The following is a 115343-nucleotide window of genomic DNA, read 5'->3' on the forward strand; positions in this document are numbered from 1 at the left end:
TAGGTGGCGGTATCGGTGCTGCAATGAAGTATGGTATTCAGCGCGGGTTATTTGCGAACGAGGCAGGTATGGGTAGTGCGCCGAACGCGGCAGCAACAGCTGATGTAACGCATCCAGCAAAGCAAGGTTTTATTCAAACAATTGGCGTATTAGTAGATACATTCTTAGTATGTACATCGACGGCATTTATCGTACTATGTTCTGGTGCATATAAAGCAACAAATTTAGAAGGTATTGAGTTAACGCAAAATGCATTAAGTTCACAAATTGGTCCGTGGGCAAGCAGTTTCTTAGCAATTATTATTTTCTTATTTGCATTCAGTTCTCTTCTAGGAAACTACTATTATGGTGAAACGAATATTGAATTTATTAAACAAAGTAAAACTTGGTTAACAATTTACCGTATTGCGGTAGTTGCAATGGTGTTATTCGGTTCTGTTGCAACACTTCAAGTTGTATGGAATATGGCGGATTTATTTATGGGACTAATGGTAATCACAAACTTAATTGCGATTACGCTTCTTGGCCGATTTGCATATGCTGCTTTGGCAGACTATGTAAGGCAAAAGAAACAAGGAAAAGATCCAGTCTTCAGTGCAGATTCTATTCCGGGTTTAACGAATACAGAGTGTTGGGATAAGCCAGTGGTAACGGATAAAGAAAAAGCAGTGTAATGAAAAGGCGAGCATCGAGATAAATTCGATGCTCGCCTTTTTTGTTGTAGTAAATGATAAAGAGGGTGGGAGGTAATTATTAATATAATTTTTTGTTCATTCATTCCTCTCGTTATTTGTAGGAACGTACTGTCTTAAAAGTATGACTGGTCGAATAGGATGAGTGATTGAGTATTGGGTAAATGCACGTACTGGTTATATTTTTACGTAAAAAAATACATATGTTAAGGGAGTTAACGTGATCATGTTATAAAACCTAACATAAAGTTCTTGATTACTAAAAGTTTTTAGAATATAATTTTCTTATTGTGAAGAAGAGGGGGCAATGCAATTATGGATTTTTTAACTAATGTAATTGGGGATATAAATAATGTTCTTTGGTCATATATAATCATTGCGATGTTAATTGGGTTAGGACTTTACTTTTCGTTTCGTGTGAAATTTGTCCAAATTCGTTACTTCGGTGAAATGATTCGATTGCTTGGGGATGGGGCAAGTTCGAAAACGAGGAAAGCACAAAAAGAGAAGAGCGGTGTATCATCATTCCAGGCTTTTTGTATGAGTACAGCTTCCCGTGTAGGTACTGGTAACTTAGCTGGTGTAGCTATCGCAATCTCAGCAGGTGGACCAGGAGCAGTATTTTGGATGTGGTTAATCGCGGTAATTGGGGGTGCTTCTGCATTTGTAGAGAGCACATTAGCGCAAATTTATAAAGTAAAAGATGGGAATGCGTTCCGTGGTGGTCCAGCGTATTATATGGAAAAGGGTTTAAAGAAACGCTGGCTAGGAGTTGTCTTCTCTGTTCTAATAACAGTTAGTTTCGGATTAATTTTCAACGCCGTGCAGTCAAACACAGTAGCGGCGGCTTTTGATGGAGCATTTAACACAGATGGTAAGTTTGTAGGTCTGTTTATGGCTGGTTTACTTGCAATTATTATCTTCGGCGGAGTAAAGCGTATTGCACGTGCGGTTGAAATGATTGTTCCAGTAATGGCAATTATATATGTAGCAGTGGCATTATTCGTTGTTGTAACAAACATTACGGCAATTCCGTATGTATTTAAAGAAATTTTCTTACATGCTTTCGGAATTAAAGAAGTAGTGGGCGGGGGATTAGGAGCTGCGATTTTACTAGGGGTAAAGCGTGGATTATTCTCAAATGAAGCAGGTATGGGTAGTGCGCCGAACGCAGCTGCGACTGCAAACGTAACGCACCCAGTTAAACAAGGTTTCATTCAAACTTTAGGGGTATTTACAGATACATTATTAATTTGTAGTTGTACAGCATTTATCATTCTTTTATCAGATGTGCATAATGCAGCTGATTTAAATGGTATTCAATTAACGCAGCAAGCATTAAGCCAACATATCGGACCGTGGGCGTCTATATTTGTAGCAGTTGCAATCTTCTTGTTTGCATTTAGTTCATTAGTAGGTAACTACTACTATGGTGAAACGAATATTGAGTTTTTAAATGGAAGTAAAGTTTTACTAAATGCTTATCGAATTGCTGTACTTGGTATGGTTATGTTAGGATCTGTAGCAACAATTCAAATCGTTTGGGATTTAGCAGATTTATTTATGGGGATTATGGCTGTTATTAACTTAGTTGCGATCGTATTTCTTTCTAAGTATGCTTTCGCGGCATTATCAGATTACGTAAAGCAAAAGAAACAAGGAAAAGATCCAGTATTCTATGCGGAGTCTATTCCAGGTTTGAACAATACAGAGTGCTGGGATAAGCCAGCAGTAGCTGATAAAGAAAAAGCAGTATAATGAGGTGAGCATCAAGTGAAACTTGATGCTCATTTTTTGTTTTATCCCGCTATTTGTGAACAGTAAAACTCTCGATTGATGCGGGCTGATAATCAGTGGGGATGACACTGATTAAAGTTTCGCTATATAATGTAAAAGACGAACATTAATGAACGTTTTATAATAAAATGTAATTTTTTAAAGAAAAGTGCGGATATGAGTTGTGATTTATGTTAGAATGGAAAATGCCTTTGAAACAAGAGGTTTTATGATCTTTCCTATCCGATTGAAGGTTTTGGAGGAGAAATGGAAAGTTCGGATTATTTCTTATTTTGAATGGTCAGACGTTCAACGTTAATGAAGAGTTAAATGGAGGATTTTATTAATGAAGTTTGTTATGTTTCTTGTAGGATTGCTCGTTGTATTCGTACTCGGTTTTCTTATAAGTGCCGATCGAAAGAAGATTAAGTATAAACCAATCGCAATTATGCTTGTTATTCAGCTAGCGTTAAGTTATTTCTTATTAAATACGCAAGTTGGTTATATTTTAGTAAAAGGAATTTCAGATGGATTTGGCGCGCTTCTTGGGTATGCGGAAGCTGGAATCGTTTTCGTATTTGGCGGTCTTGTTAATAAAGGAGAGGTTTCATTCTTCTTAACAGCGTTATTACCAATCGTATTCTTTGCCGTTTTAATCGGAATTCTGCAACACTTTAAAATTTTACCGATATTTATTCGTGCTATTGGTACTGCGCTAAGTAAAGTAAATGGTCTAGGAAAACTAGAATCATATAACGCAGTAGCAGCTGCCATTGTTGGGCAAGCGGAAGTATTTATTACAGTAAAAGATCAATTAAGTAAAATCCCAAAACATCGTTTATATACATTATGTGCATCTTCCATGTCGACAGTATCAATGTCAATCGTAGGTTCTTATATGAAAATGATCGAACCGAAATATGTAGTAACAGCACTTGTATTAAATTTATTTAGTGGTTTCATTATTATTCATATTATTAACCCGTACGATATTACAGAAGAAGAAGATACACTGAAATTAGAAAATAAGAAAAAACAGTCATTCTTTGAAATGCTAAGTGAATATATTATGCTTGGTTTCACAATCGCGATTACAGTAGCAGCAATGTTACTTGGTTTCGTAGCATTAATTACAGCAATTAATAGCTTGTTTGATTCAATGTTCGGTATTACATTCCAAGCTATTTTAGGATACATTTTCTCACCATTAGCATTCGTAATGGGTATCCCGCAAGCAGAGATGGTAACAGCGGGACAAATTATGGCAACAAAATTAGTATCAAACGAATTTGTTGCGATGCTGGATCTTGGAAAAGTAGCTGGTGATTTATCAGCTCGTACAGTTGGTATTCTTTCTGTATTCCTTGTATCATTTGCGAACTTCTCATCAATCGGAATTATCGCAGGTGCAACGAAAGGTATCGATGAAAACCAATCAAATGTTGTATCATCATTCGGTCTACGCCTTGTGTACGGTGCGACATTAGTAAGTATTCTATCAGCGATTATCGTTGGTGTTATGTTATAAAAAAAGGATGGCTCTAGCTCATAGCTAGGGCTATTTTTTTTATGGTAAATTTGCATGAAAAAACCAATTAATTAGGAATATATTAACATATAAAAATCTTTTAAAATTTATATTGCATTTCGCCTAGATAACGCTTACAATTTGATTTGTAGGTGGTATCAATTTCAGACTTTCAAGTATGGTAGGAGAGAAGAAGCTACCTTTTATAAATTGCAATTTATGTAAACGCTTACTGATTTTAGAAAGCAGTTGAATAATATTTAGGGGTTTTAAATTTTTTTAACATCAATGGTCAGACGTCATTCGTTATACGTTATACGACCGATAATTCGTGGGAGAAGTGGAGGATTCACATATGAAGATCGTAATGTTTCTAGTCGGTTTACTTGTAGTATTTGTACTAGGGTTCCTTATCAGTTCAGATCGTAAGAAAATTAAATATAAACCAATTGCACTTATGCTTGTCATTCAATTGGTACTTGCGTATTTCTTACTAAATACAAAGGTCGGATTTGTATTAGTAAAAGGGATTGCAGATGGGTTTGGCGCTATTTTAAAATTTGCGGAAGCAGGGGTTAATTTCGTATTTGGTGGTCTAGCAAATGATGGACAAGCACCATTCTTCTTAACAGTATTATTACCAATTATTTTCTTAGCAGTACTAATTGGGATCTTACAACACATTAAAGTATTACCGATTATCATTCGTGCAGTCGGTTTCCTATTAAGTAAAATTAACGGCTTAGGAAAACTAGAATCATATAATGCAGTAGCAGCTGCAATTGTTGGTCAAGGTGAAGTATTCATTACAGTGAAAGATCAACTAAGCAAATTACCGAAAAATCGTTTATACACACTTTGTGCATCTTCTATGTCAACAGTATCGATGTCAATCGTCGGTTCTTACATGAAAATGATTGATCCAAAATATGTAGTAACAGCACTTGTATTAAACTTATTCAGTGGATTCATTATCGTTCATATCATTAATCCATATGAAGTAAAAGAAGAAGACGATATTTTAGAATTACAAGAAGATAAAAAACAAACATTCTTTGAAATGTTAGGCGAATATATTATGCTTGGTTTCTCTATCGCTGTAACAGTAGCGGCGATGTTAATCGGTTTCGTAGCATTGATTACAGCAATTAACGGTGTGTTCGATTCAATTTTCGGAATCACATTCCAAAGCATTTTAGGATACGTTTTCTCGCCATTAGCATTCGTAATGGGTATTCCAACATCAGAGATGCTAACAGCGGGACAAATTATGGCAACAAAATTAGTAACGAACGAATTCGTTGCAATGCTTGACCTTGGAAAAGTAGCTGGTGATTTATCAGCTCGTACAGTAGGTATTTTATCTATCTTCCTTGTCTCATTTGCGAACTTCTCATCTATCGGAATTATCGCAGGTGCAACGAAGAGTATCGATGGCAAACAAGCAAACGTTGTATCTTCATTCGGATTAAAACTTGTATATGGTGCAACGTTAGTAAGTATATTATCAGCGATTATCGTTGGGGTTATGCTTTAATAAATTAAGAAAAGCAATGAGCGTAGGCTCATTGCTTTTTTATTTAACTTGCTCTATCTAAGTCTCTTTTAAATTGTGGTTTCTCCAAATAAGTTCCAAGCCTCCATATATACTCAACAGGACCCATTCGATATTTTCGCAGCCAATATGTGCTAACAAATAATTGAATTGTATAGATTCCAATCGTTAAAAGAATACCGAAGAAATATCCTATTTTACCGAATAAGCCAAAGCCGTATGCGTAAAAAATTGTTGTTGTGATAATAGACTGGGCTAAGTAATTACTAACCGACATTTTTCCCATATTGGCCATATATGTTAGTAGACGGGTTGCTTTTTTGTAATGGAATAATAAAATAATTGTGCTTCCGTAAAAGAAGGTCATGGTTACTGGTGTAAGGCCGTCTTGTAACATAAGTAAAATAGGATGTTTAACGAACATAGCTGAAGTTTTGATTGTAAAAGAGAAAATACCAGTAAGAAGCCAGACCTTTTTGACAGCAGAGATATGCTTATCAATCTCAAATAACCATCCTTTTTTTCCTACGTACATACCGATTAAGAAGAGTGGAGATAGGAAAATGAGTGTGAAAAGTGTTATAAAGGTTAATCCGAAGAAACCGTCAATGCCTATATATTCGAAAGGATTTTCAGTTAACCTAAAGTTGACATGATCCATATAGCTTCCAGTCTCATGAACTTTATGTTCTTTTTCAATATAAGGAGCAAAATCAGTAACATTTGTATTTGGGTCAGTTGAATAAGTCATAAGTGTAAGGAGTGCGAGTAGAACAGTTGCCCAAATTAATAATGTTTTTGGCTTTCTGTTTATAAACATCAGTAAGAAAATCCCGATGAGGCCATATGAGAATAAAATATCCCCGGACCAAATGAGCACGCCGTGAATAAAACCTAGTAGTAAAAGAATAAGAATACGACGTAAATATGTAGGGGAAAACTTTTTTCCTTTTGCGACAATGCTTTTTTGTAACAAAATAATGCTAAGACCAAATAAAAAAGAGAATAAAGAAATGAAATTTTGTGTGCCAAAAAATTGAATAAACCAATTAGCACCTTTATCGAGTCCGCCAAATATATAGGATGGTTTTTCATTAGCGAAGAACCCGAATTGAATTAATGTTATATTAACAAGTAAAATACCAAATAAAGCAAAACCACGCATTGCATCAACAACTTCTACACGTTGATTCATTTTTTCTCTCCTTTTATATTATTTTATATTGAAAATAATACCATTTTATAGTTGGCACTATGTCAAATACGAGGAAATTTAAGGTGATTTTAAGCTAAAGAGAAAATAAAAAATCACCTTAATACATTCATTAAGGTGATTGGAATACTATTCAGCTGGAGGCGTAAATGTACGTTTCTCTAATTCAGCATCTAGCATAAATAGTGCGTTTGAATCGCTTGTAATACGTTTTAATTTTTGGATGATGCTATCGAATGAAGATTCTTCTTCTACTTGCTCATCGACGAACCATTTTAAGAATGTAATTGTTGCATGCTCACGCTCATCCCAAGCGATATCAGATAAGTTGTAAATACGCTTCGTTACTTCACGCTCGTGCTCAAGTGCCACTTCAAAAGCGTTCAGTACAGATTCGTATTTGTTATTTGGATTATCAAATCCAGTAATAATAGCGCGCTCACCGCGGTCATTAATGTAGTTGTAAAGCTTCATTGCGTGGAAACGTTCTTCTTCAGCTTGTACAAGGAAAAAATTAGCGAATCCATCATAGCTCTCAGCTGTACAGTAAGCAGCCATCGCCATATAAGCATGGGCAGAGTAAAATTCAAAGTTCATTTGATCGTTTAATGCGTCGTGCAATTTTTTAGATAACATAAAATCCCCCTTAGTATTGTGACAAGAACATTATACCATAATTGATAATATTCTCATTTGGATACTTCGAACCTTTTCGAAAGCTTTGTGACGTGTGCCTCCATAATGTCTTGTAAATCTAAATCATATTTTTGTGAAAGAATAATAAGATTAGATAGTACATCACCAAGTTCTTCTTTTAACTCTTGTTTTAGTTCTTCTTCTGTTTTCACTTTTTCGTCAGGACGATCACGGCCAATTTCGATTGCACGAACAACGCGTGAAACTTCTCCAACTTCCTCTGTTAAGAAATTTAAGCGAATAAAGGAATTATACTGTGACCAGCTTCGTTTTTCGTAAAATTCCTCCACCCATCTTTGAAATGCGACGATATCCATTTCTCCCTCATCCCTTCAATATGTTGTACAATGTTCATTGTATCATAACAATATATAGTTTCGGGGTGTAGGAATGAGAAAGATTTGTGTGTTTGCAGGTTCCAACTTAGGAGAGAGACCAGAATTTAAAGAGCAAGCAATAGCGTTAGGGAGAATGTTTGTTGAGAACGACTATGAGCTCGTATACGGTGGTTCATGCGTTGGATTAATGGGAGAAGTAGCAAATGAAGTTCTTCGTTTAGGCGGGCGTGTAACAGGTGTTATGCCGCGCGGTCTATTCCGAGGAGAAATTGTACATACAGGGTTAACAGAACTAATTGAAGTAGAAACGATGCACGAGCGCAAAGCGAAAATGGCAGAGCTTGCGGATGCTTTTATTGCATTACCAGGCGGATACGGAACGTTTGAAGAGCTATTTGAAGTAGTATGTTGGTCACAAATTGGTATACATAATAAGCCGGTTGGTTTATTGAACATAAAAGGCTTTTATGGGCCAATTTTGCAAATGGTTGAACGTGCAGCAGAAGAAGGATTTATGAATCCATCAAATAAAGAGTTGATCGTTTCAGCTGAGACGGCAGATAAACTAATTGATGCAATCCAAAATTATGAGCGTCCTGTTTTAGGAACGAAGTGGAAGCAGCTATCATAATACAATTTTATAGATGTTTTTGGAAACACATGTCATTTTATCTTGAAAAGGCATGTGTTTTTAATTTGGTTAAATATGTTAATGTTAAGATGTAATGTTTTTGGAAAAGGAGAAATAGATGGAGGAGTTTGTGTATTTACGTCCTGTTTTTAAAAGTATTTTAGCAGCATCTATTCTTGTTATGCTAATTGTTTCAACACAGAAGAAAGAGCTAATTAATGAATTTTCGCTTTGGTTTATTTCGATATTGTGTATCGGTGTTGCCGCGATAACGTTGTTTATGTCGGGATTTATCGTTGATGAGTATAGTCTAGCTGGGGATGTACAGAGTTTTAGCATGTTTATTGCAATTGGTTGTATTAGCGGTTTAAATTTTATTATTTATTATAGACGGCAATAAAAAGAAGGCATTCCATATTACTTCGGAATGCCTTTATCATTTTGATTTTTATATAGATTTTTGGAAACACATGTCTTTTTTATCGTAAAAAGGTATGTGTTTTTAATCTGGTTAAATATATTGATAGTGAGATGTGAAATCGTTGGAAGAGTGGAAGTATAGATGGAGGTATGTTTTGCTGACTTAAAAAAGAACATCTGAATAAAAGGTAAGTAAGGAATTATTGAGTGACATAGAACTGTTCCGTTAAAGGGGCAGATTGTGGAAGATAGGGAATGTTTTTTATGAAGTTAATAGAGGTTTTTTTAATCGGAATCAGAATAAATTTTATAGATGTAATCCTTTATGAATTTTTAATCAGCTATGTATCATAATCTAATCATTAAAATGAAAATTGGAGGAGAAATGAGCATGGGTCGTTCTGTATTAAAAATGTATAACTACCACTTATGGGCAAATGAAGTTATTTTAAATCGCTTAAAAGAACTACCGCAAGACATTTTCCATAAGGAAGTTAATAGTGGTTTTTCTTCGGTGGCAAAAGTAATGTCTCACATATACCTTACAGATTTAGCCTGGCTCGAGATTATTTCTGGTAAAAGCATGAGTGATGCAATGGTACACACAGATCAATTGAAAGAACAGCTGGAAACAAAAAATATTGAGGAAATGGAAACTAGTTTTTATGAATTATCTAAAAGATATAAAGAACTTTTAAGTAGTCAACAAGATTATGAAAAAGTGTTTGAGGTTGATAATCCATACGCTGGGCACCTGGATACGACGGTTTCTGAAACAATACTACACGTCGTCACCCACGGAGCATATCACCGTGGGAATATAGCCACAATGTTGCGGCAAATGGGTCATACCTCTGTTATGCAAGATTTTGGACTATTTCTATATTCAAAATGAATTTTTTTTATTTACCATAGAGTATGGGTTTATATGATGTTTTTGGGGACGGCTTTTATTAGTGATTTAAGCTTAATTGTGTATTATACAAAAAGGCATTCCATATTACTTCGGAATGCCTTTATCACTTTTATTATTTTGTTTCTTATACAGGTACCAGCCACCCCAGCCGCCACCAATTGCTACAACAACGAGGAAAGCATAGTCTTTCACCTCGACACGTATATTGAAAATATTAGCTATAAGTAAGACAATCCCAACTGTTATTAACGCAAAAAATGCTCTAATTAAGTAGTCTTTCAACTGAACCACTCCCGCCATTTAAGTAGTAAATGATGAATATGGAAAAGCTTTTGGATCTATTTTACTAAAAGGTGTTACCTATATTTTAACATAAAAGGGATTGTAATATATTGATAAAAGTAGAGGAGAGAGGTGCTAATATTGTCGTGATTTGTCGGTAAGTCGATATATTGGGAAAATCGCTGATATAAATTTCATGTACTGATATGTGCGACCACTCCATAGAAAAAGCGACTCTGAACGAGCCGCTTCCGCTTTTAATGATATCCAGCTCCTGTGACTAGAACAGTCGGTCATTTCGCTCTCTCGCTCGAAGCAAAAAGCGCTTCAAGGTCGAGAGCTCCAATGTCCTGCGATTCTGAACAAGCCGCTTCCGCTTTAATTAATATCCAGCTCCAGCGGCTAGAATCTCCGGTCATTTCGCTCTCTCGCTCGAAGCAAAAAGCGCTTCAAGGTCGAGAGCTCCAATGTCCTGCGATTCTGAACAAGCCGCTTCCGCTTTTATTAATATCCAGCTCCAGCGGCTAGAATCTCCGGTCATTTCGCTCTCTCGCTCGAAGCAAAAAGCGCTTCAAGGTCGAGAGCTCCAATGTCCTGCGATTCTGAACAAGCCGCTTCCGCTTTTAGTTCTATTATTGATTCAAGAACGCGCGTAGCATCCAAGCGTGTTTTTCTAGTTCTGTGTAGATGCCTAGTAGTAGGTCAGATGTCATTTCGTCATCAGAGTTTTGAGCAATTTCCATGCCTTTTTTCAGTTCGACTAGCATCATTTCGTAGTCTTTCATGATTGATTCAACCATTCCTTCTGCAGTTTCGCCGTATGCTGCTTCTTGAATAGAAGATAGTTCTAAGTATTCTTTCATTGTTGCTACTGGTTTGCCGCCAATTGCTAAAATGCGTTCTGCAATTTCGTCGATGTGAGTAGCGGATTCTGTGTAAAGTTCTTCGAATTTCTCGTGTAATGTGAAGAATTGAGGTCCTTTTACGTACCAATGGAAGTTGTGTAATTTTGTGAATAAAACGCTCCAGTCTGCTACTTGTTTGTTTAATACTTCGATTACTTGTTTGTTCATTATGATCAATCTCCTTTTGAGTTGTTATGTTATATCAATTACTAATTTATAATCATTATAATATAGTAATTTGTATAAATCAACCCTTTTGCTGGAATTAATTTGAACAAATTATGAACTGTTATAAATAAAAATCCCTATTACTGTGGAGTAATAGGGATTTTGTTTGATATATAGCTCTTGTTCTAAACGAGCTGCTTTTGCTTTTAATTATTATACAGCCTTTTGCTTCTCTTCTATATCCTGTCCATCCCAGCACTCTGTATTCTGTAAGCCAGGGATAGAACTTGCAACGAAGACAGGATCTTTTCCTTGTTTCTTTTGCTTTATATAGTCCACTAAGGCTGCGTATGCAAACTTGCTAAGGAATGAGATGGCAATTAAGTTTGTGAATACCATTAGTCCCATAAAGAAATCAGCTAAACTCCAAACCGTTTGAAGGGCAGCGATAGATCCGAAGAACACCATTCCGACAACTGCAACACGATAAATCAGTAACCATGTTTTGCTTTCTTTAATGAATGCGATGTTTGTTTCACCATAATAGTAGTTTCCTAGTAAAGAACTGAAAGCGAATAGGAAAATAATAATCGCTAAGAAAGTGCTTGCCCACGGTCCAATTTGTGAACTTAATGCTCGTTGTGTTAATTCAATACCTTCTAAATTCGATCCTTTGTAAAGTCCAGAACATAATACGATAAACGCTGTTGATGTACATACTAAGAATGTATCTACGAAAACACCTAATGCTTGAACAAGTCCTTGTTTTACAGGGTGAGATACATCTGATGTTGCTGCTGCGTTAGGTGAGCTACCCATACCTGCTTCTGTCGCGAATAAACCGCGCTGAATTCCGAATTTGATTGCCGCTCCAATACCACCAGCGATAGCTTGGTCTAAACCAAATGCGCTGTTAAATATTTCTGTGAAAATGCTTGGTAACATATTGAAGTTGTTAATTACGACAAAAATAGCCACACCGATATAAATGATCGCCATTGGAGGAACAATCATTTCTGTAATACGTGAAATGCTCTTGATACCACCAAAAATAATAACTGCAACTAATAAAGCTAATAGAGCTCCTACGATCGTTCGCTCTAGTCCAAAAGCATTTTCAAACGCTATTGTTACTGTATTTGCTTGTACAGAATTGAAAATTAATCCGTACGCAATTGTAATAAGAAGTGAAAACCAAACACCCATCCAGCGTTTGTTTAATCCTTTTTCCATGTAATATGCTGGTCCACCACGGAACCTGCTTCCATCTTTTACTTTATAAATTTGCGCGAGCGTACATTCTACGAAACTAGTAGCTGCTCCAAGGATAGCGATAAACCACATCCAAAATATTGCGCCGGGTCCACCCATTGAAATGGCTAATGCTACACCAGCTAAGTTTCCGATACCGATACGTGCCGCTGCACTTAAGCAAAATGCTTGGAATGGAGAGATGCTATCTTTCTTTTTTTCTTTTCGATTAAACCCTTTACTAATTAAACTGACCATCTCACCGAAATGAGTAATTTGGACGAATTTTAATTTGAAAGAGAAATAAAGACCGAAGCCGATTAGCATTGCAATAAGAATATATGACCATAAAATATTATTCGTTACCTCAAGGAATCTGCTAAAGATATCAACCATATAATACACTTCCTTTTTTCCGTAATAAGAAAATTATATGCAAAAAATATATGAGAATCAATTTTTCTAAAAAATTATGTTACATAAACGTATTTTGTGTTATGATTATGTTACATCGTAATATTTTTAGAATTATTTACATTTTAAAAAACTAAATGTAAAGCGAGAAAGAGGGGATAATTTGAAAGAAGAAACTTTATTGAATATAAGCCTTAAGAGTTTGAAAATGAGAAGTAATATATTTTTTATCATTACATCTTTAAGTATCTTTTTAGGAGCCACTTATTATTACAATAAAAGATTTCCAAGTCATAGGTATCCTGAATGGTTAGAATTTCTAAAATTGATTGGATGAACAAAAGACAGAAAAACAGAAAATTAAAATAAAGAAGTTATGGAGGAGCTAAATATGAATATTAGAGAAAGTGAACTTCCGGGTATTGGTTATAAATTTCAAATCGTTACGAAAGGTAACGAAAAGATGGTGATTGTCATTCATGATGATGGGCGTAGAGAAATGTATCATTTTGATTCAGATCATGAAGAAAGCATCTCAAGTATTTCATTACGTGACTCAGAGGCGAGACAAATTGCAGCAATATTAGGTGGAATGGTATACAAACCTAGAGCATTAGAAAATGTTGAGATGGTCTTTGAAGGTTTAGCAATTGAGTGGTTTAAAGTGGAGAATGCAGCTCCGGCAATCGGAAAAACAATTGGCGACCTTGAAATAAGAAAAACATATAGCGTAACGATTATTGCAGTTATGAAAAAGAATATGAAAAAGCTATTCAATCCAGGACCAGAAACGGTAATTGAAGAAGGCGATATGCTTGTAGTTTCAGGTGAGAGAGAAGAAATTAAAAAAATTATTAATGAGTTACTTTCGAATAGGGGGACTGACTAGATGGATACGTTAATTTTTGAAGTTGGTACAGCTTTAGTTTTAGTGGCAATTGCGGCGGTAATTGCTGGAAAGTTTAAATTCTCAGTAATTCCTTTTCTAATTGTTCTTGGGATGTTAGTAGGACCGCACGCACCGACAATAGGTGTTATCGATCTCAAATTTATTGAAAGTGCAAGTGTAATTTCCTTCCTTGGACGGATTGGCGTTCTGTTCCTTCTGTTCTACCTAGGACTAGAGTTCTCGATGAAAAAACTAATTAAATCTGGACGTTCTATTGCGATTGGCGGAACAATCTATATTTTAATTAACTTTTCACTTGGATTATTATACGGATTTATAATGGGATTCCCTTTACTAGAAATCTTAATTATTGCGGGTATTATTACGATTTCTTCTAGTGCTATCGTTGCTAAAGTGTTAGTGGATTTAAGAAGAACTGGTAATAATGAAACCGAATTAATTTTAGGAATTATTATGTTTGAAGATATATTCCTTGCTGTATATTTATCAGTCGTTTCAGGCTTAGTTCTTGGGGATCATGCTTCATTCTTAGGTGCCCTTACTTCAATTGGAATCGCTTTAGGATACATGCTTCTCTTCTTTATTGTAGCTAGAAAGGCGACGCCGTTATTAAATAAATTGCTCAATATTAGTTCAGATGAAATTTTCATTATTGTAGTATTTGCTTCGTTATTCTTTATTGCAGGTTTCTCGGAAACAATTCACGTTGCCGAAGCAATTGGAGCACTTCTTTTAGGATTAGTTTTCTCTGAGACAGAGCATAGTGACAGAATTGAGCATCTCGTTGTTCCATTTAGAGACTTTTTCGGAGCTATTTTCTTCTTCAGTTTCGGATTAAGCATTGATCCGTTTTCATTAGGCGGAGCGATATGGTTAACGTTAGGTGCTGTCCTTCTTACAATCATCGGAAACTTTGTTGCAGGAATGATTGCAGGGCGACAAGCTGGATTATCTCATAAAGCGTCAACAAATATTGGATTAACAATCGTTTCAAGAGGAGAATTCTCCATCATTATGGCCAATATCGGCATCGCCGGTGGTTTAATGTCAGTCTTGAAACCATTCTCGGCACTATACGTGCTTATACTATCCATCTTAGGTCCACTTCTGACGAAAGAGTCAAAGAATGTATATAAATTTTTAAATAAAATCTTTAAGTGGGATACGAAGACTAACTAATTTTAAAAAAATAAAAGTACAAGATATTTACTGCTTGTACTTTTATTTTTTGCAATGAAAACAGTAAAGAGAGGTACATGATGTTAGGAGAGTTGATTCATTCCGTTTTAGTTTTTCTAGAAGGACTTGGTTATTGGGGAATTATGCTTGGATTGATGTTAGAGGTTATTCCGAGTGAAATTGTATTGTCTTATGCAGGTTATTTAGTATCAACAGGAAGCATTACGTTTTGGGGCGCTGTCGCGTTCGGTACAATTGGTGGTGTAATCGCACAACTATTCATTTATTGGATCGGTCGGTACGGAGGAAGACCCGTCCTTGAGCGATATGGAAAATATATTTTAATTCAAAAGAAACATATTGATTATGCTGAAGATTGGTTTAATCGTTACGGAACTGGCGTTATTTTTACAGCGCGTTTTATTCCTGTTGTGCGTCATGCTATTTCGATACCAGCGGGTATTGCGAAAATGTCACATGCTAAGTTTATTACGTTAACTACATTAGCTGTTATTCCATGGTCAATTGTATTTGTATATTTAGGTTTTAAATTAGGAACAGAGTGGGAAAGTATTAATAAAGTAGCTGGGCCATATGTGAAATACTTTGCACTTGCAGCTATTGTTTGTGCAATTGGTTACTTTGTATTAAAAAAAGTGATGAAAAAAAAGTGATTACGTAAAAAGAATCTATGCTGACATAGATTCTTTTTTTATTGTCATTTTTCGAAAGGGGAAAGAGTAGGTTTAATATTTTACATATTGTGGCATACATATAGGAAAAGGGAGTTTGGAAAGGGGATTATAGAGAAATGGAACTCCAGTTTCAAAATGTATATCAACAAGTTGAGAATTGGTATGTGTTGGATTCGGAGCTTCCTTGGGATGTCAAAAGGCTTAGAGATGATTTGTTTTCACTGATTGAAGTATGTAAAACACCAGTTGTTTTTTGTGATACGTGTGATGCGAATCATGTGCTTCTATCATTAGGAGAAGAAGAAGAGGAATTCTTATTCCCAGTAGGTGGTTTTTATCATAAAGAAAAACAATTAATTTTTGTTTGTATGTGGGAAGAGTATGAGCAGGTGCTCAAAACACTACTGCATGAGTTTCGTCATGCGATGCAGCATAAGAGAGAAGTATTGTATGTTGGAAGTGAAGTGTACGAAGATAGATGGATTGAGAAAGATGCGAGAAAGTTCGCGGAGAGGAAGTTAGATGAATATAAAAATAGAAAGTTAATGTAAAGCATAGTGGAGAAATGGCACTGTGCTTTCTTTATTGATTACTAAAAGTAAGTGATTGACTTTTATAAAGTTTAGTTCTAAACTAATGGTATGAAATGAGCGAGGTGATAGAATGAAGACAGAAGATAGACTCGGATTACTATTATGGTTTCGTTTATCACGTTTTTATAACAAAAGTATTCGTGAGACGAATCAGCATTTGAAAGAATGGAATGTATCTGCCGCTCAGTTTGATGTACTAGCTCAAGTTGGAGGACATAATCGTCTAACGCAGCAAGAGCTCGGAAATAAACTATTTGTTACGAAGGGAAATATCACGCAGCTATTAAATAAAATGGAGCAGCTGGAGTGGATTCATCGTGAACAAGAAGGTACTACAAAATATATTTCGTTAACAGAAAAGGGAAAAGCTTTATATGAAGAAATCGTCCCGCCTCAAGAAACGTTCCAAGCGGAGCAGTTTCAAAATTTAAATGTAGAAGAACAACATCAATTATTACAATTACTAAAAAAATTACAGTGAGAAAAATTTTAAAAATAAATCTTGAATTCGAGATAATATGAGGTGAAGGATATGTTTAGAAAAGTTGACCATAAAAATATGGGAAGAGCAAATCATGGTTGGTTAAATACACATTTTCATTTTTCCTTTGCGAATTACTATAACCCGAATAACATGAACTTTGGAGCATTGCGTGTAATTAATGATGACTTAGTAGCGGCACAAACTGGTTTTGATATGCATCCGCACCGCGATATGGAAATCATTTCGTACGTTGTAGATGGTGCTTTAACACATGAGGATAGCATGGGGAATCGCGGAACAATTGAGCGAGGACATGTTCAATATATGAGTGCTGGCACAGGTGTATTTCATAGCGAGCATAATTTAGGAAATGAAACACTACGTTTATTACAAATTTGGATTTTACCAGATCGTGCGGATCATAAACCAAACTATGGTGAGTTTACATTTGATTGGAGCAAGCGTGAAAATGAATGGTTCCATATGGTATCTCCAGTAGAAGGAGAGGCACCAATTCGTATTCACCAAGATGCGAATTTATATTCTTTATCGTTAGATGCTGGAAAAGAAATTCATTTCCCGGTGCAAGAAGGCCGTCAATTGTACCTTGTACAAATTGAAGGGAGTAGTGTAATAAATGGTGAAAATCTTGTTATGCGTGATGCAGCAGAAGCAGTAGAAGAAGATATTCATATTCAAGCGAAAGAGCAATCACACTATTTAGCAATTGAATTGAAAAAATAATAGAACGTTTATGGAAAAGAGGACATCGAATGGATGTCCTTTTTTTTTTGAGCGGAATTGTCAGAAAAAACTTTCTCAATATTTAGAAAAAGGTATTAGCCCAGAAAATAAGAATTGTATAAAAGTGTCAAAAATCTTTATGGGAATGGGGAATGTTATAGTGAAAAAGCAAGTCATTTCATCAGCATTAGCGTTAACTGTTATAGCCGGGGGATTTGGAACATTTGGAGCAACGACAACGAAAGCGGAAGAACAAAAAATTCAATATCATCAAGAATTTAAAACACCTGCATACATAGGTGAAGAATGGAAAGCACCGGAAGGACTAGATAAAAAAGAGACGGTCTTTCAATATTTAGAGAGTAAGAAAGATATGTTTAAATTAGCAGGAAATATTGACAAACACTTCAATGTCGTTGGGGAGGAAAAAGATGCTGAATCTGGTACGACACATGTGAAGTTAGTTGAAAAACATAATAATATTCCTGTGTATGGTTCAGATCAAACTGTTACATTAGATAAAGAAAATAATGTAAAAGCATTCTTCGGACAAGTTATTCCGAATTTAGATGATAAAAATATTCCTGCGTTTGCAAATATTAGCGCAGAGCAAGCAGAAACGATTGCAAAGGCAGATATTGAAAAAGAAGTTGGTAAAGTAAAGAATTATGACGGTGTGAAAAAAGATTTATTTGTGTATGAAAAAGATGGAAACTACTATCTTGCATATCTAGTTAAGGCATCGATTTCAAAACCAGCTCCAGGCTATTGGCATTATTTTGTTGATGCAACGAATGGAAATGTGATTGAGAAATATAACGCTGTAGATCACATTACAGGATTTGGTTACGGAGTATTAGGTGATAGACAATCATTTGAAATTGCTCAAGATGAGAAAACAGGAGCGTTCAACTTATTTGATGGTAAACGAGGACAAGGTGTTCACACATTTGATGCAGAAAATATGGATGAAAACTTGTTTAACTTATTCTCACAATGGCTTGGATATACAGGAGAAGAGGTTGAGAGTAAATCTAAGTTCTTCGAAGATAAGGCTGCAGTTGATGCGCATGTAAATGCAGGAAAAGTATACGATTACTACAAAAAGACATTTAATCGTAACTCTTTCGATGATAAAGGTGCGAAGCTGATTTCTACTGTTCACGTCGGAGAAAGCTGGAATAACGCAGCTTGGAATGGTGTGCAAATGATGTATGGTGATGGCGATGGAAAAACATTCATTCCATTATCTGCTGGACTAGATGTTATCGGTCATGAATTAACGCATGCTGTAACTGAACATACAGCAAACCTTGTTTATAAAAATGAGTCAGGCGCGTTAAATGAATCGTTATCTGATATTATGGGTGTCATGGTTGAGAAGAAGAGCTGGGATTTAGGTGCTGACATTTATACACCTGGAAAACCTGGTGATGCACTTCGTTCTCTGAAAGATCCAGCATCTATTCCAAATCCATTAAAACCAGGCGAAGGTTACCCAGATCATTACAATAAACGCTACACTGGAACAGCTGATAATGGCGGCGTTCATATTAACAGTAGTATTAACAATAAAGCTGCATATTTAGTATCTGATGGCGGAGAGCATTACGGCGTGAAAGTAGCTGGAGTAGGCCGTGAAGCGACAGAAAAAATTTATTACCGTGCTCTTACGAAATATTTAACTGCAAACTCTGACTTTAAGATGATGCGTCAAGCTGCTCTTCAGTCAGCTGAAGATTTATATGGTAAAAACTCTAAAGCTGTACAAGCTGTAACGAAAGCTTATGATGCAGTAGGCGTAAAATAATAAGAGAAAAAGACCTGACTAGGATGTCAGGTCTTTCTTTATTTAGTCGCGAATACCTAATGCGATTTTCGCCATACGTGACATGCGTTCTTTAGACCAGGGCGGATTCCAAACGACATTTACTTCTATTTCATTGACTTCAGGTACGTTCGTTGATAATACTTTTTTAACGTCTGATACAATTTGCCCAGCCATTGGACAACCGATAGAAGTCATCGTCATCGTAATGACAGCATTATTATTTTCATCTGCTGTAACGTCATAAACTAATCCAAGATTAACAATATCAACACCTAGTTCAGGATCAATAACAGCTTCTAAATTGGCATATAATTTATTTTCAAATGCTTCTTGAGACATAAATAGCACCTCCTACACATTTATGATATCGATTCTCATTATAACGGAAATGTGTATAATGTGCAGGAAATGAGCTCAAAAAAATATCCCTTTTGGAAGAGGGATATTTTTTTGAGCTATTCAGTTTTGAAATGAGATACGAGTTGATCTAATTCTTCAACTGTTTGTTTCATTTGTCTAGCGGTTACAGTCATCTCATTCATAGTAATGACCTTTTGCTCAGCAGATTGTGCTGTTGCTGCTGTTTCACTAGATACTTCAGTTGAAATAGAAGCGATGTTATTCAGTGAAGCGTTCATTTCTTCAGCGCTTGCAGCCATTTCTTCAGCAGTTGCTGAGATGTCTTGCATTTGAGTAGATACTTTATTTACTTGTTCCACAATCGTTGTGAAAGAATTGCCAGCTTCACGAATGACATGAATGCCTTCAAATGCCTCAGAACGGCCTTGGGACATCATAGAACTCGCAGTTTCAGTATCTTGTTGAATTTGATGTAGTAATTGGTTAATATCTGTTGCCGCTGTTTTAGATTGTTCAGCAAGTTTTCGAACTTCGTCAGCTACGACAGCGAAGCCTTTTCCTTGTTCGCCGGCACGAGCTGCTTCGATAGATGCATTTAAAGCAAGTAAGTTTGTTTGCTCTGCGATATTAGAAATAGATTGTACAGCTGTATCAATATATTTTGTGTGAGTGATTAGACGTTCGACTACTTCTGACGTAGCATTTACCGCGTCGTGTATCGTTGTCATTTGTGAAACAGATTTTTGAATAACAGTACTTCCGTCGTTAGCTTGTTCAGATGTAACTACAGCAAGCTCAGTTACAGATGTGGCAGATTCAGCAATGCGCTGAACACTCACTGCCATATCGTCCATTGCCGTTGAGCTTTCTTCCATGCTAGAGGCTTGAGATTGAATACTCGCATTTAAGTTGGACATCGAGCTTTGAACTTTTATTGTTGCCTCGCGTGATATATTCGTCTTTTCTAGCATATTTTCAGAAGCGTTTTGTACTTCCACAGATGTTTTTTGCACACGATTGATGATATGTTGTAGGTTTTCTAACATTTTATTAAAGGATGTTGCGATCGTACCAATTTCATCATTGCTATTTACTTGTAGGCGAGCTGTTAAGTCACCTTCTTGAGATGATAATTCTTTTAGCTTATTATCAATTTGTTGAATTGGTTTTACAAGTTTACCAGAGAACCACCATGCAAGAATGATAGCTACGATAATACAAATAACAAGTGATAAGAAGATAACATATTCAATTTGTAGTGAAGATTGATCAATTTTTTTGATAGATTCGTCACGTAACTTGGCTTGTTCATTACTATAATTTGTGAAGTCACCAATTACTTTATAAACGGCACCATTTTCTGCATAAGCTACTTGTAGAGCCTCTTCCCACTTTTGTTCTTTTGCAAGAGTGAAAACTTTTTCTTCAATAAATTTTCTCCAAGTCGATCCTGATTCCATTGTATCTTTCACGGATTGAGAAAGATTTGGATTAGAAAGAAGTTTATCTTTTGAATCCTCCAGACGTTTACTCATCTCATTAAACTTGTCTAATTCGACTTGATCATGTTGTAATAAATAACCTCTTAAAGCAGAAAGTTGTACCTGATAAGCGTCTCCACGTTCTTTCAATTCTGTTGCAAGGGGAGAAATTTCTTTTTGTAAAGCTTCAGCTTTATGAGATTGGTCAATAGCAAAAAATAAAATAAAAGCTAAGGCGATTCCAAATAAAGCGCAAATCGTTCCCATCATGAACATTAGTTTTTTTCGAATGCTAATAAAATTCATATGATAAAAAGCCTCCTTTGTGAAATCTTAGTATTAGAATTAATTAATGTAAAAAATCGAAAGAAAGCTTTACTCCTTCTGGAATAAAGCTTTCCTCTAGGAATTATAGCAGACGGAATGAGAGATAGAAAGAGATATTTTAAAGTAAAAAAAGAGAGATTGTAAATCCCTCTTTTTAATAGTTTGTAGGTCCTAGAAGTATAAATGAAAGTTTCGCTTTAAACGTTTGTTTTGAAATGAGAAACGAGAACTTCAAGTTCTTGTACGGTCGTTTTCATTTCAGAAGCTTTTTTAGCAACGACACTCATTTTATTTACTTGGTCACCAGCCGAAGTTGCTGTTTGTGATGTTTCGGCGGCAACTTCATTTGAAATAGAGGCGATGTTATTTAAAGCTGCATTCATTTCTTCTGAACTTGCGGCCATTTCTTCAGCAGTTGCAGACATTTCTTGCATTTGTGTAGAGACTTTGTTAATGTGGTTAACAATTTCCGAGAATGAAGATCCAGCGGTACGAATGACTGTAATTCCTTCAGAAGCTTCTGATTGACCTTGTGTCATCATTTCATTTGCTATTTTTGTGTCAGCTTGAATTTGATGAAGTAAATGGTTAATATCAGTTGCTGCTAGCTGAGATTGTTCAGCAAGTTTTCGTACTTCATCGGCAACAACGGCGAATCCTTTTCCATGTTCGCCAGCACGTGCTGCTTCAATTGAAGCATTTAAAGCGAGTAAATTCGTTTGTTCCGCGATATTAGAAATGGATTGAAGTGCAGTATCAATATGATTCGTATGTGTAATGAGTCGCTCTACTACTTGTGATGTAGCGTTAACAGCTTCGTTAATTGTATGCATTTGTGTAATAGATTTCTCAATGACTTTATTCCCACCATCTGCTTTTTCTGAAGTTGTAACAGCTAGGCTAGCAACAGAGGAGGCAGATTCTGCAATACGCTGAACACTCGTTGTCATATCGTCCATTGCAGTTGAACTTTCTTCGATGCTTGAAACTTGTGAACGAATATTATACGCAAGAGCATTCATAGTTTCTTCGGTTTTTGCTGTATTTTCCATAGAAGCAGTGGTTTCGATAAACACATTTTCAGACGCTTCTTTTACACTTGTTGATGTTTGTTGCACTTGTTTTATGATACGTTGTAAGTTAGCGAGCATGTGATTAAAGGAATTGGCGATATCACCAATTTCATCTTTACTCGTTACGTGTAATCTAGCAGTTAAATCGCCGTCTTGAGAAGCTAATTCTTTTAATTTCTCATCAATTTGTCGTATCGGTTTAACGAGTTTACCAGAGAACCACCATGCTAATAAAATAGATGTTAACGTACATGTAATGAGAGAGAAGAAAATAATATATTGAATAAGAGATGAAGAAGACTCTACGTCAGCAATTAATGCGTCACGTTTATCATTTTCTGCATTTGCATATTTCGTAAATCTACCTAAAAGATCGTTTACATAATCGGTTTGAGCTAAAGCGATTTTGGATGCTTCGTCCCATTTTCCTTCGCTAGCGAGAGGGAGGACTTCATTATCTATGACGCTTCGCCATTTTCCTCCCATTAAAATCGCTTCTTTCATTCCTTCTGGAAGTTTTTTATCACTTGTTACTTTTTCTCTAGTATCAGCTAGTTTTTTTCCTTCTCGGTTGAACTTATCTAATCCTTTTTGATCATGAGAGAGTAAATATTCTTGTAAGCCGGCTACTTGTGCTTGGAACCAATCGCCCCGTTCTTTTAAAATTGTTGCTCGTTTTGATACATCATTTTTTAACGTTTCAATTTCGCTTGCTTGGTTCATAGCGAATGAAAGAATAACAATAAGAGCAATACTAAATAAAGAAGAAATGCTTAAGAGTGTGAACAGTAGTTTTTTTCGAATACTAACATATTTCATCGTTACCCCTACCTTTAAAAACTATTTATTATGATTTATAAATATTAAGAACGAAATTAATAAAAACATCATTATGAAGTTTTTAATCTGTTCAATGAAAATTATAGCAGATAATGGAAGATGGCAGATTGATATGAGTAAATGTTCTTAAAATGTATACATTTGTATATCAAAAAATTCATAAATAAAAAGTAGAAATGCTATTGTAATTTGAAATAACATCATGTATACTTCTAATTAGTTGATAACGATTATCAGTATCAACTATGAGCATTAATCTTCGTTATGTTGGTCATACCCCTTTTTGACGACGTAAGTCAGAGACGAAATGTTGAAATATCTTGTGTCCTATTCTACAGAATTATGGTAATCTCCAACCTCAACTTATATGCGTGAGCATGCAAAAAGGATCCTATCCGTGAAGGGATCCTTTTTTGCATGCTGTCGCAATTAATGTATATAAACCAGGCACACGATCTTCAATTTCTTCCGGTGCAGTAGAAGGGAAGACCCACCTTTGATGAGACCCTTGTTCTTCAACTAATTTTTCAATTTTAAAATGTTCTTCCGCAAGTGTTGTAATAATTTCTCCTAGCGTCCAGCGACGGATGGTTGTTTTAGGTAATGATTCTTTCTGCGCTTCTGTAAGAAGGATGCTATAAGCAACATCATCTTCAATTAATTCTTCATCGAAATAATTTCCGTTAGCCCGAAATGATGGGTGGTCTACTCCTAATAATTTCGTGTAAACAGGATGATAGTCACGAAGGATAAGCATTCCATTTCCTTTAAGTAAGGTAGCAATTTTTTGAAAGAGTGGTTTTAAATCTAGAAAGTAATGGAGTACACCAAGTTCCAGCAATACGATATCAAATGATTCGGAGAGCTGTACATTTAATACATCAGATACGACATACTGGATAGAGACACCGGCTGCTTCAGCAAGTTCATTTGCATATTTTGCATTACTTGCTGAAATATCAACAACTGTTACGTCAGCTCCTAAAAGAGCGAGAGCAACAGCCTTATTCCCTTTTGACCCGAGTAAATTAATAATACGTTTTCCTTTTGGGGATTGTATGTAAGGTAAATAGTGATTTACTTCGCGCATGGGATCTGCCATAAGCTTTTTCGCATAATCGGCTGGCGCCCCGTGGCGATTCGTCCAAGCTTCATAAGCAGCTGCATTCCAGCTTTTTTCATTACGTGTGCTTAGTTGTTTTTGATTCAATCGTATCACTCCTTTTGTGAACGTATAGTTATTCGGCAGGGGGATGGAATTTCCTTTTCTTTTTGAATTTAAGTTTGATTTTTCTGCAATTAAGTCGTAAAATACGTGTTATATATAAAAGCGTTGAAAAGGAAAAGTAGAATGAAATCATTCTGTCCAGAGAGCTTCGGTAGCTGAGAAGAAGCAAGAATATTCATTTGAACAATGGCCTTTGAGCTTCGTCCTGAACTTATCAAATGATAATAGTAGGCGGCGACGAGAGTTGGTACTCGTTATCAAAACCACAGTATAAGAGCATATAGCTCCGTACTTGTTAAGGTTAATTATGTGAGTAATTGGCGAAATAAGGTGGTACCGCGACTGTTTATACAGCCCCGCCCTTATCTTTTTTAAGATAAGGGTGGGGCTTTTTTATATTTAAAAGGAGGAATGTAAGATGAGTATTTTTATTGGAGGCGCTTGGCCGTATGCAAATGGTTCGCTACATCTTGGACATATTGCGAGTTTGTTACCTGGAGATATTTTAGCACGTTATTACCGGGTAAAAGGTGAGAACGTGTTGTATGTTTCGGGAAGTGATTGTAATGGAACACCTATTGCAATTAGGGCAAAACAAGAAGATGTGACGGCGAAGGAAATTGCTGATAAGTATCATGAAGAATTCCAGCGATGTTTTCGTAGCCTCGGTTTTACTTATGATTGCTATACACGTACAGATAGCGAGCACCATCATAAAACTGTTCAAAAAGTTTTTTTACGTTTATTAGAAGAAGATTATATTTATAAAAGGACAGTGGAACAAGCGTATTGCGAAGCGTGTACGCAGTTTTTACCTGATCGTTATGTAGAAGGCATTTGTCCACATTGCCATGAAGCAGCAAGAGGAGATCAATGTGATGCGTGTTCAGCTATTTTAGATCCACTCGATTTGTTAGAAAAGAAATGTAAGTTATGCGGTAGTAAGCCATCGATACAGGAAACAGAGCATTTCTATTTCGCATTGCATACATTTCAGGAGCAAATTAAAAGGGCTGTAGAAATCGCAAAACAAACAGGAACATGGCGCGACAATGCGATTCAACTAACAGAGAGATATGTTAAGGAAGGATTACTAGATAGGGCCGTATCACGTGATTTACCAATCGGGGTACCAATTCCAGTAGAAGGGTATGAAGATAAGAAAATTTACGTATGGATTGAAGCAGTGACAGGATATTATTCGGCGAGTAAACATTGGGCTGAAGAAACAGGGAAAGATGATCAAGAGTTTTGGGATAGAGAAGCGAAAACATATTATGTGCACGGAAAGGATAATATTCCGTTTCATTCCATCATTTGGCCAGCAGTATTGCTTGGAATAGGAGAAGGAGCAATTCCTCGTCATATCGTTTCAAATGAATATTTAACAGTTGAAAAAAGAAAGTTATCTACAAGTAAAAACTGGGCAGTATGGGTGCCTGACATATTAGAACGCTACAATCCAGATTCTATTCGTTACTTTTTAACAGTAAACGCACCAGAAAATCGTGATACTGATTTTTCATGGCGTGAATTCATTTACAGTCATAATAGTGAATTGTTAGGTGCATACGGAAACTTTGTGAACCGGACATTAAAGTTTATTGAAAAGTATTATGATGGTATTGTACCCAATGGAATTATTAATGAAGAGCTGAAAGAGAAGATAGAAGGATTATATATATATGTAGGAGAATCAATTGAGCAAACTAAATTTAAGGTGGCGCTAGAAACAATATTTGATGCAGTACGTTTTGCAAATAAATACTTTGATGGGAGGCAGCCTTGGAAACAAAGGGAAGATGATCCAGTTTCATGCGAAGAAACGATTTATAACTGTGTGTATCTTATCGCTAATTTTGCAAATCTCCTTGAACCGTTTTTACCATTCTCAAGTGAAAGAGTTAGAAATACATTATCGATTGTGAACCGAAATTGGGAACCTCAAAATACGTTGCCGAATAGAATTGATAGTGTACAGCCACTATTTGAACGAATCGATGTAAAACAAATTGAGCATGAAATAGAAAAGCTATATGGAGCGGTAAAGTGAGATAGAGAAAAAGACCTTTCAAATACATGAAAGGTCTTTTGTTACGCACTATGCACGCTACTATGTTTCTTTTCTTTCCTAGCCGTAAGCAGCTGAGGAGTAAAAATTCCAAGTAGTATAAAGAGTATCCCAATCCACTGCATGAAGGTTACGACTTCATGTACAAGTGTAATAGAAGCGATAATGGCCGTTGGTAATTCAGCTGCTCCTAGTATTGTACTAAGTCCTGTTCCTACTTTCGGTACGCCAATTGAAAAACAAATGACAGGTACGACAACACCGAACAATCCGAGGAAGAAAGCGTATTTCCAAAGACCGGCTTGCAAGGCACCATCCGTTAAAAAGGTTGGCGGGAAGAATAGGCATACGATAAGAGTAGCACTTGTTGTCATAAGAAAGCTTTTCGTATAAGGTGGTACTTCTGTAGCAACACGCCCGCTTGCAAAAACGTAAAATGAAAAAGAGATAGCGGCTAATAGACCAAAGATAATACCTTTCGTGGAAAAGTTTTGTCCGAGACCTTCAAAGACACCGCCTGCAAACAATGTTCCAGTAAATAAAATAATGATGGATATAACTTTCTCACGGCTTGGTAATGTTCGATTAGCGATTGCTTCTATAACGACACCAATCCATGTGAACTGGAAGAGTAGGACAACAGCGATAGATGCTGGTAGTTCTTCTACAGAAATAGCGTAGAAGATACCAGTCATACTCATTGTTGTGCCAACTGTTAGTAAGGAAAAGAATTGCTTTTTTGTTACTTTATGACGTGAAACGAAAAGAACGAGCAGAAGAAGCCCGATCCATCCGAAGACATATTGTCCCCCTAATAGTTGATGTGCTGAAAATCCATCAATGAATCCGAGTTTGAAAATAGTTGAAAGTACGCCGTAGCTACAAGCTCCGAATAAAACAAGTAATGAATACTTAAATTTCTCCATGAAGATCCTCCTTTTAAATAATAAAAAACGCCCGCTATCCAAATAAGGATAACGGGCGAACGAAACAGAGTAAGATACTCTACAAAATTCCGCCATTCATACGAAGTATGAATTTGGGGTATGAAATTGTAGTAGGTTTTTTACATTGCTTTTGGGAATACAATAGAACATTTTACACCTTGAGGTGTGTTTTGTATCCCATAAGGAAACTGATGTTTATCTAATATTTGTTTTACAATATATAGCCCAAGACCACTACCTTGTACTAATCCGTGTTTGCCAGGGTTTGCGCGATAGAATGGCTCGAATAAATGGGCGAGTTTATCCTCATCAATTTGTGAACCTGTATTTAATACTTCTAATGCATAACCGTTTGGCTTTTCATAAAGCTTTATATATACATGCTGATGGTCAATCGTGTAATGAATTGCATTTGAAATAATGTTAAAAATAGCAGTTTGAATAAATTTAGGATCAGCTAAAATTTTTACATCTTGCTTAATGTTAGATTGAACATTTAATTGCTTTACAGATACAAAGTAATCTACTTTCTTCATAACATCCTCAATAATATTAGTTAATGAGATAACTTTTAAATCAGGTTTAAATTGAGGGTTTTGTATTTTGGATAATTCCGACATTTTTTCCGTTAATATGTTAATGTCTTGCATCATTTCATAGGAACGTTTTAAATATTTATCTCTATCTTTATAAGCTCCAATTCCGTGAATCATGCCATCTAGTTGTCCCATAACGGCTGCGATTGGTGTTTTTAATTCATGGGAAATCATAGACATAAATTCTTTACGAGATTGTTCTAATTGTTGTTCCTTTTTGAGTTCATTTCTTAAATCTTGATTGCTTGCATGTAAATTCTTCAAAATATTTGGGACCTGTGAAGCAGCTACTTGTAAATTAAAATCGGTTTGGTCTGTATTTTTGTTAAGTAGCTTTTTATCTGAGAAATCAAGATTCATAATATCTTTTAAAGCATCGCTCATAAATTGAAAAGGTTTGGCAATTAGTTTTGTATAAATTAAAGATCCGAGTAAAGATAATGCAAGCATTGTCGCACCAATATGTGGAGCTAATTGCTGCAGTGCATCTGCTAATTTTGGATAATCTTGTGTATCATTTGTGTTATTTGCTGCATTTTGTTTATGTAAGGCATCATTAGTAGCGACTTGCTTTTCCGTTTCTGTAAGTGGAGTAGAAGTGCTGTTTTTCCCCGCAATATTTTGGGTATGTTCTTTTGCTTTTACAGTTTGGCTAGGCTGCAAAAGGTGATTTATGGCTGTAGAGAGTGCATTATAATCTATAATAGAAGATTGGAAATTGGAAATCGTACTCTCTGAAACAGCCTTACTTTGATTCGTTTTACTTTGGTCGTTTTGTTTGTCTGAATCCGCTTGTTCTGTAGAAAGCGCTCCATTTTCTTTTGCAAAACGTTCTTTATCGTAGTTTGAAGCTAGAAAATAAATAATTTGATAAAGACAAAGTGATAAAAGAATACAAAATAATAAGGTTTTGATGAAAATATTTTTGGTGATGTTGTCTGTACTACGATTCGATTTTGTAGCCAATGCCTTTCACCGTTTTAATATAAGGAATCCCTAATTTTTTTCTTAAGTTTTTAATATGTGTATCTATAACTCTTACATCACCATAATGTTCATAGCCCCATACCTTATTCAGCAAATCACTTCTTGATAATACTTTTCCCCGATTTTGCAGTAAAGTATATAAAATTTCAAATTCTTTTGTTGTTAATTCAATTTGATTACCATGAACATAAGCGGCATAGGCTGTAGAATTTAACATCAATTCATGGAATTGTAGTATAGTTGCAGCTTCTGCTTCCTTCGTTGCTGCCCTTCTTAATACAGCCTCTACACGTTTAATAAATACGGTGTAATGGAACGGTTTCGTAATATAGTCATCAATACCTAACTCAAATCCTTTAATTTCACTTTCTTCATTATGTAAGCCTGTTAACATAATGATCGGTACATCAGATTGTCCTCGCATAATTTTACAAATACTATAGCCATCTATATCTGGTAACATCACATCAAGGAGGACAAGATCGTATGAATTTTTTTGGAAAAGAAGAATACCTTCTGTTCCAGCGCCAACGACATCAACAGTAAAGTTTTGTGCCATTAGAAATTCCCGAATCAGTTCTTGTATATCTGGGTTGTCTTCAATCACCAGTATATGCGTCATAGTAACACCTCCTAAATAACGCTTTTTACTGCAATATTCGAATTCATCATTTTTTGGATAACTCAAATTGTTTATACATATAATAAGCCCCCGCTATAAAGTCATCATGAAAGTAGCAAGGGGAATGGTTTAGAGAAACTGAATATTTCAGAATTACATTAGTTCTATTATAGTATGTATTGTAAAATTTATAAAATATTATAACTGTATAATTTTAATATCCATGTTTATCAATGTTTTGATGTTGTTTAACGAAACCTATTCTTATTATATATGTAAATACAGTTGTTTTGCTACTGTAAATGAATAAATAAAATAAGCCAAGATATAAAATTCTTGGCTACACATAAATCTTGTTTTTAGGTTATTTTACAGTGACGGTAGCTTGCTGCTGAATACGCTCAAATAACCAGTGTATATCATTGTTATACATACGAATACAACCAAGTGTTGTCCATTTGCCGATTGCTTGATTATTGTTAGTACCATGGATCGCATAAGTTGTTCCGTAAGTTCCTGCCATGTTTAGTCCGAGCCAACGGTCACCAAGTGGATTACGTGGATCGCCGCCTTTAATTTTTCCTGTATAGTAAGGACGGTTTTTAATTTTATTAACGATTTGAAAAGTACCTTTAGGCGTAGGTGTGGCTGCTTTTCCAGTAGCGACAGTAAAACTCTTTATAAATTGTCCGTTTTGATAATAATCCATTTTATTTAACTGCGTATTCACGATAAGCTGATCGTTTGTTGTAGCTGCCTCAGCATTTGTGAATGGAATAGTTAAAAATCCTAATGATAATAGTGCGCTTAATAATAGTTTTTTCATTATATTCTCCTTTTTGCTATTGTAATAGTCTTACATACAATGAATTTGCAATCCTCGTAATACTTTATTTACATTTTCATCTAATGTTTCAAAGAAGGTAGTAATCTTTGGATTTTGTTTGTTGTTTTTATCAATAAGTAATCTTTCATTTAGTAAAAGTTCACCATGTAGTCCAAAACTTTGAACTTGAATATTTAGCTCATCTTCAGTTTCAGAAATAATTGGTAAGAAGTAGTGGAAAGCTTTCGTTGGAATGATGTAACTTTTACCAATCATGCTTTCTTGATTTGAATTAATCCATTTTTTCGTAACAATCTTAATGTTCTTTTTTGAAACGATAAAAGACAGTGTTGTAGATTTTGTTAAACTTACGTCAAATTCACTTGTTTCACATATGTGTAAATTAAAAACGGTTTCATTTTGATGAGATTCAACATTTGTATTAATAAAATCGTGCATTTTATAAGCTTCCATTTCTTATTCACCCTTTTTTCAATTTCGAAAAACTACTTATATTTATTCAATTTAATGCTTAGTCATATATTAGTTAAATTTTTCAACAAATTCCGATATAATCTTACAATACGTATATGAAGCTAATATGAAGTTAGTATGAGTTTGTGGTGGTTTTTTATTGAGAACAAAATAAGGTGATTTCTAAGTGTTAAAAACTGGATAAAAAATGCATATTAATAGCTCTATTCCGTACGATATATAATTGTTAGCACATCGAAAAGCGATAATGGATAGCAGCAAATAATGAACAGAAAACTTTAGTGTGAGCCTTACAAAAATGTAATAAAAATGTAAGCTATTGTGATAGTTATTTCGACAATTTTTTTATACAATAATAGTAAGAAGTTGTACGTGATTGAAAGGAGAGATGACATGGAATGGGTTCATGAATTATTTCAGCAGTACGGGTACTATGTTGTACTTGTTGGTCTGCTGTTAGAATATATTGCACTTCCGTTTCCGGGAGAGCCAACGTTAGCATATGCGGGATTTTTAGCACAGAAGGGCGATTTAAGTTTACCGATTTTAATTATCCTATCCTTTATTGGGACAAGTTTAGGAATGACAATTCAATACTTTTTAGGAAATAAATTAGGTATGCCCTTTATTCAAAAGTATGGGAAATACGTATTTTTAACACAAAGAAAAATTGACTTAACAAGAATGTGGTTTGATAAGTATGGATATTTCCTTATTTTTATCGGCTTCTTTATTCCTGGTGTACGTCATTTTACAGGATATTTTGCAGGAATTATTAACTTACCATTCCGTCGCTTTGCAATTACAATTTACTCAGGTGCTCTATTTTGGGTATCATTCTTTTTAATCGGTGGTTATTGGTTAGGTGGAAACTTACATGACATCTTTGGAGTGCTAGAAGGTCATATCGGTAAAATTATTTTTGGAGTGATTGTGATTGTGGCAGTTACGTTAGGCATTCGTTTCCGCAAACAGTTAAAACGAGTATTGTTACAAAACGCAAGTTAATATGAAATCCATTCTATGTCAAAATTTAGGAAGGCAGTGCAAACGCACTGCCTTTTTATTTTATATTCCAATCTATTGTAATGAGATTTTGTTAGTTCATCTGTTTAAAATTATATAGATTATATTGTCAATTATTAACGTCAAAATGACAATTATAATTGACAAAAATAAGGATATTATTTACAATTTTAATTAAATAAATGAAAAAGAGGGAAGACATGAAGCTTCAAAATCGAGTGAGGGAATTGCGAGCAAAGCATCGTTTATCACAAGGGGATTTAGGGAAAGCGATTGGATCATCACGGCAAACGATTAGTTTAATTGAGCGCGGGGATTATGCACCATCTATTGTATTGTCGCTAAAAATCGCACACATTTTCAACGTACCGGTGGAGGAAATATTTACGTTAATGGAGGGGGAAGAGGATGATGAAGAGTAAACGAAAAAAACAATTTGATTTTGTGGGGAAAATAGCATTAAGTATGATGGGTGGCTTTTTAACATCTTATATAGCTTTAAATTTACTCTCGGATGAACCGAGAAAATTATCATCTAATACATTTATAGGTGTATGTACTATTTTTGGAATCTTAATGATGTACTACACTTGGAAGAATACACGTATGTTAGCGGAGGCACGCGATGAAGAAGAGAGCGTACAAGGCAGAAAATTAGGCATTATAAGTATATATTTACGTGTAGGTGATATAGTTACGCAGGCATGGTTTGTATATGCAGTTATTACATGTAGACGTGCACTGTTGCAGGATACAAATGTTTCATTTGCAGTGTGGAATTTAGTAGCATCTATTGTCTGTTTGACTATTGTAGTGGTTATCGGGCTCATAATAAAAAATCGTTATAACAAGCTATATCCTGAACAAGGTGTAACATATATGGAATCTATGAAAATGTGGACGAAAAACGCAGATGAAGGATTAAAGCACATTGTGCATGAGGCTGGATATAAAGCATATGAATTTACGAATACAGTCTTGGCATATGTATGGTGGGCTGCCGTTATATATACAGCGGCTAGTGATATCGATTTTGTATTAATTGGCTTAATCTCATTTATTTGGATATTGCATCTCGGAAAATTTATGTATGAAATGCAGAGAAAAATGATTTATTAAGGGGAGAAAAAGGTGGATATTTTAAGAAGACCAGCTGGTTCACTAACAGTGGCGCTCATTCTGTCCATTTTATACGGAGTGATCCGAACTGGAAAATTAGAAACAATGTTGAATATATGGGCATTATTGGGGATTTTTCTGTTAGTGGTAATCATTCATGAGTTAGGACATGTCATATTCGGCATAATAGGTGGTTTGACATTTAAATTTATGACAGTAGGGCCTATTACTGTTCAAAAAGAGAAGGGGAAAGTACGTATTCGAGAAAATAAATTATGGGCGTACTTCGGAGGCGTGGCAATGTTAATACCGCCTTCTATAGTAACACCGAACCTTTCGAAAAAATGGGCATGGATGACTTTAGGTGGACCAATAACAAGTTTACTATTTGGTATTACTTTTGGTTACATATACATGGTGAGTTATTATCAATATCTGTTATATTTTTCTGTTTTCCATTTTGTAATTTTTGCGGTTACAATCGTACCGATAAAAGGAACGCTTATGAGCGATGGTATGCAATTTCTTATTTTAATTAAAGATGATGAAAAGGCGAAGCAGCATGTATATAACATTCAAGTATCGAGTGAGTTATTTAGTTATAAGAGGCCGAAAGATTGGGATAAGAGATTAGTAGAACTTACCGAAGATAAAATAAAAGAACATAAAAGTATAAGAGAGATCATGAGCGGACTTATGCTTGTCTTCCTTGCCCGGTCGGATCAAAAGGGAATGGAAAGAGCGATACCATATATAGAACAAGTTGCCCAGCTCCCTATAACGAAAGAAAATAAATATTTCGTCAGCAGTTTTCACAGTTGGTATCTTTTATATAAAGCTCTTTATCAGATGGATAGCCTTTCCCTGCATGAAGCGAAGGAACATGGGAAGGCCATTACAAAAGTGGACTTACATGGGTATTATCGCACACAAGGAATTGTTAAATATTTAGAGGGCGATATGGAAGCGTCCCACACTTATATGAGGAAAGCAGACAAAGAATTAAAGAGTGCCGAGAAGAGTGAAATAGGATATTTACAATTAGAGAGAGAATGGTTTGAGCAGTTGAAAGAGAGGGTATCTTACGATGGGTAAGGTATCCTCTTTTTTCTATGTCGTTTTATGCCGTTCCATAAAAAGTCTAGGGCGAGTAAAATAAGATAAGAAGGGCAAAGCTTGGAGGAATTCTAGATGGAAATTTTAACGATTATTTTAATAGTCTTGCTCATTTATGCTGTTTTTAAAGTAGCATATGTGGCATTAAAGATACTCGCGATCCTATTAGTTATCTTTTTAATCGTAGAGTTCGGCAGTAAATTGCTTGGGGGATAGGGTATGTTGTGGGTTTAGGGTGTCGGTAAATCGATAACCTGTATTGGAACGTTGATATAAGTGGAGAAATGATCGATATATTTGGAGAATCGTTGATATATTATAGTGAATACTAAGTGGGGTATATGGAAAAGAAGTTGCCGTGAGGGTAGCTTCTTTTTATTTGTTTATAAATTGTTTATTTTTACCTTCTATTCTTATAGTAAGGAGGCGATAGGGATGAAAAAAGCGGTTTTAGAAGTAAGAGATGTGACGAAAAGAGTGAAGGGAAGAACGTTGTTAAGCCACATGTCTTTTTCTGTTTATAAAAATGAAATTTGTGGTTTTGTTGGGCCAAATGGTTCAGGGAAGACGACTCTTATTCGAACGATTATGGGATTAATTCGACCAAATGAAGGTGAAATCTTAATTAATGGCAGTAGCGTACAAAAAGATCGGAAAGAAGCTCTTCAGCATGTGGGTGCAATTGTAGAAGCACCAATTTTCTTCCCTTATATGTCAGGGCGAAAAAATTTACGGAATTTAGGTAGGATTACGCTACGTACTGGTGGAGAAGTTCTTGAAAAAAAGGTGCAGCAAGTATTAGAAGTCGTCGGTTTAGAAAATCGTGCTGACGATAAAGTTGGTACGTATTCGTTAGGGATGAAGCAGCGTTTAGGGATTGCGCAGGCGCTTCTTGGGGATCCAGATTTTATCATTTTGGATGAACCGTCTAATGGATTAGATCCAGTTGGAATTAAGCAACTTCGTAAAATTGTACTCGACTTACAGCGTGAGAAGGGAATAACTTTTTTCATTTCTAGTCATTTAATTCGTGAATTGGAGCTTATGTGTGATTCATGGGTCATGATTCGTGAAGGATCACTAATATGGCGGGGGACGACGGAAGAGTTACAAGGAAGAAATAAAGAATTAGAAGATATTTTCGTGGAGATGATGAGCTCATGATGATGTTAGTACGCTCGGAATGGGAGCGGATTTGGGCTAAGAAAGTAACATGGCTTTGTTTTTTGATGATACCTGTGATGTTACTTGGGGCTGCGAAGTACTATTTGAAACATAATCAAAAAGTAGAAAGGATAGCAGTTGATTATACATATGCGAATTCATTCCCAGTGCTTGCATTATCAGAAATGCTTATGAGTATATGTAATCTTGTTTTACTCGTTTTGATTGTCCTTGTGTTTGCTCAAGAGTATCACAGTGGTCAAATTCGGATGGTAATCCAAAGGTCATACATGTATTCGGAAATTCTTATTGCGAAAATAATTACGATATTGGCAGTAAGTTTGCTATTTATAGGTGCCTATTTTATTTGTAGTTATTGTATTGGCTATATTTTCTTTGAGCATGAACCGAATATTCTTTTGTTTTATCATACGGAAAAAACGAATGCACTTGGCGTTTTCTTATACTGTATTTCTTATTATGGAATTGCTTATCTTACTTTAATAGCGATGGCTAGCATATTAATTATGCTTTCGGTTATAAGTAAATCGATAACAAGTGCAACACTTCTTGGTATGGGATTTATTATATTTTCTTTTGGATATCCAGCGATGGCGTTAGTGATAGGGAAATCACCGGCTTTTCTTTATATTAATTATTCGTCTTTAATTAAATTGCAACATGAGGGAATTGCTATAGCTTTATCTGGTAGTTCACGGCTGATTCTTTTTGGATCTGTAATTTTACTTGTATACATTGCTGTTTGTAATGTTGTAACAGTTTATTGGATAGGAAAAAAAGATAATTTTGTGTGAGGTGTGAAGAATGAGACAAATACTTATAAGCGAATTTGAACGGATTTTTGATAGAAAGAAGACGAAAGTATTAATTGTTATTTTTGGACTGTTACTTATTTTGCACAGTGTATGGGTTCATACTTTTGGAGTTGCTATTTACGATACAAAAGGGACGGAAGCAATCTTAAGTAATTTGAACTTTCCTGTTGCAGTTACAAGAGAATGGTATTTTACGCTATTCTTATTAATTTTTCCAATCTTATTTATTGATAGTTTTAATAGCGAAATTTCATCTGGCGCATATCGTCTTGTCATGATCCGCCCGGTAAGTAGAGGGGAATTATTATTGGCAAAATGGGCTACTCAAATGAGTATCGTAAGTTTATTTTTATTAATAGCATTTATAGAGAGTAATATATACGGAACATTTTTTATTAGGCACGCAGAGGAGACATTCTTTTTGGATAAACAAGTCATTTATGGGACGGGTGCCTCTATTTTATATACTGTAAAATATTATTTAATATTATGGTTTATCGCAAGTGCTTTAATTATGTTGAGTAGCCTTGTAAGCCTTTGGTTTCAAAATTCTATTATTACATATTTTGTGATAGTCGGTTTACTAGTAGCAAGTTTATATGTGAATGAAGAAGTAAGTTATTTTGTAATTGGAAGCGAATCAATTCTAAGAATATTAAGTGAGGGGAAAGTAACGTTTTACCTAATAAATGGTACAATTCTAGGAGGATGTGCAATAGCGGCTATGTTTAGTTGGTGTAAAAAAGATGTATTTAATTAGGAGGGACTTACCGTGGCGGACAAAATATTAGTTGTAGACGATGAACCGGATATTCTTACATTTATTGAAGATAGTCTTGTCATGGAGGGGTATGAAGTAAGAAGTGCACTAAATGGTGAAGAGGCTTTGAAAAAATTAGATAGTAGCGTGGACCTTATTGTTTTAGATGTTATGTTGCCAGATATGAATGGATTTAAAGTGTGCGAGAAGATGAGAGAGTCTTATGCATGTCCCATCTTATTTTTAAGTGCCGATGGTAGTGAACGCTCTCGTATAGAAGGTTTATTGATTGGTGGAGACGATTATATTAGTAAGCCGTTTAGTTTAAAAGAGTTGAAAGCGAGAATTATTGCTAATTTGCGTCGTACGACAGAATTGCAAATGATGGGGCAAAAGAATTTTCTACGTTATGGCGATTTAGTAATAGATTTGCAGAGTTATGAAATACTATTAGGTAAAGAAAAAATTCACTTTACAAAAAAGGAGTATGAAGTCGTGAAAATGTTAGCACTTCATGCTGGCCAAGTTTTGACGAAAGAGCAGCTGTTTGAAAAAATTTGGGGATATGATAGTGAAAGTGATGTCTCTACTGTAGTTGAGCATATAAAGAAAATTAGAACAAAGCTTAGTGTATATGATAGAGAATATACATATATTCAAACGGTGTGGGGAATTGGATATAAGTGGAGTGTACAAAATTGATGCAAAGATTACGGATTAAACAACAGCTAGTAATTGGCTTCTTAATAGTTTTAATTGGTAGTTTAATACTGACCGTTTTAACGGCGGTTAGTGGTTGGTATTGGTTAACGAAGAGTGGAAAAGTATTTCCTGCAAATTATTATGAGCAGAAAATTCCTATGATAAAAGAATACGTAAAAGATAAAGGCGCGCTATTGTTAGACGAGAAAGAGCAATATGAATTAGAGAAAATTGTCCCTCGTGAGGGCATTCAATATCAAATTGTTAATAGGCAAGGAGCTATTTTTTATGGTACATATAAAAAGAAAGTAATAACAAATGAGAGACCAATTTTGAGTGTTATTAATACAAATATTCATGAGGAAGATGATGATACTGAAGTTACGACATATCTGCCTTTAGTGGATAAGAATGGAGATTTACAAGGAGCGATAGGGTTTAATTATCATTTGATAATATCAACCGCTTCGGCAGTTGATTCCTTTTTTGTAATCTTATTTTTAGCTTCACCCTTTATATACATTACAATTTTATCCTACATCGTTTCAAACCGAATGGGAAAAAGAATAAAGAAACCACTTGCTGAATTATCAGAGGCTTCAAAAAGAATTCAAGAGCAGGATTTAAATTTTCATTTAGAATACAACGCGCAAAATGAGATTGGTGAATTAGTCAGTTCGTTTGAAAACATGCGTGGAGCATTAGCTACTAGTTTGTCACGACAATGGGAGTTAGAAGAAGAAAGAAGAGAATACATTAGAGCTATTTCTCATGATTTGAAAACACCGCTAACGATTGTGCAAGGTCATGCAGAAGGTCTGCAAAGTGGCTTATGGAAAAATGAAGATTTATTACATCGTTATTTACAAACGATTGAACGAAACACAAACAGAATGACAAAACTTCTTGAGGAGTTCCAAACAGTAAATGAGTTAGAAAGCTTTGCATTTCAATTACGTTTAAATAGAGTACATATAAATCCATTCTTTCTAAAAAAACTAGAAGAATATGAATGTATAGCTAGGAAAAAAGAAATTAAGTGGGATGTTATCTTTGAAAATAATGGGGATGTACAAAGCTTAGTATTTGACCAAGAGCGGATCAGTCAAGTAATGGATAATATCGTAATGAATGCAGTTCGGTTTACCCCGGTGTCAGGGAAGGTGCTCGTTAAAGTGTGTACTTGGCATGACACAATAGAGTTTCATGTATATGATTCAGGGCCTGGTTTCCAAGAAGGAGATTTGAAAAAAGTATTACAACGTTTTTATCAAGGAGATCAGTCACGCTCAGGAAGCAAGGAGCATTTTGGACTCGGTTTATATATTGCTAAGACAATTGTTGAGAAGCACGGCGGTAAAATACAGGTAGAAAATAGCGAGGTGCGAGGTGGGGCACATGTTTCGTTTCGGATTCCGAGCGGAGGTATGTAGAAAAGAAGTTGCCGTGAAGGTAACTTCTTTTTATTGTGGTGATGGGATCTGCAAAACAACATAAAAAAAGCTGGAAGAATCCTTCCAGCTTACGAGTTACTTTCAATTTGGCGACCGTTTTCTTCTTCATTGTCTTGTAAAAGGTTGAATACGTCTGCTAGGCAGAATGCAATGAACCAAGTCCATAGACCGTGGAAGAAAGCTGAGCTTAATTGAAGTGGTAATGTATAGTTAGTCATTGAGTAGGAAATACATCCGCCAACGATTCCGATCATTGTTAATAACATTGTTTTTTGTGCATTTTCTTCTGGATTGAAGAGGAAGTAAATGTATCCACCTAAAATTGAAGCGCTTACAAGCGTTTCGATTCCATTAAAAATGATATTCTCTCCAAGCTGAGTGTTTGTCCAGAAGCAGATTGTTCCACCGATAATAGCAAACAGGACAGCTATTGTATATCTTATATATTGATTCATATGTTCATCTCCTTATGTAATAAGATGATTTGGAAGTCAAAAAGGTAGGTATAGTATATTGAAGTGAATTTTAGTTGTACGTATCTTTTTATAAAAAGATCATGGAAGAATAACTAAGATGATCGGTTTTTTAAACCGTTACGTGTATGGTGTCTGAAATATACCTGACTGCTCGTTTCTTTTTGCTTGTAAAAATAAGAGAAACTTCCAAGTCTATATACTCTTTTTTTGTGAGTCTGCTTTCATTATAACACATTTAGGGTCACAATAATAGAATTATCTGATTTTGTAATAAGTGTAAAAAATAAAAAGCGCAAGGAAATACCACTAACAATGCAGTTTAGTGGAAGAAGGATTTTAATTTATTATGATGAAATATGTAATCAAGGTGAGATCTAAGAAGGAGGCTTAAATACTATAAAAAATGTTTTGTAGCATGAATGTAAGGGAGGAGAGCTAACTTGGAGATCACAACAGAAAGATTAATAATTAGACCTTTTAAGAGTACGGATTTACAGGATGTATTTGCTATTTATAATAATGATGATACATGTAAGTTCCTATTACATAATAAGTGGACTCATGAAGATATGCAGAAAAAGTTTAATAAGAAGCTAGCAAATAATGTACTTACTAAAGAATCAATATTAAGTTTGGCAGTTATATACAAGACTAAAGTAATTGGTGATTTATCCGTATGGTACACAAATATGAAAGACACTGTTGAGATTGGTTATAGTTTTTCAAATGAAGTAGCTGGGAGAGGTTTGGCAACAGAAGCAGTAAGTAGTTTGGTATTTAAATTATTTAATGAATTTCATGTACATCGTATACAAGCTAATCTTGATGCACGTAATACAGCTTCACAAAAATTGTGTGAACGAATAGGCATGAGAAAGGAAGCCCATTTCATACAAGATTTTTGGAATAAAAATGAATGGACAGATAGTATTGTATACGGAATGCTATCCACCGATTTGTAGTAATAAACTTCGTGATTTTATTATGCTAAAGGGTGCGTTAGTTGAATAACAAAGGGCATAACATATTATATATGACTAATATGTTATGCCCTTTCATGTATTAACCTTTTTTATATGCGTTTGAAACGGCCGACAATCTCAACTGTTTCAGTAATGTTCATGAATGCTTTGTTATCCACTTGACGGATAATACGTTTCATTTCGCCTAACTCATAGCGAGTCACGACAGTGTAAATCATTTTTTTCTTATGGTTTGTATAGCCGCCGACAGCATCTACCATTGTCACCCCGCGTATGCCGTGATGCAATAGTGCGCTTTTTATTTCCTCGCCTTTTTCTGTAACTGTCATTATCGTTAATTTAATATGTTTCGTATGCACAGCATCGATAACTTTGCTGACTACAAACCGGCTAATTAACGTATAAAGCGTAATATCCCATCCGAAAATAAATCCTGCTGCAACAAGTAAGATTAAGTTGAATCCAAAGATGATTGCTCCAATTGAAATATCTCGATGTTTTGCTACAATCAATCCAACAACATCAAAGCCACCTGTTGAAGAAGCAAATCGGAATATGATTCCGGAAGCTGCTCCGCAGATTACACCACCGAATACAGAAGACAGTAAAATATCGTCTGAAACTTGGTGTACAGGGATAATGTTCATCGCTAACGATGATACAGCTACAAAGTACGCTGTTAAAAAGGTTGTCTTCTTGCCTAAGTAAAAGTGACTTAAAATAAGAAGAGGAATGTTTAGTAAAAAGATAAGTGCACCGATATTGTAGTGCATTAAATAACCGATAATCATCCCTACACCAGCGAATCCACCGCTAATCATGTTATGCGGGATAAAGAACATATTCATAGAAATTGCATACAAAATAGAGGCTACGAAAATAACAACCAACTGTATGATAAATTCTAAGTGGAATGTTTTAGCTGCTGGGAAGGATAAAAAGGCGGTGTCGGGAACGTAATCGGCGTCTCCTAGTTGACCCATAGTATGTTTCATCTCCATATTCATTTTTGATTACAAGAAGAGAATAAAGGTTTTTTCAAAAACTGGCAATAGTTTTATTATAATGCGAAAATTTTATAAATTTCTAACAAATTAAACCTATACAAGGATACGTGTGAATATACTAAAGAAAGCGAATACATTGGTTTTCTAACATAGTTTTCTTGAGAAAATATGCAAAATACTTTTTTGACGATAAAAGGAAATAGAGAATGTTTGTTGAATGTGCTAAAATGACCTTATTAAGGATGTGAAGCGATGGAATTTTTATTGCAGGATGCAATTCTATATATATCGTTTGTAACGACAGCGCTTTGTTTATTAGAAGTTTTCTTCCTTGCTAACGTTTCTCGCTTTGTGCGTCAGCAAGCATCAAGTGGTAGACAAAGAGCCTTTAAACTAGTTAATACGTGTGAAGAGGGTACTGGTAATGTAACGCTTTTCTCTATTTTTTATAAATATGGAATGATTCGTTCTGTGCGCAGACAAGAATCCAGTGAAGAGAATGACGAGGTCGGTCCGTATACACCAATGTTTCGCTAAATAATTACGAAACATTGGAGGAATGAACATGTTAAAATCATACCGAGCTGTGCTCGTTAGTTTATCATTATTACTTGTTTTTGTTTTATCTGGTTGCAGTAATGCAGCCCCAATTGATGCACATAGTACGGGGATTTGGGATCATTATTTCGTATATCCAATCTCGTTTATGATTCAATTTGTTGCTCATCACATACCAGGAGCTAGCTTCGGGATTTCTATTATTATTATGACGCTCGTTATTCGTTCAGCAATGATCCCATTAGCTGTTTCGCAATATCGTAGTCAAGCGAAAATGAAGAAAATGCAACCTGAACTGCAGAAGCTGAAACAAAAATACGGTGATGTGGGTAAAGATCTTGAAAAACAAAAGCAGTATCAAAAGGAAATGTCGGAACTAATGAAATCAGGCGGTTGGAATCCACTAGCTGGTTGCTGGCCACTATTAATACAAATGCCGATTTTCTCTGCTTTGTATTATGCGATTAGCCGAACAGAAGAGATTCGCACATCGTCATTTTTATGGGTGAACTTAGGACATGCAGATCCTTATCATATATTACCGATTATCGCAGCGTTAACGACGTTTATTCAGATGAAAGTTTTCCAATCTAATATTACACCTGGAGAACAAGTACAGATGCTGAAAGTGCAGCAAATTATGATGCCAGCAATGATTTTATTTATGGGATTTGCGGCGCCATCAGGACTTGTGTTGTACTGGATAACGGGTAATTTATTTACAATGACACAAACAATTGTATTAAGAAGAATAATGGAACGTGAAGAATTACAATTACAAAAAGCTTAGAACAACGCCGCTCGGGATGAGCGGCGTTTTTTTGTTAAGTCGTTAAGGAAATGTTAAGAAACCAACATTACTATAGGAATTGTATACGAAAGTGTACATACTTTAGAAATATGAAGGAGGAAATTTCCTATGAAGAAGAAAACAGTTGGGTATTTAGCGATTGCAGGTGCTTTATCATTCGGAATCATTGGAGGAGTCGGTATTCCGGCATTCGCGGCAACGAATACTCAAGCAGCTGAGCAGTCTACAAAAACGGCGAAGAAAGATTTAGATGACGCTACAAAACAAAAAGTAAAAACGATTATGGACGATACAAAGAAACAGTTGGGGGAGCTAGGTGTAAAGCTTCCAGAGAAAGAAAAACGTAAAGATATGTTTGCAGGGCTAGATGATCAGGCGAAAGAAAAAGTGAAATCGATTTTAGAGCAAGAGAAATCTGGGGAATTAACACGTGAACAAGCGCAAGAAGAATTAACGAAGTTAGGTGTGAAGTTCCCGGAAAAGGATAAGCATGGAGATATGTTCGCTAACTTAGACGAAGCAACAAAAGAAAAAGCGAAATCAATCTTAGAACAAGAAAAATCCGGCAAACTAACACGTGAACAAGCGCAAGAAGAATTAACAAAACTAGGCGTGAAGTTCCCGGAAAAGGGTAAACATGGAGATATGTTTGCTAACTTAGACGAAGCAACAAAAGAAAAAGCGAAATCAATCTTAGAACAAGAGAAATCCGGCAAACTAACACGTGAACAAGCAAAAGAAGAATTAACAAAGCTAGGTGTGAAATTCCCTGAGAAAGGTAAGCGTAAAGACATGCTTGCTGACTTAGATGAAGCAACAAAAGAAAAAGCAAAGTCTATTTTTGAACAAGAAAAATCCGGTAAATTAACTCATGAGCAAGCAAAAGAAGAACTAACAAAGCTAGGTGTGAAACTTCCAGAGAAAGAGAAGCATGAAGACATCTTTGCGGGATTAGATGAGGTAACGAAAGAAAAAGCGAAATCGATTTTAGAAAATGAGAAGAAACAATTAGAGGCGTTGAATGTGGATCTTCCACATCACAAACTTTTTATGAAAAAAGATGAGAAATAATTGAGTGAAGTCGTATCTTCCGTGTGGGCAATCGGAAGGTATGTATGTGAGGAGACTTTCTTTTAGAAAGTCTCCTCTTACTTATTGTCGTTTTTTGTTGGTAAATCGATATATTTTGAAAATCACTGATGTAATTTGAGTTACGGTCGATATATTTGAATAATCTCTGATATAATTTTTACCGCTACGCTGTTCCAAAGATACTGGGGAATTAGAGAAATATTATAGCTTCTGTTATAATATAAGAAGAGAAACATTTCTTATGTTATATAAAAAAATATATTGATTTTTTCTAACAATTCAATATAATGAACAATAACTACAAAATTCGACATCAAGAAGTGATGATGAGGACATGATCAATTTTTTACGATTTTCAGAGAGGGAAGCCTTTGGCTGTGAGCTTCCTAATACGGAAAAATGGATTACCACCTCTGAACTGCAGCAGTGAACGGATACCTAGTAATTGCTTGCCGGCAAAAACCGTTATTTAGACTTGAGAAATTGGTGAAGTGTGTTACTTTACGAATTGAAACAAGGGTGGAACCACGAATACAACACTCGTCCCTTTTTTAGGGAGGAGTGTTTTTTTATTTCATTTTTGCATCACACTAGAATTGGAAGGAGGATACGCAGCATGCATCATGATGAGAAGAACAAAATTGGTTTAACAGTAGCACTTTCTATCGTAGTAGGAACGATTATTGGATCTGGTGTGTTTATGAAGCCAGGGAGCGTATTAGATTACTCGGGGAGTTCTAATATGGCTATTCTTGCTTGGGTAATTGGTGGTCTGTTGACGTTAGCAAGTGGTTTAACAGTAGCTGAAATTGGAGCGCAAATCCCGAAAAATGGTGGGTTGTATACGTATTTAGAGGAGATTTACGGAAGTTTTTGGGGATATTTATCAGGCTGGATGCAAACAATTGTTTATGGACCAGCTATTATTGGAACATTAGGCTTGTACTTTAGTTCTTTAATGATTAATTTTTTCTATTTAGATAAAGTATGGAATTTACCAATTGCTATTGGAACAGTTGTGTTCCTTGGCGTTGTAAATAGTATGGGAACAAAATATGGAGGTATCGTCCAAACGGTTACGACAATTGGGAAGATGATTCCGATCGTATTAATTGTTGTGTTAGGTTTTTGGAAAGGAAATAGCGATATCTTTAATGTAGTAGTGCCGATATCAGAAAATCAAAGTATCGGTATGGCAATTTTAGCAACGTTATTTGCTTATGACGGCTGGATTCTACTCGCTTCAATTGGCGGAGAAATGAAGAATCCAACAAAGTTATTACCGAAAGCGATGACAGTTGGGATTTTAATTGTAACGGCTGCTTACGTACTAATTAACTTGGCATTATTAAATGTGTTACCAGCAGCGAAAATTGTAGACCTTGGAGAGAATGCAACAGCGACAGCTGCGGGCATGTTACTTGGAGAATATGGCGGGAAAATCATTAGTATCGGTATTATCGTTTCTATTTTCGGTTGTTTAAATGGAAAAATTTTAACGTTCCCACGTATTCCGATGTCGATGGCAGAGCGTGGACACCTTCCGTTTTCTAAGTTTATCGCAAAGGAAAGTCCAAGATTTAAAACACCAGCAAATGCGATTACTGTTGAAATCATTTTAGGAATTATTTTAATGATTATTAGTGATCCGAATAAGCTATCTGAGATTTCCGTATTCATTATTTATATTTTCTATGTAATGACGTTTATTGGTGTCTTCATTTTAAGAAAACGTAACAAGAATAAAGAGCGTGCATACAGTGTACCGTTATTCCCGATTGTACCAATCGTTGCGATTTTAGGATCATTGTTTGTACTTGGAAGTGCGATTATTAATGATCCGGTAAGTTGTTTCTTATCAATTGGAATTGTATTTACTGGACTGCCGGTGTATTGGTATTTAAATAAAAAGAACAAAACTAGTGTTTAATAATTAGAAGGCAGGCGTATGATACGCCTGTTTTTTTATTGTAAAAAAATTGTACTTGTGTTCAATTTCTTTTTTGGTTACTATAGTCGTAGTAACCAAAAAAGAAAGCGTGGGGAAAGACTTGAATTTTCGTGTGTATATTTTAGCTATCGCGGCTTTCGTAGTCGGAACGGTTGAGCTAATTATAGGAGGAACGCTCGATCTAGTTGCCAATGATTTAGGAGTATCTATTAGTGCAGCTGGTCAGCTTATAACAATATTTTCAGTAGTATTTGCTTTATCAGGTCCGGTTTTATTAGCGGTAACTGGAAAATTTGAAAGAAAAAGATTATACATTGGGGCATTATCAATTTTCTTAATCGGAAATATTATTTCAGCATTTAGTGTGAATTACGGGATGTTAATGTTCTCAAGGGTTGTTTGTGCAGCGAGTGGTTCGCTTATTATTGCACTGTCAGTAACACTTGCTTCTAGCGTTGTAGAACCGCATTTTCGTGCGCGTGCCATTGGAATCATTTTCATGGGGATTAGTGGATCACTTGTACTTGGAGTACCACTTGGACTTGTACTTGGAAATGCATATGGATGGCGTGCACCATTTGTATTAATTTCGGTATTAACAGTTATAGCAATTGCTTGTATTTCACTATTCTTAACGAAAGTACCACCGACATCAGTGTTATCAATAAGAGAACAAATTGCTACGTTAAAAGATAAGAAAATCGTAAGTGCACAGTTAACATCATTTTTATTTTTAACGGGTCATTTAACACTATATGCATATTTAACACCTTTCTTAAAAGATGTGATGCATGTTGAAGCGGATTGGATTAGTGTGTTTTACTTCATTTTCGGAATTGCAGCGGTACTTGGAGGCGGCCTTGGGGGCTTGCTTGCTGATAAATGGGGATCGAAGAAAAGTATTATTTCAATTATTATCGTATTTGCGTGTGCGATCTTCATATTGCCGATGATGACATTCTCATTCCCGTTGTTCATTATTATGATGGGACTTTGGAGTATGCTGAGCTGGGCTATTTCGCCAGCACAACAAAACTATTTAATTGAAATTGCACCAGAATCGGCTGGTATTCAGCAAAGTTTAAATAACTCTGCGCTTCACTTAGGAATTGCGCTCGGTTCAACAGTAGGCGGAGTTGTTATTGAAAAATCATCTGTTATATATAATGCTTGGGTAGGTGGCGGCTTTATTATATTAGCTCTGCTTTGTGCGATTTTCTCTATTACGAGAGGACGTTCTACTCAGTCCGTGAAAGAAGAATCTATCGTTTGATAGGTTCTTTTTTAAAAATTGTAAAATTTTGCAGGTTTTAGTGGATATATGGAGAAAGTTGTATGTAGCGAGGTGATGGGAAAATGATGTTCAATTTCTCTATATTCGGTATGATACTTGCACTATTACCGATAGTTGTAGTTGTTTTTGTATTAAGATGGATTCGTTTCATCTATCAAAATTCAGAGAAACAAGTGGAGCAAAATGAGAAAATAATTAATTTGTTAATGGAGATAAAAGAAAAAGATAAGTAATATATATTCGTTTAAAATTTGGTTCTCGTAAGTTATGAAGGCACTTATAAAGTGCTTTTTTATTTTTTTGAAATTTAAAATATGTAATATTCATTTGTCAATAGCAGCATGAGAGCAAATAATTTTAAAGTTGCTTATTACTTTGGAACTTTCTCAACAATTCGACAAGATACTACAAAAAAACCACCTATTCTCTTTTTTTTACTATAAGTACAATGAAACAGTAAGATTGCTTCATACAGAAATTTACATATGGTGGTGGAGAGAATGAAACGAAAGATGGTAGGAAAATGGTTTAGTTTTTTAAGCGCTCTTATTATTTTATTAGGAATTGCAATGCCACAAGTAAAGGCAGAAGTAATGAACAGAGAAACATATAAAATGGATTGGAGCTATAGTAATTCGAAACATCGTGAAATAAAGACCGAAATAATTAAAACGGCTTCGGGTAGTATTGCGTATTGTTTAACGCCTGATTTACGTTCACCCAATGGGGATGATTTGCCTGAAATGGGGAAAACATCTGATTCTGTATACCGTGTTTTATTGAACGGATATCCTCAAAAAAGCCCATCTGAATTAGATGTAGCGACAACGGAAGAAGCGCATTATGCTACACAATTAGCGGTATGGATTGCAGCGAATGAATTAACGGAAGAAGATTTAGTTGCAAAGAATGAACGAGTACATAATCTTATGAAGCGTTTAGTAGAGGCTTCAAAAAAAGAAACTGGATCACAAGATGTATTCTTTAAAGTTAATCCTGTAGATCCACAAACTGCTACACAAAAAGATGATTATTTAGAAACAGGGTTTTATGCAGTGCAAACAAATGCGGTTTCTGGCTCTTATACAATACTTCCTGAAGGTGCTCCTAAAGGGCTTCGAATTGTAAATGAAAATGGAGAAGAGAAAAGTATATTATCAATTAACGAAAAATTTAAAATTTTAATCCCGAAAAATACGAGTAGTGGTAATTTTAAAATGAAAGTAAAGTCTAATTTAACAAATTTACAAGCGATAGCTTTTAAAGGATCAGAAAAAGTTCAAAATACAACGGTATTGTTACAAAGAAATAGTGAGAAAATCAGTACAGATTTAGTTGTAAATTGGGAATCAGTAGGCTCTTTAAAGATTATGAAATTAGGAGAAAAAAAGGAATTATTAAAAGGGGCGGTGTTTGAGGTTTCTAATGAAAACTTTAAACAAAATGTCACGACTAATGATAAGGGGATTGCGGAGTTAGGTAATCTTTCAATCGGCATATATAGCGTCAAAGAAATTCAAGCGCCAGCTGGATATGTGTTAGACGGAAGTGTTAAAAAAATTGAAGTGAAAACTGGTGAAACTGCTGTATTAGAGTTGAAAAATGAAAATATAAAAGGTGAACTAGAAATAACGAAAGTAGATGTAGCAGATGGGAATACGAAACTACCAAATGCAGAATTTACAATCTACAACGAACAAGGAAAAGAAGTAGTAAAAGGAAAAACAAATGAGCAAGGTATAGCGAAATTCAAATTACCATACGGAAAGTACAAGTATAAAGAAACAATAGCGCCGAATGGATATGTAATAAATGAAGAGACGTTCGCATTTGAAATAAAAGAGAACGGAGAAATTATTAAACATATCGTTCAAGATAAGAAGGTAGAAGGTGAGTTAGAAATAACGAAAGTAGATGTAGCAGATGGGAATACGAAACTGCCAAATGCAGAATTTACAATCTACAACGAACAAGGAAAAGAAGTAGTAAAAGGGAAAACGGATGAAAAAGGTATAGCGAAATTTAAACTACCATACGGAAAGTACAAGTATAAAGAAACAATAGCACCGAATGGATATGTAATAAATGAAGAGACATTTGCATTTGAAATAAAAGAGAATGGAGAAATTATTAAACATATTGTGAAAAATAAGAAAGAAGAAAAGGCATCGCTTCCTTCTAAGTCAAATAAGCCAATACCGAATGAAGAAGTGAAACCTTCGGCTGATGTGAAGCCAATGCAACAACCTAATACTCATAATGAAGTGCGTTTACCAGCTACTGGCGGCGTCGGCAATGAATTTACCGCTTTATTCGTTTTAGGAATTGGTTTTATTATTGCGGGTGCTTATGTGTTAAGGATGAAAAATAGAAAAGAAATGTAGAAAAAAACGCCTTGTAATAGAGGCGTTTTTTTAGTATCTCAACTTCATCAACAAACTCTTAATTTCCTCATCTTCCATAAAGAGATCATGGTGTTTCTGGGTAATCTTCGCAAGTGCAACGTCATGATAGAAAAATTCTGTAAAGAACTTCACGAAAGGTTGTGACATTGTTTTCATTGCTTGCCACGATTCTTGCTCTACACCAGCAAATAAAATTTCATGGTCGTCAACGATGAGTAGTAAGTAGCGCTCTAGCGCGTTAGGCTCTTCAGCTGGGATTAGAAAATGCATGTTTTCTAAGTTTGTTTCTACGTTTCCAACGATAAGGGACTCGGTTTTGACCCCTTGTTTTGCCTTTTCTTCTAATAACGGAAGATATTCTAAAAGAGTATCATTCCAAGCTGAAATGCGAATTGATTCTTTTGCACTTTCGATGAGTTCTTTACTTTGAACTCGAATAGAAGATTGCATTTTTAAGCTCCATACACGGTCATCTGTAAATGATTTTTTCGATATATTCGTTTCCAATTCTTTAATATTTGATTGGAATTCTGTCGTTAATTTTTCAATTGCTAGCTTGAGTGGTAATGCTGTATACATCTTTTTCTTCTCTGAAACGGAATCCATTACCATTCCTTTATCGATTAGGCGTGCAAGCACTTCATATATTTTTGCTTTTGGGACACCAGAATGCTTCACGATCGTTGTAGCATCTAATGGTTCGTTGCTTGATACGACAACTTCGTAAGCTTGGCTTTCATATTGTGAGAAACCGAATTTTTGTAACATAGTTCCCTCCGAACGAATGAGATTATATAGCTTAAGGATAATGAACTATTTGTTTTTACACAAGTGGTAGTAGGTTTTCTAATCAGATTGAAATGAGAATTAGTTTCAATTTTTTAATTTTATCCATTATACTTAATATAGTGATTAATACGATTACAATACAACATGAAGGGAATGCTTGGGGGAAGATGTTGAGAAGTTTACGTTTAAAAATTGCGGTAGTATTTTCGGTTCTTATTTCTATGATGTTTGTAATATTAGGTACAGCTATGTATCAATTACAGAAAGAGAAGGAAGTGCGCTCCTTAGACCAGTATTCTCAAAATACGATGGATCTTGTGACAGAGCAACTTACGACATTTGTTCAAAGAACGGATGAAGATATGGGGTATTATGCGAGCAGTGAGATGGTTCGTAATATACTTCAAGACGGAGTTACTCCAGAAGAGGAAGCATTTTTGACGAAAGAGTTTTCGGAGTATAAAAAGAATCATCCTGGCATTTTAGACTTATATATTGGTACGAAAGATAAAAAAACATTAAGTGCCAATCTTGCTGAAGGTGGACAAGTGCCAGAAGGATATGACCCAACGACAAGACCTTGGTATAAAGACTCAGAAGCTGATGTGAAAAAGGTTCACTGGGGGCAACCTATGTATGAAATTGCGACAGGTAAGCTAAGTGTGGGAGTTTCTAAAGCAATTACAGCTCAAGATGGATCTGTATTAGGTGTTGTAGCGATGGATGTATCACTTGGAACAATTCAGAAGTTACTTCATAATATTCAATACAATAATGGCGGAGAAATGTTTATTATAAATGATAAAAATATGGCTCTTGTTTACCCAGATAAAATCGGGAAAGATGTTTCGAAAGAACCACTTGTGAAGAGTTTAAATAAAGATGTAACAAAATATGCTGTCACTACATTAAAAGGTGAAGATGTAGTTGTTTATAGTCAGTCATTTGATTTGATGAAATGGAAAATAGGAATTTTTTATCCGAAAGAAACGATTGATGAGTTATTAAATAGTACGAGAAATACAGTCATTATAATGGCATGTATTAGCTTATTAGTTGGAATCGTAGCTTCATACTTGTTCTCAAGAAGATTAGCAAGACCACTGCAACTATTAACGAATCACGTTCAAAAAGTAGCAGAAGGTGATTTAACGTTACGAATGAAAGTGACAAGTAAGGACGAAGTTGGAGAACTGACGAACCATTTTAATCATATGGTTGAGCAAATGAATGAGATGGTAAGTAAAATTAAAAATAGTGTATCAACAGTGCAACAATCAACGAGCAATCTACATTATTTAACGAATGAAACTGTAGCAGCTAGTAGAGAAGTATCAGGTGCAATGGATGATGTGAGCGGAGGAGCGTCCACTCTTGCTAATAGTGTAGATGAAGTTTCAGAGCAGCTCGAGAATATGGCGCAGTCAGTGGAACAAATGAATAACTCTGTTGGTGAAATAAAAGGAGTGGCTGGCAAAGCTGAAGAGGCATCTAAGCAAGGATTAAATACGATGCGGAATTTAGTTCGTACAAGGGGCCAATCATCTTCGATTGTTGTTCATACAGAGGAAGCATCCGGAAAGTTAGAGCAAAGAGTTGGATCGATTCAAAATGTTGTAGAGCTTATAAAGGGTATTTCGGATCAAACGAATTTACTTGCTTTAAATGCTTCGATTGAAGCGGCGCGTGCAGGTGAACAAGGTAAAGGGTTTGCTGTTGTTGCTGAAGAAGTTCGAAAGTTAGCGGAACAATCGAAAGAGGCGACAGGAGAAATCGCAACAATGATTGGTGATGTACAAGTAGAGGTAAAACGAGTTGTAGAGGTTGTAAGTAAATTAAAAGATATTGCGGATGTGCAAAATAACGTTACGACAGAGGCAGAGGCGGAATTCCGTACAATTATGTCAGTTGTAAATACGATTAGTACTTCAGTGGAACAAATTGTCGAAGAGGTACATAACATCGGTTACGAGCAAGGAGAAATTACAACGGTAATGCATACAATTGCTAGTACAAGTCAAGAAAGCGCAGCTGTTTCGGAAGAAGTAAATGCTGCAACTGAATCTCAAGTGAGTCATCTAGAAAAGGTAGCTCATACGATGGAAAGTTTGACGGAGCATATGAGAGACTTAGAAAGATTGGTTGAGCAGTTTAAAATAGAGGAATAACAAATTAGTAAAATGATGAGTATTTCGGTAAAATAGACAATGGATATATAAGAAGCAATTATAGGAGGAAGACTACTATGGCAATTGTTGACGTATCGATTATTCCAGTAGGAACTGGTAATCCAAGTGTTAGTGAATATGTAGCAGAAGTACAAAAGGTGCTAGAGAAAAATGCAAATCGCGTGAAGTATCAATTAACACCAATGAATACAGTAATTGAAGGAGATCTTCCTGTCATTCTAGAAGTAATTCAACAAATGCATGAAGTTCCATATACGAAAGGTGCACAGCGCGTTGCAACAACAATTCGTATCGATGATCGTCGTGATAAAGTAAGCACAATGGAGAAAAAATTAAACTCTGTTCGATCAAAATTATAAGGAAAAGCAGCGATCTTCGCTGCTTTTTTCATGTAGGAGGTAAATAAGATGAGTGAAAAGTTTAATGAACAATTTGACGGGTTGTTAGAGAAATACACGGAGTTATTACTTGGAGAGAGCAATGAAGAGAGAAAAGAGCAGGTGCAGAAGTGGGCACTGTATTCTTACATAGCAAAGACGATGCCGGCTTTAGTGAAGCACTGGAATGAGACATATCCCGATGCAAAAGAAGAGATGGTACAGTTAATTACAGATATTAAAAGGCTGAATGAAGAGAAGAGAAATGAGCAATAAAAAAACTTGAGGTAAATATAATCTCAAGTTTTCTGTATTAATATCCTTATATAATTTACATAGAATATAAAGGATTTTATAGGCATGTCGAAAATATTCGACATGCCTATTTTGTGCTTAGTAAACTCCATTTTTCTAAATGTCGAAAAATATTTCAGGCATATTTATAAGCAAGAATATAGGGTTTTAAATATTTTTATAGTATTTTATAAATTATCTAAATAATTATTTGTATCCAATAATTTTAAACAGTGATATAATTTTGAAGAGGGGTAAAAAACAGATAAATCACAGTCATAGGGGTGAATTACATGGAACAATTAATGCGAAATTCGTTTCTTTTCTTGTCAAAAAATAAAGCGCTAACAAAACTGGCTAAAAAGTATGGTTTGCGCTTTGGTGCAGGTCGCTTCGTCGCAGGGGAAACGATTGAATTAGCGACAGCTGCAATTAAAGCATTAAATAAGCAAGGTCTTTGTGTAACGATCGATTATTTAGGTGAATTCGTTGATAACGAAGCGGAAGCAAATGAAATGGCTAGCGAATCGATTGAAGCGATTCGTGCAATTGGAAGAGAAGGTCTTAATTCGCAGCTTTCTTTAAAGATGACTTCTATGGGATTAGATATCTCTGATGAAATCGTAATGAACAACATGCGCCGTATTTTAGAAGCTGGAAAAGAAAATGGTGTGTTTATTACAATTGATATGGAAGACTATACGCGCTGCGGGAAAACAATTGAGATCTTTAAACAATTAAAATCTGAATACGATAATATTGGTACAGTTATTCAAGCTTACTTATATCGTACAGAAAAAGATATGGAAGAATTAAATGCTTATAGTCCGAATTTACGTCTTGTAAAAGGAGCTTATAAAGAACCTGAAGAGGTAGCGTTCCCGGATAAGAAAGATGTAGATGATAACTATAAAAAAATTATAAAAATGCACTTATTAAATGGAAATTATACTGCAATTGCTTCACATGACGAAGCGATTATTGAATATACGAAAAAACTTGCCGAAGAACACAACATTCCAAGAGACCAATTTGAATTCCAGATGTTATATGGTATTCGTAATGAGCGTCAACTTGAGCTAGTAAAAGAAGGTTACAAAATGCGTGTTTATGTGCCTTATGGAAACGACTGGTATGGCTACTTCATGCGTCGTTTAGCAGAGCGTCCAGCAAACGTTGCGTTCGTGTTAAAAGGTATGGTTAAAAAATAACCAAGGAGAAAATACTCCTTGGTTATTTTAATTGCTGAAATGCGTAATGTGCCATTTTCTTCGTATCAGGATATAGCTGCGTGCGAGTAGAAGATAATACAACATTAATGACGCGTTTACCGTCTTTTTCATCCACTGTTACGACCGTATATTTTCCGAGTGCTGATAGACCGCTTTTACTTCCAATTGCATATGGATCGTCATATAGTTCTTCTCGTCCATAGTTTGCGATGTTTGGAGAGCGTTCTGAAGTATGTAGAGTTGTACGTGTTGAATTCATATATTCTAAAACAACTGGGTACTTTAATGCTTCTTTCGTAATCATAGCAATGTCATATGGCGATACTTTATTTCCAAGTGCATCAGCACCACTTGCGTTTTTGAAAGTCGCATGCTTTGTACCAAGTTCCTTCGCTCTTGCATTCATCATTTTTACAAATTCATTTTTTGATCCTGCGATATGTTCTGCGATGGATTCAGCTATTGGGTCTGCACTAATGATAAGCATAAGCTTTAATGCCTCATCACGTTTTAACTTTTCCCCGGCACGAAGTTTAATTTTCTTACTTTGACTTTCTGTTTTAATTGCGTTCTCTGTAACTGTAATTTCTTCATTTTCTTTTACATTCTCTAGTAAGAGTAAGGTAGTCATCATTTTCCCTATACTAGCCGGATAAGAGCGTTCGTCTTCCCGCTTCCCATACAAAATTTCACCTGTGTCTGCATCGATTGTAATGCCATATTGCCCAGTAATGTTAGGTTGATCCGCTCTTACAGCTTGTTGCCTTTGTGCATAAGAGAAGAAAATCATCCCTGTAAATAGTGTAGCAATCATTACAATTATAACTATTGTTCGTTTCATTATAATTCCCTCATTTGTTACAAATAAATTGGGCAGAAAAAGCAGCCATTACCCATTATGCCACGTTTTCTGCCCAAAAATATACCGTTATTTTTCGCCCATATTATGCTTCTTATATTGTTGGTTATTACCTTGACGGCCCTTTTCCACACCGTGATTATGCGGACCTGCATTTCCCGTTACGCTTGCTGCGCTAATTCCAGCCTTTGAAGGGTTCTTCTTAAGTTTTGCCATATATATTCCTCCAGTTTCGTCAGATTATAAAAAGGAAAAGTGTATTTGAGTGAAGAAAATACATATATATAGCATGGGCAAATAAAAGAAAAATATTTATTTCAGAAAATTTTATCAATAAATATATTGCGAAAATTCAAACTGTATCATATATTTATTAGTAGAGGCTCACTCATTGATTGCGACTTATGTCGAAAAATTGAATGAGCATTCATTCAAGAATAGGGGGAGAAATGGATGTTCCAAATTAAAAAGGCTGCTGTTCTAGGTTCAGGCGTAATGGGTTCAGGGATTGCGGCACACTTAGCTAATATTGGTATTCCGACATTATTGCTTGATATTGTACCACCTGCGCTAACAAAAGAAGAGGAAGCGAAGGGACTTACATTAGAACATAAAAGTGTGAGAAATCGTTTTAGTAATACGGCTGTGCAAAAACTATTAAAGCAAAAACCAGCTCCTCTGACAGTGAAAGGAAATCTAGCACTGATTGAAGCAGGTAACTTAGAAGATGATCTTGAGCGTCTAGCTGATGTAGATTGGATTATTGAAGTAGTAGTTGAAAACTTAGATATTAAAAAGAAACTATTTGAAAAAGTAGATGCTGTTCGTAAAAAGGGTTCTATTGTAAGCTCGAATACGTCAGGCATTTCAGTTGAAAAAATGGCAGAAGGTCGTTCAGACGACTTCCAGAAGCACTTCTTAGGCACACACTTTTTTAACCCACCACGATATTTAAAACTTCTAGAGGTAATACCGACGAAAGAAACAGATCCACAAGTATTAAGCTTCATGAAACTATTTGGCGAAGACGTTCTTGGAAAAGGCGTTGTTATCGCAAAAGACACACCAAACTTTATTGGAAACCGCATCGGTACGTACGGTTTATTAGTAACTCTTCAAGAGATGATAAAACGCGGCTATAGCATTGGGGAAGTTGATTCTGTAACAGGCCCACTTATTGGTCGTCCGAAGAGCGCAACGTTCCGTACATTAGATGTTGTTGGTTTAGATACATTCGTACACGTTGCAAATAACGTATATGAAAACGTACAAGAAGAAGAGCGTGATGTATTTAAAGTACCAGCTTTCATGCATGACATGCTTGATAAAAAATGGCTTGGAAGCAAAACAGGTCAAGGCTTCTTCTTAAAACAAGGAAAAGAAATTTTAGAACTAAATCCTGAAACGATGGAATACGAAGCTCGCAAAAAATTAAAAGCTGCATCTATCGAGTTAAGTAAACAAGAAAAAGGTTTATCGAATAAATTGAAAGCGCTTGTATACGCGAAAGACCGCGCAGGAGAGTTGTTATGGAACATCATCACACCAACTCTTTTATACTCTGCAAAACTTCATAAAGAAATTGCTGACGATATCGTTGCAATTGACCAAGCGATGAAGTGGGGCTTCGGCTGGGAGCAAGGACCATTTGAAGTTTGGGATGCAATCGGCGTTGAAAAGTCCGTTCAAAAGATGGAAGAAAACGGCGTAGTTGTTCCGACTTGGGTGAAAGAAATGTTAGAGAAAGGTTTCACTACTTTCTACAAACATGATAACGGAGATAGCTACTATTACGATAATGGCGAATATAAGCTAATCGAACGTAATAAAAAGGCAATTTCTCTTAAACAATTAAAAGCGAAAAATGGCGTATTAAAGAAAAATAGCGGAGCGAGCTTAATCGATTTAGGCGACGGTATCCTTTGCTTAGAATTCCATTCGAAGAGCAATGCAATCGGTATGGATATTACGCAAATGATTAACTACGCTGTTGATGAAGTAGAAAAGAATTATAAAGGTCTTGTTATCGGTAACCAATCGAAGAACTTCTGCGTTGGTGCGAACCTAGCAATGATCTTAATGGAAGCGCAAGATGACAACTACTTTGAAATTGAGTTAGTTGTTAAAAACTTCCAAGATGCAATGACGAAAATTAAATACTCTTCTAAGCCAGTTGTAGCAGCACCATATGGTATGACGCTTGGTGGAGGTACAGAAGTTTGCTTACCAGCAGCGAGCATTCAAGCTTCTAGCGAAACGTATATGGGCTTAGTAGAAGTTGGTGTTGGCTTAATCCCTGGCGGAGGCGGTAATAAAGAGCTATACATTAAACACTTAAATAAAATGCCAAACGGTGTAGAGTTTGATCTGCAAAAAGTTGCGAATAAAGTATTCGAATCTGTAGCGATGGCGAAAGTTTCTACATCAGCACAAGAAGCTGTATCGAACAACTTCTTAGGCGATAAAGACGGTATTAGTGTGAATGGTGATCACTTACTATATGATGCGAAACAAAAAGCACTTTCTTTATATGAAGCTGGCTATAAAGCACCGATCCGTAAAAAGATACCAGTTGTTGGTGAAACAGGATATGCAACTCTTGTACTTGGTGCAGAAGCAATGCATTTATCAGGTTACATTTCTGAACATGATCTTCACATTGCGAAGAAACTTGCATATGTCATCGCGGGCGGAAAAGTGCCGTACGGAACAGAAGTTGATGAGCAGTATTTATTAGATGTAGAACGTGAAGCATTTATTAGCTTAGTAAGTGAGATGAAATCACAAGCAAGAATGCAGCACATGCTTGTAAAAGGAAAGCCATTACGTAACTAATAACGAGGGGAGATATCGTTCATGAGAGAAGCTGTCATTGTTGCGGGAGCAAGAACACCAATTGGAAAAGCAAAGAGGGGTTCATTAAAAACAGTTCGTCCTGACGATCTAGGGGCGTTAGTAGTAAAGGAAACATTAAAGCGTGCGAATTATGAAGGACCAATCGATGATTTAATTTTCGGTTGTGCGATGCCAGAAGCAGAGCAAGGGTTAAATATGGCTCGTAATATCGGCGGACTAGCAGGACTTTCTTACGATGTTCCAGCTATTACAATTAACCGTTACTGTTCTTCAGGGTTACAAAGTATTGCTTACGGAGCGGAGCGCATTATGCTTGGTCACTCGGAAGCTGTATTATCAGGCGGAGCGGAATCAATGAGTTTAGTTCCGATGATGGGACACGTTGTTCGTCCAAATAGTCGCCTTGTTGAAGCAGCTCCAGAATATTATATGGGTATGGGACATACAGCAGAGCAAGTTGCTGTGAAATATGGAATTTCTCGTGAAGAACAAGATGCATTTGCAGTAAGAAGTCATCAACGTGCTGCGAAAGCATTAGCTGCAGGGAACTTTGCTGATGAAACAGTATCTGTAGATGTAACGTTACGTACTGTTGGATCAAACAATAAACTGCAAGAAGAAACAATCATTTTCGCGCAAGACGAAGGTGTAAGAGCGGAAACGTCGCTAGACATTTTAGGTAAATTACGTCCAGCATTTAACGTTCGCGGTTCTGTAACAGCTGGTAACTCTTCACAAATGAGTGACGGTGCAGCATCTGTACTATTAATGGATCGTGAAAAAGCAGTGAGTGATGGCATGAAACCACTTGCGAAATTCCGTTCATTTGCAGTAGCTGGCGTACCACCAGAAGTAATGGGAATCGGTCCAATCGCTGCAATTCCAAAGGCGTTAAAATTAGCTGGTTTAGAGCTATCTGATATCGGCCTATTCGAACTAAATGAAGCATTCGCTTCTCAATCAATCCAGGTTATTCGTGAGCTTGGTTTAGATGAAGAAAAAGTAAACGTAAACGGCGGTGCAATAGCACTTGGACATCCACTTGGCTGTACAGGAGCAAAACTAACACTATCTCTTATTCACGAAATGAAACGCCGCAACCAACAATTCGGTATCGTAACAATGTGTATCGGCGGCGGAATGGGAGCAGCAGGAGTGTTTGAATTACTATAAAAAAAGTGCAGGTGGCTTGCTCAGAACGAGAGGACACTAAAGCAAAGAATGGAAGCAACAAAGGTTTATAAAAAATAAAATTGAGAGCCAGCTTCTTTCAAAAAGAAAGAAGCGGCTTATGAAAATATGAAGGAGGAAATTTTCATGGAAAAAACAGTAGGAAATGCGGTTAAAGGCGGTAGCTTTTTAGTTGATGAGATTACGATTGATCAAGTGTTTACGCCAGAGGATTTTTCATCTGAGCATAAAATGATTGCAAAAACGACAGAGGACTTTATCGTAAATGAAGTTCTTCCAGAGCTTGAATATTTAGAGCAACACGAGTTTGATCGTTCTGTTCGTCTTTTAAAAGAAGCTGGGGAACTTGGTTTATTAGGCGCTGACGTACCAGAAGAGTACGGTGGAATTGGCCTTGATAAAGTAAGCTCAGCGTTAATCGCAGAGAAATTCTCTCGCGCTGGTGGTTTTGCAATTACTCACGGTGCTCACGTAGGTATCGGATCATTACCAATCGTGTTATTCGGTAATGAAGAGCAAAAGAAAAAGTATTTACCATTACTTGCAACTGGTGAAAAATTAGCGGCATACGCATTAACAGAGCCAGGTTCAGGGTCTGATGCATTAGGTGCGAAAACAACTGCACGTTTAAATGCAGAAGGTACACATTACGTATTAAATGGTGAAAAACAATGGATTACAAACTCTGCATTCGCTGACGTATTTATCGTATACGCAAAAATTGATGGAGAGCACTTCTCAGCATTTATCGTAGAGAAAGAATATGCTGGCGTATCTACAAGCCCAGAAGAAAAGAAAATGGGTATTAAATGTTCTTCAACTCGTACGTTAATTTTAGAAGATGCATTAGTACCGAAAGAAAACTTACTTGGCGAAATCGGTAAAGGTCATATTATCGCGTTCAACATTTTAAATATCGGCCGTTATAAATTAGGTGTTGGTACAGTTGGATCTGCGAAACGTGCAGTAGAAATTTCAGCACAATATGCAAACCAACGTCAACAGTTCAAACAACCGATCGCTCGCTTCCCATTAATTCAAGAGAAACTTGCGAATATGGCAGCGAAAACATATGCAGCTGAAAGCTCTGTATACCGTACAGTAGGTTTATTCGAAAGCCGCATGAGCACATTATCTGAAGAGGAAGTAAAGGACGGTAAAGCAGTAGCAGCTTCTATCGCTGAATATGCAATCGAGTGCTCTTTAAACAAAGTATTCGGTTCTGAAGTATTAGACTATACAGTAGATGAAGGTGTTCAAATTCACGGTGGTTACGGATTTATGGCAGAGTACGAGATTGAAAGAATGTACCGTGATTCTCGTATTAACCGTATTTTCGAAGGAACGAACGAAATTAACCGCCTAATCGTACCAGGTACGTTCTTACGTAAAGCGATGAAAGGTGAATTACCACTTCTTCAAAAAGCACAAAAATTACAAGAAGAGTTAATGATGATGATGCCAGAAGAAGTAGGCGATGAGCCATTAGCACTTCAAAAGTATTTAGTAACTAATGCGAAGAAAATCGGCTTAATGGTAGCTGGATTAGCTGCTCAAAAATACGGTAAAGCATTAGATAAAGAGCAAGAAATTCTTGTGAATATCGCTGACATCGTAAGCAATCTATACGCAATGGAATCAGCTGTTCTTCGTACAGAAAAAGCAATCAAAACAACTGGCCTTGAAAAGAATAAACAAAAAGTGTTATACACTGAAGTATTCTGCCAAGAAGCATTTAACGAAATCGAAGCAGATGCGAAAGAAACACTTATCGCAGTTGAAAACGGCGACATGCTGCGCATGATGTTATCATCATTACGTAAATTAACTCGCCACACACCACTTAACGTAATTCCGAAGAAACGTGAAATCGCTGCGAAAATTTTAGAAGATGAGCGTTATACAGTTTAATACCTTTAAATAACAGTAGTCGTATAAACGACTACTGTTATTTTTTTGTGAAAAAATATAATTTTAATAAAACTAATGGTATTAGTTTTTGTGGAAAGGGAGCTGGAAATATGAGAGTGATACATGAAAAAACGGTATATCAATTGTCATTTTTGCCAAGAGTGTTTCCTGTGAATTGTTACTTTGTGGAGGAAGAAGATGGTTTAACTTTAATTGATGCGGCTTTGCCATATAGCGCAAAAGGAATTTTACAGGCGGCTGAGAAAATAGGGAAACCAATTACGAATATTGTATTAACACATGCGCATGATGATCACATCGGTGCACTAGACGCATTAAAGGAAGTACTTCCTAATGTTCCAGTCTATATTTCTAAACGGGACGCAAAGCTGTTAGAAGGCGATACGACGTTACAAAAGGATGAACCAAATACGCCAATAAAAGGCGGTGTACCTAAAAAGGTGAAAACGGCACCTGATGTTTTATTAGAAGATGGCGACCGAGTTGGATCGCTTCTTGCGATTATGACACCGGGTCATACCCCAGGATCCATGTCGTTTCTTGATATACGAAATAAAGCTCTTATTGTTGGGGATGCATTTCAAACAAGAGGAGGTATGGCTGTTTCGGGACAAATGAAATTTTGGTTTCCGTTTCCGGCGATGGCAACGTGGAGTAAAGAAGTCGCATTACAAAGTGCAGAGAAGCTAAGAGAATATGAGCCGTCCTTGCTTGCGGCAGGGCATGGGAAAATGATAAATGATCCAGGCGCTATCATAGAGCTTGCCATTAAGGAAGCTAAGCGGAATATAGAAAGTATGAAAGAAGGTTAATTTATGTCACCAAGAATCGGACTTACATTACCGAAAATTGTAGAAACAGCTGCAGAAATTGCAGATGCAAATGGAATACAAGAAGTAACATTAGCTTCATTAGCGCAAAGGTTAGGGATACGTTCGCCCTCGCTATATAATCATGTGAAAGGGTTACAAGATGTACGCAAAAATCTTGGTATTTACGGAATACAACAGCTGCATAACAGACTGGAAGAAGCGGCCGGGGGTAAACGTATGGACGAGGCAATTCATGCTTTAGGAGAAGCGTATGTAGCATTCGTACGCAAACATCCTGGATTGTATGAAGCAACCTTTTTACGAGATGAAGAAGTAAGAAAAGCAGGAGACGGAATTGTGAAGCTTTGTCTTCATGTTTTACAACAATACGGCTTAGAAGGAGAGAATGCACTTCATGCGACACGTGGATTCAGAAGTATTTGTCATGGATTTGCGTCGATTGAACAGCAGGGTGGATTTGGTTTGCCGCTAGATTTAGATACAAGTTTACATGTATTATTGGAAACGTTTATTAAAGGACTACATGTAATGAGAGATTGAATAAGAAGCGAGGCAACTAAAAACCTTAGAAGCGAGTCTAAGGTTTTTTTAGTGCATATGATTCCAAAAGAATGGTAGGTGGGAGGATTAAAGTTTCACTTTATTTATGTTAAAAATAGTTTACATGATGTTAAAAATAAATTACAATCAAAATATAGAAAATAATGTAAAACAAGGAGAGGTTATGAAACAAAGTGGGAATTTACAAAATAATCTCGTTGTACTCAGAGCAGAAAAGCGCTGGTCACAAACAGATTTAGCGAACAAAGCTGGGGTAAGTAGACAAACAATCGCCTCAATTGAAGCGAATCGTTATAATCCATCTTTAATTTTAGCTTTTGAAATTGCACATATTTTAGGTAAGGAGTTTCATGAAGTTTTTCAATATAAGATAGAGGGGGAAACGGAATGAGTATTGTAATAGGGATAATAATCTCAGTAGCAGGGCTAATAGGTGTTTTATATTCAACACGTTTTCAGAAGAATGAAGGGGAAGATGAAAGAGGCGAGCATATTACAGGGAATGCAGCTAAAATTTCATTGTTTGTATTTTTATTTCTATATTTAGTTATCTTTTTAATTGGGAATCTATATTCATTGACAGGTGAACAGTATAAATTAGCAAATGCATTTTTATTAGCAGGGGTACTTTGTTCTTATGCTTTAACTATCGTAGTTTTAAAAAGAAGATATTAACTGGAAAAGAGTCTCTAATGGTTTAGAGGCTCTTTCTTGTTAAATGATATTATTTAGCTGGTTTGAAAAATGTGTATATGGCTAAGGAAAAGCAAACGAAAATAAATGCGATAGGATCTTGATATGGACTAGGCTCAGAACCTTTCTGGATTTCTGTAAGGAAGTCATGTGTTTTCATGTTCATTGCTCCTTTAACTAATAAGTTTTATATGATGCGAGGGTTATGGTGGATAGGAAGTGTTTTTTGAAATTTCATATAATAATTATTGCATAGCAATCTGATTCCTAAAACTATAGAATATAAAGTTTTCATAATATGTAAAATTGCATATTATTCTTTTTGAAAATTTTGTTATATTATCTATATATTTGTATTAAAGGGTTTTTATTAAGGTAATGAAAACAAATGGAGGAATAGTATGAGAAAAACAGTATTAGACGCGTATAATGCAGAAAGAGAAGTAGATAACATAACATATAAAAATCTAGTTGTAACGATTGCAAGCATTCTAGGGTTCTCACTCTTAGGGGGATTATTCCTTGCTTTAGCCCTTGGAATTTTTGGAGAAGAGGTATTACGTGCTCATTTAGAGGGATATTATTTACTTCTATTTGATGCAGCTGTTGTTACTATTGTTTTATTTGCTTATAAACCAGTGCTTCATTTTATTAAGAACATATGGGATGTATCTGTTTTAAAAAATGGGAAAACCTACTTGTATTTATTAATAGGTTTTATCATCATTGCATTAACTCAGTATGTAATGTTAGAGTTGTTTAGCTTTGAAAGTGCAGAGCAGCAACGAGATCAATTAGGGAGCTTAGGACTTCAAAATAGTCTACAAAGTATTATATATGTGTTAAGTGTTGCTATAATTACACCAATTAAAGAAGAAATTTTATATAGAGGTATTTTGTATCGATTTTTTGAAAAGAAATATAGTTTTCTAGTTGGTATCATTATTTCTTCCTTTATCTTTGGGATTCTTCATGGTGGTTTTCCGGTTACGGCAATGATTATGGGGATTGTATTTGCTATGTTATATAAGAAAACACAATCTATTGTACCTAGCATCATTTTACATATTGTATGGAACCTACTTGTGAGTATAAGTATGATTGTTTCTTTATAAAATTGAATGAATATTTAGCATAAAAGATGAATGGCCTAGCTATTCATCTTTTATTTTGTTTATATGTGGGAAAAGTTGATGAATACAATCCAAAAAGAACCAAATACTAATGATGAATGAACAAAGAAAGGCGGGTATGTTATATGCAAAACTTAACAGAGCTTGAAGTAGAAAATTTACGTCATTTGATTGGTGGACACGCAACCATTATTAACAAGTTAGACCAGTATGCACAGGCTTGTACAGATCCACAACTGAAACAAATGTTACAAAAGGATGCGCAAGATGCACGAAATACGAAACAGCAATTAATGACTTTCCTAGGATAGGAGGAAGCGGAAAATGAATGAAAAAGATATGGTAAATGATTATTTAGCAGGGTTAAATGCAAGTTTAACAAGTTATGCAAATTATATTGCTCAGTCTGATAATGAACAGTTACATCAAACGTTAATCCAAATTCGTAATCAAGATGAGATGCGTCAACGTAATATGTATGAATACGCAAAGCAAAAGAGTTATTACAAGCCAGCAGCACCTGCGAATCCAATGATTGTACAGCAATTAAAAGGCCAATTAAGTGCGGAATAATGGGATGAAGAAACGAGCGAATGAAGTCGCTCGTTTTTTTTGTTTTGGGCATGTCAATAAATATATAATAAATATTTTTCCAGTTGTAACAAATATGACGAAAATGGAATATAACAATTCATAAAAAGGACAAAAGTTTGCTCGATATTTCACAAAGTATCCATGGTTTCTATCGTGGGAATCTCTATAATTAGGAGTGTAAAGAACAAAAGAAATAGATTATATGATCAATTAGGAGAGATTGCTATGAAAAGAAATACAAGAAAAATTGCAATTATCGGTACTGGATTAGTTGGATCAAGTTGTGCATATTCCATTGTAAATCAAGGCATTTGCGAAGAACTATTATTAATTGATATAAATCATGAACGTGCAGTTGGGGAAGCAATGGATTTATCACACTGCATTAACTTTACAAATACAAGAACAAAAGTATATGCAGGAAGCTATGAAGACTGCAAAGATATGGACATCGTTATTATTACAGCAGGACCAGCACCAAAACCAGGGCAAAGTCGCTTAGATACTTTAGGAGCGAGTGCGAAGATTATGGAAAGCATTGTTGGCGGCGTAATGGAAAGTGGATTTGATGGTATTTTCTTACTTGCATCGAACCCAGTTGATATTATTACTTATCAGGTGTGGAAATTATCTGGATTACCTAGAAATCGTGTGATCGGTACTGGTACATCACTAGATTCTTCTCGCTTAAGAACAATTTTATCTGAAATGTTACATGTAGATCCTCGTAGTATTCATGGGTATTCTCTAGGAGAACATGGTGATTCTCAAATGGTTGCTTGGTCTCACGTAACTGTTGGTGGAAAGCCAATTCTGCAAATTTTAGAAGAGAAAAAAGACCAATTTGGTGAAATAGACTTAGATGAAATTGTTGAGAAGACTGCAAAAGCAGGATGGGAAATTTATAAACGAAAAGGCACTACTTATTACGGAATCGGAAATTCTCTAGCATATATTGCGAGTTCAATCTTTAACGATGATCACCGTGTAATTGCTGTATCAGCTATTTTAGATGGTGAGTACGGTGAGTATGATATTTGTACAGGAGTGCCAGCTATTATTACTAGAGATGGTATGAAAGAAGTTGTAGAACTAAACTTAACAGAGGATGAAGAATCTCGATTCGCAAAATCAAACGATATTTTACGTGATTATATGAAAACAATTGGTTACTAACTTATAGGAGAAGGTGAAACAAATGAAGGAATATATAATGTCCCGTGTATTTAAAGCATCAGCTGGAATTGCACAAGGTATTTTCGTATCCCTTGGAATTGGTTTACTAATCGAAAATATAGGAAGAATTGTTGATATTCCATTGCTTATTACAATCGGAGTTGTTGCAAAATCACTTATGGCACCAGCCATTGGTGCCGGAATTGCCTTTATGCTCGGTGCAAATGGTCTTGTAATCTTCTCAGCTATGGTAGCTGGAGCGATTGGTGCCGGATCCATTTCAATTACTGAAGCAGGTCTAATTATTAAAACAGGTGAGCCAATCGGTGCATTATTAACAGCGACTTTAGCTGTATATATTGGTAAACGTTTAAGTGGAAAAACTGCGTTAGATATGATGCTCGTTCCATTTGCGGCCATATTGGGTTCTGGTTTAGTTGGTATTTGGTTGTCTCATAATATTACTCCTGTGTTAAATACAGTTGGAGCGTTTATTAAAGATAGCTCAGCTGGTAGCCCGTTTATCGCTTCTATCGTCATTGCAGTCGTTTGGGGACTATTACTTATCTCTCCAGCTTCATCAGCTGCGTTAGCAATCGCACTTAGCTTAGACGGTGTTGCAGGTGGTGCTGCTCTTGCAGGCTGCGTTGCTCAGTTTATCGGATTCTCTGTAATCTCAGCGAAAGAAAATAATTTAGGCGGCATATTAGCTCAAGCGCTTTGTACTCCGAAAGTACAGTTGCCAAATATCACTAAAAATCCAATGATTCTCGTCCCAACTGTCGTCGCCAGTGCTATAGTTGGTCCAGTATCCGCATTAATTTTCCAACTAGAAGCAGGAAAAGAAATTGCAGGTCTTGGATTAAGTTCTCTTATCGCACCAATTAATTTAATTTCTAGCGAAGGATGGGAAGTTGTCCCAGCGATGGTAATCACTTATATCATCATTCCAGTAGCTGTTTCTTATATACTTTACATTGCCCTTAAAAAAGCAGGGCGTATTCACTCTGGTGATATGACTGTACCGCAATCTTAAATTGAAAATCTCCTTTTATATATAGAAAAGCAGACTGGAAGCCACAGTCTGCTTTTTACATTTTGTGATTTTGTTTTACTGGAACACGTACAGTTTCTTTTGCTAATAAAAGCTGAACGCCGAAGTAAAGTATGCTTGCAAGCGTCATTCCAGAAATGGCGTCTACAAATGCGTGTTGCTTCGTAAATAGCGTGGATAAAATAATAAGCGTACCGAAGAAGGTAAGAATGTAATATTCAAAAGCATGTTGTTCTCTACGTTTAAAGGCAGCTAGCATAATCACAAAGGTAGTAAGAACGTGAATGCTAGGGAAACAGTTTACCGGTTGATCGATACTATAAATATAGCGGACTAGTTCGGAAAATACGTCTGATCCAACGACTGTTGGACGTGGTACAGTTGTCTGCCAAAAATAATAAATAGAAAAACAAGCCAGTTTTCCAAGAATAACACTACTTAAAGTGGCATAATATTGCTTTCGATCTGCAAAGCAGTAATAAATAAGTGCGCCGTATAAGTAAGGAAACCAAAGTAAATAAGGAATAATAAATGCTTTCACAAATGGAATCCAATCATCTACTACAGTTGTGACATCTACTGCGTGAACAGCCGATTTATTTAATACATCGTAAAGGGGACTTACGAGTACGAGTAGAAGTATATAACTTAACGGAAGAAAAGATGAAAGTTTAAATTTCTTCATGATAATCTCCTATGTTTAGTAATGTAAGTAAATTCAATTGATTATAATATAGAAACGTAATTTGAGCTATCGATTTTACTTACATTTTCTTGAATTCGCCTTACGTTTTTGTCACTTGACTGAAAAGAAGGGGAGGGTGCTAAATGAAGCGTTTATCGTATTTCTTATTTTTTATATTGATATGCCTAGTCGGTGCTGGGTGTGCAAAGGATAAAGAAGGAGAGAAATTAGAATATAACGGAAGAGCACTCGTAATTGGAGTCATTGGAGAAAAGCCGAAAGATACGTTTAGGAATATAAAGTTTGAGAAAATGAAGTTAGAGGAACTGGAAAAGAAATCTAAGGAAGTGGATGGTTTTTTAATAATGAAAGATCACTTTCAAGAAGCCTCAACAGATCAATATAAAAATGTATTTTCATCGCTAAAGAAACCAGTGTTTTTTATCGGTTTACAAGATAAATCATATTCAATTTTTACTACAAAAGGGATAGAGTATAACAGTGCAAGAAAAGATGTAAATGCTATGTATACGCAAGGGTTTGCAAATATCGGAAGTGGTGAAGGACAACAATGGGCAGTTGGTTTATCTAATGGCGGAAATACAGAAGAAAGTATTCATAATATGTATATTGTCGTATTTCAAACCATCGCAGATTATTTGAATAGATGATGAAGGAGCCTGTATAAGAGGCTTCTTATTTTTTATGCAGAAGCACAGATAAAAATATGATTGAGAAGTTCAAGCAAGCTTTACAACGTATGCGAGATGTAATGATACTGATTTATAATTTTATATCAGCTATTGCGGATTTTATTATAAAGTTTTAATGAAGTGCATCCAGTATTAGTTCGTTTTATCAAGGGGTGATAATGTTAGTTCCACATCTCCCTTTGCGATTAGTATTGGTTTGTAGGCAGGTATGCAAGCAGTTTTAGCTTTATTATGGCCAATAATCGTTCCTGTTGAGATTGGACTTGCGGTTATGAGTGGCTACGGTATGGTTAGTGGCGTCTGCTTGAGCAGGAATTGCCGTAGGATATTCATATGCATATAAACATGTTTATTTATATACTCGTTTACTCTTTCTATATCTCACTACATCATAACGACTATGCCATAGTTATATAATGGGTTTCTGTTAAAAATTAGTATTAAATATCTTAATTGAAGTGCACTGCATTTCTACCCATTCATTTGCTATATCTTGCTCGATTCCTTCTACATCAATTAGTATTATACTATCGTAGATATTTAGTGTTGCTAAGCTATCCTCACTGTTATAATCTAGCTTAGCAATTACTTTAAAGCCTTTACTATTCTGAATTATTGCATTTGCATTTTTATCTGAAAAAGTTATATTTGTATTCCATATAAATTCATTATCTATATGTATTTCTACATTATAGTTTTCGTGTTTTTCTGGTTTATCGCCACCCCACTCAGCGATAAATTGATTGCTATCTACTTGAACTAAAACTTTATATCCATCTAATAATTTGTCTGATATATCCACTATTTTAATATTCATTGCTTATTACTCCTTTTTATTTTTTATATGATACTCTAACAAGGGGATTGTCAACATTCATCATGTTATTTACTTGGTCATAGGTCCATTTTTCTTTATGAAAGAAAAAATGTAAATAAGAGGATAAGGGGGAATGATGTTGAAAACTATTAAAAATACATTATTATTTGTTCTATGTTTGGTAGTTCTTAGTGGTTGTTTTACAAGAGAAGGAACGATTGTTGGTGGTAAGGTTCATGGTTCTTCAGATAGCGTATCTGGTAGTATATCTGGGGACTATAGGAAATTTACTGGATATGCAACTCAAGATAGGAAAGTTAAAAAAGGGGAGAATTGGATCTTTTCTTTTACTGATAAAACTAAACAAGGAACCATAAAGGCTTATGTTTTAGATTCAAATGATAATACAATATTGGAAGTTACTAGTGGAAACAATAAAAATAATATTAAAGTGTCTAAAGATGATACATATAAAGTTAAAATTATAACAGAAGAACATGGTGGAGAATTTGAAATATCATGGAAAAAAGAAAAGTAGTTAAGTTAATGAGTATCGGGCTATTATTATGTTCTTAGGATTCGGATATTTTCCAAAGAGATGGGGAAAAAGGAAAGTTTCAGAAAAGTTTCTGCAAGCAAAATTTGCTGATGAAGGAAAAGGGATTTTGATTATTACTTATGCTATAGATTTATATGTAATATCTATTCCTTTAAAAGTAAAGAAATATAATTCACTTTAATTTCTATTGAATATAGAAGTGATTATGCTATGAAAGTCATGTTTATTCATGGCTTTTCTTTGTAGTAATTTCTTAATTATGAGCTCAATAGTATCCATCCGTTGTAGTGTTATGCGGTGGGTTATTCATTAGGGTTAGTAGCCAGGAACAGGGATTTCCCCGTATTTCAAGGGCTGGGATTGACTATACAGTGGTTCAAATAATTTCGTTATTTATGCGATTATTTGTTGGGGTTGCTAAAGCCATTTTGTCCTACAATTGTAGGGCTTTTTTATTAACAGTACTTCCTTAATATTCACGAAATATGCATATTGTATTTATTTGGATATTTTGTATGTTAAAATTAAATATAAGGGTTTTTGTATATAGAGAACTGAAAACAGAAATATCCAATGAATTTTGAGAGGTGTTACATGTTTAAAAACAAGAAATTAATTCGGTTTGGTCTAACATTACTTGTATGTTTATTTGTAATTGATTTTACAATCGGTTATTTTCAAGCATATCTTGAATCAGCAGGTATTAAATGGATAATATCAGAAACTTGGAGAACTATTTTGTTAGATGCTCCTGAAGGTATATTGGTTATTTTAGGCGCGATTGCTTTATATGATTTCACAAAAGAAACATCGCCAAAAGACGCATCAATTTAAATGCGTCTTTTTTATTTCATGCAATTAGCAATTTCGTGGATGGTAGTCTTGCTATCAATAATAGGGCATTATGTCATACAATGAAGATGAAGATAATATTAGAAAATTATGGGGATGATTACGTTGAGGAAATTTTTAATTAGTTATGCTGCAAGTCTGCTTACTTTTATTATCATATGGTTCTTAATACCGTATATTTCTGATCCTAGTTATTCTAACGAGAATGGTTTACCTAACATAGTTGGATTTATTGTAATTCTCATCATATTTGGTAGTGTATTAGATCTTGTAGCTTGCCTAATTGGAGAAGTGTTATACAGGAACATAAAACAATGTAGGAAGTTTCGAGTTGGAATTCCTGTATTTATTGGACTATCTCTTATCTATATATTTATACTCTCTCTTTTTACTATTACTAGTGCATATGCTTCTAGTTTAGTTGCACCTATTATTATGGGTTCCTTAGCTTTTTATGTAGTACGTAGAAAAATATAATTAACCTCAGCTAACGATAATGATGTAAATGAGCTAGTGGCGGTTCCGCAAAGATTTTGAATAAATTACGAAAAAGTAGAGAACTATACATTTTTACTTTAATGAAGGATACGTTTACCTTTAGATTGATGATAAAAAAGAAGTACCCTGTCTTTAAGCAAGGGCACTTCTTTTTATATTTCAGTCAGTAATTTGAATTTCATATTCTCAGGAGCAGTTACTTTTGCTTTATTGATGATAGGCTTAATAACTTTTTTATGGGCTCACTACTACGGTCAAAATCGTTAGTTCCTTTTATCTGTAAGCTTTTGTCATTTAAAGTGTTTCCAGGTTTTGTGACTATAGGCTGAAACGGTTAAATAAACGTTTGTTTAAGATGTATGTTCGGTAGGAAGAAACCGATGTAGCTCAAGGGTGAACAGAGAAAAATAGGGAGTTAATCAAACGTTTGTTTAAGATATATGTTCGGTAGGAAGAAACCGATGTAGCTAAAAGAGTGAACAAAGAAAAATAGGGAGTTAATCAAACGTTTGTTTAACATATATGTTTGAAACAGAATGAGAGAAAAATCTAAAAAAATTATATATTTATTTTTTCTTAACAAATGGCGGAAAAATAAGAAAAAATTGCAGGATTATTAAAAATTATCACGAAATAAGTAAAAGTTTAGCGAATAATCGTTTGAAATAATAAAACGTTTTCTATATGATAAAGGTAAAGGTTAGTAAAAAAGTAGGTGAATTTATGACAGTAACATTTTATTCATATCCAAAGTGTGGCACATGTCAAAAAGCAAAGAAATGGTTTGAGGCAAACGATGTAGCATATGAGATGATTCATATTGTTGAAAATCCACCATCAAAAGAAGATTTACGTAATTTACATGAAAAAAGTGAATTACCATTAAAAAAATTCTTTAATACAAGTGGAATGCGTTACCGCGAACTTGGTCTGAAAGATAAGTTAAAGGATGCAAGTGAAGACGAAATGTACGAACTTTTAGCATCTGATGGCATGTTGATTAAACGTCCAATCGTAACAAATGGAACGAATGTAACACTTGGTTTTAACGAAGAGCAGTTTGAAAGTGTGTGGAAAAAGTACCAATAAGGTATTTTTACATAATTAATACATTCACTGGAGGTACAGTCATGAGCATTCCAAATAATTTACGTTACTCTGAAGAACACGAATGGGTAAAAACTGAAGGTAATGAAGTTGTTATCGGTATTACTCACTTTGCACAAGGTGAGCTAGGCGATATCGTATTCGTTGAACTTCCTGAAGTAGGTGCAACAATCGAAGCTGACGAGCCATTCGGAAGCGTAGAATCTGTTAAAACAGTTTCTGAGTTATACGCACCTGTAAGTGGTAAAGTTGTAGCAGTAAACGAAGAATTAAGTGACCAACCAGAACTTGTTAACGAATCTCCATACGAGGGTGCATGGATGGTTAAAGTTGAACTTTCTGATGCAAGCCAAGTTGAGAAGTTATTAACTGCAGAAAAATATGCAGAAATGACAAACCAAGACTAATTATAGTCGACTAAAGGACAGCCTTTGTGCTGTCCTTTTTTATTTTGTGTTACATAATACATTTAAAATCGAGTGCAAATGAATAAGCTATTATGGGAATGAATGTTTTTCGGTAAGGTTTCATGGGGCTTCACAATCTGAACGAGCCGCTTGCGCTTTTCTTTTGCAAAAATAAACAGGAAACAACATGAAAATAACGAATATACTATATACTAAGTTAAAGGTTGTATAGTATATGGTGATCGGGTGATGACATATGATTTATGTAGAAAAAGTCATTATTGTAGAAGGTAAATCAGATAGAAGAAAGATTGAATCTATTATTCGTGAACCGGTGGAAATTGTTTGTACAAATGGTACAATTGGTTTATCGAAAATGGATGAGCTCATTGATCAGTTTTTTGATAAGGAAGTGTATGTACTAGTGGATGCTGATGATGCTGGAGAAAAGTTAAGGAAGCAATTTCGAAAAGAATTTCCGCAAGCAGAGCATATTTATATTGATCGCTCGTACCGAGAAGTGGCAACTGCGCCATCTTCACACTTAGCAAATGTATTATGGGGAGCTGACATTGACGTCTATACAGAATATTTACGGTAAGGAATGATAGAAGTGATTGACTGGACAGGAGCCGAAGCAACAGCCCTAATAGAGAATGAAGAAAAAACAGTGTTATATGTATATACTCCAATGTGTGGAACATGCCAATTAGCAAAAAAGATGTTAACAGTCGTTGAGATGACAATTGAAGACTTGAAAATTGGAATGTTAGATTTAAATTATGCTCCGCATTTAGCGAAAGAGTATGGAATCGAAAGTGTACCGTGTTTACTTGTTTTTGAAAATGGGACACTCATGAAGAAGATATATGCATTTCATTCGGTTGAATATTTATATACGGAATTAAAGTAGGCGGCAAAGTTTTTGCCGCCTCGACATATTTCTCGGGAAATATGTCGAGGCGCAGGGTGGTTACAGTATTTGTCGAGCGAAAGTAACAGGATTGTTCTTTAGTGAGAGGGAATGGTATGTGTAATAGAAAGTGATATGAAGGATGTGATTTAGGGTGAAATTATATTCTTTGCTGCAATCATTTGTAAATTACGCTAATGGTCAATATCATTTAGAGCCGCTTTTAAGACAAGGAGAAAAAACTGTTAATTTCCGCTTTGGAGATGAAAGTTGTTCGTTACAAATTTCAAGAGATTATATAGAGCTGCTACATGAGGAAAGAGGAACAGAGCAAATCGTTTGTGTAGATGAGGAAGATGTAAAACAATTGGTGAACGGAAATGTACGATTGCAAATGCTAATGAACGATGGACGTGTACAATATTCGGGAACGTATCGAACGATGCTACTAGTTGAATCGATGTTCCATATATGTAAACCGATGTCAGTAGGCGCTTAAAATTCTGAAGTTTCATTTTTTGCGAAAATTTCTGTTGACATGGTGTGTGGATATTGATACAATTCAATTCATAAAATATAGACAATTTCATAAATTACAAATCAGACGAAAATGTAATCTGATTTCTCTTATCAAGAGAGGTGGAGGGACTGTGCCCTGTGAAGCCCGGCAACCGTCAACTTATGTTGAAATGGTGCCAATTCCTGCAAAGCAAATGCTTTGAGAGATGAGAGAGAGGGATAATGTTGTTATATACGCATATAAACCTTTCTGCTTCTCTAAAGCGGAAAGGTTTTTTTATTGTTTGAATGTGGAGGACATTCAAATAATAAAAGTAATGATAACGGTGGACTACACGCATTAAAAATAAAAAATTGCGGAGTCGACCAAAAATCTAGCTTCAGCGGCTAGAACAGTCGGTCGTTTCATCCCTTCCTATGAGGCAAAAAGCGCCTCTACGTCAGGGATTCGGGCGTCCTCTTGTTCTAAACGAGCCGCTTGCGCTTTTTAAACAAAAAAAGGGGTGAACATCATGATCTTGTTAGAAAATGTAAAGAAAATATATAAAGCAAAAAGCGGTGATGTCACTGCTGTAGATAATGCCAATTTAAAAATAGACAAAGGTGAAATATTTGGTGTGATCGGATATAGTGGCGCTGGGAAAAGTTCTTTAATCAGATTATTCAATCAGTTAGAGAAACCAACTTCTGGCCAAATTACAATTGCAAATCGTGTGATTTCAGCAATTACAGGGAGTGAACTTCGTAAGGCAAGGCAAGAAATCGGAATGATTTTTCAGCACTTCAACTTACTTTGGTCACGAACTGTACGCGAAAATATCGAGTTCCCACTTGAAATTGCAGGTGTTGATAAGGCGAAGAGAAGAAAACGAGTGGATGAGTTAATTCATCTTGTTGGATTAGAAGGAAGAGGAGACGCGTATCCATCTCAGCTGAGCGGAGGACAAAAGCAACGCGTTGGTATTGCAAGAGCATTAGCTAACAATCCACAAGTGCTTTTATGTGATGAAGCGACATCAGCTCTTGATCCAGAAACGACAGATCAAATTTTAGATTTATTATTAGATATTAATAAGCGTCTCGGTTTAACAATTGTACTCATTACACACGAGATGCACGTGATTCGAAAGATTTGTAATCGAGTGGCGGTAATGGAGAAAGGGAAGATTGTAGAAACGGGTCCAGTACTTGATGTATTCCGCAATCCGCAGAAAGACATTACAAAGCGATTTGTACAGCAGTTAACGGATTCTGAAGATACAAATGAAACGATTGAAAGTTTAATTGAAAAGTATCCAGATGGTAAAGTAGTTCGTTTGCAGTTTATCGGTGAAGCTGTAGAAAGACCAGTACTTCAAAGATTAATGCAACGCAGTGATATAGAAGTTAGCATTTTGCAAGGAAACATCGCCCAAACAAATAACGGCTCTTACGGTAGTTTAGTTGTTCATTTAAATGGTGAGGAAACAGCGATTCAGCAAGCAATAGAGGGAATACATCAAGATCAAGTAGAGCTGGAGGTGATTGCACATGGATAAGTTACTCACAAATATTGATTGGAATCAAATGTTAGAAGCAACTGGTGAAACGTTATATATGACGGCAATCGCAGCTCTTGCCACATTTGTTTTAGGACTAATTTTAGGATTGTTACTCTTTATGACAGCGAAAGATAATTTATGGGAAAACAAATCGGTTAACACGGCGATTGGAGCGTTCGTAAACATTTTCCGCTCGATACCGTTCATCATTTTAATCATTTTATTAATCCCATTCACAAAGATTCTGCTTGGAACAATTCTTGGAGCGAGTGCAGCACTGCCAGCTTTAATTATTGGAGCGGCGCCGTTTTACGCGAGAATGGTTGAAATTGCACTTCGCGAAATTGATAAAGGTGTAATTGAAGCTTCAAAAGCAATGGGAGCAAAAACAAGCACTATTATTTTGAAAGTATTAATTCCAGAATCGTTACCAGCATTAGTATCTGGTATTACGGTTACAACAATCGCTTTAGTAGGCTATACAGCAATGGCGGGGGTTGTTGGTGCTGGTGGCCTTGGAACACTTGCTTATTTAGAAGGATTCCAGCGAGGAAATAACGATGTAACAATCGTTGCGACAATTTGTGTATTACTAGTGGTATTTTTCATTCAGTGGATTGGTGATAGTGTAACGACTCGAATAGATAAACGATAATAAAAAAACAGGAGGATGTTTCAAATGAAAAAATTATTACTTACAGCACTTATTTCAACTTCTATTTTTGGGTTAGCTGCTTGTGGCGGGAAAGATAAAGATGAAAAGAAACTAGTTGTGGGGGCTTCTAACGTGCCGCACGCTGAAATTTTAGAAAAGGCAAAACCGTTACTTGAGAAAAAAGGAATTGAATTAGAAGTGAAAAAGTTCCAAGATTACGTGTTACCAAATAAATCGTTAGCGGATAAGGATTTAGATGCAAACTACTTCCAGCATATTCCGTATTTAGAAAAAGAAATGAAAGATAAAAAATATGATTTTGAAATAGCGGGGAAAATTCACTTGGAACCAATTGGTGTATATTCTCAAAAATATAAGAGCTTAAAAGAACTTCCAGACGGGGCGACAATTATTATGAGTAATTCCGTTACTGACCATGGACGTGGTTTAGCAATTTTACAAAAAGAAGGCATTTTAAAAATTAAAGACGGAGTAGATCCAGTTAGTGCAACTCCAAAAGATATTGCAGATAATCCGAAAAACTTAAAGTTCAAAACGGATATCGAGCCTGGTTTGTTACCACAAGTGTATAACAATAAAGAAGGCGACGCTGTTTTAATTAACTCGAACTATGCAATTGATGCAAAATTAAATCCAGAAAAAGATGCAATTGCAATTGAAGGTGATGATTCTCCATACGCAAACGTATTAGTGGTTCGTAAAGGTGATAAAGATAAAAAAGGGATTAAAGAGCTTGTAGAAGTATTGCATTCTAAAGAAATCGAAGACTTTATTAATAAAGAATATAAAGGAGCGGTTGTTCCTGTAAAAGAATAATTGCTGAAAAGAGCTGGTGTATGCCAGCCTTTTTTATAACTACATAACTATAGGGGAGAAGGGGACATCATATGAAAAAGATTCTATTGTCAGTTGTTACAGCGCTGTCTGTATTTACATTAGCTGCTTGCGGAGGGAAAGAAGAGAATAAGCTTGTTGTGGGAGCTTCTAACGTGCCGCATGCTGTTATTTTAGAAAAGGCACAGCCGATACTAGAGAAAAAGGGCATTAAATTAGAGATTAAAAAGTTCCAGGATTATGTTTTGCCGAATAAAGCGTTAGCGGATAAGGAAATTGATGCGAACTACTTCCAACACATTCCTTACTTAGATAAAGAAATTCAAGAAAAGGGATATAAAATTGTAAACGCAGGAAAAATCCATTTAGAGCCAATGGGCATTTATTCTAAGAAGTATAAAAGTTTAAAAGAATTGCCAGATGGCGGAACAGTTATTATGAGTAATAACGTAGCGGAGCGTGGCCGTATGCTCGCATTGTTACAAAAAGGCGGCGTTATTAAATTAAAAGACGGTGTAGATGTTGTTAAAGCAACAGTAAAAGATGTTGTAGAAAATCCGAAAAACTTAAAGTTTAAAACAGATGTAGAACCGGGACTTTCACCGAAGCTATATGAAAATAATGAAGGTGATGCTTTATTCATTAATTCAAACTACGCAATTGACGCAAAATTAAATCCAACAAAGGATGCAATTACGATTGAAGGATCAGATTCTCCTTATGCAAATATTATTGCAGTTCGCAAAGGTGACGAGAAGAAAAAAGAAATTAAAGAATTAGTAGAAGTACTGCATTCAAAAGAAATTCAAGACTTTATTAATAAAGAATATAAAGGTGCTGTACTGCCAGTAAGTGAATAAATATAAGGGAAGGACTGGAAAATTACCAGTCCTTTTTTCTTTATATAAATAAGAAGAAAGGTGTATCATATAAAGATGCAAGGGAAATACTTATATACATTTGTGAAAAAATTGTTACTTTTTTTCGTCGTTTGCGATATCATTTTATTTGATATAAAATTAGAATGAGAATAAAATGAGAATATGAACGTTTTAGTAATTTTTAAAATGTATATAGAGGATTAATGGAGGTATTGAGATGGCTGGTTCTACATTAACGGTTAAAGACTTACACGTATCAATCGACGGTAAAGAAATTTTAAAAGGTGTAAACCTTGAAGTAAAAGGTGGAGAAATCCACGCAATTATGGGACCTAACGGAACAGGTAAATCAACTTTATCTTCTGCAATTATGGGTCACCCAAAATATGAAGTAACAGAAGGTAGCATCATCATCGACGGTGAAGATGTATTAGAAATGGAAGTAGATGAGCGCGCACAAGCAGGTCTATTTCTAGCAATGCAATATCCAAGTGAAATTAGCGGAGTAACAAACGCTGACTTCTTACGTTCTGCAATTAACGCACGTCGTGAAGAAGGCGATGAAATTTCTCTTATGAAATTTATCCGTACTTTAGATAAAAACATGGAATTCCTAGAAATGGATCCAGAAATGGCACAACGTTACTTAAACGAAGGTTTCTCTGGTGGAGAGAAAAAACGTAACGAAATTCTTCAATTAATGATGATTGAGCCAAAAATCGCAATCTTAGATGAAATCGACTCAGGTCTTGATATCGATGCATTAAAAGTTGTATCTAAAGGTATTAACCAAATGCGCGGCGAAGAGTTCGGTTGCCTAATGATTACGCATTACCAACGTTTATTAAACTACATCACTCCAGACTTCGTTCACGTTATGATGAACGGTCGTATCGTTAAATCTGGTGGCCCTGAGCTTGCACAACGTCTAGAAGCTGAAGGTTACGACTGGATTAAAAAAGAATTAGGTATTGAAGACGAAACAGCAGAGCAAGAAGCGTAAGAGAGGAGCATAAACATGACAATCGGTACATTACCTTTCGATCAAGAAACAATCCGTCAGCGCGCAAGCGAAGTAAACGAAGCTGCTTGGTTGACTGAGTTCCGCTTACAAGCTCTTGCACAAGCAACTGAACTTCCAATGCCAACGCCTGATAAAACGAAAATTGAAAAATGGGACTTTATCGGAAAAGGCGACGCTGCTAAGCAAGAGCCTGTAAGTTCTTTAACAGAGCTTCCAGAAGCAGTGAAAAACTTAATCGATGAAAATAACAGCGTATTAGTACAACGTACTGGTACAACTGCATTCGTTTCTTTAGCAGACGAAGCAAAAGAAAAAGGTGTTATTTTTACAGACATCGTAACAGCTGCAACAGAGCATGCTGAACTATTACAAAAGTATTTAATGAAAGACGGCGTGAAGGTAGACGAGCATCGTTTAACTGCACTTCATGCTGCATTAATCAACGGCGGTGCATTTGTATATGTTCCGAAAAACGTTGTTCTTGAAACTCCACTTCAAGCTGTATTCTTAGTAGACGGCGAAGAAGCTAACGTATATAACCACGTATTATTCGTAGCAGATGCAAACAGTACTGCAACTTATGTAGAAAACTACGTTGCAAATGAAAATGCTAAAGGTATTGCAAATATCGTAGCAGAAGTAATCGTGGAACAAGGCGCACAAGTGAAATTTGGTGCGGTTGATCTATTAGCAAAAGACGTAACAACTTACGTTAACCGCCGCGGTGTTGTTGGACGCGACGGCCGCATTGATTGGGCTCTAGGCCTTATGAATGACGGAAACACAATTTCAGAGAACGTTACGAATTTAATGGGCGACGGATCATATGCTGATACAAAAACAGTAACAATTGGTCGCGGTAACCAAACACAAAACTTTACAACTAAAGTTGTTCACTTCGGTAAACACTCTGAAGGTTGGATTTTAAAACACGGTGTACAAAAAGATAGTGCAACATCTATCTTTAACGGAATTGGTAAGATTGAACACGGTGCATCTAAATCAAATGCACAACAATCTTCTCGCGTTCTTATGTTAGATGAAAAAGCTCGCGGTGATGCAAACCCAATTCTTTTAATCGACGAAGATGATGTAATGGCAGGTCACGCAGCTTCAGTAGGCCGCGTAGATCCGTACCAATTATACTACTTGATGAGCCGTGGTATTCCAAAACGCGAAGCAGAACGTTTAGTCATCCATGGATTCTTAGCACCTGTAGTAAATGAGCTTCCAATTGAAGGAGTAAAGGCACAGCTTGTTGAGGTAATTGAAAGGAAAGTTCGCTAATGAATATTCATGAAATACGCAAACAGTTTCCAATTCTTGATCAAAAAGTGAACGGCAAACAACTTGTATATTTCGATAGTGCAGCAACTTCTCAAAAACCAATTCAAGTCATTGAAACGTTAGAACGTTACTATAAAGAATATAATTCTAACGTGCATCGCGGTGTTCATACGCTCGGTACGAAAGCTACCGACGCGTATGAAGGTGCACGCGAGAAAGTTCGCAAGTTTATTAACGCGAAATCAATGGAAGAGATTATTTTCACGCGCGGAACGACAACTGCATTAAATACAGTAGCGGCTAGCTATGGTCTTGAAAATGTAAAAGAAGGCGATGAAATCGTTATTTCTTACATGGAACATCATAGTAACATCATTCCGTGGCAACAAGTTGCGAAGAAAACTGGTGCAACTTTAAAATACCTTCCGCTTCAACCAGACGGTACAATTTCTTTAGAAGATGTTCGTCAAACAGTTACACCGAATACAAAAATCGTTTCTATTATGCAAGTATCAAACGTACTTGGAACGATTAACCCTGTAAAAGAAATCGGAGCAATCGCACATGAAAACGGTGCAATCATGATCGTTGATGGAGCACAAAGTGCACCTCATATGAAAGTGGATGTACAAGATTTAAACTGTGATTTCTACGCATTATCTGCTCATAAGATGTGCGGACCTACAGGTATCGGCGTATTATATGGTAAAAAAGAATTGCTGAACAATATGGAGCCAATTGAATTTGGCGGTGAAATGATTGATTTCGTAGATTTACAAGAATCTACTTGGAAAGAGCTTCCGTGGAAGTTTGAAGCAGGTACACCGATTATCGGTAATGCAATCGGACTTGGTGCGGCAATTGATTTCCTAGAAGAAATCGGTCTTCATAATATTGAAAAGCATGAACATGAATTAGCGCAATATGCTTTAGAAAGACTATCAGAAGTAGATGGCGTTACAATTTATGGTCCAAAGCATCGCGCTGGTCTTGTTACATTTAATATTGAAGACGTACATCCTCATGATGTAGCAACTGTATTAGATGTAGAAGGCATTGCGGTTCGCGCAGGACACCACTGTGCACAACCGCTTATGAAGTGGCTGAAAGCTTCTTCTACAGCACGTGCGAGCTTCTATTTATATAATACAAAAGAAGAAATTGATACATTTGTTGAATCACTAATCAAGACAAAGGAGTATTTCACAAATGTCATTTAATAATTTAGATACGTTATACCGTCAAGTTATTATGGATCATTATAAGAATCCTCGTAACAATGGCGTGTTAGAAGATAGTGTTACTGTTAACTTGAACAATCCAACTTGCGGCGATCGTATTCAACTTACGATGAAAGTAGAAGAAGGTATTGTACAAGAAGCGAAGTTTGAAGGAGAAGGGTGTTCTATCTCAATGTCTTCAGCTTCGATGATGACACAAGCAGTAAAAGGTAAGAAAATTGAAGAGGCACTTCAGCTTTCTAAAATTTTCTCTGACATGATGCTAGGAAAAGAGTACGATGACAGCATTGATTTAGGAGATATTGAAGCATTACAAGGCGTATGCAAGTTCCCTGCACGTATTAAATGTGCAACATTAGCGTGGAAAGCGTTAGAAAAGGGCTTAAACGAAGATAAGTAATGTTAAAGGTTCCTAAAAACGAGGTTATCTAAGGAGGGACACACCAACATGGCGAAGCAACTGCCAGATATCGGCGATTATAAATATGGTTTCAAAGACAAAGACGTTTCGATTTTCCGTGCTGGACGCGGTTTAACAAAAGAAATCGTTGAAGAGATTTCACGTATGAAAGAAGAACCACAGTGGATGTTAGACTTCCGTTTAAAATCACTGGATAAGTTCTATGAAATGCCAATGCCACAATGGGGCGGCGACTTAAACGACTTAGATTTCGATGAAATTACGTACTACGTAAAACCATCTGAGAAATCTGAGAAGTCTTGGGATGAAGTACCTGAGGAAATTAAAGCGACATTTGATAAATTAGGTATTCCTGAAGCGGAGCAAAAATATTTAGCTGGTGTATCTGCACAGTACGAATCTGAAGTTGTATACCACAACATGAAAGAAGACCTAGAAGCTCTAGGAATCGTCTTCAAAGATACAGATAGCGCATTAAAAGAGAACGAAGATATTTTCCGTGAGCATTTCGGAAAAGTAATCCCACCAACAGACAACAAATTCTCTGCATTAAACTCTGCAGTTTGGTCTGGTGGATCATTCATCTACGTTCCAAAAGGTATTAAAGTGGATACACCACTTCAAGCGTATTTCCGTATTAACTCTGAAAATATGGGACAATTCGAGCGTACGCTTATTATCGTAGACGAAGGCGCACACGTACACTACGTAGAAGGTTGTACAGCACCTGTTTACACGACTAACTCACTTCACAGTGCGGTAGTAGAAATCATCATTAAGAAAGATGCTTATTGCCGTTACACTACAATCCAAAACTGGGCGAACAACGTATACAACCTAGTTACAAAACGTGCGGTTTGTGAAGAAAACGCAACGATGGAATGGATTGACGGTAACATCGGATCTAAATTAACGATGAAATACCCAGCAGTTATCTTAAAAGGCGAAGGCGCTCGTGGTTTAACATTATCTATCGCGATTGCTGGTAAAGGCCAACACCAAGATGCTGGTGCGAAAATGATTCACTTAGCACCAAACACGTCTTCAACAATCGTTTCTAAATCGATTGCGAAGCATGGTGGTAAAGTAACTTACCGTGGTATCGTACAATTCGGACCAAAAGCGAAAAACTCTCGCTCTAACATCGAGTGTGACACGTTAATTATGGATAACCAATCTACATCTGATACAATTCCTTACAACGAAATCAAAAACGATTACGTTTCACTTGAACACGAAGCGAAAGTATCGAAAGTATCAGAAGAACAATTATTCTACCTAATGAGCCGCGGTATTTCTGAGCAAGAAGCTACAGAAATGATCGTAATGGGCTTCATCGAGCCATTCACTCGCGAACTTCCAATGGAATACGCAGTTGAAATGAACCGCCTAATCAAGTTTGAGATGGAAGGTTCTATTGGTTAATATATGTATGAAAAAAGCGCCCTGCTGTGCAGGGCGCTTTTTTATGTTGTGCTTGATTCAAGTCAGTAGACTGAGATACCCAGGTAGGTTTCCAGCGAAATATATCGACTTATCAACAAATTACGACAGGAAGAACAGGCCGTATATCCCGAACCTAAATCGTATCCACTTTATCCACAGACTTAACACGGTCCCAAACATACTTCATCCCAATAAAAGAACCATACCCAATTAAAGCACCTAACATATTCAATATGATGTCATCAATATCGAAAACACCAGTAAAAGTAATGAGTTGTAACGATTCAATTAATAAAATAAATTTAATGAAAATTTTTGATGCCATTTTTACATTGTTTATTTGTTTAAATAATAAAGGTAGCAGGAAGCCGAATGGAATGAATATGATGACGTTTCCTAATGTATTCATAAGTACGATGTCTAGATTATAAGAATCGAATTCAGTTAAATAGCGGATTGTACTTCTGAAAGGAACTAAGTTTACTAACCCACCGTGTATAGAATGCCAGTTACCTGTCTCAAAGAAGTGCTTCAGATTACCAAAGTAAAAGGCTGGTCTCCCGAGCAATAGTTTAAATAATAAAACAAACGAATACGGTAAAAATAATCCCCAGCCAATCCACTGTACATATTTTTGCGTAGAGGATTGCATCGCTTTTTCAATTTCAGTTCCTAGAGTAGAGGCTTCTCCAAAATTTTGAATGGCTAATGTAGTAGCTTCTTCTTCAGATTTTCCTTGATCGAGAAATTCTTGTTTTAAACTTGTAAGATGATCGTAAATTTCAAAGTATAGTTCGTCACTATCAGATTGCGATAGGTTTGTTTTTTGAACGATACTCTTTATGTATTCTTCAATCGTCATTAATTTAAAGCTCCTTTCTGACAAGTTTTAATAAGAGCTGTAACTGAATCCCACGCTGTTAGTTTTTCTTCTAAAATTTTCTTTCCGCTCGTAGTAATACGATAAAATTTTCGTTTCATACCGGTGTCAGATTCACCCCAGTAGGAATTTATTAAATCCTTTTGTTCCAGACGTTTGAGTGCTGGGTAGAGTGTACCTTGGCTCATTGTGTATAAATCATTGCTGTTTTCTTTTAGCTTTTGAATAATTTCATATCCGTACGTATCGTGCTGTTTAATGATGGAGAGAAGTAAAATATCAATACTTCCTTTTAATATTTCTTTATCCATTTTATGGTTCACCACCTTATGATGAGATTGTAACACGACATATGTCGTGTTACAAGGTATATGTGCAGGGTGATACCCCTGATAGTATACCTTGTAATATATCAGCGATTTTTCAAATATATCGATCACAACTCGGAATATATCAGCGATTATTTTAATATATCGACGATTCGACAAGGGATATCGACTTATCAACAAATTACGACATGGCAGAGCGGGGCATATACCCCTCAATATTTAGATGACAGAGGAGCACCTATCCATAAAGCGGCCGAATGGAAGTAATTTAGGCTAAGATACTGACAAATCTACAGGGAAATCCATAAGAAAATCCACCAAAATACTCGTAAAACCACTCAATAAACTTTCTGACAAATCCCCGCTCTACCAACTAATCCCCAGACCGGCAAAAGTAAAGTTTCTCATATAAAAAGGACAATCTTTTGCTTTTTCTTATAATGCGAGTACAATGTAAAATAGCAAGAAAAGACGAAAAGTATTTACAGGATTATTGCGTACGCGTAGCGTAAATGGCAGTAAGGAACTGAGAGGAGGTTTTTTCTCTGAATATAAATAAAGAAACAATCATCCACCTTTATCATACAAACGATATACATAGTCATTTTGAAAATTGGCCGCAAATTTCTCGGTTTGTACAAGGGGAGAAAAAGCGAAGACAGGAAGCGGGAGAGACCGTTTTGACGGTTGATATCGGCGATCATGTGGATCGTTTTCATAGCATTTCGGAAGCGACGAATGGACTGGGCAATACGAAGCTTTTGAATGAGGCGTTATATGATTATGTAACGATCGGAAATAATGAAGGAATTACGTTAGCGAAGGAGCATTTGAATCGTCTATATGATGATGCTGGATTTGAGGTGCTCGTTGCGAATTTATTTGAAAAAGAAGGGGTACGTCCAGCGTGGGCAAAGCCTTATAAATTACATACAACGACAGATGGGATTACGATTGCCTTTATCGGGTTAACGGTAGCTTATCCAGAGTTTTATCATATGCTCGATTGGCATATTGAGGATCCGCTTATCCATTTAGAGTCTATTTTAGAAGAAGTGCGAGATGAGGCTCATATTACGGTTGTCCTTTCTCATCTTGGGAAAAGCATGGATGAGTATATGGCAGAGCATTATGATATAGATGTTATTTTAGGTGCACATACGCACCATTTATTTGAGCGTGGCATTCTTATGAATAATACTTTACTTTGTTGTTGTGAAAAGTGGGGACGTTACGTTGGGCACGTTCAGCTTACTGTGGATAAAGAGACGAAGAAGCTGTTGAAAAAGGACGGTAGAGCGATTAAGACAGAACGTTTAGGTGCTTATAGCAAACCGTTATCCACAATTGAATTGCTGCAGGAAGAAAGTAAACAGATTATGGCAGAGCCTATCGTTCATTTAAAGGAATCATTACCAGTCGATTGGTTTCATGAGACGGCATTTTCGCATATGTTAGCAAATGCGCTGAAAACGTGGTGCGGTGCAGAAATTGGAATGGTGAACGCTGGTGTGCTATTAGAGGGATTAAATGAAGGTGTTGTGACGCGCGGAGATATTCATAGAATTTGTCCACATCCAATTAATCCATGTTTATTAAAAGTGCCGGGGAAAACGTTAAGAGAAGTTATTTTGAAAGCACGTCGCCCGAATATGGAGAACCTTGAGGTAAAAGGATTCGGATTTCGTGGGAAAGTGATGGGGAAAATGATTTACGCTGGTGTCGAAGTCATTCCAGATATGATTCCTGGGAATAAAATTTTACTGGAAGATGTATTGATTAACGGGGAATCGCTGGAATTAGATCGTATATATACAGTAGGAACGATTGATATGTTTACATTCGGATACTTATACCCAGAGCTATCCACACTTTCTGACAAACAATATTATATGCCAGAGTTACTCAGAGATGTGTTAACAGACGTGTTGATAACTCATACATCTTCCGTCAAACTATAGGCTAGTTAACTTGTAACACTCATTTTTCTCTTGTCATACAGATAAGAAAGAGAGGAGTGTGGACTATGGTTAATGTGGAGCCAATTATAATCGATAATTATACGTTTATTGCGGTTAGCGTCAAACTTCCAAAGACAAATTTGCTAGCTGTAATGAGCGATAAAGGATATATTATGTGCGGTGCATTAGATGTAGGTCTTTTAAATGAGAAGTTAGGTGATCGAGGAATTATTGCTGGCCGTGCGGTTGGTGTAAGAACGATTGAACAACTTCTTGAAGCACCGCTAGAATCAGTCACGATTGAAGCCGAAGCATTAGGTATTACGGCAGGCACAATCGGAAAAGAAGCATTATTAAAAATGAGATAAGCATATATCGTCCCTCCTTCTTGCATAGAAATGATATAAGAAGGAGGTTTTTTTATGAGTATATTTCGTTCGAAAAATTCGCGGTTTCGAAGGGGACCAATTTCCTTTCGGCACATACTGCTTATGTCGTTTATTCTTTTTGTCATATTACTCGTGCAAGGATTATGGATTGTGAATAAGAGCATTCAGCCGACATTACTTAAATATGGGGAAGTAGAGACGCATAAAATGGCGACAGCGGTTATGACGAAGGCGGTAAAAGATAGAATTAATGAAGGGTTTGATGTCGATTCATTAATGAAAGTACAAAATGATAAAAACGGAAAAGTATCCACAATTAATTTAAATACAAAGCAAGTAAATGAAATCGTAACGTCAACGACCACATACATAGAAAAATATTTACAGCAAGTAGAACAAGGTGATTTGAAGGGGCTAGGTATTTCTGAAAAAAATGGGGCAACGATGGCAGTTCCTTTTGGTCGTGTAACGGATAATGCGCTTCTTGGAAATATAGGTCCCGATATTCCAATTGATTTCACGACGATTGGTCATGTGAATACGGATATTAAACAAAAAATTGAACCGCACGGGATCAATACGACAGCGATTCAAATTATTATGGAGATGGAAGTCACGTTGCAAGTGATTATTCCATTTCATACGAAAGAAATAAAGGTAAAACAAGATGTTCCGATTGCAACGCGCATTGTTCAAGGGGAGGTACCTACTTATTATGGAAGCGGGAGTGTGGTTGTACCTGATAAAAAGAAAACGGATAGTTAGCCGAATTAAAAAAATAACCGTAGCAATATGCTACGGTTATCGTTTTGTATTCGTGCGTTCTTTTCGCTCCCACAGACTTAAATGCATGTATGGATCGAAAGCCCATTCTGTATAACCATTGTCTTTATACATACCGAAATGTAGGTGGGGCGGGAATTTTCCCGCTGTGCCGGGAGGGCCGTAACCGGTGCTACCGACAAATCCGATTACTTTTCCTGGTTCGACAATTTGTCCAAGCTGTATTTCTTTTGAGAATCCGCCTAAATGAGCGTAATAATGGTAATTATTATGAAGGTCGCGAATACCGATGCGCCATCCGCCAAGACGGTTCCAGCCTTTTGTTTCAATAATGCCATAGCAAGTAGATTTTACTGGTACACCATAGCCTGCAAAAATATCAGTTCCTTCATGAACTCTCCTTCCCCCAAAACTTCTTCCAGCACCGAAAGTACTACGGTAGCTATGGTCACTACGAATCGGAAGAGGGAAAGCATTTCCTTCTAAATTAATACGTCCGTAATGTTTATAAATTTGGGCGTATTCGGTAATTAATTCAACTGTTTTCGCACGTCTATAATATTCCCAAAGCATAATGTGAACACGGTCTTCGGACGTTCCTTGTTTCTTTAAAATTGTCGCTGCTGTATGCAGAAGATCACGGTCGTTATTTGCGTTTGCAAATCCATCTTTGTCACCATCTAAACCCAATCCGCCAAATAGAGAAATTGTATGGGGGAGAGTGTCGTTACCATTAACGGGACCAGCCCATATTTCTGGTTTGAAATAAAGGGAAATAATGGCATCTGGTTTTTTCGGAATATCTTTTCTTACGCTCCGTATATTTCTTTCGTATTGATCCATTGCAGCTAAGTAATACCACGGAATGCCTGAAGATTGCTCGGTTTCTTTATATAGTGCCATGCGCTTTTCGTATATGCTTTGCTGATTATCTTCACCGTAAGCGATGTTTTGGTGGAGAAGAAAGCAAATTGAAAGCAAAAGAGAAATTTTTCGAAGCATGAAATAGACTCCTTTCACAACATCACTCTTTTTAGTGTGGGATATACGGAGTATTTCATTATAGGGAACGATTGGAAAAAATCTTAGAATCTTCATTTGAGCAAATCGCTTTCATACGTTAGAATAGATATGTTACATTGAAAGAAGCGAACACGGTAAACTATTTCATATTGTGCGGAGTTGATAACCATGACAAAACAAACAGAATATAAGCGCAAGCCCGAATGGTTGAAAATTAAGTTAAACACGAATGAAAACTATACAGGCTTAAAGAAAATGATGCGTTCTAAGAATCTTCATACAGTTTGTGAAGAAGCGAAATGTCCGAATATTCATGAATGCTGGGCTGTAAGGAAAACAGCAACATTTATGATTTTAGGTGCGGTTTGTACACGTGCTTGTCGTTTTTGTGCGGTTAAAACAGGCTTACCAACTGAGCTTGATTTACAAGAGCCAGAACGCGTAGCAGATTCTGTAGTACAAATGGGCTTAAAGCACGTTGTTATAACAGCGGTTGCACGTGATGATTTAAAGGACGGAGGAGCAGCTGTTTTTGCTGAAACAGTACGCGCTGTACGTCGTAAAAATCCATTTACGTCAATCGAAGTATTACCATCTGATATGGGTGGAGTAGAAGAAAACTTAAAAATGTTAATGGATGCAAAACCAGATATTTTAAACCATAACATTGAAACAGTACGTCGATTATCTGACCGAGTTCGCGCTAGAGCAAAATATGATCGTTCATTAGAGTTTTTACGTCGAGCAAAAGAAATGCAGCCTGATATTCCAACTAAATCGAGCATTATGGTGGGCTTAGGTGAAACGAGAGAAGATTTAATTGAAGCGATGGATGACTTACGTGCAAACAATGTGGATATTTTAACTCTTGGACAATACCTACAGCCATCTAAGAAGCATTTACCAGTTCTTAAATATTACCCACCAGCAGAATTTGCAGAGCTTAAAGAAATTGCACTTAGCAAAGGCTTTAGCCACTGTGAAGCTGGCCCACTTGTGCGTTCTTCTTACCATGCGGACGAGCAGGTTCGTTCTGCAAAAGAAAAAACAGCAGAAGCAAAATAATGAAAAAAGAGAGCTAATCATTAGCTCTCTTTTTGTTTATATTCTAAAACAGTATTTGGGCATGTTAATAAGATTTTCTTTAATTCCTCTGTGGATAATTCAATTGTAAATTCAGGTACACCAGGTGTAATTAAAATTTTATCGTAAGCATAAATAGCAATATCCACAATAATCGTTACATTTTGTGAATAACCGAAAGGAGCTACACATCCTGGAGTACAGCCTGTTTCTTCTCTTAGCTCATCAGGAGAACAGAGAGATAAGCTTTCTCCTGTTATTTCTTTCATCTCTCCTCGGTTGAGCCTTGTACCCTCTAACGTAAAAAATACGTAATAATCTCCAGACTTTGATTTTAAAAATAAGCTTTTACTTGGAGTGCCGTGTAAGCCAAGTCTTTCACGTACGATACGATCTGTTTCATAATCGAGTACTGGTTCGTGTTCAAACTTTTCGTAAGAAGCATTTGTTTTATGTAGTAAAGCAAGTACATCTTCGTACATATGGAGTGATACCCCTTTCTATTGTTAGTACAGTTTCTTCTCGTGGCGTCAACTGAATGTGTTGGAAAGAGATATTACTTGGACGGTGCTTCCCATAATCGTTTTAGGATACATTGTTTATCGAGTGTAATTTCATAAATATCAGGATTCGTTAAAGCTCTCCATTCAATAAAGCCGATCGTATGATCAAAGTGCTTTAAAATGAGCGTGAGTAAGTTGCCGTGTGTAACAAGTAGTGTTGTAGTATGTTTTAACTTTAAAACGTCTTGGATAAGTGATATAGCACGATCCGTCGCTTGTTTTGTTGACTCTCCGCCTGAAAAGGCAATATCTATATTTGTAAAAGTAGATTCTAGTTTTTGCAACCAATCATCCATTGGAACGTCGCTTAATATGCGTTCAGCTAATCGTTCATCTTCTTGGATAGACAAGTTAGCTTGAAGCGCATAGGGCCGAATTGAATCGATAGCTCCCACAAATGGGCTTGAAATAATATGATCTATTTGTGATTGGTTTTCTAAGAGGAATGTAGCAAGAGTGTTTGCTTGATTTTTTCCTGCAATCGTTAATTCGGCATCACGTTCTTGTCCAGTTGCTGAACAATGTCGTATTACAATCAATTTCTTCATAATTCATCCCCATCTTTCAAGTTGACGCTATATACTTCGACAAATGTGGGGGAAATTCCTTTTTATTGGAAACGGTATATTGATTTAAATATGTGGAAAAGTAATGTGGATAAATGAACATTTGAGGTGTAATGATGAAAAAAATGATATGTATTATATTCGGTCTTTGTTTTTTTATACACTTGTCCACAACATATGCAGAATCCAATCAAAAATTAAATTATCCAAGCAATCGAAATAAATCGTTTGTGAGTGAGGATGTGTTTTATGAACAGTTAGATAAAAAGGTGTATAAAGAATATAAAAATGCAGCATATAGCGTTCGAAAAAAAATCTCATTTAAAGAAGTGCCTGATGAAGAATTTTCTTTCTTACAAAAAACAGCTGTGGGTTGTCGGAGTAGTGTGGTGTTCCAAGATTCTTTTATTCACCCTGATCGCCAAGTTTATTTTTTCGCGTCCTTTTTTCAAAATGAAGCAGAAGAGTTTCATAAGTACATTGTTATAGATGCAGAAACGAAGAGGGAGCTGCAAGAGGGCGAGAGTTATCATCATTGCGAAAATCGTGGTAAAAAATAACCCACCAGTTGGTGGGTTATTTTTTATTCCGGTACACTCATTAATTTCTCTTTCATTTTACGAATAAGAATGACAGCACCAATTGTGAAGAGAAGGGTAATTCCTTCTGCAACAAAGATGTTAATTGTTTTTGTTTGATAAAGTGCCGCGAAAAAGTCTACAAATGCGTGGAATAATATAGCGTAAACAAGGAAGATATATTTCTTCTGTTTTACTGCGTATAAGACAAGCATTGTAAAGGAAATTTGCAATACAAGAGCCATAATTCTTTCCAAGCTGCCAAGGAAGTATAAATAAGCAGGTTGTTCTATTAACATATCCTTTACAAGGTTTAATTGTGGTAGTTTTTCTGCCATTTGAGCGAAGCTACCATTGTTAATAGCATTAGCGAATATAAGTGTCTGCAATGCAGAGAATCCGCCAACTAAAATGGATTCAATCCCGCCGTGACCAATTCCATAAGCAAAGCCATCTTTATATTCTAGATATTTTTTTAGTAGGAAGAAGAAGGCAACGAAGCGTCCTAATTCTTCAAAAATACCAGCAGTTAGTCCACCATAAATTGCAAAGACAAACGGATTTTCTAAAAATGGAGCGATTGCTGGATTACCACGCATAAATAGGTGGAACGGTGTTTCGAGAATTTGGGTAAATCCAATAAAGATAAGAACACCAACGCCGACTACTTTCCAATTAATATTATATTTTTTACGGAAATAAACAAACGCAATAATAGGTACCAGAATCGAAATCACAAGTTGAATTGTGATACTGGCAATTACCGTACTTGAAACCATACTTTCACCGCTTTCTAATATATGTACATATCTATTATGCATGAAATATAGTGGAGATGAAACTTTAAAAAAAAATGAATTTACTTATTGACTCTAACGTTGCGTCATACTTTATCGTATGTACTAAGGGGGAGATACACATGACAATGAAGGTAAAAGAAGTAGCTAATTTAGTTGGAATTAGTGTGCGCACACTGCATCATTACGATGAAATTGGGTTATTAACCCCAGACGAGACGACAGAGTCTGGATATCGTCTGTATTCCAATGAAAATTTAGAGACATTGCAGCAAATTTTATTTTTTAAAGAACTAGGCTTCCCTTTGAAGAAAATTAAAGAAATTATTATGAGTCCATCATTTGACCATGAAGAAGCACTACAGCTTCATAAGAAAATGCTTCTTGAAAAGCGTGCCAGATTAGATAAGGTGATTGCGACGATTGATAAAACAATTCAGCATACAAAAGGAGAGATTGAAATGACGAATAAAGAGAAATTTGAAGGCTTTGATTTCAGCTATAATCCGTACGAAGAAGAAGCGCGTGAACGATGGGGAGACGCAGCTGTAGATAAAGCGAATGAATACGCGAAAGGTATGTCAAAAGATAATCAAGAAGAGTTTAATACTATTTACAGAAATTTAGCGGCCCTTAGACACGGCGCACCAGATTCTAAAGAGGCACAAGAAGCAATTGGAGTATGGTACGATTACTTGCAAAACTTCGGAGAGTATTCATTAGATGCTTTTAAAGGACTCGGTCAAATGTACGTCGCAGATGAGCGCTTCACGAAAAATATCGATAAGTTTGGTGAAGGGTTAGCGCAGTTTATGTGTGATGCGATGGCGGTTTATGCGGATCGTAAGAAATAGTCAAAAATAAAGAAGGTGGAGGTTTTCTCCACCTTCTTTATTTTTTTATCATATCATTCAAAGTCTGATCCCCCGTATTGTTCAAATGAGGATTTTTACTCATTTCCCGTTTTAACATGTCGAGGCTCTGTGTATATTCTGTATCATTTAAAGCGCCAGATTGAAGGCCTTGAATTTGAGAAATCAACTTTTGGTCTGTTGATACATATGCTTTATAATAGCGAGGGACGATGGACAAAGCAGCTTTATATACTTGATCTGCTACGAGTTTTGGATCCGTTGTGTTTGCACGGTATACAACAAATACTTCATCATCGGTAACGAGCGTAGCAGCGTTTGTAACGTCAGGAAGTTTGACTGTCATGCTTGTAATCATTTCAGCGACTTTCTCACGGTTAATGGCTCCTACTTGTTTGTTAGATACTTCATGTTTTTGTTTAGATGAATAACCGACTCTCGTTAATCTTGTATTTGTATTTTCCGTATGATACATGTCGTTTTTATTGGAAACAAGAACACGACTTCCTTCTTCACGTTCCATTTCGGCTTTATTAGATGATTGACAGCCTGCGAATAAGGAAAGAGTGAGGAGAGAGAGTATAATTTGTTTTTTCACGATGTATCACCTCCTTCTCCATAGCATGCACTAATTTTCAATTTTTTGTATTTGAAATTGTTGGTTGGTATGCTTTGTGATACGATAAAAAGAAGAATGCTTAGAGAGGAAGTTAATGATGGAGCAAAAGCAAGAGCAAGAGATGCATGCTACGGTGAGCATTAATAATGTGCAGTACGAAGTAATTAAAAACTTTCGTGACGGTTTTAGTGAAGAAGCATTTAAAGAGCGTTATGCAGAAATTTTAAATAAATATGATTATATCGTTGGGGACTGGGGTTATGAGCAACTTAGATTGCGCGGTTTCTTTGATGATAGTAATCAACGTTCGACATATGATACGAAAATTAGTACGTTAACGGAGTATTTATACGAGTACTGTAACTTCGGTTGTGCACACTTCGTATTACGAAAAGTGAAGAAATAAAAAAATCCTCTTACGATTGTAAGAGGATTTTTTGCATTATAAACAAATCGAGATATGATCGCCTTCAGAAAGTATTGCATTTGGTTTCATTTGTTGTCCGTTCAATTGAATATCCCCATTTTTAATTTTATCCACAATGAGTGTACGGCTCCAGTCGGAAATATATGTGGATAAAGCTTTATCGATTCGGTGGGAACCGAAAACGATATCTAATACGATTGTGATTTCAGCTACGCCACCTTCTTTATGAGGTGTAATGGAAATGGTAGTAGTTGTTTCTGTTTGATCTTGCTTCGTCATGTCGACTGTTTCAACGTGATCAGTAAATGATTTATAAATACGAAGTTTTTGGTTCCACGTATGATCTTTCGGACATTTATAAATGGCAAAACGATATATATTTTTTCCGTTGGCGTTATGCCTACGAATATTCGTGTCAGTAAATAAGGTAGTGCGTCTGCAATTTTTACAATACTTTTCAATTGTACCTTGTTCATTTTCATATAAACTCCAAGAAAGTTGTACTTTTTGCATTTTCCTTCACCTCTTATAGTAGTGGCAAAGAAACGTAATACAGCTATTTGGATGTCTTGTAGTATGAAGGCATGAGAAATAGACAAAAATAAAAGGAGGTTCCCCAAAGAGGAACCTCCGTAAACATCATACTACAGATGCGTTACGTTCCTTTGTAATGGGAATGGGCAGACTACTCCCTTGAAAAAGCGTGGTGCTTTTTTGAGAGTAATGCTATCCAATTGCTGGTCCATTACAAAGTAAATGTCGGCATACGTAGATAACGTCCTTTCTATCCAAATAGATTTATTTTTAATTATAACATATAAGATAGAAAATTCAAAATACTTAAAGCGAAAAAACACCAGCTAAAATAGCTGGTGCCTACGATAAATTATATAAGTTCAAATAAAAATGAGCGTAATTCTTCTGCAATTTCTTCAGTCATAGAAAATGCATGCTCTAAGTAGCCTGGTTCGTTTAAATCGTCAGGACCGATGATTGCAAATCTATTGCGCTGTATATCAAGGACAATTGTTTTACCGTAATGACGATCGGAGTATAAAAGCGCTAAATCATGACGCTCATTTTCTCCCATAAAGCTAACGAAACGAGTTCTTGTAGCGACTGTATCGTCGTACAGAAAGAAACGTTCTTCCATACACATGGCTCCTTTATTAAATATCTAAGTTTAAGTGTGGTTTATAATCTAAATGGTGATGCGTTTTAATGAATCGTACCGTTCTTGTTTTGTAACGCATAACGATAGAATATGTTTCAGCTAAATCTCCGCCAAGGAATTTAACACCGTCTAATAACTCACCAGCAGATACACCAGTTGCTGAGAAGATTGCATCATCCCCAGATACTAAGTCATCTAACATAAGAAGTTGACGAGGATCTTCTAATCCCATTTCACGACAACGAGCTTCTTCTTCTTCGTTCATTGGAACTAAGCGAGCTTGCATTTCACCTTCAAGGCATTTTAATGCTGCTGCAGAAATAACACCTTCTGGAGCTCCGCCAATACCAACGAATAAATCAATACCCGTTCCAGGTAGTGCTGTTGCGATTGACGCACCAACATCACCATCACCAAATAATTTTACGCGTGCACCTTTTGCACGAACACGGTCAATAATATCTTGATGACGTTCACGTTCTTGAACGATAACTGTTAGATCACGAATCTTTTTATTGTTAGCTTCTGCTACAATTTCAATTGTTTTTTCAATTGGATCATCTAAGCTAATTTTACCAGCTGCTTTTGGACCAACCGCGATTTTTTCCATGTACATATCAGGAGCATGAAGAAGGTTACCTTTATCTGCGATTGCGATAACTGCCATTGCATTTGCAAGACCTTTTGCAACGATGTTTGTACCTTCTAATGGATCAACGGCGATGTCTACTTCTGGACCGTTACCTGTTCCTAGTTCTTCACCAATATACAACATCGGTGCTTCATCAAGTTCTCCTTCACCAATTACAACTGTACCTGCCATGTTTACCGAATCAAACATATCACGCATTGCTGTAGTTGCTGCATCATCTGCTTCGTTTTTCTTTCCGCGGCCCATCCACTGTGCGGATGCTAATGCTGCTGCTTCTGTTACACGGACAATTTCTAGTGCGAGTTCACGTTCCAAGATTCCATTCCTCCAATTTCAAAAATCATACAAATATAACTATAACAAATAACGGAGAAAAGGTGAATTCGAAAAATTGTCGATTTTTTCAGAAGAAAGCGTTACAATTAAAATGTAAATGCTTTAATTTCCAGGTAGGTGACATTCATGTATTTTGTAGACAGAAAGAAAATAGAACAAATGCTAGTATGTTTAGAACGAGCAACAAGTACATTTCAAGAGAAAAAGATATATGAAACCGAGTTTGAATTTTACGCATTAGAACGCATAGCTCATCTCATTATTGATTGTGTATTAGATGTAGGGAATGCGATGATTGATGGATTTATTATGCGCGATCCAGGAAGTTATGAAGATATTATCGATATTTTGATGGACGAGCGAGTGATAAGTGCAGAAGAAGGACAAGGAATGAAAGAAATTATCCTTCTTCGAAAAATGCTTACGCAAGATTATATTCAAATGAATCATGATGAATTATATAAGACGATTCAAAAACATATTGCAGTGGTAGAGAAATACCCAGCAAATATTCGCAGTTATTTAGAGAAGGAATTAGGACCTGTATCTGCATTTGTACCAGAATAATTATGCTTATAAGATCCCCGGGACTGCCTTTTGGGGATCTTATATTGTATGTGAGAAAGTAAAGGGAAAAGGGAGAAGGGTTAAGCATGGGGGAAGCACGTACGACGAAAGATGAAATTGTACAATTGTTGAAAGTTAAGGGAGAGCACACAGTAGCGGAACTAGCTGACGTTTTAGAGATTACAGAAATGGCGATCCGAAGACATTTAAGTAATCTTGAGAAAGATGGTTTCATTTATTCTAAGATGGTAAGACAACATGTCGGAAGACCAACTTATTTATATGGATTAAGTGAAAAGGGAGAAGATACATTCCCGAAGGAGTATAAGCAATTTGCGATTGATATGCTAGAAGATTTAGCTCGAATGGGTGATGAAAAAATACTTCGTTACGTTTTAACAGAGAGAACGAAGCGAATGGAAGAACAGTTGCAAAAGCGAGTGAGTAATCAAAAGAATTTAGCATATAAAGTGCAAGAGATAGCAGCTATGCAAGAGAAAAATGGTTATATGGTTCAAATAAAGAGAGATGGAGAGAACTCTTTCGTAATTGAAAAACAAAACTGTCCGTTAAAAGAAATTGCAGAGAGATTCCCGCAAGTATGCGAAGATGAAAAAGAGATGTATAATCGTTTATTTGCAGGAGCAGATGTAAAGACGTTAGCAAACATGTGTGAGGGCGATTGTAGTTGTTCTTACCAAGTAAAAGAGAAAAAATGAACGTTATGGGGCGCTTTAAGGTAAAGCGTTTTTTTCTTTTTGAAAAGCGGGTAATATAAGAGTGGTATGATAGGTGAGAACGTTAGCATAGAAGGAGAGACATAATGATGTATAAAGGTTACTTAATTGACTTAGACGGTACGATGTATCGCGGAGAAGAACAAATTGAAGAAGCGAGCGACTTCGTAAAAGCGTTAGGAGAGCGCGGTATTCCTTATTTATTCGTTACGAATAACTCAACTCGTAAACCAGAACAAGTGGCAGAAAAACTTGTTCGTTTCGATATTCCAGCGGAAGCAGAGCAAGTATTCACAACGAGTATGGCTACAGCGAATTTCATTTATGAACGTAAACAAGATGCGACTGTATATATGATTGGTGAAGAAGGCTTACATGATGCGCTTGTGGAAAAAGGATTTGAACTTGTGGATGAAAATCCTGATTTTGTTGTTGTTGGTTTAGATCGTGACATCACATATGAAAAATTAGCAAAAGCTTGTCTTGCTGTGCGTAACGGCGCAACGTTTATTTCTACAAATGGAGACATTGCCATTCCGACTGAGCGTGGATTATTACCAGGTAATGGTTCATTAACATCAGTTGTAGCAGTATCAACAGGTGTGGATCCAATCTTTATCGGAAAACCAGAATCAATCATTATGGAACAAGCTTTGAAAGTGCTTGGCATAGAAAAGAATGAAGCCTTAATGGTTGGGGATAACTACGATACAGACATTTTAGCAGGAGTAAATGCTGGCATGCATACGCTTCTTGTCCACACTGGAGTCACAACTGTGGAGAAGTTAACAGAATACGAAGTTCAACCAACGCAAGTTGTGCATAACTTGACGGAGTGGATTGAGAAGATGTAATGAAAAACAGGTAGCCGGAAGAGGTTACCTGTTTTTTTTATGCATAATTGCATATGTGCTGTTGTTATATAAAATGTAAAATTCATATGTAGTGATATTAAGAGGAGGGAATCAGAGTGTACTGGATGCCATGTATTATGTTTGTTTTTACATTATGTGTTTTGTTCTTTGTTCTATGGAAAATATATAAAATAAATGAAATGAAAAAAAGCGCGGGAAAACTCATTGCAATGTATCCTCGAGTGAAGAGACGGTGGATTGCGTTACTTGGACCAGCATATTTCATTGGACAATGTATGTATATATATGCTCAGTACGTAAGTGGCGATATTGATACAGCTGAAAAGTTTCTTATTCAGTCGGGTAGTTATGTTGTAGCAAGTTGTTTTATGACTTTAATAGCTATCCATCTTATTAAAAGTGTACAAATATATGAAAAAGGTGTAGTAGACGGATTAAACTTTTATTCATATGAAGAATTAAAAGGCTATAAAACATCAACATGGGAAAATCCAAAAGAAAATATATTTTTATATCGCGGGCGAGAAAAAATGAATGACAATGTGAATTTACTTATTAGACAGGAAGATATGAATGAATTAGAAAACATTCTTCGAAGATATATTCCGAAATTGATGATGAAATAAAAAAACTCCGGTTGTGAAAACCGGAGTTTTTTTATTAAAATGCACGATTCACAACATCTTTAACCTCTTCAAGATATTGTTTACGCACATTATCATCCACAGAAGGGACACTCGTATAGAATGTATGCTCAATTGTTTCAATGCCTGTAAATTCAAAAATACCAACATCAGCTGTTTTCTTCATTGCATCAAACATACCGCCTGCTGTGTATGCTTCTTTCGTATTTCCCATTGTAGATAATAATAAGCCTTTTTTATCGCTTAATAGTTTTTCAATGCCATTTTCACCGTAAGCATAAGCGAAGCCGTGGCTAAATACACGGTCAACATATCCTTTTAAAATAGCAGGAAGTCCCGCCCACCAAACTGGATAAATAAATGTAATGCTATCCGCCCAAGAGATATGCTCTTGCTCTTCTTTAATATCTTCTGGTGTGTTTCCTTGAGAAAATGAGATGAAATCGGAAGCGCCTAATACTGGATTGAAGTTTAACTCGTATAGATCGCGAACGCGTACTTCATGACCTTTTTCTTCTAATTCACTTTTTACCGTTTCTAAAATTGCGTGGTTGAAGCTTTCTGTATTTGGGTGTGCATAAACGATTACATGTTTCATTGTTCTTCCTCCTATTTGTGGATATGTGAATAGTTTTTATGTATTCGTGTAACTATTATGGTTACTTTTTTTATGAGAGTCAATTTTTCTGACATGAGAAATATTAGTGTGTGACAAAAAAATACAAAATAGTAGGGATTTTGTATTTTTGAATAGAATATATAGATTGGTAAATAGAGAGAGAAGGGGATATGGGGATGAATATTATTGAAATTGAAAGGTTAGAAAAATCGTTTGATATTGGGGATAGTAAAGTAAAGATATTAAAAGGTATTAATCTTCAAATTCAAAAAGGAGATTTCGTTTGTATTATGGGGGCAAGTGGTTCAGGGAAAACAACTTTATTGCAGCTATTAGGTGGATTAGATATTCCATCGGTAGGTAGTATTCGAGTTGACGGTACAGAGATTTCAACGTTAAAAGAAAAAGAGCTCGCTTTATTTAGAAGACATAAAATCGGTTTTATTTTTCAACAGTTTAATTTGATTCCGGTGTTTAGTGCAGAGGAAAATGTAGGATTACCGTTACTGTTGGATAATGTATCGCAAAAGAAGGCAACGGTGACAGCAACTCGTTTATTAAATCTCGTCGGGTTAAAAGGAAAAGAAAAACATTTACCAGCGCAGTTATCAGGCGGGCAACAGCAAAGGGTTGCGATCGCAAGAGCTTTTGCAAATGAGCCGGCTATTATATTAGCTGATGAGCCAACAGGGGCATTGGATTCAGAAAATAGCAAAAATATAATCGCGGCACTGCGCAATGCGTGTGATGAGTTAGGACAAACAGCTGTCATTGTAACGCACGACCCGTTCGTAGCGGCCCATGCGGATAAAGTTGTTTTCTTATTAGATGGTGAAGTAATTCATGAACATGCTGAAAGTAAAGGATGGAAATTTCGAAATATCCCGCAACAAGTTACCCACATTCAAGAGATTATGAATCGCCACTTTAAAGTAGGAGGTAAAGGTGATGCGATGGGTAATTAAGTATGCGATAAAATCGATGAAACAAAATTGGTTGCGAAATATGTTGATTGCCCTCGGTGCAGCTTTAGGTGTTATGTTAGCGACGATGTTATTACTAGGCAATCAATCGGTAGAGAAAAGTGTAAAAGAACAAGTAGTAAGCCGGTATGGAGATTATAATTTACAATTTGGCTATATAAAAAATGATATGTATTTAAATAATGAAAGTTTAAAAGGAATAGATGGCTTAGAAAATGTTGAGAAAATATCAAAAGTACTTATACCATATCCTTTTCCACATTATAAAGAGTTATCGGGAAAACCGTCCTATTGGGGTGTTGAGCAAGATTCTCCAGAAATGCATTCTTATAAAATATTAGAAGGTCGATATCCGAAAGAAGGTGCTGAAGTAGCGCTGACAAAAGGATATACAGACCGTGAAAATATACGGTTAGGAGATACGATTAAGTTGCCATTCCCGCAGCATGGAGAAAAGAATGTGAAAGTCGTCGGGATTTTAAATCCACCGCTAATGGCAGCAATGGGGCATAGTGCTTATTTTCCAATCCATTGGCTTCAAAAAGAATTAAATCTATCAAATAAATTCAACCTCGTTCAAGTAAAAACCCCCGATGTAAATGTGAAAAGAGCAATTGCTCTTGATGTAAATAAGAAGATAGAAAATATAAAGGTGGATCAACGTACTTATGTTGATAAGGCGTTTGAACGACTAAATGTAATGAAGCCGTTAATTTTTAGTTTAGGTGGTATTGCTTTATTTGTTGTAGCTCTTTTAATAATGGGAAGTTTCTTCTTATCTGTTAGAAGTCGATTTAAGCAGTGGGCATTATTACGTGCACTCGGTAGTAACCCAAATCAAATTATATTAGTCGTTTTATTAGAGGCTTTATGCATCGGGGCAATCGGATCGCTAGCAGGGGTTATTCTTGGGGCAGGTACGCAAACAATTGCAGCATCATTCATTAACAAATGGGTGAATATTGAGGGGGCAGGTAAAGCATCATTCTCAATTTCAGGTGAGATTTTAATCATTACGTTTTTACTAGGCATTGTTATGTCTATCATAGGGGCCATTATACCAGCTTTCATGGTTAGAAAGATTCCACCAGTTCAAGCACTTCGCCCAGGTCTTCCTAGTAATGAGAAAAAAGAAAAGAGATGGAGTGCTTTTAGCCTTAGCGTTTTAATCATTGGTACTGTTATTGGACTAGCAGGTAACGTATTAGAGCAGTATATCGGTTTTAATCCAAGTGCGATAGGAGCGCTGTTATTTGCAGTCGGTTTGTTATTTGCGATTCCGTTCTTTATTCGTATGATAGCACCAGTGATTGCAAAACCGTTTCAAATGATATTACGAATTGAAACGACGATTAGTAGCCGGAATGTAATTCGTTATCGGAATAAGGCAGCTGTGTCGGTTGCTATACTAGCATTCGGTTTTATGTTAGCACTTGTTGGAACGATGTATATAAACTCTATTTACGAAGGCATGAAAGATGGGTTACAAAAACATTTACCAGCTGATTTAGTAATAAGAATTCCAATAGAATCGCAAAGTACTGAAGTATTACCATTTAGTTGGATGGAGAAGATTAAAAAAATTGATGGTGTAGAAGAGAGCGTAGCAAATGTTACTGACTTTACAGCGAAGCTTATAAATTATGATTTTAAAAAAGCGGATCAAGAGTGGTATGAAAATGTGAGGAAAGATGATTTTGAATATGATGTGATAGAGGTTGTGGGGAATGATATTGTTGCTTATCAAAAAGTAACAAAAGCGAAAGTGATTACAGGACAAGATTTAAATAAGCCATTAAAAGATGGTGAGGGAGTCGTTACGAAGAGAACTGCTAAAACATTAGGGATTCAGTTGCATGATACGATTGAAGTACAAGGAAAAGGGAAAGAAAAACAAACGATTAAAGTCGTTTCGATTATTGAGCAAGGATTAAGGTTAAGAGGGTTAGATATTTTTGTAAATGAACAATGGGCTCGCGATAAGTTCCACGTACAAGGATATGAAGCGATTCAAATTATGACAAATTCTAATCAATCATTTGAATCGATTAAGAAGCAAGTAAAAGAAATTACAAATAATAAAGAGAATGTAGAAGTTATAAACAGTTATGATTTATTGAAAGAACAAGAGCAGTTATTATCGCAAATGATGATGTTAATTCGCTTGTTAGTTGTAATTGTTTTCATTATTTCTGGTATAGGATTAATGAATGCGATAGTCGCAAGCTTGCATGAAAGACGTGCTGAAATTAGTATGATTCGTGCGGTAGGAGCTATTCCGAAGCAAATGAGACGGATCGTTTTATTAGAGGGAACTTTACTTGGAGCGATAGCTGGTTGTATTGGCATTTTTGGTGGGATTTTGTTTAGCTATATTGTGTTATCAAGTCTTGAGCTAACAGTTATTATCATTCCGTATAATCAAGTCTTCATATTGGCTCTAGCTAGTCTGATGCTTGGGGCAGGGGCAGCATTGATTGCTTCCTTACAATTAAGAAAGTTTAAATTAAGTGATACTTTAAAGGAGTTATCAGCATAAAAGATTGCTATACCCCACTCATACAAAGAACAAAGAAAACAAATAAAATGATGACAATACCAATGCCGAAATTAAATACGAGAGTACTATCCATATATGTAACCTCCTTGTTTGAAAGTAAAAAGCACTCTGGCTGGAGTGCTTTTTTATTTTGAATCTACTTCACAACTTTTAGAAAAGGATTCATGCGTGTAAAGAGTTACATTATTTTATGTGTTTATATGTTGAAATGAGTAAGTCCTTGTGAGGTATAAAAAAAAGACACTCTTTTGAGTGTCTTTCATGATGACAAAATGTGCCAATTGCTTGAGTTTGATAAGGCGCTAATATCCGTTTTAACGCCTTTTCTTTGATCAAGAAGTGTAGCAACAGCGATTCAAATAAATTGTACCATTTGTTTCATAGGTGTGCGTATGTAATTGTGCATATTTCAATTGGAGGGAAATGAGGCACGAAAAATGAATGAGTATATATAGAATATTTGATTAGGGGAGAGAAGGATGGATATACATAAGTTAACGGTAGCAGAAGCAAAAGAGATAAATACGTGGACGTATGAGGAACCTTATAATTTATATAGTTTTTCAGGCGAGGAAGAAGTAATAGAAGAATTATTAGATGGAACGTATTATGGCTGTTGTAACGATAATGGGGAGTTTATCGGCTATTTTTGTTTTGGAGAAAATGCACAAGTGCCAGGTGGAAGAGATGCAAATTTATATGGTGGAGAAGATGTAATTGATATCGGACTTGGCATGAAGCCAGCGTTAACAGGGAAAGGCCTGGGGAAAATATTTTTTCAAGCTGGGATAGCTTTTGCTATTAAAGCATTTAGGCCGAAAACGTTTCGACTTAGTGTAGCGACGTTTAATACAAGAGCGATTACGCTATATAAAAACATAGGTTTTCAGCAAGGTCCTATTTTTTTGAGTCGCGGAAGAGAATTTATGCTCATGGAATACAAAAGACCGTCAGTATGAAACTGACGGTCTTTCATATTTTATTATTCCGAATGCTCAGCTCTGTGTGCTAAACGGCTTGAAGCAGCGGCAGCGATCCCGCCAACGATATCATCAAGGAATGTATGCACCTTTCCAGATGATTTATCATTTAAGAATTCTAAAATACCAGGTTTTAATTTATCGATATATCCAAAGTTCGTGAAACCGATAGAGCCGTATACATTAACGATAGAAAGTGCGATCACTTCATCAATTCCGTATAAGCCTTCATCACGTTTTACGATATCTTGTAACGGCTCACTTAACATTCCTTTTTCAGCAAGGACATCGAGTTCGATACCAGTAATTAGTGCGTTTTGTACTTCACGTTTTGATAATACACGCTCAACGTTATAACGGCATTCTGACATCTCTAAATTTGGATGATATTTTTTTTGAAGAAAATGAACAAGCTCAGCAATATCGTCAATTGTTACACCACGTTCTTGTAATAGTTGTAATGCTCTTTCTTGTAGTTGATTTGATTCTTTCACGTTTATCACCTTTTTTTCTTTTTAGTATTTGTATACGTTTCGTTGCTTTATCATGTGCATAGGAATGAAAGGCGAGCACAAGCTCATATATATAAAGAAAAACCATAGGTGGCGACTGCGATGATTCATCATATTTATGAGCATTATCATATGCATGTTAAAGAATTAATCCCCCTTGGCCCCTATAAAAGCTTTTGGATTCGCAACAAAATTTATGTACTTGTTCCAATTGGAGAAATGGAGGAAGAAGTACTTGTAGAGATGAAAAAGCTCAGTGATTATATGAACCAGCAAGGGGATATAACTGTAGCGACTTTCGTTCCGACTATACACGGCTACTATGTAAGTGAGATAGAAGAACAAAATTACTGCTTATTAAAAGGTATGCGTGCGTTAGAACGACATGCTACATCATTAGGAAGTGAGCTTTCTATATTCCATAAACGAGGTGCATTCTTTCCAGAAGAAATTGAGCAATTAAGCCGCATAGGCGAATGGAAAGCGTTATGGGAAAAAAGGCTCGATCAATTAGAAAAGTTTTGGCAATCACAAGTGATGAACCACCCTACAGACGTATTCGATCAATTGTTTATTGAATCCTTCCCGTATTACTTAGGAGTTGCAGAAAATGCAATTCAGTATGTTGTCGATACAGAGATGGATGATACGCCGCAAATGACTGATGCAGCAACAATTTGCCAAGAACGATTCACACCTTTATTATGGCATCAAACGAAGCGTCTCAAACTTCCTTTTGATTGGGTGTATGATCACCCAACTCGAGATATGGCAGAATTAATCCGCTATATGATGATAGAAAAAAAGAAAGACTGGGAGCAAACAATCGTTCAATTTGTTACAGATTACGAACGAAATTATTCGCTATCCTCATTTGGTTGGCGCCTATTATTTGCAAGGCTCCTGTTCCCACTTCACTATTTTGAAACAGTCGAAAGATATTACCAAACTGGAAACGAAGAACAAAAAAGCATATATAGAGATCGCTTAGAAGCCATTTTACACGATGTGAACCGCTCTGAGCAATTTATGAAGCACTTTTATGGCTCACTTCGTTTACCAGTCGATAAGTTAGGGATTAGGAAATTAGATTGGCTATCTTAAAATATAAAAAAGAGACCGATTGAGGTCTCTTTTTTATATATCACAATTGTATGTAATACATTATGCCCCTACCTGTTGATCTGCACATATATTTAAAATGAATTGATGTTTTTCGATTTTTTCATTTACTTTACTCAATAATTCTTGCTGAATTTCTTTAAATAAAAATTGATAGCTCGCATTCCATGTTGGTATAACGGATGAAAGGTCTAATAAATACTCTTTTTTCTTTTCTAGTTCTTGAATTGTTAAGAAAGTGTTCCCCATTTTTGGCATGTGTCGTCCCCCTATGTTTTTTACTTTTATATGTGTGAACGATTCTATAGTATTAATTATCTCACTTTTTGAGAAGGATTTCCAATTTTGTTTTATGATGTTAACGCATGAGTGATATTTGAATAAAAAAAGGAGACCAAATTTGGTCTCCTTTTAGCAAGTGACTTTGAACGAGCCGCTTCCGCTTTTAGATTAATATCTAACTCCAGCGGCTAGAACAGTCGCTTCCGCTTTTAGATTAAAATACTTGTTCTACTTCAATAACGCCTGGTACTTCTTCAAGTAATGCGCGTTCGATACCAGCTTTTAGTGTAATTGTAGAACTTGGGCAGCTTCCGCATGCACCCATAAGGCGTAATTTTACGATACCTTCTTCAATGTCTACTAACTCAACGTCTCCGCCATCGCGAAGTAAGAATGGACGTAATTTATCTAATACTTCTAGTACTTGTTCTTCCATATGTGGGTTTTCCATTTTTATCGACTCCTTTCATCAGTTTTATTATAATCAAGATAGAGGGGAAAATCTATTTTTTCTGTTCTTGTTTTATTGCCGAAATTTTTTATCATGTTTACAACGTGTTTTTTCAGTATAGGGGTATGGAATAAGTTTGTAAAATGATGTGCTTATGTAATAAGACATCTGAATATACTGTTGAAACAAGAAGTGGGGGAGAAGAAATGGTTAATGTGCAAGTATATGGGACGAAAGTAATTTGTGCGAGCTGCGTTGGAATGCCATCTTCAACAGAAACGTTTGAGTGGTTACAAGCGGCGATTGGTCGTAAATATGAAGGACAAGAAAATAAATTTAATTTCGAGTATATTGATTTTCAAGAAGAACAAGAAGATGAAGATAAAAAAGCATTCGCAGAGCGCGTAGTGGAGGAAGATCTATTTTATCCAGTCGTTCTTGTAAATGGAGAAGTTGTTGGAGAAGGAAATCCTCGTTTGAAGGATGTTTACGAAGAAATCGAGAAATATTTATAAAGCAGGAAGCCTTTGCGAATTTGCAAAGGCTTTTTTTATTGGAGGGATAGATGTGAAAAATGGAGTGAAGCATGCGTTACCGACAGAAGTACAACAGTTAATGGAGCGGTACACAGTAGAATTAAAAGAAATTTTTTTGGATGAAAAAATAGTCGGGGTATATATTTACGGGTCTATCGCACTTGGTGCATTTCATGTAGAAACGAGCGATGTTGATTTTGTTACGGTAATAAGTGATTCCGTGAATGAGGCTGAAAAACAACAACTTGTAGAATTACATAAGAAACTTAGTGGTAGTACGTTAGGCAAAAGAATGGACGGTATGTATATTCCGCTTGCTGATTTAGGGAAATACAATGATGAAATGAATGAGTACGTGTATTGTGCAGATGGTAAAGCGAATATAGGTCATTGGGATATTAATGCGGTCACATGGTGGACATTGAAAAATCAAGGTATTACAGTTACCGGGAAAGAAGCGGAAGATCTTCCGTTTCAAATAGGGTGGGACGATGTAGTCAATACGATGAAATACAACGTAGAACAGTACTGGAGTGAAAAAGCGAAGCAGCTGTATTTATTTTTCATAGAAGAGTGGGTAGAATCAGCTGTCGTTACGATGGGCCGTATTCTATATACACTAGATCATAAAACAATCGTTTCAAAAGATAGTGGATTGCAATACTTGTTAGAGCGTTCAGGGGAAGAATGGGAGCTTTTATTAAAAGAAGTAGCGAGAATACGGCAGAATCCAAAAGAAAAGCGAATGCTCTCAAGGTGGAGAAGGGCAGATATGACGAGGAAGTACTTACTGCATTTAATTGAAACATGTAGAGAGAAATGGTAGGGAAAAACAGACGATACAGTAGATTGTATCGTCTGTTTTTTAATTAAAATTGGTATATAATGGTTTAAAAGGTTTAATTATACTGGAGGGGATAGGATGAATACAGAATTAGCTACTTATGAAGAAAAGTATGTAGTAATGAGTATGCGCGAAGTAATTAGTATGATAATAATTATTTTTGGGGTAATGTATGGAGTGGGTTTTTTGAACCTTGTTTATGACTCTTCCTTATATCCATGGTATGTAGATCATCTTATTCCGCCTTTAACATTTCTTACTATTATCTTAATATATTCACCAGCGAGAAATTACTGTGTACATTTATTAAAAACAATACAGTTCAATAATTTTAAGCATTATGTAACGATAGTAATGACGATGATCGTACTGCTTATATATCTTGCAGTATTAAATTTAGTTTTACCACATGGGCTTGGGGTGAATGAATCTAATATAGTAATAGAGCCTACTAAAAGTGAAATCATTTTATACATAGTTGTACTCACCACTTTTGCACCGATTTGGGAAGAACTTTTATTTCGGGGGATGTTTTTCACAAAATTATCTCAGCGCTTTTCTACACTTACTAGTATTGTTATAAGTGCTTTTATATTTACTTTAGGACATCCACTTACAGTAGGGAGTGTTTTATATATTTTTGGTGGCGGTATATGTTTAGCCTATACGTATAAGAAAACAAATAACTTACTCGTCCCATGGGGGATTCATTTATTAAATAATGCATTTTTTATATTAGTAAATTTTCAACTGTAAAAAGACGCCTTTTGAAAAGGGCGTCTTTCGTATTTTGTAGAAATGGATTTACATGTACTGTGTAGAGGAAAGGTAATACGAAATATGGATAGTTTCATGTGAAACATTTTATTATCAAATATACAAAATAATTAACTTAGTGTATTAAACATATCATTCATAAGTATTCTAATATATTTAAAAGTAAAATGGAATAATAAACAGGTAATTGTCGGAATAGATTCGATTTCCGTTCATTTTTATGAAATATATGTACTTTTTGTTAGATTCCTTCTTTTTATTTCTATAAAATACACGTATGTAGAAATGAGAAAAGGATGATGTACGTGAGGGACACTGTTTTACAAGAAACAATTTCTCCGCAACAGTTACATACAGTCGTTCAAAAGAATACGGCGTATTATGACTTTAAGTGGGGAAAAGTAGAAAATCCAGCGCAAGGAAATACGTGGAATTGGGTAGCCTTTTTCTTCCCAGTTTTTTGGTTAGCTTATCGTAAAATGTATAAGTTGTTTATTATACTTACGTTACTGGCGGTACCTAGTATATTTGTAACTCCTTTTATAGATATTCCAGATGGAATTTTTTTATCAATTGGTCTAGTTTTTCAATTAGGAATGATGATATTTACTGGATGGCAAGGAAACCGTTTATATTATAAGCATGCTGTCCGTATTTTACATAAGGAAGAAAATATGCCTGATCATGAGAAGGCATATTACTTACAATCAAAGGGTGGCGCTAGTTTTGCTAGCATGATTGGTTTACAAGTTATAGTGACGATAGTATTTGGTGGAGCTATGTTTGGACTTTCCCTTTTACCAACTGAGCCGAACATTAAAAATGTTGTTCGTTCAAGTGGTGAAGGTGTTACTTTAGAGATTATGACAGATGATCCAACTTGGAAGTTTGTGAAGAAAGAAAAAGATTATGACGTAGTAGAGTTTACTGGTTATGATTATACAGGGAAGAAAAATGTGAAAATAAAATTTGCTGTTTATTTTAGTGAAGACTATTTTGAATGGCAAGAAGTATATGAGAATAATAAGAAGTTAAGTGAAGAAGAGTTAGAAGAGTATCAATTTTACATTGAAGAAAATAGTTGGAGTTTCTATTGAGAACTCGTTCATTTTGAAAAGAAGAATCTTGTGAGGGTTCTTCTTTTTTCATTGGAAACGGTATATGAATTGAAATTTTGTAAAATACAATAAAAAATGAGAATTTGAGGTAGGCTTGTCAATAACGTAAGACTATGGCACTATAAAGAAATGCTATACAAATTTTATTTATCGAGATGTAAACATCAATTTTGATTTTTACGTATAAATAATGAACGGAGGAAATGAATTTATGGCTACTTTACCAAATTGTCCAAAATGTAATTCAGAATATACGTATGAGGATGGCGTTCTTTTCGTATGTCCAGAATGTGCTCATGAGTGGGGCCAAGAAGCAGAAGCTGAAAATAATGATGGTGCAAAAGTTGTAAAAGATGCGAACGGAAACGTTCTTCAAGACGGCGATGCTGTTACTGTTATTAAAGATTTAAAGGTAAAAGGAACTTCTTCAGTTGTGAAGATCGGTACGAAAGTAAAGAGTATCCGTCTAGTTGATGGCGATCACGATATCGATTGCAAAATCGACGGTTTCGGAGCAATGAAGTTAAAATCACAATTCGTGAAGAAGGCGTAAGTAAAAGAGGAGGCGAATAGGCCTCCTCTTTTTATTATGTCATTTTTTGTCGGTAAGTCGATATTCCTTGTCGAATCGCCGATATATTTCAAAAATCGTTGATATATTTTGAGTTATGATAGATATATTCGAAAAATCGTCGATATAATTTCACTCACCGAGAACGGTGCATCATTTACCAAGCGAGAGGTACGATTCATTTCACGCCATAGTCAATCTCTTTCAACTGACACCGCTTATTAAAGAATGTTTTATATCCAAGCTGTAAGAAGATAATAACAGCAAAGGCAGTGCTTCCTGAAATACCAAGTATAATGGCGATTTGATATTGAATGGCTGTAAATGGTGATACACCAGATAAGATTTGACCAGTCATCATGCCTGGTAAGCTTATAATCCCCATTCCGACCATAGAATTGATTGTTGGTAAAATAGCAGAGTCAAAAGCGTCTCGTATGAGCGGCGCAGCGGCTTCTTTCGGTGTTGCGCCAAGCATAAGTGAGCCTTCAATTTGACCTCTTTGCGATTTCATATTATTTAAGAACGTATTTGCACCGAGAGAAACACCTGTCATCGCATTCCCAACTAACATTCCCGTAATCGGAACGATATATTGCGGCGCATACCAAGGATCATGACCGATAATAACAAAGATAAATAGTAGAAGTGGCCCAATTGATCCGGCAACCATGGAAAGCGCGGCTACTCGTTTTAATTCTTTAGACATCGGGATGTTAACCCGTTTATAAATATTAAAAATTGCAAAGGTAGTAATAGAAGTAATAAGAGCAATTGTATAAAATGGATTACTATTTTCAAATACGTATGTAAGGACATATGCAACAAGTACGAGCTGAATCGTCATACGGAATGTTGCGAGCGCAATTTGTTTTTCACGCGGAATCCCTTTTAATTTTACAAGTCCAATTAAAATAAGAATAAAAATATATGCAGCGGCAAGTTGCCAAATTTGGAGTTCAATAACGCCCTTCAATTGAGAGCACTTCCTTTCTAGTTGCACCGTTTGTTTTACTAATTTCAATAATATCGTCTGCAATTCTTTCTGGAAGTTGTTGTGAGTGTGTAATGAAGATAACTGTTTTTTTCTTTTCTCTTGCTAGCATAGTAAATTGTTTCATAACGCGGCGTTCTGTATCGCTATCTAGTGCCGAGGTTGGTTCATCTAATAAATAAACAGGTGGATCCATAAGTACGATACGTGCAAAAGCAAGTCGTTGTTTTTCTCCGCCTGATAATGAATCAGCGTTGTCTTCTAAATTTTTTTCTAAGCTAACAGTCGTTAATGCGCTTCGCAAGGCATCGTCATTTGGAAATGGTTTTTCAGAAAAACGAAGTCCCATTAATAGATTGTCTTTAATCGTTCCATCAAAAATAGGTGGCGTTTGCCCAAGCATGACTACGTCACGTCGTAATTGAATAGGAGGATAATCAGAAATCAGTTTTCCGTTATATTTAATTGTACCGGATGTTGGAGATTGCAAATCATTTAGCATGCGGAGCAATGTACTTTTTCCGCTCCCACTCTCACCGATAATACATGTGATTTTTTCTTTTTGAATCTGTAAATAAGGAATTTGTAGTATATCTTTATATGTAACGTCTTTTAATATAAACATAGATGGCTCCTTTCTGATTCTAGTTCTATCGTATCAAAAAAGGGAGGATAAAGGTTATAAAGAGCAACGTTTTTTCTTCGTCTTGAGTTCTATTAATAAGTTAAGTAAACGATCTAATTCTTGGCTGAAAGAAATCACTTTATCATGAGTGAATCCGTACTTTTCAACGAGATAGATCAATTCTTTCTTCTTCGCTTCTATTCGATCGTTTAGTTTCGTTAAGTTCATAAGTGAAATGGAATACCTCCTGTAAAAGTATTTACAACATAAAAAATAAGACCGAATGACTTCGGTCTTAAAGGAAATAATAAAACAACTTATAAATAGCATACACTGTTTATCAATAGTTTTTAATATAAAAATGAAAAATAAATCATTATTCATATTGAGAAAGATGTGTCTGATAATTATATTTTAACTCATAAAAGAGACTGCCTATTTAGTAGACAGTCTGTAAAGTATTAACCTTTATGATACTTGTACATCCAAAGAAGACCGGATTTTAATAATCTCGGTACACGTCCCATTAATGGTTGGTTTGCAAGTAAACCAAAGCCGTGCTTCTTACCAAGAGAGCCGAGAACACCTTTTAATTTAATTACAGGTAGTTCGTCAGGAAGTGGTTCATTATTCCAACGTTTTAATAATATTTGGACAATTTGCTCTCCTTGACCTTCAGCAAGTTGTGCAGATGGAGCGTGTGGAAGTGCTGCGCAATCTCCTACAACATACACGTGCTCGTTATTTGGAATATTGTGATATTTTGTTAAAACAACCCGTCCGCTACCATCTTGTTCAACTGGAAGGTTTCGAACAACTTCATTTGCTTGAATACCAGCTGTCCAGACGATTGCATCACATTCAAGTGGCTCATCGTGGTTGTACACAATATTTGGTTCTACTTTTGTAATGTTAGAGTTTCGTATAATAGTAACCTTATGTTTTACGAACCATTCTTCTACGTATCTACTTAATTTCTCTGGATATGGGAATAGAATTCTATCTTTTCGATCAAATAAGTGAATTTTTAAATCAGAACGGCTTTCGCGAAGTTCACTTGCAACTTCAACGCCACTTAATCCAGCACCAACGACAGCTACTGTTGCGTTTGGTTCTAGACTATTTAATTGTTCATATGTCTTACGTGTTTGTTCAATCGATTGTAGGCTATGTGTATATTCCTTCGCCCCAGGAACGTTATGATATTTATCCTCACAGCCAAGACCGATAATTAAATCATCATATGGGATTGCTTCGCCGCCATCGAGATGAACAGCTTTTTCTTCGAGATCAATATTTGTTATTGTGCCGTATTGAATATTGAGGCGTGGGTGCTCGGGAAACGGTATACGAATATGTGTTTCTGAAATAGTACCCGCAACTAATGCATAATATTCAGTTTTGAAGCAATGGTATGGTACTTTGTCGATTAATGTCACTTGTACATCATCTGGAAGTTGGTTGCTTGGAAGTAGCCGCTGCAGAATTCTCATTCCACCGTAGCCGCCACCTAGTATTACGAGGTGTTTCATGATGGATTACCCCTTTTCTGTTGAAATATCCCCTAATCATACAATTTTATATTAATAAAATATTTTGACTTTACTCAATCAAATTATATCGAATTTGTGAACAAATAACAATGCATGAATGAATACTCTGTTGTACAATAAGAAGAAAAGTAAAGTAAACTGTTTTTCCTTTTTAATTACTATTTCATTGCGAGCAGCATGTTATATAAAATAAGTCCATCTACTTTGAAGTGAAATAGTGAAGTAACTAAATAGTTTAGAATGTATAACGAAAACAACAAGAGACAGCTTAGTTTTCTTCTTATAGATAGTCAGAAGGTAATTTGTTTTGTAGTACAGGGGGGAGAATTTTGATTAAACCATTAATTGAATTTTGTGTAGGTAACCTTGCGAGTGGTTCACAAGCAGCTTTAGAGAAATTAGAAAAAGATCCGAATTTAGATGTAATGGAATATGGTTGTTTAGGATATTGTGGTATTTGTTTTGAAGGGCCGTTTGCACTTGTAAATGGTGAAGTCGTACAAGGTGCTACAGTAGAAGAACTTGTCCATAATGTATATGAGTATTTGGATGAAAATCCAATGTTTTAAGGTGTTGCAATCAGCAGCACCTTTTTCTATTAGATAAAATCTTCTTTCGCGGGGGAGGATAATATTGTATGTAAATAAAAAAGGCCCTTGTAGAAGGGCTTTTTTCTTACACAATTTGTGCAAGAATGGCTCATCGCCAAATGTTGTCAAATATGAGAAACGGGGGACATTCATATTGTGTTCTAAAAGCGTGCATTTTATACTTAAAATAACAAACTATTTTTGGAGTGAATACAAATGAGCCAATTTTCTTTTACAAAAATGCATGGTCTTGGCAATAGTTATATATATGTAAATATGTTTGAAGAACAAATTCCTGAAGAAGATTTAGTTCTTGTGGCGGAAAAGGTTTCAAATATTAATACTGGTATTGGAGCAGA

At 35.9% G+C, this 115343-nt stretch carries 130 protein-coding genes, 1 riboswitch and 2 other annotated features (2 of these 133 only partly in view); of the genes, 89 read left to right on the top strand and 41 right to left on the bottom strand.

What is annotated here, in order from left to right:
* The 4 genes from DN392_RS10085 to DN392_RS10100 form a co-directional block, all read left to right on the top strand.
* Window positions 1-674 carry the final stretch of an alanine/glycine:cation symporter family protein gene (locus DN392_RS10085; RefSeq protein ID WP_088321304.1) on the top strand. 757 nt of this gene lie to the left of the window's left edge, so 674 of the gene's 1431 nt are visible here — the last part of the coding sequence; its start codon lies off the left edge, out of view; the stop codon is at window positions 672-674.
* 333 nt (window positions 675-1007) lie between these two features.
* Window positions 1008-2450 (top strand): alanine/glycine:cation symporter family protein, encoded by a 1443-nt coding sequence (locus tag DN392_RS10090; RefSeq protein WP_088321305.1) that lies wholly within the window; start codon window positions 1008-1010, stop codon window positions 2448-2450.
* A gap of 364 nt (window positions 2451-2814) precedes the next feature.
* The gene (locus DN392_RS10095) at window positions 2815-3996 is read left to right on the top strand and encodes a NupC/NupG family nucleoside CNT transporter (RefSeq protein WP_000673848.1); all 1182 of its coding nucleotides are present in this window, start codon (window positions 2815-2817) and stop codon (window positions 3994-3996) included.
* A gap of 355 nt (window positions 3997-4351) precedes the next feature.
* Complete coding sequence (locus DN392_RS10100; RefSeq protein ID WP_000706847.1) at window positions 4352-5533, top strand: NupC/NupG family nucleoside CNT transporter; 1182 nt, start codon at window positions 4352-4354, stop codon at window positions 5531-5533.
* Between the two features lie 43 nt (window positions 5534-5576).
* Here DN392_RS10100 and DN392_RS10105 read toward each other — a convergent pair whose 3' ends face one another.
* The 3 genes from DN392_RS10105 to DN392_RS10115 form a co-directional block, all read right to left on the bottom strand.
* Complete coding sequence (locus DN392_RS10105) at window positions 5577-6746, bottom strand: DUF418 domain-containing protein (RefSeq protein ID WP_064473124.1); 1170 nt, start codon at window positions 6744-6746, stop codon at window positions 5577-5579.
* 147 nt (window positions 6747-6893) lie between these two features.
* Window positions 6894-7400 carry a ferritin gene (locus DN392_RS10110; protein WP_046955624.1) on the bottom strand — a complete coding sequence of 169 codons (507 nt, stop codon included), beginning with the start codon at window positions 7398-7400 and terminating at the stop codon, window positions 6894-6896.
* A gap of 53 nt (window positions 7401-7453) precedes the next feature.
* On the bottom strand, window positions 7454-7777 hold the full coding sequence (locus DN392_RS10115; RefSeq protein WP_000355764.1) for a MazG nucleotide pyrophosphohydrolase domain-containing protein: 324 nt from the start codon (window positions 7775-7777) through the stop codon (window positions 7454-7456).
* 73 nt (window positions 7778-7850) lie between these two features.
* On the opposite strand from DN392_RS10115, the gene DN392_RS10120 reads away from it, so the two are divergent.
* The 3 genes from DN392_RS10120 (at window position 7851) to DN392_RS10130 (ending at window position 9744) form a co-directional block, all read left to right on the top strand.
* Window positions 7851-8429: an LOG family protein gene (locus tag DN392_RS10120; protein WP_074651380.1), complete on the top strand. Its 579-nt coding sequence runs from the start codon at window positions 7851-7853 to the stop codon at window positions 8427-8429.
* A gap of 118 nt (window positions 8430-8547) precedes the next feature.
* On the top strand, window positions 8548-8829 hold the full coding sequence (locus DN392_RS10125; protein ID WP_048563497.1) for a hypothetical protein: 282 nt from the start codon (window positions 8548-8550) through the stop codon (window positions 8827-8829).
* A 411-nt stretch (window positions 8830-9240) separates the two neighbouring features.
* Window positions 9241-9744, top strand: coding sequence for a DinB family protein (locus DN392_RS10130; protein ID WP_000533789.1), 504 nt, complete (start codon window positions 9241-9243; stop codon window positions 9742-9744).
* A gap of 105 nt (window positions 9745-9849) precedes the next feature.
* Here the strand turns inward: DN392_RS10130 and DN392_RS10135 are convergent, their stop codons facing one another.
* The 3 genes from DN392_RS10135 to DN392_RS10150 form a co-directional block, all read right to left on the bottom strand.
* On the bottom strand, window positions 9850-10047 hold the full coding sequence (locus DN392_RS10135) for a hypothetical protein (RefSeq protein WP_000656328.1): 198 nt from the start codon (window positions 10045-10047) through the stop codon (window positions 9850-9852).
* A 632-nt stretch (window positions 10048-10679) separates the two neighbouring features.
* Entirely contained in the window at window positions 10680-11120 is a 441-nt protein-coding gene (locus tag DN392_RS10145) for a Dps family protein (protein ID WP_001041898.1), read from the bottom strand.
* 213 nt (window positions 11121-11333) lie between these two features.
* Window positions 11334-12767: an alanine/glycine:cation symporter family protein gene (locus DN392_RS10150; protein WP_048563498.1), complete on the bottom strand. Its 1434-nt coding sequence runs from the start codon at window positions 12765-12767 to the stop codon at window positions 11334-11336.
* Between the two features lie 409 nt (window positions 12768-13176).
* Here DN392_RS10150 and DN392_RS10155 point away from each other — a divergent pair, with 409 nt between their 5' ends.
* The 7 genes from DN392_RS10155 (at window position 13177) to nprB (ending at window position 19200) form a co-directional block, all read left to right on the top strand.
* The gene (locus DN392_RS10155; protein WP_001026069.1) at window positions 13177-13674 is read left to right on the top strand and encodes a cation:proton antiporter regulatory subunit; all 498 of its coding nucleotides are present in this window, start codon (window positions 13177-13179) and stop codon (window positions 13672-13674) included.
* Window positions 13675-14874, top strand: coding sequence for a cation:proton antiporter (locus DN392_RS10160; protein WP_000380223.1), 1200 nt, complete (start codon window positions 13675-13677; stop codon window positions 14872-14874).
* An 80-nt stretch (window positions 14875-14954) separates the two neighbouring features.
* Complete coding sequence (gene uptA / locus DN392_RS10165) at window positions 14955-15548, top strand: undecaprenyl phosphate transporter UptA (protein WP_000900216.1); 594 nt, start codon at window positions 14955-14957, stop codon at window positions 15546-15548.
* A 137-nt stretch (window positions 15549-15685) separates the two neighbouring features.
* Complete coding sequence (locus DN392_RS10170; protein WP_000422829.1) at window positions 15686-16120, top strand: DUF3920 family protein; 435 nt, start codon at window positions 15686-15688, stop codon at window positions 16118-16120.
* Window positions 16121-16232: 112 nt separating this feature from the next.
* Window positions 16233-16643, top strand: a complete 411-nt coding sequence (locus DN392_RS10175) for a MarR family winged helix-turn-helix transcriptional regulator (protein WP_000845460.1) — start codon at window positions 16233-16235, stop codon at window positions 16641-16643.
* 51 nt (window positions 16644-16694) lie between these two features.
* Entirely contained in the window at window positions 16695-17390 is a 696-nt protein-coding gene (locus DN392_RS10180) for a pirin family protein (protein WP_048563500.1), read from the top strand.
* Window positions 17391-17550: 160 nt separating this feature from the next.
* Entirely contained in the window at window positions 17551-19200 is a 1650-nt protein-coding gene (nprB, locus tag DN392_RS10185; protein ID WP_033658961.1) for a neutral protease NprB, read from the top strand.
* 42 nt (window positions 19201-19242) lie between these two features.
* Here the strand turns inward: nprB and DN392_RS10190 are convergent, their stop codons facing one another.
* From DN392_RS10190 to DN392_RS10205, 4 genes are all read right to left on the bottom strand, one after another.
* Entirely contained in the window at window positions 19243-19560 is a 318-nt protein-coding gene (locus DN392_RS10190) for a metal-sulfur cluster assembly factor (RefSeq protein ID WP_000076427.1), read from the bottom strand.
* 116 nt (window positions 19561-19676) lie between these two features.
* Window positions 19677-21368 (bottom strand): methyl-accepting chemotaxis protein, encoded by a 1692-nt coding sequence (locus DN392_RS10195; protein WP_088321306.1) that lies wholly within the window; start codon window positions 21366-21368, stop codon window positions 19677-19679.
* 218 nt (window positions 21369-21586) lie between these two features.
* Window positions 21587-23281 carry a methyl-accepting chemotaxis protein gene (locus DN392_RS10200; protein ID WP_048563501.1) on the bottom strand — a complete coding sequence of 565 codons (1695 nt, stop codon included), beginning with the start codon at window positions 23279-23281 and terminating at the stop codon, window positions 21587-21589.
* A 412-nt stretch (window positions 23282-23693) separates the two neighbouring features.
* A complete protein-coding gene (locus DN392_RS10205; protein WP_048566642.1) occupies window positions 23694-24512 on the bottom strand; it encodes a class I SAM-dependent methyltransferase in 819 nt (272 codons plus the stop codon).
* A gap of 114 nt (window positions 24513-24626) precedes the next feature.
* Window positions 24627-24897: a binding site (T-box leader), on the top strand.
* Window positions 24898-24948: 51 nt separating this feature from the next.
* Between DN392_RS10205 and metG the strand changes: the two genes are divergently transcribed.
* A complete protein-coding gene (metG, locus tag DN392_RS10210) occupies window positions 24949-26583 on the top strand; it encodes a methionine--tRNA ligase (protein ID WP_088321307.1) in 1635 nt (544 codons plus the stop codon).
* A gap of 41 nt (window positions 26584-26624) precedes the next feature.
* Here the strand turns inward: metG and DN392_RS10215 are convergent, their stop codons facing one another.
* The 5 genes from DN392_RS10215 to DN392_RS10235 all read right to left on the bottom strand — a co-directional run bounded on the left by DN392_RS10215 (window position 26625) and on the right by DN392_RS10235 (window position 31053).
* Window positions 26625-27527, bottom strand: coding sequence for an EamA family transporter (locus DN392_RS10215; protein ID WP_000410501.1), 903 nt, complete (start codon window positions 27525-27527; stop codon window positions 26625-26627).
* Window positions 27528-27667: 140 nt separating this feature from the next.
* The gene (locus DN392_RS10220) at window positions 27668-29110 is read right to left on the bottom strand and encodes a sensor histidine kinase (protein WP_074651374.1); all 1443 of its coding nucleotides are present in this window, start codon (window positions 29108-29110) and stop codon (window positions 27668-27670) included.
* A complete protein-coding gene (locus DN392_RS10225; protein WP_000148835.1) occupies window positions 29088-29753 on the bottom strand; it encodes a response regulator transcription factor in 666 nt (221 codons plus the stop codon). Before DN392_RS10225 ends, DN392_RS10220 begins: the two co-directional genes overlap by 23 nt.
* A gap of 364 nt (window positions 29754-30117) precedes the next feature.
* Window positions 30118-30579 carry a L,D-transpeptidase gene (locus DN392_RS10230; protein WP_000735054.1) on the bottom strand — a complete coding sequence of 154 codons (462 nt, stop codon included), beginning with the start codon at window positions 30577-30579 and terminating at the stop codon, window positions 30118-30120.
* Window positions 30580-30609: 30 nt separating this feature from the next.
* Window positions 30610-31053, bottom strand: coding sequence for a DUF3978 family protein (locus tag DN392_RS10235; protein ID WP_000388758.1), 444 nt, complete (start codon window positions 31051-31053; stop codon window positions 30610-30612).
* A 414-nt stretch (window positions 31054-31467) separates the two neighbouring features.
* Between DN392_RS10235 and DN392_RS10240 the strand changes: the two genes are divergently transcribed.
* The 10 genes from DN392_RS10240 (at window position 31468) to DN392_RS10285 (ending at window position 39230) form a co-directional block, all read left to right on the top strand.
* Window positions 31468-32082: a DedA family protein gene (locus DN392_RS10240; RefSeq protein ID WP_000455359.1), complete on the top strand. Its 615-nt coding sequence runs from the start codon at window positions 31468-31470 to the stop codon at window positions 32080-32082.
* 218 nt (window positions 32083-32300) lie between these two features.
* On the top strand, window positions 32301-32522 hold the full coding sequence (locus DN392_RS10245) for a helix-turn-helix transcriptional regulator (RefSeq protein ID WP_000776155.1): 222 nt from the start codon (window positions 32301-32303) through the stop codon (window positions 32520-32522).
* The gene (locus DN392_RS10250) at window positions 32512-33219 is read left to right on the top strand and encodes a DUF3169 family protein (RefSeq protein WP_033658962.1); all 708 of its coding nucleotides are present in this window, start codon (window positions 32512-32514) and stop codon (window positions 33217-33219) included. The genes DN392_RS10245 and DN392_RS10250 overlap by 11 nt, the downstream gene beginning before the upstream one ends.
* Before the next feature lie 12 nt (window positions 33220-33231).
* Window positions 33232-34314 (top strand): site-2 protease family protein, encoded by a 1083-nt coding sequence (locus tag DN392_RS10255; RefSeq protein ID WP_000353763.1) that lies wholly within the window; start codon window positions 33232-33234, stop codon window positions 34312-34314.
* Window positions 34315-34410: 96 nt separating this feature from the next.
* Window positions 34411-34551 carry a DUF3985 family protein gene (locus DN392_RS10260; protein WP_000404783.1) on the top strand — a complete coding sequence of 47 codons (141 nt, stop codon included), beginning with the start codon at window positions 34411-34413 and terminating at the stop codon, window positions 34549-34551.
* 219 nt (window positions 34552-34770) lie between these two features.
* Window positions 34771-35499, top strand: a complete 729-nt coding sequence (locus DN392_RS10265) for an ABC transporter ATP-binding protein (RefSeq protein WP_048566638.1) — start codon at window positions 34771-34773, stop codon at window positions 35497-35499.
* Window positions 35496-36314, top strand: coding sequence for an ABC transporter permease subunit (locus DN392_RS10270; RefSeq protein WP_048566637.1), 819 nt, complete (start codon window positions 35496-35498; stop codon window positions 36312-36314). The genes DN392_RS10265 and DN392_RS10270 overlap by 4 nt, the downstream gene beginning before the upstream one ends.
* A gap of 10 nt (window positions 36315-36324) precedes the next feature.
* Entirely contained in the window at window positions 36325-37095 is a 771-nt protein-coding gene (locus tag DN392_RS10275; RefSeq protein ID WP_048566636.1) for an ABC transporter permease, read from the top strand.
* A gap of 12 nt (window positions 37096-37107) precedes the next feature.
* On the top strand, window positions 37108-37797 hold the full coding sequence (locus DN392_RS10280; protein WP_048566635.1) for a response regulator transcription factor: 690 nt from the start codon (window positions 37108-37110) through the stop codon (window positions 37795-37797).
* A complete protein-coding gene (locus tag DN392_RS10285) occupies window positions 37797-39230 on the top strand; it encodes a sensor histidine kinase (RefSeq protein WP_048566634.1) in 1434 nt (477 codons plus the stop codon). The genes DN392_RS10280 and DN392_RS10285 overlap by 1 nt, the downstream gene beginning before the upstream one ends.
* Before the next feature lie 89 nt (window positions 39231-39319).
* On the opposite strand, the gene DN392_RS10295 is transcribed toward DN392_RS10285, so the two are convergent.
* On the bottom strand, window positions 39320-39706 hold the full coding sequence (locus tag DN392_RS10295) for a DUF3938 domain-containing protein (protein WP_001077775.1): 387 nt from the start codon (window positions 39704-39706) through the stop codon (window positions 39320-39322).
* 461 nt (window positions 39707-40167) lie between these two features.
* Here DN392_RS10295 and DN392_RS10300 point away from each other — a divergent pair, with 461 nt between their 5' ends.
* The gene (locus DN392_RS10300; protein ID WP_000406907.1) at window positions 40168-40689 is read left to right on the top strand and encodes a GNAT family N-acetyltransferase; all 522 of its coding nucleotides are present in this window, start codon (window positions 40168-40170) and stop codon (window positions 40687-40689) included.
* 110 nt (window positions 40690-40799) lie between these two features.
* On the opposite strand, the gene DN392_RS10305 is transcribed toward DN392_RS10300, so the two are convergent.
* On the bottom strand, window positions 40800-41693 hold the full coding sequence (locus DN392_RS10305) for a YitT family protein (RefSeq protein ID WP_000530035.1): 894 nt from the start codon (window positions 41691-41693) through the stop codon (window positions 40800-40802).
* 276 nt (window positions 41694-41969) lie between these two features.
* On the opposite strand from DN392_RS10305, the gene DN392_RS10310 reads away from it, so the two are divergent.
* From DN392_RS10310 to DN392_RS10335, 7 genes are all read left to right on the top strand, one after another.
* The gene (locus tag DN392_RS10310) at window positions 41970-42254 is read left to right on the top strand and encodes a hypothetical protein (RefSeq protein WP_000394932.1); all 285 of its coding nucleotides are present in this window, start codon (window positions 41970-41972) and stop codon (window positions 42252-42254) included.
* Between the two features lie 28 nt (window positions 42255-42282).
* Window positions 42283-43065: a membrane protein insertase YidC gene (gene yidC, locus DN392_RS10315; protein WP_000920539.1), complete on the top strand. Its 783-nt coding sequence runs from the start codon at window positions 42283-42285 to the stop codon at window positions 43063-43065.
* Window positions 43066-43194: 129 nt separating this feature from the next.
* Window positions 43195-44157, top strand: coding sequence for a hypothetical protein (locus DN392_RS10320; RefSeq protein WP_061673415.1), 963 nt, complete (start codon window positions 43195-43197; stop codon window positions 44155-44157).
* Window positions 44158-44492: 335 nt separating this feature from the next.
* Window positions 44493-44729, top strand: a binding site (T-box leader).
* 65 nt (window positions 44730-44794) lie between these two features.
* Window positions 44795-46108, top strand: a complete 1314-nt coding sequence (locus DN392_RS10325; protein WP_048566631.1) for an APC family permease — start codon at window positions 44795-44797, stop codon at window positions 46106-46108.
* 109 nt (window positions 46109-46217) lie between these two features.
* On the top strand, window positions 46218-47402 hold the full coding sequence (locus tag DN392_RS10330; RefSeq protein WP_074651764.1) for an MFS transporter: 1185 nt from the start codon (window positions 46218-46220) through the stop codon (window positions 47400-47402).
* Between the two features lie 83 nt (window positions 47403-47485).
* Window positions 47486-47656, top strand: a complete 171-nt coding sequence (locus DN392_RS30310) for a hypothetical protein (RefSeq protein ID WP_000971477.1) — start codon at window positions 47486-47488, stop codon at window positions 47654-47656.
* 267 nt (window positions 47657-47923) lie between these two features.
* The gene (locus DN392_RS10335; RefSeq protein ID WP_149238017.1) at window positions 47924-49807 is read left to right on the top strand and encodes a thioester domain-containing protein; all 1884 of its coding nucleotides are present in this window, start codon (window positions 47924-47926) and stop codon (window positions 49805-49807) included.
* A gap of 30 nt (window positions 49808-49837) precedes the next feature.
* Here the strand turns inward: DN392_RS10335 and DN392_RS10340 are convergent, their stop codons facing one another.
* The gene (locus DN392_RS10340; RefSeq protein WP_000939487.1) at window positions 49838-50596 is read right to left on the bottom strand and encodes a TrmB family transcriptional regulator; all 759 of its coding nucleotides are present in this window, start codon (window positions 50594-50596) and stop codon (window positions 49838-49840) included.
* A gap of 188 nt (window positions 50597-50784) precedes the next feature.
* Between DN392_RS10340 and DN392_RS10345 the strand changes: the two genes are divergently transcribed.
* From DN392_RS10345 to DN392_RS10360, 4 genes are all read left to right on the top strand, one after another.
* Window positions 50785-52785, top strand: coding sequence for a methyl-accepting chemotaxis protein (locus DN392_RS10345; RefSeq protein WP_048566627.1), 2001 nt, complete (start codon window positions 50785-50787; stop codon window positions 52783-52785).
* 77 nt (window positions 52786-52862) lie between these two features.
* Window positions 52863-53165: an MTH1187 family thiamine-binding protein gene (locus DN392_RS10350; protein ID WP_001018865.1), complete on the top strand. Its 303-nt coding sequence runs from the start codon at window positions 52863-52865 to the stop codon at window positions 53163-53165.
* 48 nt (window positions 53166-53213) lie between these two features.
* Window positions 53214-53459 carry a YusU family protein gene (locus DN392_RS10355; protein ID WP_001290594.1) on the top strand — a complete coding sequence of 82 codons (246 nt, stop codon included), beginning with the start codon at window positions 53214-53216 and terminating at the stop codon, window positions 53457-53459.
* Between the two features lie 311 nt (window positions 53460-53770).
* Window positions 53771-54688, top strand: a complete 918-nt coding sequence (locus tag DN392_RS10360; protein WP_000436767.1) for a proline dehydrogenase family protein — start codon at window positions 53771-53773, stop codon at window positions 54686-54688.
* Between the two features lie 22 nt (window positions 54689-54710).
* Here DN392_RS10360 and DN392_RS10365 read toward each other — a convergent pair whose 3' ends face one another.
* The gene (locus tag DN392_RS10365) at window positions 54711-55550 is read right to left on the bottom strand and encodes a D-alanyl-D-alanine carboxypeptidase family protein (RefSeq protein ID WP_000831447.1); all 840 of its coding nucleotides are present in this window, start codon (window positions 55548-55550) and stop codon (window positions 54711-54713) included.
* An 87-nt stretch (window positions 55551-55637) separates the two neighbouring features.
* The gene (locus DN392_RS10370) at window positions 55638-55784 is read right to left on the bottom strand and encodes a YuzL family protein (RefSeq protein ID WP_001096344.1); all 147 of its coding nucleotides are present in this window, start codon (window positions 55782-55784) and stop codon (window positions 55638-55640) included.
* Window positions 55785-56021: 237 nt separating this feature from the next.
* On the opposite strand from DN392_RS10370, the gene DN392_RS10375 reads away from it, so the two are divergent.
* The 7 genes from DN392_RS10375 (at window position 56022) to DN392_RS10405 (ending at window position 63616) form a co-directional block, all read left to right on the top strand.
* Complete coding sequence (locus tag DN392_RS10375; protein WP_000486361.1) at window positions 56022-58403, top strand: 3-hydroxyacyl-CoA dehydrogenase/enoyl-CoA hydratase family protein; 2382 nt, start codon at window positions 56022-56024, stop codon at window positions 58401-58403.
* Window positions 58404-58424: 21 nt separating this feature from the next.
* Entirely contained in the window at window positions 58425-59597 is a 1173-nt protein-coding gene (locus DN392_RS10380; protein WP_001206340.1) for an acetyl-CoA C-acetyltransferase, read from the top strand.
* Between the two features lie 144 nt (window positions 59598-59741).
* Entirely contained in the window at window positions 59742-61526 is a 1785-nt protein-coding gene (locus tag DN392_RS10385; RefSeq protein WP_000416287.1) for an acyl-CoA dehydrogenase family protein, read from the top strand.
* A 110-nt stretch (window positions 61527-61636) separates the two neighbouring features.
* A complete protein-coding gene (locus DN392_RS10390) occupies window positions 61637-62359 on the top strand; it encodes an MBL fold metallo-hydrolase (protein ID WP_001263840.1) in 723 nt (240 codons plus the stop codon).
* Window positions 62360-62362: 3 nt separating this feature from the next.
* Entirely contained in the window at window positions 62363-62920 is a 558-nt protein-coding gene (locus DN392_RS10395) for a TetR/AcrR family transcriptional regulator (protein ID WP_000074912.1), read from the top strand.
* A 184-nt stretch (window positions 62921-63104) separates the two neighbouring features.
* Window positions 63105-63332 (top strand): helix-turn-helix transcriptional regulator, encoded by a 228-nt coding sequence (locus tag DN392_RS10400; protein ID WP_000813830.1) that lies wholly within the window; start codon window positions 63105-63107, stop codon window positions 63330-63332.
* The gene (locus tag DN392_RS10405; protein ID WP_016085685.1) at window positions 63329-63616 is read left to right on the top strand and encodes a DUF2178 domain-containing protein; all 288 of its coding nucleotides are present in this window, start codon (window positions 63329-63331) and stop codon (window positions 63614-63616) included. The genes DN392_RS10400 and DN392_RS10405 overlap by 4 nt, the downstream gene beginning before the upstream one ends.
* A gap of 49 nt (window positions 63617-63665) precedes the next feature.
* On the opposite strand, the gene DN392_RS30730 is transcribed toward DN392_RS10405, so the two are convergent.
* Window positions 63666-63794 carry a hypothetical protein gene (locus DN392_RS30730; RefSeq protein ID WP_255290092.1) on the bottom strand — a complete coding sequence of 43 codons (129 nt, stop codon included), beginning with the start codon at window positions 63792-63794 and terminating at the stop codon, window positions 63666-63668.
* A gap of 241 nt (window positions 63795-64035) precedes the next feature.
* Between DN392_RS30730 and DN392_RS10410 the strand changes: the two genes are divergently transcribed.
* From DN392_RS10410 to DN392_RS10430, 5 genes are all read left to right on the top strand, one after another.
* The gene (locus DN392_RS10410; protein WP_001232989.1) at window positions 64036-64749 is read left to right on the top strand and encodes a CPBP family intramembrane glutamic endopeptidase; all 714 of its coding nucleotides are present in this window, start codon (window positions 64036-64038) and stop codon (window positions 64747-64749) included.
* Window positions 64750-64892: 143 nt separating this feature from the next.
* On the top strand, window positions 64893-65078 hold the full coding sequence (locus tag DN392_RS10415; RefSeq protein WP_001180550.1) for a hypothetical protein: 186 nt from the start codon (window positions 64893-64895) through the stop codon (window positions 65076-65078).
* A 13-nt stretch (window positions 65079-65091) separates the two neighbouring features.
* Window positions 65092-65340 carry a spore coat protein gene (locus tag DN392_RS10420; RefSeq protein WP_001002985.1) on the top strand — a complete coding sequence of 83 codons (249 nt, stop codon included), beginning with the start codon at window positions 65092-65094 and terminating at the stop codon, window positions 65338-65340.
* A 246-nt stretch (window positions 65341-65586) separates the two neighbouring features.
* Window positions 65587-66537, top strand: coding sequence for an L-lactate dehydrogenase (locus tag DN392_RS10425; protein ID WP_048566625.1), 951 nt, complete (start codon window positions 65587-65589; stop codon window positions 66535-66537).
* A 22-nt stretch (window positions 66538-66559) separates the two neighbouring features.
* Window positions 66560-67573, top strand: a complete 1014-nt coding sequence (locus DN392_RS10430) for a PTS sugar transporter subunit IIC (protein ID WP_000666176.1) — start codon at window positions 66560-66562, stop codon at window positions 67571-67573.
* Window positions 67574-67628: 55 nt separating this feature from the next.
* Here DN392_RS10430 and DN392_RS10435 read toward each other — a convergent pair whose 3' ends face one another.
* A complete protein-coding gene (locus DN392_RS10435; protein ID WP_000713746.1) occupies window positions 67629-68276 on the bottom strand; it encodes a phosphatase PAP2 family protein in 648 nt (215 codons plus the stop codon).
* Between the two features lie 143 nt (window positions 68277-68419).
* Here DN392_RS10435 and DN392_RS10440 point away from each other — a divergent pair, with 143 nt between their 5' ends.
* Window positions 68420-68947 carry a hypothetical protein gene (locus tag DN392_RS10440; protein WP_088321310.1) on the top strand — a complete coding sequence of 176 codons (528 nt, stop codon included), beginning with the start codon at window positions 68420-68422 and terminating at the stop codon, window positions 68945-68947.
* Window positions 68948-69416: 469 nt separating this feature from the next.
* On the opposite strand, the gene DN392_RS10450 is transcribed toward DN392_RS10440, so the two are convergent.
* Complete coding sequence (locus tag DN392_RS10450; RefSeq protein WP_064057614.1) at window positions 69417-69806, bottom strand: hypothetical protein; 390 nt, start codon at window positions 69804-69806, stop codon at window positions 69417-69419.
* 136 nt (window positions 69807-69942) lie between these two features.
* Between DN392_RS10450 and DN392_RS10455 the strand changes: the two genes are divergently transcribed.
* From DN392_RS10455 to sufB, 17 genes are all read left to right on the top strand, one after another.
* Window positions 69943-70344, top strand: a complete 402-nt coding sequence (locus DN392_RS10455; protein ID WP_000920744.1) for a hypothetical protein — start codon at window positions 69943-69945, stop codon at window positions 70342-70344.
* Window positions 70345-70959: 615 nt separating this feature from the next.
* Window positions 70960-71199: a DUF3937 family protein gene (locus DN392_RS10470; RefSeq protein WP_000475827.1), complete on the top strand. Its 240-nt coding sequence runs from the start codon at window positions 70960-70962 to the stop codon at window positions 71197-71199.
* A gap of 123 nt (window positions 71200-71322) precedes the next feature.
* A complete protein-coding gene (locus DN392_RS10475; protein ID WP_001224770.1) occupies window positions 71323-71694 on the top strand; it encodes a hypothetical protein in 372 nt (123 codons plus the stop codon).
* Between the two features lie 744 nt (window positions 71695-72438).
* On the top strand, window positions 72439-72804 hold the full coding sequence (locus tag DN392_RS10480; RefSeq protein ID WP_000218969.1) for an arsenate reductase family protein: 366 nt from the start codon (window positions 72439-72441) through the stop codon (window positions 72802-72804).
* Window positions 72805-72845: 41 nt separating this feature from the next.
* Window positions 72846-73229, top strand: a complete 384-nt coding sequence (gene gcvH, locus DN392_RS10485) for a glycine cleavage system protein GcvH (RefSeq protein ID WP_000026896.1) — start codon at window positions 72846-72848, stop codon at window positions 73227-73229.
* Window positions 73230-73485: 256 nt separating this feature from the next.
* A complete protein-coding gene (locus DN392_RS10490) occupies window positions 73486-73830 on the top strand; it encodes a toprim domain-containing protein (protein ID WP_000640866.1) in 345 nt (114 codons plus the stop codon).
* Window positions 73831-73833: 3 nt separating this feature from the next.
* Window positions 73834-74142: a thioredoxin family protein gene (locus tag DN392_RS10495; RefSeq protein WP_002008881.1), complete on the top strand. Its 309-nt coding sequence runs from the start codon at window positions 73834-73836 to the stop codon at window positions 74140-74142.
* A 154-nt stretch (window positions 74143-74296) separates the two neighbouring features.
* Window positions 74297-74641: a hypothetical protein gene (locus tag DN392_RS10500; protein ID WP_000781217.1), complete on the top strand. Its 345-nt coding sequence runs from the start codon at window positions 74297-74299 to the stop codon at window positions 74639-74641.
* Between the two features lie 125 nt (window positions 74642-74766).
* A riboswitch (SAM riboswitch) is annotated at window positions 74767-74874 on the top strand.
* A 299-nt stretch (window positions 74875-75173) separates the two neighbouring features.
* Window positions 75174-76199, top strand: coding sequence for a methionine ABC transporter ATP-binding protein (locus tag DN392_RS10510; protein ID WP_000601756.1), 1026 nt, complete (start codon window positions 75174-75176; stop codon window positions 76197-76199).
* Entirely contained in the window at window positions 76192-76857 is a 666-nt protein-coding gene (locus tag DN392_RS10515; protein ID WP_000359548.1) for a methionine ABC transporter permease, read from the top strand. The genes DN392_RS10510 and DN392_RS10515 overlap by 8 nt, the downstream gene beginning before the upstream one ends.
* Before the next feature lie 24 nt (window positions 76858-76881).
* Window positions 76882-77694 carry a methionine ABC transporter substrate-binding lipoprotein MetQ gene (gene metQ / locus DN392_RS10520; protein WP_000735093.1) on the top strand — a complete coding sequence of 271 codons (813 nt, stop codon included), beginning with the start codon at window positions 76882-76884 and terminating at the stop codon, window positions 77692-77694.
* A gap of 71 nt (window positions 77695-77765) precedes the next feature.
* Complete coding sequence (gene metQ / locus DN392_RS10525) at window positions 77766-78572, top strand: methionine ABC transporter substrate-binding lipoprotein MetQ (protein ID WP_064449152.1); 807 nt, start codon at window positions 77766-77768, stop codon at window positions 78570-78572.
* A 238-nt stretch (window positions 78573-78810) separates the two neighbouring features.
* Window positions 78811-79596: a Fe-S cluster assembly ATPase SufC gene (sufC, locus tag DN392_RS10530; RefSeq protein ID WP_000929162.1), complete on the top strand. Its 786-nt coding sequence runs from the start codon at window positions 78811-78813 to the stop codon at window positions 79594-79596.
* Window positions 79597-79611: 15 nt separating this feature from the next.
* Window positions 79612-80904: a Fe-S cluster assembly protein SufD gene (gene sufD, locus DN392_RS10535; RefSeq protein ID WP_000152177.1), complete on the top strand. Its 1293-nt coding sequence runs from the start codon at window positions 79612-79614 to the stop codon at window positions 80902-80904.
* Window positions 80904-82124 (top strand): cysteine desulfurase SufS, encoded by a 1221-nt coding sequence (sufS, locus tag DN392_RS10540; RefSeq protein WP_001020765.1) that lies wholly within the window; start codon window positions 80904-80906, stop codon window positions 82122-82124. The genes sufD and sufS overlap by 1 nt, the downstream gene beginning before the upstream one ends.
* Entirely contained in the window at window positions 82114-82545 is a 432-nt protein-coding gene (gene sufU, locus DN392_RS10545; protein ID WP_000009525.1) for a Fe-S cluster assembly sulfur transfer protein SufU, read from the top strand. Before sufS ends, sufU begins: the two co-directional genes overlap by 11 nt.
* Before the next feature lie 48 nt (window positions 82546-82593).
* Window positions 82594-83991, top strand: coding sequence for a Fe-S cluster assembly protein SufB (sufB, locus tag DN392_RS10550; RefSeq protein WP_001118829.1), 1398 nt, complete (start codon window positions 82594-82596; stop codon window positions 83989-83991).
* 154 nt (window positions 83992-84145) lie between these two features.
* Here sufB and DN392_RS10555 read toward each other — a convergent pair whose 3' ends face one another.
* Window positions 84146-84874, bottom strand: a complete 729-nt coding sequence (locus DN392_RS10555) for a VanZ family protein (RefSeq protein ID WP_088321311.1) — start codon at window positions 84872-84874, stop codon at window positions 84146-84148.
* Window positions 84874-85203: a PadR family transcriptional regulator gene (locus tag DN392_RS10560; RefSeq protein ID WP_088321312.1), complete on the bottom strand. Its 330-nt coding sequence runs from the start codon at window positions 85201-85203 to the stop codon at window positions 84874-84876. Before DN392_RS10560 ends, DN392_RS10555 begins: the two co-directional genes overlap by 1 nt.
* A 587-nt stretch (window positions 85204-85790) precedes the next feature.
* Here DN392_RS10560 and DN392_RS10565 point away from each other — a divergent pair.
* From DN392_RS10565 to yunB, 3 genes are all read left to right on the top strand, one after another.
* Window positions 85791-87182 carry a bifunctional metallophosphatase/5'-nucleotidase gene (locus DN392_RS10565; protein ID WP_088321313.1) on the top strand — a complete coding sequence of 464 codons (1392 nt, stop codon included), beginning with the start codon at window positions 85791-85793 and terminating at the stop codon, window positions 87180-87182.
* 65 nt (window positions 87183-87247) lie between these two features.
* Window positions 87248-87550, top strand: a complete 303-nt coding sequence (locus tag DN392_RS10570) for a YunC family protein (protein ID WP_000248463.1) — start codon at window positions 87248-87250, stop codon at window positions 87548-87550.
* A 54-nt stretch (window positions 87551-87604) separates the two neighbouring features.
* The gene (gene yunB, locus DN392_RS10575; RefSeq protein WP_046954393.1) at window positions 87605-88336 is read left to right on the top strand and encodes a sporulation protein YunB; all 732 of its coding nucleotides are present in this window, start codon (window positions 87605-87607) and stop codon (window positions 88334-88336) included.
* Between the two features lie 36 nt (window positions 88337-88372).
* Here the strand turns inward: yunB and DN392_RS10580 are convergent, their stop codons facing one another.
* Window positions 88373-89356, bottom strand: a complete 984-nt coding sequence (locus DN392_RS10580; protein ID WP_048566619.1) for a M23 family metallopeptidase — start codon at window positions 89354-89356, stop codon at window positions 88373-88375.
* A gap of 189 nt (window positions 89357-89545) precedes the next feature.
* On the opposite strand from DN392_RS10580, the gene lipA reads away from it, so the two are divergent.
* Window positions 89546-90442, top strand: a complete 897-nt coding sequence (gene lipA, locus DN392_RS10585; RefSeq protein WP_000166369.1) for a lipoyl synthase — start codon at window positions 89546-89548, stop codon at window positions 90440-90442.
* A 20-nt stretch (window positions 90443-90462) separates the two neighbouring features.
* Here the strand turns inward: lipA and DN392_RS10590 are convergent, their stop codons facing one another.
* Together DN392_RS10590 and DN392_RS10595 are read right to left on the bottom strand one after the other, a co-directional pair.
* A complete protein-coding gene (locus DN392_RS10590) occupies window positions 90463-90942 on the bottom strand; it encodes a YbaK/EbsC family protein (protein ID WP_000272727.1) in 480 nt (159 codons plus the stop codon).
* A 74-nt stretch (window positions 90943-91016) separates the two neighbouring features.
* Window positions 91017-91571 carry a histidine phosphatase family protein gene (locus DN392_RS10595; protein ID WP_064470745.1) on the bottom strand — a complete coding sequence of 185 codons (555 nt, stop codon included), beginning with the start codon at window positions 91569-91571 and terminating at the stop codon, window positions 91017-91019.
* A 134-nt stretch (window positions 91572-91705) separates the two neighbouring features.
* On the opposite strand from DN392_RS10595, the gene DN392_RS10600 reads away from it, so the two are divergent.
* Window positions 91706-92149 carry a hypothetical protein gene (locus DN392_RS10600; RefSeq protein ID WP_000738174.1) on the top strand — a complete coding sequence of 148 codons (444 nt, stop codon included), beginning with the start codon at window positions 91706-91708 and terminating at the stop codon, window positions 92147-92149.
* A 23-nt stretch (window positions 92150-92172) separates the two neighbouring features.
* Here DN392_RS10600 and DN392_RS10605 read toward each other — a convergent pair whose 3' ends face one another.
* A complete protein-coding gene (locus tag DN392_RS10605) occupies window positions 92173-92988 on the bottom strand; it encodes a YhfC family intramembrane metalloprotease (protein ID WP_061673401.1) in 816 nt (271 codons plus the stop codon).
* Window positions 92989-93086: 98 nt separating this feature from the next.
* Between DN392_RS10605 and DN392_RS10610 the strand changes: the two genes are divergently transcribed.
* Window positions 93087-93818, top strand: a complete 732-nt coding sequence (locus tag DN392_RS10610; RefSeq protein WP_061673400.1) for a MerR family transcriptional regulator — start codon at window positions 93087-93089, stop codon at window positions 93816-93818.
* 37 nt (window positions 93819-93855) lie between these two features.
* Here the strand turns inward: DN392_RS10610 and DN392_RS10615 are convergent, their stop codons facing one another.
* A complete protein-coding gene (locus DN392_RS10615; protein WP_000744033.1) occupies window positions 93856-94434 on the bottom strand; it encodes a YhcN/YlaJ family sporulation lipoprotein in 579 nt (192 codons plus the stop codon).
* Window positions 94435-94549: 115 nt separating this feature from the next.
* Here DN392_RS10615 and DN392_RS10620 point away from each other — a divergent pair, with 115 nt between their 5' ends.
* Window positions 94550-94861: a YutD family protein gene (locus DN392_RS10620; RefSeq protein WP_002008894.1), complete on the top strand. Its 312-nt coding sequence runs from the start codon at window positions 94550-94552 to the stop codon at window positions 94859-94861.
* Between the two features lie 36 nt (window positions 94862-94897).
* Here DN392_RS10620 and DN392_RS10625 read toward each other — a convergent pair whose 3' ends face one another.
* The 3 genes from DN392_RS10625 to glpX all read right to left on the bottom strand — a co-directional run bounded on the left by DN392_RS10625 (window position 94898) and on the right by glpX (window position 97023).
* On the bottom strand, window positions 94898-95395 hold the full coding sequence (locus DN392_RS10625) for a hypothetical protein (RefSeq protein ID WP_064470746.1): 498 nt from the start codon (window positions 95393-95395) through the stop codon (window positions 94898-94900).
* 373 nt (window positions 95396-95768) lie between these two features.
* Window positions 95769-96035 (bottom strand): DUF3055 domain-containing protein, encoded by a 267-nt coding sequence (locus tag DN392_RS10635; protein ID WP_000392614.1) that lies wholly within the window; start codon window positions 96033-96035, stop codon window positions 95769-95771.
* A gap of 16 nt (window positions 96036-96051) precedes the next feature.
* Complete coding sequence (gene glpX, locus DN392_RS10640; protein WP_064057619.1) at window positions 96052-97023, bottom strand: class II fructose-bisphosphatase; 972 nt, start codon at window positions 97021-97023, stop codon at window positions 96052-96054.
* A gap of 147 nt (window positions 97024-97170) precedes the next feature.
* On the opposite strand from glpX, the gene DN392_RS10645 reads away from it, so the two are divergent.
* The 4 genes from DN392_RS10645 (at window position 97171) to DN392_RS10660 (ending at window position 99849) form a co-directional block, all read left to right on the top strand.
* A complete protein-coding gene (locus DN392_RS10645) occupies window positions 97171-97611 on the top strand; it encodes a DUF86 domain-containing protein (protein ID WP_000274003.1) in 441 nt (146 codons plus the stop codon).
* 86 nt (window positions 97612-97697) lie between these two features.
* On the top strand, window positions 97698-98330 hold the full coding sequence (locus DN392_RS10650) for a helix-turn-helix transcriptional regulator (protein ID WP_000503338.1): 633 nt from the start codon (window positions 97698-97700) through the stop codon (window positions 98328-98330).
* Window positions 98331-98437: 107 nt separating this feature from the next.
* Window positions 98438-99202 (top strand): TIGR01457 family HAD-type hydrolase, encoded by a 765-nt coding sequence (locus DN392_RS10655; protein ID WP_002109015.1) that lies wholly within the window; start codon window positions 98438-98440, stop codon window positions 99200-99202.
* Window positions 99203-99318: 116 nt separating this feature from the next.
* Window positions 99319-99849 (top strand): iron ABC transporter substrate-binding protein, encoded by a 531-nt coding sequence (locus tag DN392_RS10660; protein WP_088321314.1) that lies wholly within the window; start codon window positions 99319-99321, stop codon window positions 99847-99849.
* A 34-nt stretch (window positions 99850-99883) separates the two neighbouring features.
* Here the strand turns inward: DN392_RS10660 and DN392_RS10665 are convergent, their stop codons facing one another.
* Window positions 99884-100465, bottom strand: a complete 582-nt coding sequence (locus tag DN392_RS10665; protein ID WP_000683428.1) for an NAD(P)H-dependent oxidoreductase — start codon at window positions 100463-100465, stop codon at window positions 99884-99886.
* Between the two features lie 197 nt (window positions 100466-100662).
* Between DN392_RS10665 and DN392_RS10670 the strand changes: the two genes are divergently transcribed.
* The 3 genes from DN392_RS10670 to DN392_RS10680 all read left to right on the top strand — a co-directional run bounded on the left by DN392_RS10670 (window position 100663) and on the right by DN392_RS10680 (window position 104988).
* On the top strand, window positions 100663-101451 hold the full coding sequence (locus tag DN392_RS10670) for an ABC transporter ATP-binding protein (protein WP_001021174.1): 789 nt from the start codon (window positions 100663-100665) through the stop codon (window positions 101449-101451).
* The gene (locus DN392_RS10675) at window positions 101435-104008 is read left to right on the top strand and encodes an FtsX-like permease family protein (RefSeq protein ID WP_142292450.1); all 2574 of its coding nucleotides are present in this window, start codon (window positions 101435-101437) and stop codon (window positions 104006-104008) included. The genes DN392_RS10670 and DN392_RS10675 overlap by 17 nt, the downstream gene beginning before the upstream one ends.
* A gap of 500 nt (window positions 104009-104508) precedes the next feature.
* Window positions 104509-104988, top strand: coding sequence for a GNAT family N-acetyltransferase (locus DN392_RS10680; RefSeq protein ID WP_048566614.1), 480 nt, complete (start codon window positions 104509-104511; stop codon window positions 104986-104988).
* Between the two features lie 23 nt (window positions 104989-105011).
* Here the strand turns inward: DN392_RS10680 and DN392_RS10685 are convergent, their stop codons facing one another.
* Window positions 105012-105503 (bottom strand): phosphatidylglycerophosphatase A family protein, encoded by a 492-nt coding sequence (locus DN392_RS10685; protein WP_000665100.1) that lies wholly within the window; start codon window positions 105501-105503, stop codon window positions 105012-105014.
* A 120-nt stretch (window positions 105504-105623) separates the two neighbouring features.
* On the opposite strand from DN392_RS10685, the gene yutH reads away from it, so the two are divergent.
* Window positions 105624-106625: a spore coat putative kinase YutH gene (yutH, locus tag DN392_RS10690; RefSeq protein ID WP_000581274.1), complete on the top strand. Its 1002-nt coding sequence runs from the start codon at window positions 105624-105626 to the stop codon at window positions 106623-106625.
* Window positions 106626-106685: 60 nt separating this feature from the next.
* Here yutH and DN392_RS10695 read toward each other — a convergent pair whose 3' ends face one another.
* Together DN392_RS10695 and DN392_RS10700 are read right to left on the bottom strand one after the other, a co-directional pair.
* On the bottom strand, window positions 106686-106901 hold the full coding sequence (locus DN392_RS10695; protein ID WP_001125487.1) for a hypothetical protein: 216 nt from the start codon (window positions 106899-106901) through the stop codon (window positions 106686-106688).
* Window positions 106902-107139: 238 nt separating this feature from the next.
* A complete protein-coding gene (locus DN392_RS10700) occupies window positions 107140-107376 on the bottom strand; it encodes a NifU family protein (protein WP_000431158.1) in 237 nt (78 codons plus the stop codon).
* A 206-nt stretch (window positions 107377-107582) separates the two neighbouring features.
* On the opposite strand from DN392_RS10700, the gene DN392_RS10705 reads away from it, so the two are divergent.
* The 5 genes from DN392_RS10705 (at window position 107583) to phnA (ending at window position 111204) form a co-directional block, all read left to right on the top strand.
* Window positions 107583-107891, top strand: a complete 309-nt coding sequence (locus tag DN392_RS10705) for a YuzD family protein (RefSeq protein ID WP_000248591.1) — start codon at window positions 107583-107585, stop codon at window positions 107889-107891.
* Window positions 107860-108738, top strand: coding sequence for a nucleotidyltransferase domain-containing protein (locus DN392_RS10710; protein WP_081113697.1), 879 nt, complete (start codon window positions 107860-107862; stop codon window positions 108736-108738). Before DN392_RS10705 ends, DN392_RS10710 begins: the two co-directional genes overlap by 32 nt.
* 96 nt (window positions 108739-108834) lie before the next feature.
* The gene (locus tag DN392_RS10715) at window positions 108835-109512 is read left to right on the top strand and encodes a CPBP family intramembrane glutamic endopeptidase (protein ID WP_001091021.1); all 678 of its coding nucleotides are present in this window, start codon (window positions 108835-108837) and stop codon (window positions 109510-109512) included.
* 320 nt (window positions 109513-109832) lie between these two features.
* On the top strand, window positions 109833-110630 hold the full coding sequence (locus tag DN392_RS10720; protein ID WP_088321316.1) for a DUF2628 domain-containing protein: 798 nt from the start codon (window positions 109833-109835) through the stop codon (window positions 110628-110630).
* Between the two features lie 232 nt (window positions 110631-110862).
* A complete protein-coding gene (phnA, locus tag DN392_RS10725) occupies window positions 110863-111204 on the top strand; it encodes an alkylphosphonate utilization operon protein PhnA (RefSeq protein ID WP_000212737.1) in 342 nt (113 codons plus the stop codon).
* A 196-nt stretch (window positions 111205-111400) separates the two neighbouring features.
* On the opposite strand, the gene DN392_RS10730 is transcribed toward phnA, so the two are convergent.
* The 4 genes from DN392_RS10730 to DN392_RS10745 all read right to left on the bottom strand — a co-directional run bounded on the left by DN392_RS10730 (window position 111401) and on the right by DN392_RS10745 (window position 114373).
* The gene (locus DN392_RS10730; RefSeq protein ID WP_000679268.1) at window positions 111401-112198 is read right to left on the bottom strand and encodes an ABC transporter permease; all 798 of its coding nucleotides are present in this window, start codon (window positions 112196-112198) and stop codon (window positions 111401-111403) included.
* On the bottom strand, window positions 112182-112841 hold the full coding sequence (locus tag DN392_RS10735) for an ABC transporter ATP-binding protein (RefSeq protein WP_000470292.1): 660 nt from the start codon (window positions 112839-112841) through the stop codon (window positions 112182-112184). The genes DN392_RS10730 and DN392_RS10735 overlap by 17 nt, the downstream gene beginning before the upstream one ends.
* A gap of 54 nt (window positions 112842-112895) precedes the next feature.
* Entirely contained in the window at window positions 112896-113069 is a 174-nt protein-coding gene (locus tag DN392_RS10740) for an aspartyl-phosphate phosphatase Spo0E family protein (RefSeq protein ID WP_001054620.1), read from the bottom strand.
* Between the two features lie 233 nt (window positions 113070-113302).
* Window positions 113303-114373, bottom strand: coding sequence for an NAD(P)/FAD-dependent oxidoreductase (locus DN392_RS10745; protein WP_000682062.1), 1071 nt, complete (start codon window positions 114371-114373; stop codon window positions 113303-113305).
* 350 nt (window positions 114374-114723) lie between these two features.
* Between DN392_RS10745 and DN392_RS10750 the strand changes: the two genes are divergently transcribed.
* Both DN392_RS10750 and dapF read left to right on the top strand, forming a co-directional pair.
* Entirely contained in the window at window positions 114724-114963 is a 240-nt protein-coding gene (locus DN392_RS10750) for a YuzB family protein (protein ID WP_000595024.1), read from the top strand.
* Between the two features lie 237 nt (window positions 114964-115200).
* Window positions 115201-115343, top strand: partial view of a diaminopimelate epimerase gene (dapF, locus tag DN392_RS10755; protein ID WP_000077406.1) — the beginning only. It continues 724 nt past the right edge of the window; only the first 143 of its 867 coding nucleotides appear in the window; its start codon is at window positions 115201-115203; the stop codon falls past the right edge of the window.

The organism is Bacillus sp. BB51/4 (genome assembly GCF_008368845.1).
GTDB classification, from domain to species: Bacteria; Bacillota; Bacilli; order Bacillales; family Bacillaceae_G; genus Bacillus_A; species Bacillus_A wiedmannii.

Bases quoted from the DNA above. Each gene is read 5' to 3' on its own strand.
- DN392_RS10275 (WP_048566636.1), top strand. From the start codon at position 36,325: ATGAGACAAATACTTATAAGCGAATTTGAACGGATTTTTGATAGAAAG.
- DN392_RS10745 (WP_000682062.1), bottom strand. From the start codon at position 114,373: ATGAAACACCTCGTAATACTAGGTGGCGGCTACGGTGGAATGAGAATT.
- DN392_RS10245 (WP_000776155.1), top strand. From the start codon at position 32,301: ATGAAGCTTCAAAATCGAGTGAGGGAATTGCGAGCAAAGCATCGTTTA.
- DN392_RS10310 (WP_000394932.1), top strand. From the start codon at position 41,970: ATGGAATTTTTATTGCAGGATGCAATTCTATATATATCGTTTGTAACG.
- DN392_RS10710 (WP_081113697.1), top strand. From the start codon at position 107,860: ATGTTTACGAAGAAATCGAGAAATATTTATAAAGCAGGAAGCCTTTGC.
- DN392_RS10600 (WP_000738174.1), top strand. From the start codon at position 91,706: ATGAAAAAAATGATATGTATTATATTCGGTCTTTGTTTTTTTATACAC.
- DN392_RS10130 (WP_000533789.1), top strand. From the start codon at position 9,241: ATGGGTCGTTCTGTATTAAAAATGTATAACTACCACTTATGGGCAAAT.
- DN392_RS10415 (WP_001180550.1), top strand. From the start codon at position 64,893: ATGCAAAACTTAACAGAGCTTGAAGTAGAAAATTTACGTCATTTGATT.
- DN392_RS10435 (WP_000713746.1), bottom strand. From the start codon at position 68,276: ATGAAGAAATTTAAACTTTCATCTTTTCTTCCGTTAAGTTATATACTT.
- sufC (WP_000929162.1), top strand. From the start codon at position 78,811: ATGGCTGGTTCTACATTAACGGTTAAAGACTTACACGTATCAATCGAC.
- DN392_RS10715 (WP_001091021.1), top strand. From the start codon at position 108,835: ATGAATACAGAATTAGCTACTTATGAAGAAAAGTATGTAGTAATGAGT.
- DN392_RS10180 (WP_048563500.1), top strand. From the start codon at position 16,695: ATGTTTAGAAAAGTTGACCATAAAAATATGGGAAGAGCAAATCATGGT.
- DN392_RS10270 (WP_048566637.1), top strand. From the start codon at position 35,496: ATGATGATGTTAGTACGCTCGGAATGGGAGCGGATTTGGGCTAAGAAA.
- DN392_RS10425 (WP_048566625.1), top strand. From the start codon at position 65,587: ATGAAAAGAAATACAAGAAAAATTGCAATTATCGGTACTGGATTAGTT.
- DN392_RS10110 (WP_046955624.1), bottom strand. From the start codon at position 7,400: ATGTTATCTAAAAAATTGCACGACGCATTAAACGATCAAATGAACTTT.
- DN392_RS10620 (WP_002008894.1), top strand. From the start codon at position 94,550: ATGATGGAGCAAAAGCAAGAGCAAGAGATGCATGCTACGGTGAGCATT.
- yidC (WP_000920539.1), top strand. From the start codon at position 42,283: ATGTTAAAATCATACCGAGCTGTGCTCGTTAGTTTATCATTATTACTT.
- DN392_RS10570 (WP_000248463.1), top strand. From the start codon at position 87,248: ATGGTTAATGTGGAGCCAATTATAATCGATAATTATACGTTTATTGCG.
- DN392_RS10225 (WP_000148835.1), bottom strand. From the start codon at position 29,753: ATGACGCATATACTGGTGATTGAAGACAACCCAGATATACAAGAACTG.
- DN392_RS10115 (WP_000355764.1), bottom strand. From the start codon at position 7,777: ATGGATATCGTCGCATTTCAAAGATGGGTGGAGGAATTTTACGAAAAA.
- DN392_RS10345 (WP_048566627.1), top strand. From the start codon at position 50,785: ATGTTGAGAAGTTTACGTTTAAAAATTGCGGTAGTATTTTCGGTTCTT.
- sufS (WP_001020765.1), top strand. From the start codon at position 80,904: ATGAATATTCATGAAATACGCAAACAGTTTCCAATTCTTGATCAAAAA.
- DN392_RS10155 (WP_001026069.1), top strand. From the start codon at position 13,177: ATGAATATTAGAGAAAGTGAACTTCCGGGTATTGGTTATAAATTTCAA.
- metQ (WP_000735093.1), top strand. From the start codon at position 76,882: ATGAAAAAATTATTACTTACAGCACTTATTTCAACTTCTATTTTTGGG.
- DN392_RS10490 (WP_000640866.1), top strand. From the start codon at position 73,486: ATGATTTATGTAGAAAAAGTCATTATTGTAGAAGGTAAATCAGATAGA.
- DN392_RS10700 (WP_000431158.1), bottom strand. From the start codon at position 107,376: ATGGAAAACCCACATATGGAAGAACAAGTACTAGAAGTATTAGATAAA.
- DN392_RS10650 (WP_000503338.1), top strand. From the start codon at position 97,698: ATGGGGGAAGCACGTACGACGAAAGATGAAATTGTACAATTGTTGAAA.
- DN392_RS10235 (WP_000388758.1), bottom strand. From the start codon at position 31,053: ATGGAAGCTTATAAAATGCACGATTTTATTAATACAAATGTTGAATCT.
- DN392_RS10265 (WP_048566638.1), top strand. From the start codon at position 34,771: ATGAAAAAAGCGGTTTTAGAAGTAAGAGATGTGACGAAAAGAGTGAAG.
- DN392_RS10450 (WP_064057614.1), bottom strand. From the start codon at position 69,806: ATGAATATTAAAATAGTGGATATATCAGACAAATTATTAGATGGATAT.
- DN392_RS10250 (WP_033658962.1), top strand. From the start codon at position 32,512: ATGAAGAGTAAACGAAAAAAACAATTTGATTTTGTGGGGAAAATAGCA.
- DN392_RS10665 (WP_000683428.1), bottom strand. From the start codon at position 100,465: ATGAAACATGTAATCGTTTATGCACACCCAAATACAGAAAGCTTCAAC.
- DN392_RS10720 (WP_088321316.1), top strand. From the start codon at position 109,833: ATGTACGTGAGGGACACTGTTTTACAAGAAACAATTTCTCCGCAACAG.
- DN392_RS10375 (WP_000486361.1), top strand. From the start codon at position 56,022: ATGTTCCAAATTAAAAAGGCTGCTGTTCTAGGTTCAGGCGTAATGGGT.
- DN392_RS10370 (WP_001096344.1), bottom strand. From the start codon at position 55,784: ATGGCAAAACTTAAGAAGAACCCTTCAAAGGCTGGAATTAGCGCAGCA.
- phnA (WP_000212737.1), top strand. From the start codon at position 110,863: ATGGCTACTTTACCAAATTGTCCAAAATGTAATTCAGAATATACGTAT.
- DN392_RS10680 (WP_048566614.1), top strand. From the start codon at position 104,509: ATGGATATACATAAGTTAACGGTAGCAGAAGCAAAAGAGATAAATACG.
- sufB (WP_001118829.1), top strand. From the start codon at position 82,594: ATGGCGAAGCAACTGCCAGATATCGGCGATTATAAATATGGTTTCAAA.
- DN392_RS10170 (WP_000422829.1), top strand. From the start codon at position 15,686: ATGGAACTCCAGTTTCAAAATGTATATCAACAAGTTGAGAATTGGTAT.
- DN392_RS10120 (WP_074651380.1), top strand. From the start codon at position 7,851: ATGAGAAAGATTTGTGTGTTTGCAGGTTCCAACTTAGGAGAGAGACCA.
- sufD (WP_000152177.1), top strand. From the start codon at position 79,612: ATGACAATCGGTACATTACCTTTCGATCAAGAAACAATCCGTCAGCGC.
- DN392_RS10675 (WP_142292450.1), top strand. From the start codon at position 101,435: ATGCGATGGGTAATTAAGTATGCGATAAAATCGATGAAACAAAATTGG.
- DN392_RS10160 (WP_000380223.1), top strand. From the start codon at position 13,675: ATGGATACGTTAATTTTTGAAGTTGGTACAGCTTTAGTTTTAGTGGCA.
- DN392_RS10480 (WP_000218969.1), top strand. From the start codon at position 72,439: ATGACAGTAACATTTTATTCATATCCAAAGTGTGGCACATGTCAAAAA.
- DN392_RS10355 (WP_001290594.1), top strand. From the start codon at position 53,214: ATGAGTGAAAAGTTTAATGAACAATTTGACGGGTTGTTAGAGAAATAC.
- DN392_RS10560 (WP_088321312.1), bottom strand. From the start codon at position 85,203: ATGGATAAAGAAATATTAAAAGGAAGTATTGATATTTTACTTCTCTCC.
- DN392_RS10175 (WP_000845460.1), top strand. From the start codon at position 16,233: ATGAAGACAGAAGATAGACTCGGATTACTATTATGGTTTCGTTTATCA.
- DN392_RS10335 (WP_149238017.1), top strand. From the start codon at position 47,924: ATGAAACGAAAGATGGTAGGAAAATGGTTTAGTTTTTTAAGCGCTCTT.
- DN392_RS10145 (WP_001041898.1), bottom strand. From the start codon at position 11,120: ATGAACAAACAAGTAATCGAAGTATTAAACAAACAAGTAGCAGACTGG.
- DN392_RS10295 (WP_001077775.1), bottom strand. From the start codon at position 39,706: ATGAATCAATATATAAGATATACAATAGCTGTCCTGTTTGCTATTATC.
- metG (WP_088321307.1), top strand. From the start codon at position 24,949: ATGAGTATTTTTATTGGAGGCGCTTGGCCGTATGCAAATGGTTCGCTA.
- DN392_RS10360 (WP_000436767.1), top strand. From the start codon at position 53,771: ATGGAACAATTAATGCGAAATTCGTTTCTTTTCTTGTCAAAAAATAAA.
- DN392_RS10695 (WP_001125487.1), bottom strand. From the start codon at position 106,901: ATGCCAAAAATGGGGAACACTTTCTTAACAATTCAAGAACTAGAAAAG.
- DN392_RS10655 (WP_002109015.1), top strand. From the start codon at position 98,438: ATGTATAAAGGTTACTTAATTGACTTAGACGGTACGATGTATCGCGGA.
- DN392_RS10095 (WP_000673848.1), top strand. From the start codon at position 2,815: ATGAAGTTTGTTATGTTTCTTGTAGGATTGCTCGTTGTATTCGTACTC.
- DN392_RS10595 (WP_064470745.1), bottom strand. From the start codon at position 91,571: ATGAAGAAATTGATTGTAATACGACATTGTTCAGCAACTGGACAAGAA.
- DN392_RS10430 (WP_000666176.1), top strand. From the start codon at position 66,560: ATGAAGGAATATATAATGTCCCGTGTATTTAAAGCATCAGCTGGAATT.
- DN392_RS10740 (WP_001054620.1), bottom strand. From the start codon at position 113,069: ATGAACTTAACGAAACTAAACGATCGAATAGAAGCGAAGAAGAAAGAA.
- DN392_RS10395 (WP_000074912.1), top strand. From the start codon at position 62,363: ATGTCACCAAGAATCGGACTTACATTACCGAAAATTGTAGAAACAGCT.
- DN392_RS10645 (WP_000274003.1), top strand. From the start codon at position 97,171: ATGTATTTTGTAGACAGAAAGAAAATAGAACAAATGCTAGTATGTTTA.
- DN392_RS10555 (WP_088321311.1), bottom strand. From the start codon at position 84,874: ATGACGATTGAAGAATACATAAAGAGTATCGTTCAAAAAACAAACCTA.
- uptA (WP_000900216.1), top strand. From the start codon at position 14,955: ATGTTAGGAGAGTTGATTCATTCCGTTTTAGTTTTTCTAGAAGGACTT.
- metQ (WP_064449152.1), top strand. From the start codon at position 77,766: ATGAAAAAGATTCTATTGTCAGTTGTTACAGCGCTGTCTGTATTTACA.
- DN392_RS10735 (WP_000470292.1), bottom strand. From the start codon at position 112,841: ATGTTTATATTAAAAGACGTTACATATAAAGATATACTACAAATTCCT.
- DN392_RS10325 (WP_048566631.1), top strand. From the start codon at position 44,795: ATGCATCATGATGAGAAGAACAAAATTGGTTTAACAGTAGCACTTTCT.
- DN392_RS10440 (WP_088321310.1), top strand. From the start codon at position 68,420: ATGAAGCGTTTATCGTATTTCTTATTTTTTATATTGATATGCCTAGTC.
- gcvH (WP_000026896.1), top strand. From the start codon at position 72,846: ATGAGCATTCCAAATAATTTACGTTACTCTGAAGAACACGAATGGGTA.
- DN392_RS10410 (WP_001232989.1), top strand. From the start codon at position 64,036: ATGAGAAAAACAGTATTAGACGCGTATAATGCAGAAAGAGAAGTAGAT.
- DN392_RS10105 (WP_064473124.1), bottom strand. From the start codon at position 6,746: ATGAATCAACGTGTAGAAGTTGTTGATGCAATGCGTGGTTTTGCTTTA.
- DN392_RS10385 (WP_000416287.1), top strand. From the start codon at position 59,742: ATGGAAAAAACAGTAGGAAATGCGGTTAAAGGCGGTAGCTTTTTAGTT.
- DN392_RS10090 (WP_088321305.1), top strand. From the start codon at position 1,008: ATGGATTTTTTAACTAATGTAATTGGGGATATAAATAATGTTCTTTGG.
- DN392_RS10320 (WP_061673415.1), top strand. From the start codon at position 43,195: ATGAAGAAGAAAACAGTTGGGTATTTAGCGATTGCAGGTGCTTTATCA.
- DN392_RS10340 (WP_000939487.1), bottom strand. From the start codon at position 50,596: ATGTTACAAAAATTCGGTTTCTCACAATATGAAAGCCAAGCTTACGAA.
- DN392_RS10365 (WP_000831447.1), bottom strand. From the start codon at position 55,550: ATGAAACGAACAATAGTTATAATTGTAATGATTGCTACACTATTTACA.
- DN392_RS10195 (WP_088321306.1), bottom strand. From the start codon at position 21,368: ATGAATTTTATTAGCATTCGAAAAAAACTAATGTTCATGATGGGAACG.
- DN392_RS10495 (WP_002008881.1), top strand. From the start codon at position 73,834: ATGATAGAAGTGATTGACTGGACAGGAGCCGAAGCAACAGCCCTAATA.
- DN392_RS10380 (WP_001206340.1), top strand. From the start codon at position 58,425: ATGAGAGAAGCTGTCATTGTTGCGGGAGCAAGAACACCAATTGGAAAA.
- DN392_RS10260 (WP_000404783.1), top strand. From the start codon at position 34,411: ATGGAAATTTTAACGATTATTTTAATAGTCTTGCTCATTTATGCTGTT.
- yutH (WP_000581274.1), top strand. From the start codon at position 105,624: ATGATTCATCATATTTATGAGCATTATCATATGCATGTTAAAGAATTA.
- DN392_RS10100 (WP_000706847.1), top strand. From the start codon at position 4,352: ATGAAGATCGTAATGTTTCTAGTCGGTTTACTTGTAGTATTTGTACTA.
- yunB (WP_046954393.1), top strand. From the start codon at position 87,605: ATGAGTATATTTCGTTCGAAAAATTCGCGGTTTCGAAGGGGACCAATT.
- DN392_RS10390 (WP_001263840.1), top strand. From the start codon at position 61,637: ATGAGAGTGATACATGAAAAAACGGTATATCAATTGTCATTTTTGCCA.
- DN392_RS10420 (WP_001002985.1), top strand. From the start codon at position 65,092: ATGAATGAAAAAGATATGGTAAATGATTATTTAGCAGGGTTAAATGCA.
- DN392_RS10405 (WP_016085685.1), top strand. From the start codon at position 63,329: ATGAGTATTGTAATAGGGATAATAATCTCAGTAGCAGGGCTAATAGGT.
- DN392_RS10670 (WP_001021174.1), top strand. From the start codon at position 100,663: ATGAATATTATTGAAATTGAAAGGTTAGAAAAATCGTTTGATATTGGG.
- DN392_RS10610 (WP_061673400.1), top strand. From the start codon at position 93,087: ATGACAATGAAGGTAAAAGAAGTAGCTAATTTAGTTGGAATTAGTGTG.
- DN392_RS30730 (WP_255290092.1), bottom strand. From the start codon at position 63,794: ATGAAAACACATGACTTCCTTACAGAAATCCAGAAAGGTTCTGAGCCT.
- DN392_RS10580 (WP_048566619.1), bottom strand. From the start codon at position 89,356: ATGCTTCGAAAAATTTCTCTTTTGCTTTCAATTTGCTTTCTTCTCCAC.
- DN392_RS10515 (WP_000359548.1), top strand. From the start codon at position 76,192: ATGGATAAGTTACTCACAAATATTGATTGGAATCAAATGTTAGAAGCA.
- DN392_RS10240 (WP_000455359.1), top strand. From the start codon at position 31,468: ATGGAATGGGTTCATGAATTATTTCAGCAGTACGGGTACTATGTTGTA.
- DN392_RS30310 (WP_000971477.1), top strand. From the start codon at position 47,486: ATGATGTTCAATTTCTCTATATTCGGTATGATACTTGCACTATTACCG.
- DN392_RS10635 (WP_000392614.1), bottom strand. From the start codon at position 96,035: ATGGAAGAACGTTTCTTTCTGTACGACGATACAGTCGCTACAAGAACT.
- DN392_RS10590 (WP_000272727.1), bottom strand. From the start codon at position 90,942: ATGTACGAAGATGTACTTGCTTTACTACATAAAACAAATGCTTCTTAC.
- DN392_RS10705 (WP_000248591.1), top strand. From the start codon at position 107,583: ATGGTTAATGTGCAAGTATATGGGACGAAAGTAATTTGTGCGAGCTGC.
- DN392_RS10605 (WP_061673401.1), bottom strand. From the start codon at position 92,988: ATGCATAATAGATATGTACATATATTAGAAAGCGGTGAAAGTATGGTT.
- DN392_RS10305 (WP_000530035.1), bottom strand. From the start codon at position 41,693: ATGGGTCAACTAGGAGACGCCGATTACGTTCCCGACACCGCCTTTTTA.
- lipA (WP_000166369.1), top strand. From the start codon at position 89,546: ATGACAAAACAAACAGAATATAAGCGCAAGCCCGAATGGTTGAAAATT.
- DN392_RS10350 (WP_001018865.1), top strand. From the start codon at position 52,863: ATGGCAATTGTTGACGTATCGATTATTCCAGTAGGAACTGGTAATCCA.
- DN392_RS10200 (WP_048563501.1), bottom strand. From the start codon at position 23,281: ATGAAATATGTTAGTATTCGAAAAAAACTACTGTTCACACTCTTAAGC.
- DN392_RS10470 (WP_000475827.1), top strand. From the start codon at position 70,960: ATGTTTAAAAACAAGAAATTAATTCGGTTTGGTCTAACATTACTTGTA.
- DN392_RS10400 (WP_000813830.1), top strand. From the start codon at position 63,105: ATGAAACAAAGTGGGAATTTACAAAATAATCTCGTTGTACTCAGAGCA.
- DN392_RS10215 (WP_000410501.1), bottom strand. From the start codon at position 27,527: ATGGAGAAATTTAAGTATTCATTACTTGTTTTATTCGGAGCTTGTAGC.
- DN392_RS10625 (WP_064470746.1), bottom strand. From the start codon at position 95,395: ATGCAAAAAGTACAACTTTCTTGGAGTTTATATGAAAATGAACAAGGT.
- sufU (WP_000009525.1), top strand. From the start codon at position 82,114: ATGTCATTTAATAATTTAGATACGTTATACCGTCAAGTTATTATGGAT.
- DN392_RS10150 (WP_048563498.1), bottom strand. From the start codon at position 12,767: ATGGTTGATATCTTTAGCAGATTCCTTGAGGTAACGAATAATATTTTA.
- DN392_RS10455 (WP_000920744.1), top strand. From the start codon at position 69,943: ATGTTGAAAACTATTAAAAATACATTATTATTTGTTCTATGTTTGGTA.
- DN392_RS10510 (WP_000601756.1), top strand. From the start codon at position 75,174: ATGATCTTGTTAGAAAATGTAAAGAAAATATATAAAGCAAAAAGCGGT.
- DN392_RS10125 (WP_048563497.1), top strand. From the start codon at position 8,548: ATGGAGGAGTTTGTGTATTTACGTCCTGTTTTTAAAAGTATTTTAGCA.
- DN392_RS10285 (WP_048566634.1), top strand. From the start codon at position 37,797: ATGCAAAGATTACGGATTAAACAACAGCTAGTAATTGGCTTCTTAATA.
- DN392_RS10230 (WP_000735054.1), bottom strand. From the start codon at position 30,579: ATGAAAAAACTATTATTAAGCGCACTATTATCATTAGGATTTTTAACT.
- DN392_RS10190 (WP_000076427.1), bottom strand. From the start codon at position 19,560: ATGTCTCAAGAAGCATTTGAAAATAAATTATATGCCAATTTAGAAGCT.